The following is a 115,343-nucleotide window of genomic DNA, read 5'->3' on the forward strand; positions in this document are numbered from 1 at the left end:
GAGGCGGCCACGCAGAAGGCCAACAGATTACTGACCGCCTGCCGCAGACCCGCCGCCACACTCAGCAGGAAAAAAATCTGCCAGTGAATCAGGGTATTTGCGACCCCGATCACCGTGTAGCTGGACAATCCTTTCCATAACCGTCTCATGCTGACAACCCTATGTTCAATCGTTGTGCCACCTATATTGATTTGAGCTTGTCTACTGTCAGAAATCGCAGGTATGGCCCCCTTTCAGACCAGCGGTATCCAACTTGTGTAAAGCCGGAGACATTCCGAAATACCCCGACTTTGCATTCGCCCGCGAATCAAGCCACCCTTCGCGCCGCCTATGTGCGGCGCGCAACCTTTCGCTACTTCGCTACGCCTTTGTTCAACACTCGTTCAAGAGCCTGCTGTCATGACATTCGAACGCGATCACCGGATCGATTTTTTTCGTGGTCTGGCATTGATCTTCATCTTTTGGGATCACGTGCCCCACAACCCGCTGGGGCAAATCACCCTGCGTAACTTCGGCTTCAGCGACGCCGCCGAAGTCTTCGTGTTTCTGGCCGGTTTTGCCGCGGTACTGGCCTACGGCAAGGTCCTGGCGCGGGAAGGTTTCCTGATTGCCTGCGTGAAAATCCTGCGTCGTGCCTGGGTGCTCTACGTGGTGCATATCTTCCTGCTGGCGATGCTGATGGGCATCGTGTTCTTCGCCAACAGCCACGTGGAAACCCGCGACCTGGTGGAAGAAATGGGCATGCGCCACTTCATCAGCGACCCGCAGCAAGCCCTGATCGATGAGCTGCTGTTGCGCTTCAAGCCAAACCTGATGGACCCCCTGCCGCTGTACATCGTGCTGCTGGCCGGGTTGCCGCTGGTGCTGCCGATACTGGTGCGCAAAGTCTGGCCGGTGGTGGCGGTGTCGTTGGCGCTGTACCTGACGGTTCCGCTGTTTGGCTGGAACCTGGCCGCCATCAAGGATGGCGTGTGGTACTTCAACCCCGTCGCCTGGCAATTGCTGTTCGTGCTCGGCGGCGCCGCCGCAGTGCTCTCGCAGCGCCCACGCGTACCCGAAACCCGGCCACTGCTACGCCAGCCGTTGTTCATCAGTGCAGCGATGTACGTGGTGGCCGCAGCTGTGCTCACCCTCCTGTGGCGCTGGCCGCAGCTGCACGATGCCGTGGTGCCGGACAGCCTGAACAAGCTGCTGTATCCGATCAGCAAGACCGACCTGTCGCCGGTGCGCCTGTTGCACTTCCTGGCGCTGGCCTACGTCACGGCGAAATTGCTTCCCGACACCGGATGGACGCAGAACTGGCTCGCGCAGCAAAGCTGCCGCATGGGGCGTTTTTCCCTGGAGATATTCTGTCTGGGCGTACTGCTGGCGCCCTTGGCCGACATGCTCAACGCATTGACCGACGATGCCGTCGCCATGCAGATCTGCACGGCGCTGGCCGGGGCCGGTTTGATGGCATTGCTGGCGCTGTGGCTGGAATTCAACAAGCGCTTGAACAAACCGGCGCCAGTGCTTGCCACGTAGAGCCGAATTGCCCCCTCGTCAATTCGGCGTTGCACCGCTCGATAGCTGTGGCATCAGTGCTCGATAAAAACCTTCAACGGCGGTTCGTGCATCAGGAAGTTCTGGTGCGAGATGTTCCAGGCATAGGCGCCCGCGAGGGTGAACACCAGCAGGTCTCCTGTCGCCAACTGCGCCACCGGTTGTTGCCGGGCAAGGACGTCCTTGGGCGTACACAGCTGCCCCACCAGCGTGACGGTCTGATCCTTGAGCTGTGCCTCCTGTGTGCCGCGCAGCACCGTGAAGGGATGGTCGTGGCCCTGAGCTGCAGGCGTGCGGAAGTGGTGAGTACCACCGCGGCTGATGGCGAAGAATTCGCCGTGGCTGCTCTTGATGTCCAGCACCTGCATCACGTAGTAGCCGCAGGCTGCGCTGATGAAACGGCCGATTTCGAAACGCACCCGGGTCGTGCCCATGTCGTATTCATCGATCAACCCTTTCAGGCCCTCGCAAAACCGTGGCCAGTCGAACGACTGCGTGGCGTCCTGATAGTTGATGCCCATCCCGCCACCGACATTCAGTATCGGCAGTTGCAGCTCATGGTCGCTGCACAGCTGGCGGAAGGTCAGGAAGTAGCTGCGAATCAGTTCAAGGTGCGCATCGACATCCAACTGATGCGAGAGCAAGTGAAAGTGCAGCCCCTCAAGCTGCAGCGACGGCTCTTGCTGCAGCACTTGCAGGGCACTGGCGAGCCCCTCTTCGTCCAGCCCGAATGGCGTGGGTTTGCCTCCCATGACCAAGCGGCTCTGCGGTGCCTGGGCCAGTTTCAGGTTCAGCCGCAACATCACGGGGGCTCGCACCCCGCGTTCGCTGGCGATGCGGGCCAGGTTGCGCAATTCGCTCACGCTCTCCACATGGAATGCCGATATGCGGTATTGCAAGGCAATGTCCAGTTCGCGATCAAGCTTGCCGGGGCCACCAAAGATCAGCGGCTGATCGGGGCACTGCTCATGCAGCCACGTCAGCTCACCGCCCGAGGCCGCCTCGAAACCGTCTACCCAAGGAGCCAGGGTTTTCAGCACGTGGGCTTCCGGGTTGGCCTTGGCGGCATAGAATAATTCGCAGTTTTTCGGCAGTACCTGGCGCATCGCCTTGACGTGTCGCTCAAGGGCCGGCAGGTCGTAGACGTAGGCGCACAATGGCCCATCGTTTTCAGCCTTGAGTTGCTCGATGCGTTGGGTGACGCACACCGGAAGGCTCATGCGCGTTTCCTCGTTTCAATGATCGCCAGCGGGCTGTGCAGTGAGGTGTATCCGGCCTCGCGGTCGGCGCGCATCATCAGTCGCGTCATGAAGTTTTCCTTGCTTGGGAAAGGTGCGCCGGCGCACAACTCACGCAGTTCCGGTGGATGGCCAAGACGCGCGGACTGCCTGTGCAGCAGATCGCCGATACGCGCCCACAAACGTTGCTCCAGCGCGTCGCTGCCGTTGGCCAGATGGAAGATCGCTTCGCCCAGATTATTCACCAGTGCGCAGTAACCCACCCGTTGCCAGGCCTTTTGCGCACTGTAGTAAACCGATTGCCGGGTACGTTCATCCAGCGCGCTCAGGCGTTCGGCGGGCCAGATTTGCGGGACCAGCTTGGTCCCTTCCAGATCACGAATCCAGACCTGGCTGGGCAAGCCGTCTTCAGCGAAGCCGATGACCGTGTTCTGCAAATGCGGCTCCAGCACCACCCCCTGATTGAACAGGCAGTACAGCACGCCGCCGAGCATCTGGGTGGCATAGGCATCCAGCCAGTTCGATGTGGCTTGCTCGATGCTCAAGCCGGCGTTGTCGGCGTAGCGCTGGACCTGTTGACGGCAGACACTGCGACCTTGTTGATCCCAGGTGAACAGAGCCATTGCCACTTGCGGTCGATAGCGCTCACGGTCGGCGATGGCAAGGTTTTGCCGGTAAACTATACCGAAGCATTCGGTGACTTCGCGGGCCTCTTCCAGCGTACCCAGGGAACTGAGGTCCAGGCTGGTGGCGCTGGGTTCGGGCATCAGCATGAAACCGGGCTGTTGCGTCGCCAACTCGTCCATGATCGGGCCGAGCAGGTGCGTGAGGGCCACGGCGCTATCGAGTTCATACCAGGCGTTCTTGCGCACACAGTTGGTCAGGCGCACGTGCATCGAGAACTTCAGGAAGTACGCCATCTCTGGATGGTAGAGCGTGCGCACCGACGACGTCGGGTACATGGCTTGCCCCAGGGGACCAAGGTATTCGATAAGGCCCTGTTGTTGCGCGCGTTGCACCAGCGGATCGGCAAGCACCCGGGCGACTTCCCAGGGGTGGCACGGATAAGCGTCGTCGCGGCCAGAGAGCTGACGCAAGGTGCTGCGCGGATCCTCGCCCTGATGACGAAGCAGCGTCGGATCGACCTTGAACCAGTGCAACTGGAAGCTGGCGCCGACTTCCGGCGAGCAGGCCAGCAAATCGTCATGGGAGATGCCCTCACGACTTTTCGGGGTCGGATGCAAGGCATGGCCCCACAGCTGATGTTGCTCGGACGCCAGCAGGCTGTCGGCAGACTCGTTGGCCGGGCGGGCGTGACGCAGGAAGGTGCGGGTGATCTGCAGGCTGTTGGCGACCTGCTGCAGCATCTCGTCGACGCGCTCGGCACCGCTCAGCGGCGTACAGATCAGCCGCGCCAGTTCAGCGGCGTTCAACGGCCGCCAGCTCTGGTTGTTACCTTTGAAATAGGGGGCGCTGATGTAGTGGCAACGACCCAGGATGCTGACGCGACCGACGCGTACCACCAAGCGGCCATTGGGCAGTTGAATGCAGATGCAACGGCCGTTGACCTGGCGCAGGCTCATTGGCAGATCCTGCGCCTGATAGTTCAAGATGGCTTCGTTGCGCGGCAATGCGTATTCGCGCAGATAGCAATTGAGCAGGCACTCGATGGCATGGCGCTGGGCTTCGCCATCCAGGGCATGGTCATTCAGGGATACGGCGACGAGCGATGCAGTTTTAGCGAGCGTCATGCTGGAATCTCCCGGGAAGTTTTCAGTAGAGGGTATGCGAGCACCATGGCCGCGATGGCCGCCAGACACGCAACGAGAAAGGGTGACGCGACGCCACAGGCCTGACTGACCAGGGCGGCGGTGACACCGGCAGCTGTGCCGGCCCATTTGCCGCTGGAGTCGAACCAGCCGAACAGGCGGCCGGCGCTGCCTGCGCGGCTGCGCTGGCTCAGGCAACGGTGCAGGCCGACAAAACTGAGCAAAATGCCAGCGCCGCTGAGCAGACGCAGCGCAAACAGCGGTTCGGCCTGCACGCTCCAGAATTGCAGCGCGTTACTGATGGCCAGCAGCGCCAGCCCCGGCAGCAGCAGGTTGCCCTGATGCTTCTGGACCCAGGGCAACGCCAGCAGATAAACCACATGCGGCAGGCTGTAGAGCACGCCAATCAAGGCATCGCTGCCAATGCCCAACTGTTCGCCGAACGGCACGAAATAGGGAAAGGTGACGACCATCGCGAAGCTGAACAGGAACTGCACGGCCAGCAGCCGCGGCAGGTCTGGTGGCAGCTCGCCCAAGGCCTTGGCGACCTTGCTGCCCAAGGCATTTTTGGGGGCGTCGTTGGGCAACGGCAGGATGAGCACGAAAGCCAGCAATGGCAGCCAGGCCAGATAGCGATACAGACTCAATCCCAGGCCTTGCGAGGTCATCAGCCCCAACAGGATCGGGCCGCTGATCATCGCCAGGCGCGCCGAATACTGCGTCCAGTTCAGGGCACGGGACAAATCGCCTTGCTTGAACTGGGTCGACAGGTAGGCGTTGGACGCCGCCATCGCCCCGCCGAAGGTGCCCTGGATGATCAACGCCAGGACGAACACCGGCAGATTCGGGCTGAAGCCGGCCAGCAGAAAGCCGGCGAACAACCCGGCGTGGGCACGCAGCAACGACAGCCGACATCCGTTTCGGTCGGCCCAGCGCCCCCACATCGGCGCCGCCAGTGCGGTGCAGAGTGTCGGCAGGACAAACAGCACACCAATGGCCCAGCCAGGTGTGTCAGGCGCGAGATCGGCGAGGATGCGCGGCAGGTACAACGGAATACCGAGCGCAGTGAAGGCGGACAGGTAATGCCCCAACAGGACGCTGGTGATCAGGCGCCGTTGCATGGCACATCCTCCAGCAGAAAGTTTGCCGCACTGTAGCCATAGAACTTGTTGATATCGCTGGCACCGGAATGCGCCTTGCTGAACAGGCTGCCAGCGCTGAGCAAATATTTGACCGGCAGTTTCGGCTTGTCCAACAGCCATCGGTGCGCGTCATGGCAATCGATGCCTTCGGCTTCGAGTTGATGCAGGCAGTTCATCAATCTCTGGCGCAGCATGCCGTACAGACTGGACCGTGTTGCCAGCCCCGCGGTGGCGATGGCTTCCAGGATCGCCACGATATTGAGCTGCAAGGTGATGGTGCAGAACATTTCGGCCAACGGCTGGGTGCTGTCGACGCGAATGCGTTCATCCTGCAACGCTGCCGGCAGGTCAGCGAGATCCGGGCAGGCCGCCGCGAAGCGCCGAGGCCACAGCCGCGCGGCGTCGTTGTCCTTCATCAGCAGGCGCAAGGGCTGGCCTTGTTCGAACATCAATACGGCGTTCTGCTGGTTGGCTTCCAGTGCAATGCCATAGCGCAGCCACAGACGCAGATGGACCTGCAGCAACAGATCGAGGTATTCGCCCAACCAGTGTTGCCAGGAACCTGCGTAGAAGCGCTCGACCAGTTGTTCGAGGAACAGGCTTGCATCGGTAAGCGGGCTGGCCAATGCCGCGACAGGTACCAGGGTGACCTTGTCCAGGCCCACCGGGTAACGGCGCACGATATAGGCCAGGTGCCGGCTCTCGGCGGAATGCCCTCCGTGCTTTTCGTCAACGTGCAAGAAACGTGAGGCCAGTGCCGGATCGCGCTCGGTCAAGGCCAGCAGTGTGGTCTGGAACCAGTGACCGTCGTACAGCGTGCTCGGTTTGATCAGGCGCAAATTGCGCGCGCCGAGCGTGCTGACCAACAACGGCAGCTTGATATGCCACTGCGGTTGATCGATACAGACCACCGTGCGCACCGACAGCGTGGGCTCGACCGGCATGGCCGAACGTGGCGCCTTGAGGGTTCCTTCAGGCAGGCCGTATTGCTCAAGTTCGCTCCAGGTCAGCGGGTGTACCGGCAATAACGAATGGGTGTTGTGCAAGGTCGGTGACAGGCCGACTTCCTCGAAGTCCGGCCAGTGAGGCGGTTGCGGGCTGGTCAGGGTCAGGGCGTGGTTGGGAATCGCCAGCCAGTTGAGCTCGAAGCGCGGTGCAAACTCCGGCGCGTAGCCTTTGAGCGCGTCGGCATCGAAGCCACTTTTGGCCCGCGCCGTTGGATAGAACGGGTGATCGAGGTAGCTCGCCAGTTGATCGATTTTCAGTAACCGCTGCGACCAGTCCGGCAGGCCAGTCACGTCGTTCAGCGCCGGCGCATATTGGCGATACGCCTGATTGCACAGCGCCCGGTGTTCGGTCGCGCAATCGGCTTCCTTCAAGTACGCGGCAAACAGCGCCAGGCTTTCTTCGTCCAGTCCGTGGCTCAGGTGGCTCAACCACAGCCGGTAGCCGTGTTGAACCTCGCCGGGGTTGTGCGCCGACACCTTGATCCAGGCGTCGCCCGTACCCACCCAGTCCTGCAATGGATAGGCCTTGACCACAGGCAGCCAGAGTTCATCGGCGCCCAGGTGGGTGATGCACAGCCAGCTTGCGTCGCACTGTTGTGGCAAGAGCTGGCCAAGGGCTGCTGGCAACGTGCCGATCCGCCCTGCGCTGACGATCTCACGGATGTCCTCGCGCAGGCAGCAATCGATAATACGTTGGGTCATGAACGCCTGATCCGCGTCCTCCGGTCGCAGGCTCATGCGACCACCCACTTCAGGTCGCCGAGCATCGAGTTCAATTGCGCGTCCAGGCTCGTTTCATCCGGTGCGATCAGTCGCAGGACACCGACATAATCCTTGTTGGAATGGCTGATGGTCACGGTGTCGCCGGTAGTGTGCAGCGCCCGGTAATCGCACCAATGGCCTTCCCGCTCAACGTTGAAGCTGGCACTGGCCTGATCCAGGCGCCCCGAACGATCGGCAACCAAGTAATGAACGGTGGCTGCGGCTTGCGCCGGCTGCGCCTCGATCAGGCGGTCACCCAGATGCAGAGCGACGATGCGGTCGAACCAGCCCTGTGGCAGCAGCCGATCAAGCAGGAACTCGCGGCCATCGCCGATGCTGCGATAATTGATCTCGACCAGCACCGGACCTTGCGCGGTCAGAATGAACTCGCTGTGACAGACCCCGAAATTGACTCCGAACGCTGCGACTTGAGCCAGCGCGGCGGCACGCTGGGAACTGCACAGCGGACCATTCCAGCGCGCCGCCAGCTCGACGAAATGCGGTGGTGCAGAAAGGCTGACGTCGAAGCCACCGATAGCTTGCAGATTGCGCCCGTCGCCCAGGGTTTCGAGGGTGAACAACGGGCCTTCCATGTACGCTTCCAGCAGCAATGCCCGATCCGGTTGCTGCTGCCAGAAGCTCTCACAGTAAGCGCTCAATTCAGCGGCGTTGTGACACAGTCTGACGTCGAGGCTAGCAACGCCTTCACGGGGCTTGGCGACCACCGGCCACGGTGCATCGCTCGGCACTGCGGCGTTCGATGTGAGCACCTGGAACCATGGCCCGGGCAGACCCAGGCGCTGCATGCGTTCGCGCATGGCCGCCTTGTTCTTCGCCGCGTAGCACAGCCGCCAGTCCTTGCCGGGGCATTCGAAGGCCTCGGCAACCATGGCTGTCGCGGTCTGCAGGTGATCGCTGTTGGAGAACACGGCGCCAGGACGCAATCCCTGACCATTGAGCATCTCGATCACCGCCAGGGGATTGAACACATCGCACTCGATCACCTGCAGCTGTTGCGGCGAAATAGCCGAAGTGGCGAGCAGGCGTCTGTGCTCCTGAGCGTGGTCGGTAATGACCACGATCGGCAATCCGCGTTTGTGCGCGGCAGGCACGAAGCCCTCCAGAATTGCAGGGTGGGCGACATGAGCAAGGATGACGAATGGTCGTTGCATGGCAGGTTCCTGGAGGCAGCAGTTGCCCGTCCCGCGGGATCGGGCAACTGGTTTACGGGGCGCGGCTGCGCGGTTTAGAAGCGGTAGTTGACGCCGAGAGTCAGCGAGCGCTGCGGCGCGGGTTGACGACCCCAGGGACTGGTGTCGATACCGCGATAGTAGTACTCGCGGTTGAACAGGTTGCTGATGCCTGCCGACGCGGTCAGCAGGCTCTTGTCGGCCAGCTTGAACTCACGCTCGATAGCAGTGTTCCAGAGCCAGTAGGCCGGCAGCTTGCCGACGCTGGCTGTGGCGTCTTCATCGCCTGAGTTGGCGGCATCGGTGTAGGCACTGCTGACGTACAGGCCGTCGAGGCTGTAGGTCCAGTGCTCGGCGAAACGGTAGCGACCGTCAACCGTGAACTGATTGCGCGAAGCGAACGGTACTTCGTTGTCCTTGAACTGGCCGTTGCGTTGCTTGGCATCGAGGTAGGCATAGCTGGCATGCAGGTCCAGGTCACGCATGGCATCCGGCGTCCAGAAAACTTCGGTCTCGATACCCTGGTGACGGGTGCTGCCCAGGTTCTGGAAACGGTCGGTCGTGGAGTTGTAGGCGATCTGGTCGTCGAAATCGATGCGGTACACACCGAAGTCGGCGCGAAAGCCGTCCCACGGGGTATAGCGCACGCCGGTCTCGTAGTTCCACGCCAGCTCGGCACCGACATCGCCTTCCTTGACGATCTGCGTGACTTGCGGCGGACGCAGGGACTTCTGGGCATTGGCGTAGACAAACCAGGCGTCGCTCGCTTGATAACCGACCGTCAGGCCTGGCAGCCATTCCTCGGATTTGTTCTCGCGGGAGAAACCGGTGATGCCGTCGCTGTAGTCCATGCGCGCGTTTTCGTAGCGCACACCCGGGGTGATGGTCAGGCGACGATCAAGCAGGCCGATGGCGTTGCTGAGGTAGAACGCACGGGCGTCATCGTCGAACGTCCAGTCGCGGAACGGCGCCGTCACGCCGGTAGCGAGGCTCTGGCGATTGACCTTGTAGTCGATGTCTTCCTTCACATAACGAGCGCCCAGCAACCAGGTCTGGCCGACCGTGTCGCCGTCGATGGTGCCACTGATGCGCGGCTCCGTACCCCAGACTTTAAAGTCGCGTGGGCCGTCCTGCTTGGTCACCGCCGTGCCGTCCGGGGTGAACGGCAGGCCGACCACGAAGTTACGGTAGCTGTCGTGGGCGAAGTTGGTCCAGCTGACTTCCACCGAGTCAAACGGCCCCATGCCGCCCAGGCGCTGGGTATACGTACCCCAGACGCGATTGGTGTCGCCTTCGAATCTGTCCAGGGGACGCGTCGATTGCCGTGGATCATCCTTGTAATCCTCCACGCTGAGCGCGCCGGCCAGTTCCATGTCGGCCTTGTAGCGCTGGATACCGAAACTCAGGTCGCGATCGTCGTCGATGTTCCACTGGCCACGCAGACGGTAGTTCTGCACATCCGTGTCGGAGTGCTCGCGACCGTACTCGCCTCCCAGGGTGTTGACGTCCAGCTGCAGGCCGAAGTTGTCGGTCAGGTAGCCACCAGTGCCCAGGTAGGTGTCCCACAACTGGCGCCCGCCGGCGTTGAAGGTCAGCTTCTCCTGCAGCGTGGTTTCCCACTCTCGCGGAATCGGCTTGCTGATGAAGTTGATCACCCCGCCGACGTTGTTCGGACCGTATTGCACCGCTGCGCCCCCACGCACGACGTCAATACGATCGACCATGGCCATGGTCACTGGAAACAGCGACAGCCCCGTCTGGCCGTAGGGCGCCAGTGCCAGGGGAATGCCATCGGACAACGCCTGGATCCGGCCGCTGCGACTCTCGTACAGCCCGCGTACCGAAATCTGAGGCAAGGCGCCGGTGCCGGTTTCGTCAAAGATCTTGATGCCCGGTACCCGTTGCAGCGCGTCGTCCACGCCGCGCACGCTCGCCTTGCTCAGTTCGCTGGAGTCGACCACGCTGCGGCTGCCGGCGTAGGTACGCACCTCCTGATCGCTGGCCGAGCCAAGAACGTCACCGGAAATAACCGTAGGTGCCAGATCCAGGCTACCGGCAGGCTCGGTGGATTGATCGGCAGCCATGGCACCATGGCAAATACCCAGGCTGATCAGGCTGAGTGATAAGTGAAGCGATTTTGTTTTTTTCATCAGAACTTCGTTGGCTCATCTTTACTGTTGGAAAGAATGCAGGTGGGCTTTCAATGCCTTGTGCAGCACCCCCCGGTCTTCACCTGCGAGAAAGCTTTTGATACCGCGAGCACGCCACAGCGCGTTCTGTTCAGCCGTGCGCGGATTTGCGCAAAATGGAATGGCGGCGCCCTGGCAGGCATCGGCCATGTCTTGCAGCATTTGCCAGACCTGAGGATGGAGCGGGTCTGGTCCCAGACCCAGATCGAGCGACAGATCCAGTGCGCCTTCCATGATCATGCCCACCCCTGGCAGTTGCAGGATCTCGCGCAGCGCGTCGACGCCGGCGCGACTTTCGACCATGGGAATGATGGGCGTCTGGCGATTGGCCAATTCGATGTATTCGGGTAACGGCAGGCGACCGAATCCGGTAATGCGTCCGCCGGTTATGCCGCGTTTACCCAGGGGTGGAAAACGCGCCGCTTCGATGGCGCGCTGAACTTGCGCAGCACTTTCGGTGCGTGACAGCACAATCGCCTCGATACCGGCGTCCAGAGCCCGCCCGATCAGTTTCTCGTCCACTTGCGGGATGCGCAGCCAGGGCGAAATACCCGCGGCTTCACAAGCGCGGACACAGTGCATGAGGTCTTCTTCGGAGCGCAGCAAGTGCTCCACATCAAGAATCACGAAGTCGTAGCCCGCGAACGCAATCATTTCGCAGAGCATTGGAGAAGGGACGGAGTTGAGCAGGCCGAAGACGGTTTTCCCTTCTTGCAGCCGGGAAAAGACTGGAGAAATTCGCAACACTGACACAAGTCCTTTAGGTCGAATTGTTGCCAATAGTAATCATTTACATTAGTAAGTAAATCAGTTTTACAATTAAAATCAATTTCATGCGATGTCGAATCGCCACATCTGCGGGGCGAAAATCGACGCAAGTCCATGCCCGCCTGGGCATCGCCAATCATGGGCCGGGATATATTTTTTTATGCAGGGAAAAGGTGCATGAGCTCCCGAGCGGAAGCTGTGGAGTGTGGTGGTCTGGTTATGAACTCCATGCCGTTCTGCGCCACGAAGCGTGGCGCAGAACGTCCATGAAACGACCTATTACGAACTTACAGCAGCCTGTGCATCGTTGCGCGGCTGCAACTTGAACACGTAGAACAGCACGGTCAGCAGCACCAGGAATGCCGGGCCGACATACAGCGCCACGCGGGTATCCGGGAAGTAGGCCATCAGGCCGACTACCATCACCAGGAAAGCCAGAGCCAGGTAGGAACTGACCGGATACAGCCACATCTTGTACTTCAGGCCGGCACGCTCGCTGGCGCTCAAGCCTTTGCGGAACTTGAGCTGGGACAGCAGGATCATCACCCAGGTCCAGATCGCGCCGAACGTGGCAATGGCGGTGACCCAGACGAAGACTCTTTCCGGCGCCAGGTAATTGAGCAGCACGCCCAGCAGCAACACACCCATCGACAGCAACAAGGCGCGACGCGGCACACCGTTGCTCGAAGTCTTGGCGAAACCGGCCGGGGCCTGGCCGTTCTGCGCCAGGCTGTAGAGCATGCGCCCGGTGCTGAAAATGCCGCCGTTGCAGGAGGACAGCGCAGCAGTAATCACCACGAAGTTGATGATACCGGCAGCGGTCTTGATGCCCAGACGCTCGAAGGTCATCACGAACGGGCTGCCTTGGGTGCCGATTTCATTCCACGGGTAGATCGACAGGATCACGAACAGCGCGCCGACGTAGAACAGCAGAATTCGCCAGAACACCGAGCCGATCGCGTCGGGAATGGTCTTCTGCGGGTTCTTCGCTTCACCGGCGGTCAGGCCGATCATTTCCACGCCCAGGTAGGCGAACATGACCATCTGCAGCGACATCAACACGCCTTGCACGCCGTTGGGCATGAAGCCGCCATGGGCCCACAGGTTGGAAATGCCCAGTGCCACGCCGTCGTTGCCGAAACCGAAAGCGATAATGCCGATGCCGCCAAGCACCATCGCCACGATGGTGACGATCTTGATCAGGGCGAACCAGAACTCGAACTCACCGAAAGCCTTCACCGCGATGAGGTTGATCGAGCCCATGCTGACCAGCGCCGCGAGCGCCCAGATCCAGCGCGGTACATCGGGGAACCAGATGCCCATGTACACCGCCACGGCGGTAATTTCCGCGACACAGGTCACCACCCACAGGAACCAGTAGTTCCAGCCAGTGAGGAAGCCCGCGAGCGGGCCAAGGTAGTCCTGGGCGTAACGGCTGAACGATCCGGCGACCGGGTTGTGCACGGCCATCTCACCGAGGGCACGCATGATCACCAGGATCGCCAGACCACCGATGATGTAGGACAGCATGATGGCGGGACCCGCCATTTCAATGGCTTTGGCCGAACCGAGAAACAGGCCGACGCCGATACAGGCGCCAAGGGCCATCAGGCGAATATGCCGTTCACCGAGTTCGCGTTTGAGCGGACCGCCCTGAGCGGTACCGTCATGGGGCAGGTGATTGCCGACTGCCATAGGGTTCTACCTCATTTTGTTATTGATTTGACCACCGAGTGAAGAAGCGCTGAACGATAGCCATTGCTTCTGCGACACCGGTCCTGCGTTGTGGGCGGGACCGTCGAGCAGGTAAAACCTGCCCGATCAGGGGACGTGCAGTATAAAAAGCTTAAAGCAGGGTTTTTCACTCTATAAACAACAACATTTAGCCATAAGTCCCGGGAAATGATGGTATTACGGAGGCAATTTACCTGACTAATGTAGGATTATTCGCGATTGAAACGGCGCGGAGTATTGCACAGCATTGGTGCATCGTCATGTGCCTGAGAAAGACCATGCTTACCCTTGGAAAGCTCTAGCTCAATGCTTTCAGGCTTACACCTGCCTCCCACTCTGGCGACAGGCTTGTGTGACCAGAGGACTTTTGTGACGAGGGGGCTTGCCTGTGGCGAGGGGGCTTGCCCCCGTTGGGCTGCGCAGCAGCCCTGAAAGCGGCGGATGCGGTTTATCTGACATTACAGGGTGATTATTGAGGGCTGCTGCGCACCCCAGCGGGGCAAGCCCCCTCGCCACAAATGCCTGTCGCCACACCGGCGTCATGTGCCTGCAAAACACCGCCCGGCCCCTTGGAAAGCTCTATTTCAATACTTTCCGGCTCACACCTGCCTCCCACTCTGGCGACGGAATTGTGTGACCAGAGGGCTTTTGTGGCGAGGGGGCTTGCCTGTGGCGAGGGGGCTTGCCCCCGTTGGGCTGCGTAGCAGCCCTGAAAGCGGCGGATGCGGTTTATCTGACATTACAGGGTGATTATTGAGGGCTGCTGCGCAGCCCAGCGGGGGCAAGCCCCCTCGCCACAAAAGCTCTCCTCGCCACAAAAGCCTGTCGCCACACGAGCCCCACTCCACGCGAGCCGCCACAACACCTGCTTTTGTGTTCAGTCCTTCACTGAAATCAGATTTTTCACTCAGTGTTTGTCGCGCCACTTCAGCCGGTGCGGGACTAGTTTGAAAGGGTAATTGATCACCTCAAAAGGAGGCATGGATGCCTGTAAAACCCAACTCCCACCGCTTGCGTCGGGGGCGGCACTCCGAAAGCGGTCGCGCCTATCTGGTCACAGCAGTTGTTTACAATCGCCAACCTGTCTTTGCCGATTGGCATCTGGGGAGGCTGCTGGTTACAGAATTGCGCCGAGCCCACGATTCGGGGTTAGTGAACTCAATCGCCTGGGTCGTCATGCCCGACCATTTTCATTGGCTTATGCAGCTGCAGGACTGTGATCTGGGGCACGTGATCGGAGCCGCCAAATCACGTTGCACCCGGAAAGTGAACAAAATGAGCGGCCGCCATGGCCCTCTCTGGCAAACCGGTTATCACGACAGGGCCATCCGCGATGGAGAGGATCTGCTTCCATTCGCCCGCTACATAGTCGCCAATCCCTTGAGGGCAGGCCTGGTGCAAAAGATCGGCGACTACCCGCTCTGGGATGCCTGCTGGCTATAGACATCGCAGCCCCTATTTGGCCAGGGCTTATGTCACAGGTGCTTGTGTGGCCAGGGGCTTTTGTGGCGAGGGGGCTTGCCTGTGGCGAGGGGGCTTGCCCCCGCTGGGCTGCGCAGCAGCCCTGAAAGCGGCGGATGCGGTTTATCTGACATTACAGGGTGATTATTGAGGGCTGCTGCGCAGCCCAGCGGGGGCAAGCCCCCTCGCCACAAAAGCTCCCTGTCCACAAAAGCCCCCTTGGCCACAAAAGCCCCCTGCCCACAAAAGCCCCTTGGCCACAAAAGCCCCTTGGCCACACAAGCACCTGCCACAAAACCCGTCTCGCCAGGCGTACCCTCCTCATCATCAGACAGCTTTTTGGTCGCAAATCCATGCTGGTCCGTGCATTATTTTACTGCTCACAATTTTTTCCCCATCGCCAACCACCGTCTAAGCTACAGACAAGTCCGATCAATCTGCGTGAATGGATCAGTCGACTATGGGCGCTTTGTGGCAAACCGATTCGAGTAAAACCGTGGTTCCGACTGAACGAGTGGATGAAGCGCCATTACCTGAAAAACCCCGTCGCTCCCGGCACGGGTGGGGGGCGTTCTGGCTGTTGTTATTGATCATCGCGATTGCCGTGGGGCTGGCGGCTGCCAGGGAGATGCGCACTTCGAAGTTCCAGGCCCAGGAAGTCAGCAAATATGCCGCATCCCTGAGTTATGAAATGCAACCGGGCCCCAGCGACTCCATTCGCTACCCCGGAGACGGTCCGTTCGACCGGCGTCTGGGCTACAGCTCGCTGGATGAATTCCTGCCACGCCTGATCAAGCGCGATTTCGTCGTTGAAGCGCAAACGCGTTTTTCCCCATCCCTGATGAGTTACAGCGGCAAAGGCCTGTTCGTGCCCTATGCCGAGAAAATCCAGGCCGGGTTGTCGATCACCGATTGCCGCGCGGCACCGCTGTACCAGTACAAGTATCCGCAACAACTCTATTCGAGCTTTACCGCCATCCCTCCGGTAGTGGTCAACAGCCTGCTGTTTATCGAGAACCGCTTCCTGCTCGACCCCAAACAGCCGCAGGCCAACCCTGCCGTGGACTGGCCACGCTTCGGCATGGCCGCCTGGTCCCAGGTCGCCAAGTTGCTGCACGTGCCCGGCCAGTCTGCCGGTGGCAGCACCCTGGCCACCCAACTGGAAAAATACCGGCACTCGCCCGATGGCTTGACGGTCAGCGGCGCGGAGAAAATCCGCCAGATGATCTCCGCCACCGTACGCGCCTATCAGGCCGGGCCGCAAACCCTCGAAGCGCGGCAGAACGTCGTGCGCGATTACCTCAACAGCGTGCCATTGTCGGCGGTACCGGGGCACGGTGAAGTGCACGGTATGGCCGAAGGTTTGCGCGTGTGGTACGGCTCCGATTTCAACCAGGCCAACGAGGCGCTGGCCAGTACCGCGACCGATCCGAAAACCATGGCGGACAAAGGCCTGGCCCTGCGCGAGGTGCTGTCATTGATGATCGCCCAGCGCCGCCCTTCCCATTACCTGACCAAGGGCCACGATGAACTGGCCGACCTCACCAACAGTCACATTCGCCTGCTGGCGCAGAATGGCGTGATCGATGCGCAGTTCGCCGCCGCTGCCCTGGCCAGCAAGGTGGTTTACCGCGACTGGGCGACCCAGCCGACCATTCAACCGATCGAGACCAACAAGGGCATCAGCGTTGCGCGAAGTCGCCTGGCCGGCATGCTCAACCGACCGTTATACGACCTCGACCGTCTCGATCTCTCCGCCACCAGCACCCTGCAGGGTGAATTGCAAACCCAGACCACCGAATACCTCAAACACCTTGCCGACCCGGCCTTTGCCACGCAGATCGGCTTGATGGGCGAACGCTTGCTCACACCAACCACCACCACCCAGGTGCGCTACAGCTTCACCCTGTTCGAACTGACCCCGGACGGCTCGCGCGTACGGGTGCAAACCGACAGCACCGACCAACCGTTCGACATCAACGAAGGCAGCAAACTGGAGCTGGGCTCCACCGCAAAAATGCGCGTGATGACCACCTACCTGCAAATCATCGCCGAACTGCACGACAAATATTCAGGAATGGCCATTGCTGATTTGAAGAAGGTCGAAGTACCGGTTCAGGACCGCCTGAGTCGCTGGGTCGTCGACTACATGATCGAGAACAAGGACCGCAGCCTGCCGACCCTGCTCGGCGCTGCCCTGGACCGCAAGTACTCTGCCAGCCCCGGCGAAGCGTTCTTCACCGGTGGCGGCCTGCACACGTTCAATAACTTTCGCAAGGAAGACAACGCCCGCATTCCCACCCTGCGCGACGCCCTGCGTGAATCGATCAACCTGCCGTTCATTCGCCTGATGCGCGACCTGGTGCGCTACACCACCTATTCGGGCCCCAACAACAGCGCCGAACTGCTCAAGGACGATCGCGACCCCAGGCGCCAGGAATACCTGGCCTCGTTCGCTGACCGCGAAGGCACTTCGTTTCTGCTGAAGTTCTGGAAAAAGTACAAAAACAAGGACACCCAGGCGCGGCTCGACACGTTCCTCGACGCCATGCGTCCGACCCCGATCCGCCTGGCCGCGGTGCATCGCTACCTGTTGCCACAGGCCACCCAGGAAAGTTTCAACGGCTTCGTACGCTCGCACCTCAAGGGTGCCAAGCTCACCGAAAAACTCACCGATGAGCGCCTTCAACGGCTCTATCAATCCTACAGCCCCGGCGCTTACGATCTGCCGGATCAGGGCTTCATCGCCAAGGTTCACCCCCTGGACCTGTGGCTGATGGGTTATCTGCTGCACCACCCAGAGGCTGAGTGGAGCGAAATCGTCAAGGCCAGCCACTTCGAACGCCAGGAAGTTTACAGCTGGCTGTTCAAAAGCCGGCACAAAGGCGCCCGCGACAGCCGCATCCGCACCATGCTGGAGATCGAAGCATTCCTCGACATCCATCAGCGCTGGCAAAATGTCGGCTATCCGTTCGACCACCTGGTGCCCTCGCTGGCCACCGCCATCGGCAGCTCCGGCGACCGCCCTGCCGCCCTGGCCGAACTGATCGGGACCATCCTCAACGACGGCAAACGCATGCCGACCCTGCGTATCGACAGCCTGCATTTCGCCGCCGACACACCGTACGAAACCAAAATGATCAACGACCCGCAGGTCGGCAAACGCGTGATGCCGTCCGAAGTGGCGAAGGCAATGCGCGATGCTCTTTCGCAGGTGGTGGATGCCGGTACGGCCAAGCGCGTGGCCGGCAGTTTCAAACTGCCCGACGGCACGCCTTTGGCCATGGGCGGCAAGACCGGCACCGGCGACAACCGCATCGAAGCCATCGGTTCCGGCGGACGAATCCTCAGTTCCAAATCGCTCAACCGTACGGCCACGTTTGTGTTCTACATCGGCGACAACCATTTCGGCACGCTGACCGCCTTTGTTCCAGGGCGCTCCGCCGAAAGCTTCACCTTTACCTCAGCGCTGCCGGTGCAAGTGCTCAAGGGCATGGCGCCGATTCTGACGCCGTACCTGCAGCCGAACAGCCACACCGGATGCCAGCCGACCCAGGTGGCGCGCCAATGAGCATCCGTGGCGGTATATACGTATTTTTCTGATGCTGTTTTTCAATCCTTTGGCCGCACAAGCGGCCATTAAAGCGCTGGAATTCAAGCTTTTATTCCGCGCCTGAGGAGATAGGCTGATCATTCTTATCGAGACTCAAGGATGATCACGATGTCTGCATTACTTCCCGCCCAACCCACTGATCTGGATAAAGGCAAACACTACGACCTCATCAAAACCCGGATCAGCGACTGCTTCCAGACGGCGCCGCCGCACAGAACCGAAGTCCTGACCCGACTCAAACTGAAATTCGAAAAATGGCACACCCGCGACGCCCAATTGCGAGAAGCCAACAAGCAGGCCTGGATCACACAAAGCATCGTGGATCAGTTTTTCACGAGCGTGCAGGACGTCTACGCATTTGCCGCCCCCCTTCTGCAGGCCAGGCTCCTGGAAAAATATGGCGTCGAGGATGACGTGCGAACCACCTTCCTGCGCTTGTACATCGCGAGGAACAGCGACTGGTGGGTCATCGATACATCCGGCGGCGTCACCACCCGAACCGTTTCACTGCTCGATGCCGCGCTGCATAACTTCGCCGCCGGTGAAACCTTCGAAGACGATTGCGCGTTCATCACTGAGCCTGACGCCAACGGGCAGTTCGAGATCAAATCGATCAAAAACAAGATGAGCATCCAGCAGTTCCAGGATTTGTGCCGGGAACTGGACATCGGCAGCCAATACAGTAAGCATCTGCAAGACAAATTGAAGTCACCCCTCATCATTGTTCGGGAACCGCTCAAAGCAGCACTCATCGCCTGCGAAAAGGCCGCGCTGACCGCCGCTGCCGCCCTCGCGCTGATCAAGGGCGACATCAACCAGGATGCGCACCGGGTCGTCACACAAATGCTGGCGGGAACAGAAAAAACGGTGCGCAACGGCAAGGTCATCGGGCATGGCGCCCTGGGCTTGTTGGAAACGACGCTGACCGGCATCGTGGTTTTCGGCACGGCCGACAGGCTGCTTCCCGACCTCTACCCGATCATCGTGTACGTCCCCAATGACCCCGATCACCCGTTGAAGGAATACAAATCATCAGCTCACTTCGTCACTGAACTGAGCACTCAGCTGCGTGAAAACAGGGTGTCTGCCTCTTCACAGATGAGCTACCGCCAGTTTTTCAGTCAGTTCGTCGACCATAACCTGCGTGGGCATTTCTTCGCGAAAGTCGAAGAGCACCTCAACACCCTGACCTGGCATAAAAAGGATCCGCTGGACCAACGCCCGACCTGGCGTGAAACGCCGGTCAAACAACCCGACCTGCAATACCGGCGGATTTCACGCACCGGCGACCTCGCCGAGCAACTGTATCTACGCAAAATCGACAAAGTGCTCAGGGACGCCCGTGACATTGCCGTGTCCACCGCCGATGCCGACAGCGAGGCGCGCAAAGCGTGGTGGGACAACTTTCTGAAGATCGTATCGGATCTGTTCAACGCCGCGCTGATGGTTGTCACACCGTTGGTGCCGGTCATCGGCGAACTCATGCTGGCCTACACGGCTTATCAAGTGAGCACCGAAGTCATCGACGGGGTGGTCGATCTGGCCGAGGGGCATTGGGTGGAGGCCACCGAACACCTGATCGGCGTATTGAACGAGGCGGCCCAGATGGCTGCCATCGGTGCCGGCGCCTTCATCGGCCAAGTCCTGGTGGCAAAAGCGTCTGCGTTCGTCGACGGTATGCTCCCCGTCACATCAGGTACGGGCACGACACGCCTGTGGAACCCCGACCTCGCGCCCTACGAGCGACTGAACAGCGATCTGCCGGTGGCTGCAAAACCTGATGCCAACGGCCTGTACACTCACGAAGGCAAACAGATTCTGCAGGTGGCGGAGAAGCAATACGAGGTGGGGAAAGATTCCGTAACCGGCAAACAGTACCTGCGGCATCCCAAACGCGGTGATGCTTACCAGCCCCGCGTTGACCTGAACGGTGCAGGGGCTTATGTGCTCGAAACCGAACAGCCGCGCACCTGGGACAACGCCACCTTGCTGCGCCGGATCGGTCCGTCCGTGGAGAATCTGAGCGACGCGCAGCTCGAAACCGCCCGCCAGATCAGCGCAACGGACCCTGGCGAGTTGCGTGCAATGTACGTCGAAAACCAGCATCCGCCCGTCTTGCTGACCGATACGATCGCCCGCCTGGATGTCGATCAGGACATTCAAACGTTCATCGATCAAATGAACAGTGACGACCCGGTTGTTTATGGCAAGGCCGATTCCGTCACCCAAATGCAGGTCCTCACCGCCCATGGCATGTGGCCCGAAAAAGCCTCGATGCGCATCATCGACCGCGAGTCCAAAACCATCTGGGAGTACACCGGCACCCAAGCTGGCACAGGCAAGCGGCTGGTTGTTCAGATTCAGGAGAGGCAGTTACTCAACGGCGAACTGCTGAAAACCGTCATGGCAACCCTCGATGAAAATGGCACGTCGATCATTCTCGACCTTCCGGCCGACTCACTCCCGGCCTCCCTCGAGGTGCGAACCGGCGCACTGCGCAAACGGATCGCCAGTGTGGCGCAAAGCGATCGAACGAAATTGTTCAACGAGGATTACGCCAGCCGCGAACACGCCACAGAAAAAATGACGCAGCTGGTCAGGGACAAGTATCCCGACATTCCTCAACAAGGCATCAAAAATTTGCTGGCCCAGGCTTCCCAGGGCGAATTGCAGATCATCACCGACCAAGGGCGCCTGCCTTTGCGCCTCAAGCGCAGGGCCTATGAACTGCAACTGGAAACCCGGACCGCCCGCGGCTCTGAGGGCTTTTACCGTGACTCACTGATCAACGCCGATACCGAACGCCTGACGCTCGGTGCCTTGCGAGTGCACAGCGACTCGCTGAGCGAACTGCGCATTGAAATCCGTGACGACAGCTTCGACGGCACGCTGCGCAACAGCGCCGGGGCAGAGGATGCCGCGACGGTGCGCATTCTGGTCAGGAACAAGGACAACCGCTACGAGGTACACGACAGCACCGGCACGAAACTGCACGAGGCCACCGACCTGTTTCAAGCCCTTTTGCAGGCGTTGCCCGAGGACAAACGCCGGGCGTTGGGCTACAACACCGGCGAAGCCAACCTGTTCAAGCAATGGGTCATGGTGAAAACCGAAACTGCCAGCGAACGACGCACGCTGCTTGATCAAAGACAACCGTCGCCGCTTGCCAAGCGCGAGGACCTCCTGCTGTTACGCGGCCCCTCGCTGTCAAAGAAAAGCGTCACATTGCAGGAACGCGTGAGGGATCTCTATCCCGATTTCAACGATAGGGAGGTTCAGACCTTCGTCCAGTCACTCAACGCCAGGGGCGATGCAATCGAGTCCCTCAAACGTTTGAAAACGGAACTGAATGATCTGCGCGAGCAGCTAGAAATCTGGCAGTCGCCCCACACAGACTCTCCATCCCGTCGCCAGAAGTTCAGCCGCGAGGGTGGCGAGCACATCAAGAACCAACTGATCAAATGCTTCGAACGCAAAAGCACAGCTTTCGGCAGGCGCAGTTTGCATCCAGAGGGCGGCTACACACTGGATCTCTCGACAGACCCGGGGTTCTCGAAAGATCTCGAGTTGTGGTGGAAAAAACTGCCAAATTTGCGCCCATATTTCGAACAGATCACCACGCTGAATCTGGATGATGCCACGTTTGGCGCAGAATCCAGCGGACTGCTGAAGGACTTCCCGAACGTGCGCCATTTGAGCGCCCGACAGTGCAAATTGACCCAGCTACCGCAAGGCATCGGCAGGATGCCTTTGCTCGAAACCCTGCGCCTTACCGGCAACAAAATTCGACTTGCTGCCGCTGACGTCGAGCGCCTCGCCAACCTGCCCCGTCTGGAAACCTTGCGCCTGGACGCAAACCCGCTGGGAGCCTCGGTGAATGTCGCACGCATGCCACGATTGAAAGTGCTGAGCCTGAACAATACGGGCAGTACCGGCTGGCCTGAGGGCCTCTTCAGTTTGCGGCGGCCCAGGAGCTTTTTCCTGGACATGCTGGATAACCCCATAACTCGGATTCCAACGGTGCAGCCGGGTTCGGAGCAAGCGTTCATCATCGCTCGAACCCGCATCTTTACCGAAAACATCTCTGACGAGCTACGCGCCACTTTTCGAGATTATCGAAAGTCGGTAGGCATCAATCCGGACTTCTACACCTCCGCTCGAATCGAAGCTGAGTTGACCAAGTGGAAAGTCCCCAAAGATATAGACCATGCAACAGGCCATGCAGGTCTTGGTGCCTACCGGGTAGAAGCCTGGCACGATCTGGCCGGCGAGGAAAACTCCAGCGGGTTCTTCTCGGTCATCGAGGGCCTTGTGACCTCGGCGGACTATCTGGCAGACGGTGAGCCGCGCCAGCAGCTTACCGACAGGGTCTGGCGCATGGTCGACGCCGCTTACCTCGACGACACAGTGCGCGACGAGATGTTCGAGATGGCCCTGTTCCCCACCAATTGCGCGGATGCCGGTGCCCAGCTGTTCAACAACATGGGGATCAAAGTACTTGTCTCGGAGGCGTACTCATACTCGACCTCGGCCGAAGAGCTGCAGACTGCCCTGGTCAAAGTGGCAAAAGGCGCTGCCCGCCTGGGCGAGGTGAGCGAAATCGCGCGAGAGGATATCAAGTCGCGCGGCGGCGACCCTGATGAAGTGGAAGTGCACCTGGCCTATGAAACCGGGCTTGCCCCGCGTCTGGATCTGCCTTGGCAATCCTACAAGATGCGTTACCGGGAAATCGCCGGGGTCAGCGATGAGATGATTGACCAGGCCTACGACAAAATCATCAATGACGAACGGGCTGATGGCCTGGTGAACTTGATGCTGGACCAGCCGTTCTGGACCGATTACCTGAAGGAGACCTTTGCGCACCAGCTCAATCAAAATACCAAGGCGTTCCAACTGAAAGTGGGCCTGCTCGAAGATCTGCGTGAAGCACAGCAGGCATGGGCAGACGCGCGCAACTTGCCCGAAGCGGAGCAAGCACCGCTGAAGGCCAATTTGATCAAGCTCGCCGGTCAATGGCCGGTACCCGAAGATACGGTCCTCACCGGTAACCCGATGACCGATGAGACTTATGCAACGCTGACCCTCGAAATGGCGGATGAAGAGAAGGCCCTGAGCAGAACCTTGACCCGTCAAGCGCTGGCAAGAGTCGGGGCGTAACCACCCGCGACCCCGTCATCGTCCTGAAACTGGATACCTTGCCTTCAGGACGGTGACCTCACACCTCCGAATCCCAGATTACCGTGGCGGTGCCGGAATATTGGCTACCGCCATGTTTGAGCATCTCCTTGGTATCGTCCCCGACCACCTCGAAATGCAAGGTGCCGGGTTTGCGATCGACATAGAAACCCGGTTGAAACAACTCGGTGCCCGTACCGCTCAGCACCAATGGCTGGCGGTTGACGGGTGAGCTGTCAGCGCGGGTCAAGCCGTTGGGTAAACTCACGCTGATCTGCATGGGCACCTGATGATTGTCGGCATTACGCAGACCGCAGGTGTCGCCCATTTCCTTCCCGCACTCCAGCTTCATCTTGAAACGTGACGAGGCCGAGATGTTGAAGGTCTGGTCGCGAAACAGCCGTGTCGGCTGGCGACTGTTATTCAACCACGCTTGCCAGCCGCCCTGTGGTACCAGTTCTACCCGATTACCTCCTGGTGGAATGTCGACTTTGAGGGTGTGTTCAACGCTCAGGGTGAAATCGAGTTGAAGAACTCCGTCCGAGGGTACAACGATGTCCCCCAAGTCGAAGTCGCCACCAGGGCCTACCGAATATACCTGCGTTCCTTCGTATATCCCCGTGGACATTTGCAGTGGATTTGGCGTGCGTAGTTCGTAGGTGAAGTCCAGATACCGGTAGCCAAGACCAGGGATCTGAAACCTGGCTTGCTTGGCACACACCGCTTCTTCAGGCGTCAGCCAAAAAAATTCAAAGCCTCTAGCACCGTAGTAGCTTTCCCTGCCTATGCTTCTACAAGGAGGCGACACGCTACTCCAACGACTTCCCCACAACAGCGAATGACCTGCTGTAACAGTCGCACTGCCCGTGAGGGCCCTCACATCGTCGCTTACGTCGTAAACACCGCCCATCCCGGCAATGCGAACTTCCAGCGCCACCTCTTCGCCGGTGTTACGTTCCCTCACGGTCAGGACGCGCCAAGCCGCTGGCGTCTTTAACATCGCACCCTTTCGCACATCTGAATGGTTCGGCTCGATGGGGCCATTCAAAGTAGAACTATTGAACATTCTCAGGCTGAAAATACCGTGCGTCTCACAGATGGCTGGATAGTTATTGCAAAACCCTTGATTGCGCGTCGTATTCCTGAATTCGTTCCTCAGCGGGTTGCTTGGATCAGGGCTGAAAGTGGCAGTGATCTGTTTGACCGCTGCCCCGGCCTGCAACGAAGAAATGCTAAGGCAGACACCGATGAAAATCGTTCTTGCCGTGCGCCGCCATGGGACCATTAATAAATGGACCGTTAATAAATTCATCATTTTTTTGGCGCTCATAAATTGTGTGGCATTTATTAGCCGATTCTCGGCACGGCATCGGTGAATTGGGCCAGGATTGACGGGCTGCAACACAAACCCCCAATTATCAGCACTGCGCGCATGGGCGTCGACTGAAGGTTTTCATTGTCCTGAAGCTCGTTGAGCGACAGGCAAAAACGTGCGCCTGGTTAAACTTCCGAATCCCAAATCACCGTCACATTTCCGGAATATTTTTTTGATTGCCCGGGATCGAGCATCCACTCCACGTCGCGGGGATCAACTTCGAAATGCAGCGTTCCCGGTTTTCGCTCCACGTAAAAAGACGGCTGGAACAATTCAGTACCGCTGCCATCCCGGAACAACGGGCGGCGTTCAACAGGCTCATTACTCGCGTCACTTAAACCGCGTGGCAGGCTGACGCTCACATTCAGTTGGACTCTCTCGACACCCGAGGCCCCACCTAACGCGCAGTTGTTGCCATGGTTGTAATCACATTCCAGCCTCATCTTGAAGCGCGAGCTGGCCGAGATATTGAATGTCTGATCACGGAATAATCGCTCAGGCTTACGGCCCTTGTTCACCCAGGCTTGCCAGCCACCCGGGGGAACCAACTCAACGCGATTGCCACCCGGCGGAACTTCAACCTTGAGTTCATGCTGAACTTCCAGGGTGAAATTCAGCATCAAGAGATTGTCCTTGGGCAGTACCAGATCGCCAAAGTCGAAGTCTCCGCTCGGCCCCATCGTGTACGGAATGCTTCCTCGATAAGTGCCTGTACTCATTCCCAGAGGATTCGGGGTACGCAGCTCATAAGCGAACTCAATGTAGCGATAGAGAAACTTCGGAATAGCGAACTTGGCCTGAGTGAAGCAAGCGCCGGCATTTTCCGGAACAAGCCACATAAAGTTGACGAAGTAATCCGTCCCGGTAATAAAACCGGAGCCTATACAGGGTGAAGGCGCATTACTCCAACGACCGATACTCCACAAGGCGCTATCACCAATGCCGCCTGTCAAATCCGTCGCGTTGGCATACAGATCATGTCGACCGCCAATACCGGCAATACGTACTTCGACAATTTCGGGTTTACTGCCAGGGGTGTCAGACACAACCGAAATCTGCCGCCACTCAGACGGTACTTTTAGATAGGCACCGAGGCGCGGATTCTTATGATTGGCTTCTACCGGCCCGCCAGTCGTCTGCTCATAAGGCACGCCCTGAACAATCAGGCTGAACATGTTTCTCGGCTTGCACAGCACCACAAAATGATGGCAAAACTGACTGTTGGGTGTCGTGTTGACGAAGCGGTTTTGCATCGGGTTGGCAGGGTCGGGCTTGAAAACTGCGGTAATCTCAGTCGAAGCCGCTCCCGCCGACAAAGAACCGCACAACCCTAACGCGGCGAGTGACAACCCGGTCAGGCGTTTTGCGATCGAGTTCCAAATACTCATGCTATTGATTCCATCTGAATTACAGTCTCAAGGCGCCAGCGCTTCGAAAATCATGTGCACGCTGCCGTAGTAACTGCCCGGTTTGTAACCCTCCGGCACTTCAGCTGCTGCCACTTCCAGGCCCACACGCTTGCCGAGTCGACCATCGAGTTCGGACACCACTTCATCGGCATCCACGGTGAGGCGCTTGCTGTTGAACGTCACGACCAGGGGAATGTTGTCGCTGTCCCGGCCGTTGCTCAGATACGGCTCGTCACTGAGCCGGGCGGCAATACCGCCGTTGGTATTTTTCACGTCGAAGTTCTTGCGCAACGGGGTCAAGCGGCCCGACACCGGGTTGAAGGGCAGTACCTGCTCCTGATGAATCCAGTCAGGTTCCGACGGGATTACGTAGAACTCCGCCGAGGGGATGGTCACCGACACCTCGAAGGTTTCCCGTTCGGTTATTGCATTCACGGTGCCGCTGAGCGACAGCAGCGCCAGCGATAGGGTTACGAGAGTTGCCTTGAACATTTTTGTCACCTGACACAGTCAATAAGGGCACTTGCGCAGCGAGTGTCAGCCCTTGAGCTCCACCACTTTCGTGGCCTTGCCTTCGATCATTGTGAAGCGATACTCACGACCGCTCTGTTTGTCGAACTCGAAGGTGCGGCCCGGCAAAATGTGATGTTTGGTAGTGGGCTGGCATTCGTTTTCGTTCTTGGCCGAGCAGTCCCTGAACTCATCGATCACCACCACGGAGTTGCCTTGGTTGTGGATGCGGTACTGGCCGGGGCCGTCATTGACTGCGCTGTCGAAGCGAGTCTCGGTGGGGCGCACGAAAAACACCGTGCCGTACCCGGCCAGCACGTTGACGCCGGCGGACAAGCCCTTTTTGTATTCATCGCGCTCCTCGGCGGACACGGCGAACTCGTCTTCCTGTTCCGGCACCACGGGCACGAAACGCACGCGGAAATAACGCTCTTTCTCACGCTCGCCCATGAACACCAGACGCGTGCCCTGCATGCCACTGGCCGGAACGATCAACCGCGCGGGACTGGCCATCAGCCCGTCGCGGGCATTCATTTCGGCCTGATTGGCGAGCGGCATTTCCCGCATGGTGCCATCGGCGTCGTAGATGATTTCCAGGATGTTGACCTTGACGAAAGCGGTGGCATCACCGCCGTTGAATACCCGTTTCAAGTAGGTACTTTTGTCGCCGTCGAGGTAGTCGTAAACCGTGCCGACGTTAATTTGGGGGGCGGCATTTGCCAGCAACGGCAACCAACCTGCAAACAACAATGCCCATCGAGCTTTCATTTTCCTGACCTCATGGTAATAAACGGTGAACAGACCTGATCAGTGCGGTGATCAGACTTCCGAATCCCAAATAACAGTGACTTCACCGGAGTAGCTGTGACCGGGAAACTTCAACATTTGGGCCACGCCCTCTTTGGTGACTTCAAAGTGCAGCGTTCCAGGTTTTCGATCGACGTAAATGTTCGGCTCGAAACGTTCTGTACCGCCGCCACTTAACAATAACGGGCGGCGAGTGACTGAACTGCCACTTGCGTCAACAAGACCATTGGGAAGGCTGACGTTTATATTCAGCGGAACGGTATCGCCCTTTCCATCTTGCAATGCACAGGTATCACCCAAAGGTTCGCTGCATTCCAATTTCATTTTAAAGGGCGTGGAGGTCCAGACATTGAAGGTTTGATCACGAAACAAACGTGTGGGTTTTCGACCATGATTCAACCAGGCCTGCCATCCCCCCTCCGGCAGCAAAACCACTTTATGTCCTCCCGGTGGAATCTCGATGTTGAATACATGATCGACCGTGAGAGTGAAATCAATCTGGATAATGCTATCCGTTGGCTGCATGTTGTCGCCAAAATCAAAATCAAGATGGGGGCCGACCGTGTAAACAGCACTTCCGGTGTATATTCCGGGTGCCATTTTCAAAGGGTTAGGAGTTTTAATCTGGTAGGCAAAACTAAAATCCCGATAGGCGAATTGCGGCACTTCAAACCTGGCTTGATTGGAGCAATACCTTTCAACCGGGCTAAGCCAAAAAAAATCATGCTCTGTGTCAGTGACGTGAGCACCACCTGCAGTTTCATTACATCCGGTTGGAGCAATACCCCAGTCACCAAATTCCCACAATTTATTAAGTGCTGGATATAGAGGGATTTCCTCCCCGATCAGTTCCTGCACTCGTTTACTCAGTTTGTAGGTACCACCAAAACCCGCAACTCTTAATTCAACTGCGCTGGCATCGCGACCCAACTCATCTTTAACAGGAACAATTTTCCAGCTGGCAGGAACTTTGAATGTGGCTCCGGCACGCGGATTAGTATGCTTTGCCGGGATAGGCCTGACTGAATTAAACTCAATATTTGTTCCGACGCTGAATATTTTATAATGCGGAGAATTACACGTCTGTGGATAAATTCCACAGTAACCACTATTCGGCGTTGTATTTTCGAAAACATTAACATGAGGCCTTGATGGATCCGGCGCAAACTTCGCTGTTATGTGCACAACTTCCGCCATCGCCGACGCCGCCGACAACAGCCCCATTAAGGCTATCAATTGAAATTTAATCATCTGCTTCCAGCCATTCATTAGCCAGCGGCCTCAGACTTGTTCGCTGTATCGGCCAATGTGTCCGGAGAACAACGCAAATCCCCGATCATCAACACATTGCTTTCACTGCGCGCATTGGCGGTATCGAGCCGGAACTGGCATAACAACTGATCACCACGACGCACTTCCAGGGTCGGTGAACTGGCGTTCATTTCCATGGAGAAGAACCCGTCCACTTCCGTCACCCCGCGACTGGCGTGGTTGATGACGTGGTGACCCTTGAGCGGCTTGCCTTGCGGGTCGAGCAGACGACCGAGCACGGTCAGGGTTTTGCTCACGGTGATCTTGCGGTAGTCCACCCCGCCCTTGTTCAGGTGATAGCGGGTACGCGGCGGCTGGATACTCGCCGACGGCACGTGATTGCCTTCGAAGTCGAAGCTGACCGAACTGTTTTTGTAGGCCGTCAACGGCACGTAGTTGCGACCCGGGCGCAAGGTCGCGCTGCCGCCACTAAGGTCGTCGGCACGCAGGGCGATTTCATCGATGTCAGTTTCCACATCAATGATCATCCCGGCGCCACCGGCGTGTTGCTGGCTGGTCATGACCATGTGCTGGCCGCCCACGGCCACCGTGCTGTCGAGGTTCAAGCCACCGGTGTAGTTGCCGTTGTAGGAAGAACGCTGAAGGAAGGCATCACCATTGAAAGCATCGGCCTGAAAACTGCTGAGGCCGGACAACCCGACGCCATAGGTGTCGGCCAGCGCCGTCACCGAGACACTTTGCAGCACGTGGTTTTCCAGGGACTTGCGGTAGGACAGCGAGCCATTGTTGTCGCGCCCGCCCTCCCGGGCCGTGCGGGTGCCGATGCTGCCCGACCATTGTTCACCCGGCCCGCCCAGCGCAATGCTGATACTCAGGTCGACCCCGCGATTGCGTTCGTCACCGCTGCTGTAACTGCCCGGCCGGTCGAACACTGAGAAGCGCCAGTTGGCATCGCTGCCCAACAGCACGGTGCGTTGTGTCCAGCCCAGATCGAGAGCGACCCCTTCGGTATTGCCCTCGCTGTAGGACACCCGCCCGTTGAGTGAATTCTTGCTGCTGAGCCGATGATTGATCGCCAGCGAGGTGTTACTGGTCTGCCCGACAAATACGTTGCGCTGACGCACCCGAGTGCCATCCGGCAAGGTCTCATAGGTGTTGGTGGTGTCCAGCCAACTGCGATTGTGCGTGGCAAACAGGTTACCGGAGCCGTAGCTGTAATTGGCCTGCAGATCCATTCCCGTGCCGTGGTCCTGGGTCTGATAAACATTGCCGTACAGGCTGGTGTTGTTGGCCAGGGTCCAGTCAATCGACGATCCGTATTGCTGTTTTCCCTGCAACTGTCGCCCCGACAGCCCCACAATCACCCGTGGATGCAGCAGGTAATTGATGGCTGCGCCCGCCGTCATGTCGCCATAGGATTGCTCATCCCAGTTGCTCAGCAGTTTGCTTTCCTGACCGGCGAACAGGTTGTAACGCCAGCGCTCATCGGAGTTGCGCCAGTTGCTGGGCTTGTACACCAGTTCCTGGGTGGTGGAGGTAATCTGACCGTCTTCGATCAGGCGCACTTCGACTTCGTAGATGCCCCCCGGCAGCTTGCGCGTATCAAGGGTTTGCAGGCCGGCATTGACGGCCTGGGTGTTGACCAGCACGCCATTGCGATAGATTTCCACCGACGCCTGGCGGTTGGCGGTAACGTAAATCGGGTAAACGCTGGGCTTGGGCGTATTGATGGCCAGGCTGTCGGAACTGCCATACATCAGGCCCACCGCTGTGTCCGGATTGGCACCGAATGAACGCAATTGACGGCTCAGACCTTCAGAGTTGGGAGTGAAATAACCCAGACGCAAAAAACTGCCCTGCAGCTCACGCTGGCCATAAAGCTCATGAACCGCGTGGTAGAGCTTGTCGTCAGGGCCGCCGAGCCGGGCCAGTTGCAGGTTCGCGCGCTGGGTCCAGTTGCCCAGGCTGCTGCTGGCTTCCAGGCCGTAACGCCCGCCCAGGTCCTGGTCCTGGCCACCGTTGAGGTTCAACTGGTTGCGCACGATAAGGCCGGTGCTACCGTCTTCGGGCAGTTCGTAGTAGCGCGGGGCCTCGACATCGCGCTCGGCATTTTCGGTGGCGATCGACACCAGCGAATTCTGCAGGTTGTAATGCACCGCCAGCATCTGCTCCGGGCAACGGCCCTGACAGGCGCCCAAGGCAACGCCTTGTTTCAGGTACGTGGCCCAGACTTCACGCTCACTGGCGGGAATCTGGCTGTCACCAACGTCGGTGAACTCCAGCAAAGTGACACGATCATCCTTGGTCAAAACGATCATCGCCTCACCGACAAACTGTTGATCACGCTCCACCCGAACCGCTAATGGCACATCAAAGAAGTGCTCTTCGAATTCCGCCGGCAAGCCTTTGGCCTGAGCAAGTAAGCTGCGTGGCGTATTGGCGTTGTTAGTGGGTGCAGCAATGGCACCGGCACATAAAAAAAGTGCAAGCGCCGCCGCGATGGGAGTCATCGGGAACATGATCTGAATACTCGTTTTACATGAGAAGTCGGCGCCTGCCTGTCATCTATCGATGACAAGCAGGCAAGACCGTTGAATAAAAAGCTTTATTCAAGAACAGCGTGCAATTACGGCTTCAGTACAGGTTCGAATACAACGGCAAAACTGGTGGTGTAGTCGCCTGTCTGAGTGGCAGTCGGGGTGGCGGCCTTAATGACCATTTCCCGTTGCACGCCCGGTACCGACTCCGTTTCGCTTACGACTTCTTTGGTGATGTTGCCCAATTGAACGCCGCCAATGGTCACTGTCAACGGAATGCTGTCACGGCCGTTATAAAGTGCCGCGTCACCGTCGATCAGTGCATTGATGGCACCTTTGGGGTCTGTATGCTTCATGTTGAAGAGACCGCGTACGGTGGTCAGATCACCGCTACCTTGTTGGGTCATGGTTTCGTCACGACCGAAGTCCGGGTTTTGCGGCGCCACATTGAACAGGGAAGTCGGGACGAACGCCTTGATATTAATGACCTGGTTAATCGGGTCAGCAGCGAAAGCCATGGAAGCGCTCAGAGCCAGGACAGTCATCGGGACGGCGATTGCGAATTTCTTGAACATCATTGAATACCTGTTTTCTTGGATGGTTTCGGTTCATTGAACGTTCGAACGATGCGCCCCTGTCGGAAGCCGCTTTCAACTGAACGTTCAACGCCGGGGCATCATCAACTTCCTCTTCCTGAAAGTAAGCAGGCAACTTCCCACGGACGCGTAGTTAAACAACCTCACGCCCTGAGAGAAAAAGATACAAAAAATCAAAATAGAAAACAGTGACTGTAAGTTACGACCTACAGACAGTTTTTCGACTAAAACCTTACAGGCATTTGATCCAGTTAACGCGGGGTCGACATCTATTTTTAGAATATATACTCAATTATTATTAGAGTAATAGCTTTAATTCTTCCAAAAATGATCCTCGTGCGAAAAATCCGCCGGGTTGCATGAAATTTCCTTGGTGCAATAGGTCGCTTCATCGAGCCACCACTCATCGGGATACGCGAACCTGTCGTCAAAAATGTCTTGATCAACGATTAAGATATATCTTACGTTGTATCTAAACACGACGAGAGAAGGCACAAAATGAGAGACCATCATTTTCAACACCGCGAACACGGCGATGGCCGCGACGGCTTCGAGAAGCGCCCCGGGCCCGGCCGCGAACGCGGTGGACGCGGCCCCCGGGTGTTTGCCCCCGGCGACCTGAAACTGTTGCTATTGGCGCTGATCGCCGAACAGCCCTGCCACGGCTATGACCTGATCCGCCAGATCGAAAGCATGTTCGACGGTGCGTACAGCCCCAGCCCCGGGGTGATCTACCCGACCCTGACCTTTCTGGAAGAAAGCGAAATGATTCAGGGCGATGCCGACGGCGGGAAAAAACGCTATGCCATTACCGACGCCGGACGTCGCTCATTAAGCGACCAGGCGATTGCCCTGGATGGCGTGCGCATGCGCATCGAAGTCAGCAAGCGCTCATTGCGCGGCCACGATCGCCCGGCGGAAATTCACGAGGCGGTGCACAACCTGCGCCACGCCTTGCAGATGCACCATGGGCGCTGGAGCCCGGAAGAAATCCTGCGAGTGCGCGACCTGCTCAACGACACCGCCAAAGCCATAGTCGACGGCCCTGCCGTTCAAGCCAGCCAGGAGAAAGCCGAATGACTGTTGCCGATACGCAAGCCATTCACCGGGTCATGCACGAAATCAAACGCCGGCGCCTGGAGGTGCTGCGAGTGGTCGACCTGACCCCACGGATGCGCAGGATCACCCTCGGCGGACCGGAGCTCGCGGGCTTCGTCAGCCTCGGCACGGACGACCACGTCAAGCTGCTGTTCCCCCAGGACGCAGCACAACAGGCGGCACTCGACACCCTGGTACTGGGTGCCGGCAAAGACAACGGCCCCATGCCGGCCATGCGCGACTACACCCCGCGACGTTATGACCTCGACACGCTGGAACTGGATATCGACTTCGTGCTGCACGGTGACGGCCCCGCCTCCACTTGGGCCGAACAGGCCCAACCCGGCCAGTTCCTGCACATCGGTGGGCCACGGGGTTCGATGGTCGTGCCGGATATGTTCGACAGCTATCTGCTGATCGGCGATGAAACCGCCCTGCCCGCCATAGCCCGACGCCTCGAAGGCCTGGCGGCCAACCGGCGTGCCCTGGTGATTGTGGAAGTTGAAAACGGCAAGGAGCAGCAAGAGCTGCACAGCGCTGCCGAGGTCAATGTGATCTGGGTGCTTCGCGAAGGCGGCAAGGACCATTTGCTGAGGACGGTGCGCCAGGTTCAGGTCCCCGGCGGCAAGCTGTACGCCTGGGTCGCGACCGAGAGCAAGGTTTCACGCCAGATCCGCCGCGTGCTGCTGGATGAGCATGGGCTGGATGAGCAGTTCGTCAAAGCGGCTGGCTACTGGCGCCTGGACGACACCAGCGACGAATAAACACAAAACCTTTGTAGGCGCTCGCTTGCCAGCGATGACGGTCTTGATTTTGCACCGCCCATTCGGACGCCATCGCCAGCAAGCCGGCTCCTACAAGGATTTGTAGGCTTTGGGTGATGAGTGTCTGGCCGCCACCCTGTAGGAGCGAGCATGCTCGCGAAAAACCCGAGGGCGCCGCGGGCGTTCAGGATGCCCGCGATATCGTTCACGTCCATCGCGAGCATGCTCGCTCAAGGTTCCTCGGCGTATCGGCTCCCACAGGAGGCCAGTTTATTCAATGATTACGCTGCCACCGATCCAGGCCAATCACCAGCAAAGCAATCACCACGAACCCCGCCAACAACCCGCCGGCATTGATGAACACCTGTGGATAACCCAGCTTCTCGACATCAATGAACGGATATGGGTACACCGCCAGCACATGCCCGCGCAGCAGCGAGTAGCCGAAGTACACCAGCGGATAAATCACCCACAACCCGATGTGTCGCAAGCGCAACGTGCCTTTGCCGACACAGCACCACCAATAGCCCAGAAACAGCAGCGGCATGACCACGTGCAGGAGCTCATCGGCCAGCCATTGCCAGCCTTCGGGGTGCCACAAATGGCGCAACAGCAGGTTGTACCCGAGGGCGACCACGGCAATGCTCACGGCAACGCCGCTACTGACCCACGGCTGGAGAAACCAGCGGCGCGCGGCCGACTCACGGGACGTCAGTTCACAGGTCAGTACCGTCGCCACCAGGGTATTGCTCAGCACGGTGAAGTAGCTGAGAAAACTCACCAGGCCGCCGATCAGGCTGGCTTCGATACTCCAGCGCGCATAGAAAATCAGGTACATCTGAATGCTCAATCCCGCCCAGCCGAGGAGGCTGGCCACGGCAACAAAGCGACGCCGCGCCACAAACTGGTTGAGCATGTTCAGAGCGGACGCTTGGTGCGCATCAACTTCACGTACAAGCGTTCGACCTTCTCCCGCGCCCACGGGGTTTTGCGCAAAAAGGTCAGGCTCGACTTGATGCTCGGGTCACTCTTGAAGCAGCGGATATCGATGCGCTCGGCCAGCCCCGACCATTCGTAGTGTTCAACCAGGGCGTTGAGGATCTGCTCCAGCGTCACGCCGTGTAGCGGGTTGTTGTTCTGTTCGGTCATGCCGGGGGCCTTCAAGCGAAGTAGGAATTGGAAGCCGCGCACCTTAGCCGAGGGGGTGGTCCGGTGGAAGGGCTCTGTGTGTTCTGCGTTTAAATGTAGGTGACCCCGACGATCTTTTTCTGCTCACTGTTACCAATCCCGAAAGGATGCATCTCGGTAAAAGCTCTTTCGCTATTTGTAACAGAACATTATCCTTGCGGCCGTCATTGCTGAAACGCTTCCGCCAGCCGCTTCGTTCCTGCTGTTTTCAGTTCATCCTCAGAAAAAGATCAAGAATTTCTTCCCTATGCGTTATTTTCAAACCTTTCGAGACAGCGCTGTCTCTACGACTATTGCCAGCCGAAAAGCCCTGAACCTCGTCGGCGGATTCACCGCACTGGGCTTCGTCACCTGCGTTCAGGCGACCCCGGCTTTCGATAGCGATTCGTCGTGGATGCTCGGCGACTGGAACGGCACGCGCACCGCGCTTGCGGAAAAAGGCTACGACTTCAAAGTCGATTACACCGGTGAAATGGGCAGCAATCTGCACGGCGGCTACGACGACGATCGCACTGCCCGCTACAGCGACCAGTTTGGCCTTGGTACACACCTGGACCTGCAGAAAATCCTCGGCTGGAACGACGCCGAATTCCAGCTGACCATCACCGAGCGCAGCGGCAACAACATCAGCAACGACCGCATCAACGATCCGCGGGTTGGCGGCTTCACCTCCGCCCAGGAAGTCTGGGGCCGTGGCCAGACCTGGCGCCTGACGCAGATGTGGTATCAGCAGAAATTTTTCGATCAGCAACTGGACATCAAGGTCGGTCGTTTCGGTGAAGGGGAAGACTTCAACAGCTTCCCCTGCGACTTCCAGAACCTTGCTTTTTGCGGCTCTCAGGTCGGCAACTGGGCAGGCGACATCTGGTACAACTGGCCGGTGAGCCAGTGGGCAATGCGGGCCAAATATCACCTGACACCCGAGCTGTACGCGCAGGTCGGCGTGTATGAGCAAAACCCGTCGAACCTCGATCGCGACAACGGCTTCAAGCTCAGTGGCAGTGGCACCCAGGGCGCGGTCCTGCCGGTGGAACTGGTGTGGACGCCCAGGCTCAATGGCCTGCCGGGCGAGTACCGCGCCGGTTACTACTACAGCAACGCTGACGCGAAGGATGTCTACAAGGACAGCAATGGCCAGCCCGCCGCCCTGACTGGCGAAGCCTACCGCAGCGCGTCGAGCAAGCACGGCATGTGGCTCGGCGTGCAGCAGCAACTGACCAGCGTTGCCAGCGACCATTCGCGCGGCCTCAGCATATTCGCCAACGGCACGATGCACGACAAGAAGACCAACGCCGTCGACAACTACGTTCAGGCGGGCGTGGTCTACAAAGGTCTGTTGGATGCCCGCGCCAGGGACGACATTGGCTTCGCCATGGCCCGGGTCCACGTCAACCCGGCCTACCGCAAGAACGCCGAGGCGAGCAACCAGGCCCGCGTTGTTTTCGACTACAACGACCCGTCCTACCTGCCACCACAGGACACCGAATACAGCGCCGAACTCTATTACGGCGTACACGTCACCAACTGGCTGACCGTGCGCCCGAACCTGCAATACATCCGCCATCCGGGTGGCGTGGATCAGGTCGATGACGCGCTGATTGGCGGGATCAAGGTCCAGTCGTCGTTCTAAAACTCACATAAGACTTTTGTGGCGAGGGGGCTCGTCGGATCGCCGCACCGCCCCGTTCGACTGCGAAGCAGTCGTAAATCAGATATCGCGGACTGTTTGGCAACCCGCAGTGAATGGATTTGGGGCGGCTTCGCCACCCAGCGGGGGCAAGCCCCCTCGCCACAGAGTCCCTCGCCACAGAGGCAGCGCCTGCAAGGGTGGTATCACCCAAACGGGTTTTGTCTGAACCATGCCCGCACAAGATCGTCATCTACAGTGAACTTGTACGGGACTACTTGATACATCACGGAGAATCACACTATGAGCACTGATGGTGCCTTGAGTCGAAGCCGTCTGTTGCCGACGCTGCTCGGCATACTGCTTCTGCTAATGGGCCTGGCCATGCTGGCCGGGGGGATCAAGCTGAGCATGCTCGGCGGCTCGCTGTACTACCTGCTGGCCGGTATCGGCCTGACCCTGACCGGCGTCCTGCTGATCGCCGCGCGCCGCGCTGCGCTGGGCCTCTACGCACTGGTGCTGTTCGCCAGCACCGTCTGGGCCCTGTGGGAAGTCGGCCTCGACTGGTGGCAACTGGTGCCTCGTCTGGCCCTGCTGTTTGCCCTCGGCATCGTCATGCTGCTGCCATGGTTGCGTCGTCCGCTGCTCGTTGCAGGCGCGGCCCCGATCGGCACTGGCGCCCTGGGCGTGGCCGTGGTGATTGCCGGTGCCGCCGCACTGGCCAGCCAGTTCACCCATCCTGGCGAAATCAAAGGCCAACTGGACCGCGACAGCGTACCGGGCATGACCAACACCGCCCCGGCCATGCCCGACGGTGACTGGAACTCCTACGGCCGCAGCGCCCACGGCGACCGCTACTCGCCACTGGCACAGATCACCCCGCAGAACGCGCACAAACTGGTAGAGGCCTGGTCCTACCGCACCGGCGACTTGCCGGGGCCGAACGACCCGGGTGAAACCACCGCCGAAAACACCCCGCTGAAAGTCAACGGCATGCTCTATGTGTGCACGCCGCACAGCCAGGTGATCGCCCTGGACCCGGATACCGGCAAGGAAATCTGGCGCTTCGATCCGAAGCTCTCGACGCAGAACGCGGCGAACTTCAAGGGCTGGGCACACATGACATGCCGTGGCGTGACCTATCACGATGACGCCGTCTACGCCTCCGAACAAAGCCCGACCGGCAGCGCCAGCGCGGTACCGGCCAACGCCTGCCCACGGCGTATTTTCCTGCCGACCGCCGACACCCGCCTGATCGCCCTCAACGCCGACACCGGCAAGATGTGCGAAGACTTCGGCGACAAAGGCCAGGTCGACCTGCGCGCCAACATCGGCGGCTTCACCGCCGGCGGCTACTATTCCACCTCGCCACCTGCGGTCACCAAAGACCTGGTAGTGATTGGCGGTCACGTCACCGATAACGTCTCCACCGACGAGCCGAGCGGCGTGATCCGCGCCTTCGACGTACACACCGGCAAACTGGTGTGGAACTGGGACAGCGGCAACCCGGACGACACTACGCCGATTGCCGAAGGCGAGGTCTACACCCGCAACTCGCCGAACATGTGGTCCATGTTCGCCGTCGACGAAAAACTCGGCATGCTCTACCTGCCGATGGGCAACCAGACCCCGGACCAGTTCGGTGGCGATCGTACGCCTGAATCGGAATTGCACGCCGCCGGCCTGACCGCCCTCGACATCGCCACCGGCCAGGTGCGCTGGCACTTCCAGTTCACCCACCACGATCTGTGGGACATGGACGTCGGCGGCCAGCCGACCCTGATGGACCTGAAAACCGCCGACGGTGTGAAACCGGCCGTGCTGGCGTCGACCAAGCAAGGCAGCATCTACGTGCTGGACCGCAGCACCGGCAAGGCGATTGTGCCGATCAACGAAGTGCCAGTACCGCAAGGCGCTGTCGAAGGTGATCGCACCTCGCCGACCCAGCCCAAATCCGACCTCAACCTGATGCCACCACCGTTGCAGGAACGCGACATGTGGGGCGTCACGCCGTTTGACCAGTTGATCTGCCGGATCGATTTCAAATCCATGCGCTATGACGGCCCGTTCACCCCGCCGTCGCTGCAGGGTTCGATCGTGTATCCGGGCAACTTCGGTGTATTCGACTGGGGCGGCATCTCGGTTGACCCGGTGCGTCAGATTGCTTTCATGAACCCGAGCTACATGGCGTTCAAATCGAAAATGATCCCGGCCGCCGAAATCGCCGCCCAGGGCCCGCGCAAAAGCGAGACCGAAGGCGTGCAGCCAAACAAAGGCGCGCCATACGGTGTAGTTCTCGAAGCACTGCTGTCGCCTATGGGCCTGCCGTGCCAGGCGCCGGCGTGGGGTTATGTGGCCGCGGTCGACCTGACTACCCAGCAAGTTCTGTGGAAGCACAAGAACGGCACCGTACGCGACAGCTCGCCGGTTCCGATCCCCCTGAGCATGGGCGTACCAAGCCTGGGCGGCACCTTCACCACCGCCAGTGGCGTGGCGTTCCTCAGCGGCACCCTTGACCAGTACCTGCGTGCCTATGACGTGAAAAACGGCAAGCAACTGTGGGAAGGCCGCCTGCCGGCCGGCGCGCAAACCACACCGATGACCTACACCGGCAAGGACGGCAAGCAGTACGTGCTCGTTGTCGCCGGCGGTCACGGATCGCTGGGCACCAAACAGGGTGATTATGTGATTGCTTACAAACTGTCCGAGTAAGATTCAACGGCAGTAAAACAAAGGCGACTTCCGTAAGGAAGCCGCCTTTTTTGTCGACGCAGTTTTCAAGAGCACCACCGGCCCCTGTGGGAGCGGGCTTGCTCGCGATGGCGGTCCACCGGTCACTACAAGGCTGGCTGTCATACCGTCATCGCGAGCAGGCTCGTTCCCACATTTGATCCTGTACCGCCTATGGTTCAACTAACCTGTCCCCTTGCTGAACACACCGTCGAAACATCCGCTTGCAGAAAATGACCGTTGAAACCACCGCCAACCTGCCCCATCTAAGACTCATACCCATTGCGCAGGTGCCCAAATGAGCGACCAGCAAGAATTCCCCGAAGCTCCTACCGAGTACGCCGATCCGGAAAACGCCACGCACCACGCCACCGGCAAAGGCCTCGCGCTGCCAGGCCAGAATCTGCCGGACAAGGTCTACATCATCCCGATCCACAACCGGCCGTTCTTTCCGGCCCAGGTGCTGCCGGTCATCGTCAACGAAGATCCCTGGGCTGAAACCCTCGATCTGGTGGCCAAGTCCGAACATCATTGCGTGGCCCTGTTCTACGTCGACACGCCCCTGGAAGATCCGCGCCATTTCGACACCTCGGTCTTGCCGCTCTACGGCACCCTGGTCAAGGTGCACCACGCCAGCCGTGAGAACGGCAAGTTGCAGTTCGTCGCCCAGGGCCTGACCCGTGTGCGCCTGAAATCCTGGCTCAAGCACCATCGCCCGCCCTATCTGGTGGAGGTCGAATACCCGCACCAGCCCACCGAGCCTACCGACGAGGTCAAGGCCTACGGCATGGCGCTGATCAACGCGATCAAGGAACTGCTGCCGCTCAACCCGCTGTACAGCGAAGAGCTGAAGAACTACCTCAACCGCTTCAGCCCCAACGATCCATCGCCGCTGACCGACTTCGCCGCCGCCCTGACGTCTGCTACCGGCAGCGACCTGCAGGAAGTGCTCGACTGCGTGCCGATGCTCAAGCGCATGGAAAAAGTCCTGCCGATGCTGCGTAAGGAAGTCGAAGTCGCGCGCCTGCAAAAGGAAATCTCCGCCGAAGTTAACCGCAAGATCGGCGAACATCAGCGTGAGTTTTTCCTCAAGGAACAGCTCAAGGTCATCCAGCAGGAGCTGGGGCTGACCAAGGACGACCGTAGCGCCGACCTCGAACAGTTCGAACAACGACTGACCGGCAAGGTCCTGCCCGCCCAGGCGCAGAAGCGCGTCGAAGAAGAAATGAACAAGCTCTCGGTGCTCGAAACCGGTTCGCCCGAGTATGCGGTCACCCGCAACTACCTTGACTGGGCGACTTCGGTGCCATGGGGTGTTTACGGCAAGGACAAACTCGACCTCAAACACGCGCGCAAGGTGTTGGACAAACACCACGCCGGCCTTGATGACATCAAGGACCGCATCCTCGAGTTCCTCGCCGTGGGTGCTTACAAAGGCGAAATCAGCGGCTCCATCGTATTGCTGGTAGGCCCGCCGGGCGTGGGCAAAACCAGCGTCGGCAGATCCATCGCCGAATCCCTCGGCCGGCCGTTCTATCGCTTCAGCCTCGGCGGCATGCGCGACGAAGCCGAGATCAAGGGCCACCGTCGTACCTACATCGGCGCGCAACCGGGCAAGCTGGTACAGGCGTTGAAAGACGTCGAAGTGATGAACCCGGTGATCATGCTCGACGAGATCGACAAGATGGGCCAGAGCTACCAGGGCGACCCCGCCTCTGCACTGCTCGAAACCCTCGACCCGGAACAGAACGTCGAATTCCTCGACCACTATCTGGACCTGCGGATGGACCTGTCGAAGGTCTTGTTCATCTGCACCGCCAACACCCTGGACTCGATCCCCGGCCCGCTGCTCGACCGTATGGAAGTGATTCGTCTGTCGGGTTACATCACCGAAGAAAAAGTCGCCATCGCCAAGCGTCACCTGTGGCCCAAGCAGCTGGAAAAAGCCGGCGTGTCCAAAGGCAGCCTGAGCATCAGCGACAGCGCCCTCAAGGCCCTGATCGACGGCTATGCCCGTGAAGCCGGGGTGCGCCAGCTGGAAAAAAACCTCGGCAAACTGGTGCGCAAGGCGGTGATGAAACTGCTCGACGAACCGAAAGCGGTGATCAAACTCGGCCCCAAAGACCTCGAAACATCGCTCGGCAAACCAGTATTCCGCAACGAGCAGGTCCTGTCGGGTATCGGCGTGATCACAGGCCTTGCCTGGACCAGCATGGGCGGTGCGACCCTGCCGATCGAAGCCACGCGCATCCACACCCTCAACCGCGGCTTCAAGCTCACCGGGCAATTGGGTGATGTGATGAAAGAGTCGGCGGAAATCGCCTACAGCTACGTCAGTTCGAACCTGAACTCATTCGGCGGCGATCCGAAGTTCTTCGACGAAGCCTTCGTGCACCTGCACGTACCGGAAGGCGCCACCCCGAAAGACGGCCCGAGCGCCGGCGTAACCATGGCCAGCGCCCTGCTCTCGCTGGCGCGTAACCAGCCGCCGAAAAAAGGCGTGGCGATGACCGGCGAACTGACACTGACCGGGCATGTGCTGCCGATCGGCGGGGTGCGCGAGAAGGTAATTGCGGCGCGGCGACAGAAGATTTTCGAGTTGATTCTGCCGGAGGCGAACCGAGGCAACTTTGAGGAACTGCCCGAGTATTTGAAAGAAGGGATAACCGTGCATTTCGCCAAGCGCTTTGCGGATGTGGCGAAGATATTGTTCTGACTTCGCCATCTTATTGCTCCCTCGCAAAGGGGGAGCATGTTCCTGAACGTGCAGGAGCGAGTTGCTCGCGATAGGCGTTAACGATAACGCGCTCTTTTCAGATTGGCATGCCGCCGAAAGATCGGTCGTCGCAACGATGCCCGGAGCGGGTGCGCTCCTACACATCTTCTTTAACGATCGATAGCAGCTGCACCCTGCCCAGCAGCCTTCCTCCTGCACATCTGAATTCTCGACTGCTCACTTCCTAGCTTTATAAGCATTCACAGAAGAGCACCCAGCAACTATTCCATACCAATATAAAAAACTGTCAAATATACCAGTAGTCGCCTCACCTATTAAGTCTCCATACTCCAAACCAGATTTAAACCAAAAAGGAAATACACATGACAAACCCGAACGGACTTACGGTAAGACTGGCGAGTGCTGTAATGACAATTGAAACTAAGGACATCACCAACGGTATCTCAAAAAACCTTCCAACCATCACCACAACCAAGATCAATTTCCCACCGAGCGTATTCCCCAACTTCTTTATGGCGATAGCTGACAACAACGGCCTCACCAACTCAAGGAGTCTATATTTTAAATATGAAAACAACGACTTGAGTTTTGACGGCTATTCGGAACGCTACGTCACCGAAGAAGGCAACGAGTTTACCTTTTCGTACACCACCCTTGAGAGTTCAGTTTCTTTTGACCACACGGAAACATCACCGGGTAAGCACGAATTCGCGATAACGGCCTTCAAGGTTCTGGCGAAGGAAACCCGTTCTGGAGAAACTCGAGAAATTACGGGCAGGGGTTACGCTTTTGTCCGTTATGTTGATCGTGGCTGGCGCACTTCTTCGTGAGAGAAGCGCCACAAGAGGCGCGGAACCAACACACACTGACAGGCTGTCGGCGCATCAGTACGACGGCCTTCTTATTCAGAGCCAAAAATACAACTGAAATACCCCATACAAGCGGTCAAGTCTGGCAGGCTATTACTTTTGCGCATTCGAGTATTTTTATCTCACTAGTTGTCTACACCGCTCGACAGCCGCGATATCTCAGTCCTGGCAGTGACCCTGACACACCGATTAGCAAGTTAATTGAAAACCTGCCATTTAAGACAGTACCTCCAGCCACTCACGCTCGATATAGTCCCGGCTCAATCATTTTTACGTGACACAATCCGGAGAGCCAACCATGGATATCAAATACCGAAGAAGCCTTGTTAATGAGCACATTAACGACGACATCAAGTTTCACCGTTGCTGCCTGAATAATCACTTGAATGCCACCCTGCAGAATCGTGAAAACTTCGATCAGAAGAGTTTTTCGCCAGCATCGGAGGCGGGGAAATCGTCGCCATTTTCAAGGCAGGTGAGGAAGGTACCCCGCTCGACCGGGCCTTTGATATCTATATGCCCAAGGACATTAAGTCGGGCACCCACCCAATCAATACTCCGGGCCAGTTGATAGAGGTCGTTTATACCGAGAACTACCCGAGCTACACCAGCCATTGGGCTTTGCAGGGCGACATCGAATTGTTGGTGAACACTGAAAAACAACGGTACTCCGGTACAATCGTTACGCTGTTCAAGGACCGGCAGGGCCAAGAATTTACCTGCGAAAGCGAATTCTGTTTTTCTCTTGCAGATTAAGTTCATTAACGTCCACTTCTCTTCCTCGCGAGCAGACCCGCTTCAATGGGAATATCGCTATCCCGCTGGGTGAGCTCGCTCGCAACCATGTTGGTTGATTGTCACACTTTGTCTCATCTTCGGTTATGCTCGCCGTTCGTCGCCAATTCCGGAGCGCCTGATTTGATGTCCCCACGCCGTCTGCTGCTGCCCATAGGTCTCGCCCTGCTGACCGCTTGTGCCTCTCAACCGAAACAAAACGTGACGGTCGAAAAACAAAGCGGGTGCCCGGTGAAACTCACCAGCGGGCAGACCCTGATCCTTACCCTGCCAAGCAACCCGAGCACGGGTTACCGCTGGGCAATCCAGGATTCCGCCGGTGGCGTCTTACACACATTGGGGCCAGAGGTTTACCGCAATCCGGAAGATGCCGGCATCGTCGGTGCTGCCGGTGTATCGACCTGGCGCTTCCAGGCGTTCGCCAGCGGGACCGGGCGCTTGCGCCTGACCTCGCAGCAACCCTGGGCACCGGAAGTGCTGCCGGTAGAGGTTTTCGACTGCGCGATTTCGGTGAACTGACCATGGGCTGGCTGATTCTGGCGCTGATGGGCGCGGTGACTTTTCTCTATGGCTTGAGTGTGCATGCCGATTTGCTCTGCCTGCTGGTCAAACCCTTGCCGGTGCTGGCCTTGCTCGGCTGGCTGCACGATGCACCTCCCGGCGATTATCGACGCTGGATCAGCCTCGGCCTGATCTTCTCCCTGCTCGGCGATGTGTTGCTGGCGTGGCCGGGGGATTTGTTCGTGTTCGGTCTGGGGGCGTTTCTGGTCGCTCACCTGGCTTATCTGAAAGCGTACTTGAGCGATTGCCGGCGTCTGGCGGTGCTGCCGCTGATTGTCGCCCTCGGTGTGGGTGCCGTGCTGCTGGGGATTCTGATCAACCATGGATTGGGGCCGTTGTTGATTCCGGTGATCGTCTACGGCCTGGCCATCAGCGCGATGCTCTGGCGCGCGTTGGCTCGCTTGGGCACTGATGTGCCCAAGCGCTCGGCGTTGCTGGCGGCTGGTGGTGCGGTGGCGTTTGTGTTCTCGGACAGCGTGATTGGCATCAGCCGGTTTGTGGTGCCGTTTGATGCGGCGCCCTATGTGATCATCCTCAGTTACTGGCTGGGGCAATGGGGGATTACTGCTTCGGCGTTCTCTCAGAAACCGCGTTGACCCCTGTGGTGAGGGGGCTTGTCGGATCGCCACAATTGCCCTCTTGGCATTGCATATGCGTAAGTCAGGCGGTTTATCAGACAACCCGCGCATCCGCGCGCCAACTTGGCTAAAATGCCGGCCTTTTCCACCTACGCCGCTGGAACCGCCGTGAGCAAAGAACCCGATCGCCTTTTCGCCCAGCCTTTGGCCCAGGTGCCTGACTTCGCCTTTAACGAGGACGTGGTGCGGGTGTTCCCGGACATGATCAAGCGCTCGGTGCCGGGTTATCCGACCATTGTGGAAAACCTCGGCGTGCTCGCCGCGCAGTTCGCCCAGCGGGATAGCGTGCTCTATGACCTCGGCTCGTCCCTTGGCGCTGTGACCCAGGCCTTGCGCCGACATGTGCGCACCGACGGTTGCCGCGTCATCGCTGTGGATAACTCCGCGGCCATGGTCGAGCGCTGCCGCGAGTACCTCAACGGCCAGGACTCGATGTTCCAGGAGTTGCTGCCGGTCGAGGTCATCGAAGGTGACATTCTGGCCCTGGCGTTTCAACCGGCATCCGTGGTGGCGCTGAACTTCACCCTGCAATTCATCGCCCCCGACCAGCGCACTGCATTGCTGTCGCGCATCCGCCAGTCGCTGTTGCCCGGCGGCGCGCTGATCCTCTCGGAAAAACTGCGCTTCGAAGACGAGCAGGAACACGCGCTGCTGACTGACCTGCACATTGCCTTCAAACGCGCCAACGGCTACAGCGAACTGGAAATTGCCCAGAAGCGCAGCGCCATCGAAAACGTCATGAAGCCCGACAGCCTCGAAGAACACCGCGAACGCCTGCTGGCCGCCGGATTCTCGAAAGTCGTGCCGTGGTTCCAGTGTCTTAACTTTGCCTCGTTGATTGCCTTGCCATGATTGATCTGTCTCCCCTCGCCCGCCGTCTGGCAGGCACGCCGCTGGCCGAATGGGCCAACACCCTGCAAGCACAACTCGACAAGAAAATGGAAAAAGGTCATGGCGACCTGGAGCGCTGGCAGAGCGCGCTGGACACCCTGCCGAAGATTCAGCCGAGCGAAGTCGACCTGCTCAATGGCTTGGCGCTGGACACCGATTGCAGCGACGAGACCCGAGCGCAAATGCGTACCGCGCTGATGGGCCTGTCGCCATGGCGCAAAGGGCCGTTCGACCTGTTCGGCGTGCACGTCGACACCGAATGGCGCTCGGACTGGAAATGGTCGCGGGTCGCCCCGCACCTCGACTTGAAGGGCAAGCGCATTCTCGATGTCGGCTGCGGCAACGGCTATTACATGTGGCGCATGCTCGGCGCCGGCGCCGACAGCGTGATCGGCGTCGATCCGAATTGGCTGTTCTTCTGCCAGTTCCAGGCGGTGCAGCGTTACCTGTCCGAGCCGAATGCCTGGCACCTGCCCTTCCCGTTCGAAGACCTGCCGCCGAACCTCGAGGGTTTCGACACGGTGTTTTCCATGGGTGTGTTCTACCACCGTCGCTCGCCGATCGAGCACTTGCTGGCGCTGAAGGATTGCCTGGTCAAGGGTGGCGAGCTGGTCCTGGAGACGCTGGTGGTCGAAGGCGACAAACATCAGGTGCTGGTGCCGGAAGACCGTTACGCGCAGATGCGCAACGTTTGGTTCCTGCCGTCAGTGCCGGCGCTGGAGTTGTGGTTGCGTCGTGCCGGGTTCACCGATGTGAAGTGCGTGGATGTCAGCGTGACCACGGTCGAGGAACAGCGCGGGACAGAATGGATGAAGTACCAGTCGCTGAGCGACTTCCTTGATCCGGAAGATCACAGCAAGACCATTGAAGGGCTGCCGGCACCGATGCGTGCGGTGATCGTCGCTCGCAAGTAACCCATTCTCCAGATCAATGGAGATCAAAATGTGGGAGCGGGCTTGCTCGCGAAGAGGGTGTGTCAGACAACAACCATGTCGACTGACACACCCTCTTCGCGAGCAAGCCCGCTCCCACATCAGTTCAGTGTTCAGTCTGAAGATTTGGCTCTGCGGGCCTTGAAGAACTCGCTCAAAACCGCCCCACACTCCTCCGCCAACACCCCGCCTTCATACAACACCCGGTGATTCAAAAACCCCTGGGTAAAGAACTGCCCCTGGCTCTGCACAATCCCCGCCTTGGGCTCCAGCGCGCCGTACACCACCCGCGCAATCCGCGAATGCACGATCAGCCCGGCGCACATGCTGCACGGCTCCAGGGTTACGTACAGCGTGCTGCCTGGCAGGCGATAGTTGCTCACAGCCTGGGCGGCAGCGCGAATGGCGACCATTTCGGCGTGGGCACTCGGGTCGCTGCCACTGATCGGGCAATTGAAGCCTCGACCAATGACTTCACCGTCCTGCACCAGTACCGCGCCGACCGGCACTTCACCGAGGGCGGCGCCTTGGGCAGCCAGTTCCAGGGCCTCACGCATGAAGTCGCGATCACGGCTACGGTCGATGATGGCGGCGGGCCGAATCTGACGCATCACGCCACCTCGATAGCGGCCATCAGGCCGGTTTCCATGTGGTCGATCACGTGGCAGTGGAACATCCACACCCCCGGGTTATCCGCCACCAGGGCCACCTGGGCGCGTTCGTTCTTGCCCAGCAGATAAGTGTCGGTGAAGTACGGAATGACCTTGTGCCGGTTCGAGGCAATCACCTTGAAGCTCATGCCGTGCAGGTGGATGGGATGCTGGTATTGAGTCATGTTCTTCAATTCGAAAATGTAGCTTTTACCCTTTTCCAGTTTGGCAATCGGGCGGTCGCTGCAGGTTTTGTCGGTGATGTCCCAAGCCTTGCCGTTGATCTGCCACAGGCTTGGCGGCTTGCCGTTGTCGACGTTTAACGACACCGAGCCGACCCACTCGAAATTGAAGTTGAGTTTCACTGCATTGGCCAGGTCCGGCTCGGCGACCGGGTTGGCCGGCAGCGCCGGCGGCCACTCGGTCGGCGCATCAGTATTGGCTACCGAACGGAAGGTGCCCAGGCGCACCGGCCCGTTGCGCAACGCCAGCTCTTCACCGGCCGGCGGCGCCTTGATCGCCAGACAAATACGCATGCCCGGGCCGAGCCAGTACTCCTTGCCCAGTGGCCGCGGCTCGACCGGATTGCCATCCAGGGCGTAGATCTGCGCTTCGACACCGGGGATGTTCAGGCGATAAGTCAGGGTGTTGTCGAGGTTGAGCAGCCGCACCCGGGTGATCTGCCCGGCTGGCAGCTCGATCACCGCTTGCGGGACGCCGTTGATACTCGATAGACGCCCCGCCGTACCGCCACGGGCCGCTTCGCGGGGAATGCTGAACGCGACAAAAGCGCCTTCTTCATCGACGTGCCAGCTCTTCAGGCTTAACGTTTTCTCGTACTTGAAACCGGTAGGCTCGCGCTCTTCGACGATCAGCGGACCGACCAGCCCGCGGCCGAGCTCTTCACTGCTGTTCACGTGCGGGTGATACCAGAAGCTGCCGGCGTCCGGCACACGGAATTTGTAGTCGAAGTACTCACCCGGCAATACCGGAAGCTGTGAGACGTAAGGCACGCCATCCATCTCCAGCGGCAGGCGGATGCCATGCCAGTGGATAGTCGTGGCCACCGGCAGATGGTTGATGAAACGCACCCGCAGCCAGTCACCCTGACGCGCCCGCAACTCGGTGCCCGGCGCCGACGGCCCGAACGCCCAGGCCTGAGTCTTGTGCCCGGCCACCAGTTCGACATCCAGCGGTGCCGCGATCAGCTCATAGTCGTGACCCGCGTTGGCGTCGGCCATCTTGCCCAGCCAGTACCGCGACGCGCCCCCCGCACCGACACCAACGACAACAAGACCGGCCAGGCCACCGAGGATTTGGCGACGGGTAAAGGACATTAACTCAACTACCTCTCATATCGACTGCAGGCCCAAGGGGCCATAAAAGGCGAATACGATACACCTGCAATTGCGAAACAGTAAGGGCGGGGCGGCGGATGGCCGCAGGGTTGTTCGAAACTGCCCGCTCATCCGCGATACATATGTAGTGCATTTCCCTTGAGCGAATGAGCCATCTTCAACGGCCGTTTCTCAAGGATGAACAGAGCATGAACTCACCCGAAATCCGCCCGCAGCCAAATGCCGCAGACAAGGCGGCACTCAAATCCATCGCCGCAACCGTCGTACTCTCCTGCCCGAGCCTGCAGGACACGGCCCATGAAATTGCCAAAAACCTGCTAAAAAGCCAGGGCTTGGCGGATGTCGATCCGGACCTCGTTTACTTCCATCGATTCAAGCTTGCCCAGAGCAGCGCTACGTCGTTCACCGGCTGGGAGCACACCGATGAAAAGCCCTACGAGTCCCTGACCCTGACTCAGTTGGTGATCCAGCGCTTTCGCGTCACCGACCAGGACAATGCCGATCTGCTGGACCTCTACGGTGGTTTCTATACGGCCGGGCCGAACGCCAAGGATTTCACCCAGAGTAACGAAGTACGCCTGCACGGCAACGAGGTGCTGAAGGCGTTCTGGAAGATCGACTTCAGCACGCTTTACCACGAAAAACTGACCGCCTTCTGGGACGGGCACTGCGACGATTTCCGCACGCTGGCCAAGTGCAACTTTCTCAGTAACGCGATTCAGGCCCTCGCCCAAAAGCATCTGGCCGGCGATGACTTCCAGTGCGTCGTCGACGCCGTCATAGGCCCCGTCACCTGGCCCGTCAGCCTGAAGGCGCTGCAATCGGCACATCCGGTGAACCACGATGTGCGCGCCCTGGATGTCGACGGTCATGTGGCCACCGACGCGTTGCGAATCGTCGATGCCAAGGGTCGGCAAATCCTCTATCTACCCGGTAGCGCGAAGGTGTTTGAGGTGATGGAGAACGAAGCGGCCATGCATTGGTGGGTGCTGGAGCAAATGAACGAGGATGGACCGCGCCAGGCGTTCATGAGCCACTTTGCCTTGGCCGATCGTCACGAGATAACCGAAAACATTACCGACCTCATGACCCAATTGGTGGACACCTGGGGCAAATCAGAGCATCACCTGATCAACCAGAAAAACCAGCTTGTCAGTGGTGATGCGTTTACCTGGCTGCAGGATTCGGCCAGGAGCGCCATGTTCGCCGAAGCCAGCCTGTCACTGACCTCCAACAGCGATGTACGCAAGAAATTGTGGATCGGCTACCTGAGCGCCGGGCTACGGGTATTTGGTCCGTTGGCCGCTGTCGGCTGGCCCGTGGCACTGCCAGTGATTGGGGCGAGCATTGCCAACACAGGCCTGAACATTGACCAGGCCATTCACGGCAAGACCTCTGCCGAGCGCAAAGAAGGCATTATCGGCGCAATCCTCAGTGCTATCGATGCTTTGTTCAATGTGCCATTCCTCAAAGGCAGCGGATCGCTGCTGGAGGTGGGTACCGAGGCGGAGGCAGTCGAGGCCGCTGAAATGGCCGAGTTGAAGGAGTCGGCAGCGCCAATCGATACAGCAGCGCCGCCGCCTATTGAAACATCCTTGCCGGTGCCGCCTGAAACGGCTGTCGCGCCTGAGGTGCCCGCCAAATATCAATGCAATGAATTGCTCGATGGCCTGACCCCGGATTCCACACCGGGAAAATTCAACGGGATTTATCGGCTCGACACTGACCCCTCCCACGCCATCCTGATGAATGACAACGCCTACTTCGTACGCTACTTCGCAGACTCCAGGGGCGGTGGCTACTGGGCGATCGTTGACCCGCAAAGGCCCAATCAGTTCGTTCACTCGTTGCCGGTTCGCCTGAATGCCGAAGGGCAGTGGGAGCGGATGCGCTCACTCAGGCTCAATGGCGGTGGCCAGTGCGTCGGCAAAGAGTGCGCGGTCGACATTGAGATGGAAGCGCGCGAGCCACTGCCGCCCTTGCCCGAGCCACAACCCTCGACATCGCGTTCCTGGCGTCACGTGACCACTGTGTACGATGCCGAACCAGCACAGCAGCTATCGCTGAAAAAGTGGGCGCTGAATCTGCGCGAGACCCATGTACGGATAGCACCCGGCGGCGCTATACAGGATCCCTACGCACAGTATTTCCTCGGTAAACGCACCACCCTGTTCACTGCCGCGCGGAAATTTTTCAGCGATCTGCCCTGGGCCAACTTGCCTCCACGCCCGGCAATACCCGCCGTCACGGCCGACATGCCAATGACCGAGCTGATCGATGGCATTTTTGAAGCATCCCCCGGTCTGGTCGTGGGTGAAAGCCTGGATCGCATCACCAGCATGCGCTTGATGATTGAAAACATGCCGGCGCTGGCCAGGCACGCCAAGACTATTTACATGCGTCGCCTGCTCAATGATTTCGCTCAGGTCGATCTCGATAGTTACTTCCAGACCGGAGAAATGCCCAATGATCTTAGGCGTTACCTGACCAACCTTGGCACCGACCCGACCGGTCGATTCAATGAGTTGGAACTGGTCCAGGTGGCCAGACAGCACGGCGTGCGCGTACAGGCTCTGGATTGTGTGACGAGCTACAAAATGAACACTCCTTTGACACCGATCGAGGAGCAGATGATCGCCAATCACCTGGCGCAAACCATCATGACCGCGGACGAACTCATCAACATTCCCGGTAAGTGGATTGTGTTGACCGGCGCCGAAAACACCAACACCTTCAGAGGCGTCGCAGGCGTCAGCGAACTAAGGGGCGGCATTGGCTTGCGCATAGAGGAAGTCAATCCCGGTGAAGCGACAGGCGTCGCTATTGATTCGGGTATCGACGTGAATCGAGGCCCGCTTCCCAATGGCGGTCAAATGCGCGGCGACCAAGACACTCTCTTCGCTGACCTGTGCCTGAAAGTGGACGCCACACCGCTGACCTGGCACCCGCATGAGCTGGAAAACCTGTTGCATCGTCGGGGCATGTACCTGTTCGAAAAAACGGCAGGAAATTACCAGCTGGTGCATCGCAGTCACGCGGGCATGCTCGTTCGCACACCGGTGCAACAACGGGTTGACGGGCGGTTTTTCATTCACCGGCCGGCATGGCCCATGGTCAGCGACATTGCGTTCGCCAGCGTGCCGAGAATGGCAGAGCAACTGAGCCAGATGGGCATGAGCCTGCAAAGCCGCGTTCCCGTTTGAAAGGGTTTCCAACAATGTTCAAGGACGACACTGTGAACTCCACTGAAAACGCTGTACTGCCCGATGCAAGCGACCTGCGGGCTATCAAATCGCTGGTTCCCGCACTGGTTGAAGCCTGCCCCGATATGTACGAAATGGCCCGGGGCATCGCCAGTGACATTCTGCTCAAGCATGGCATCACCCACCTTGAGCCGGAGCAGGTTTATTACCATCGTTTCCACCTTGCCCAAAGCAGTTCGAAAACCATTACCGGCTGGGAACACCTCTACGAGAAGCCCTGGCAAAGCATGACCCTGCCCCAGTTGGTCATCCAGCGTTTCAATGTCCAGGACCAGGACAACGCCGATCTGCTGGACCTTTATGGCGGCTTCTACAGCGCCGGGGCAGATGCAGGCAATTACAACGAAACCAACGAAGTGCGCCTGCATGGCAACGAGGTATTGAAGGAGTTTTGGGCGATCAATTTCGCCGACCGCTATAAAAACAAAATCGCCTCGTTCTGGAAAAAATACGGCAAGACTTATCGGGCATTGGCCAAGTGCACATTTCTCGCCAAGGCCATGGAAGACCGCGAAGGCGGCCGGTTGTCCGACAAGAACTTCAAAACCGTGATCAAGGCCGTCGCCAGTAATGTGAGCTGGCCGGTGACCCTTCAGATGCTGGAGTCAGAGGCACCCGTCAGCAATGAACTACGCGTGACCCTGTTGAAAGTCGGGGACTTTGTCGCCACCGACATCCTTTGCATCATTGATCAGAGCGGCCGCCAGATTCTGTACGTCCCGGGTGAGATCTGGGGCTTTCATGCCCTGCAAACACCGCGCGATCTGCACTGGTGGATCTTGTCCGCGATCAAGGACTCCTCTGATCGCCAGCGCTTCATGGCGCACTTTCAAGTGGCTGACCACGACATCACGCAAGACGCGCCGACGCGCCAGCTGTCGAAGCTGGACTGGCTAGCCAGCGTAAACCCCGTGATCAAGCCGGTTTCCAGCCTGGTTGTGTGGTTGTTTCGCGAACCCCACAGCGAAAATGTCGGACTCACCCATGTACTGGACTTGTTGTTCAACGCCTGGCACTCCAATGACCATCATCTGATCGACCATGCCAGCGACTCGGTGAACCAGGATGCTTTCACTTTCCTGAGCGATGCGGTGCATGCCCGCATGATCAGCGACTGCAACTACATGCTGCATTCCAACGGTGACCTGCGCAAAAAACTCTGGGTGGGCTACCTCAATGCCTTTGGCCGTATGTTCGGCCCTCTGGCGGCCGTCGGCTGGCCAGTGGCCCTGGCAGTGGTCGGCGCGGGCATCGCCAACGTCGGCTTGAACATCGACCAGGCCATCAACGGCAAAACGCCCGGCGAGCGTAAGGCCGGCGTAACCGGCGCCATTTTTGCGGCCATCGATACCTTGTTCAACACCACGTTCATCAAAGGCAGCGGGCGGTTACCGGAAATTGCCGAGGCTGATGCGTTCTTCGCCCCCGAGGAACAGTTGAGCGAAAGTGCCATCGCCCGCGCCGCGATCCCCAAACTTGAAGAGATCGTCCCGCAACGGATATTGCCGCCTGAACCCCAGGACTATCTCGATGCCTTCAAGACAGAGATTAGCGAAGCGACCCGCCAGGACTTCGTTGATCAGAAAATGCGCAACATCATTCTGACCCCCTCTGGCAAAACCTACATCTATATGCGTCGCTCCGGTCAGGATGGCTTCTATCAGGTGCGTTATGTCGGGCAAATGAAGCGTTGGGTGATTATCGATCCGGCCAATCCGTACTCGTTTTATCGCAATGTTCCAGTGCGACAGAACGAAGCGTTGCAATGGGAACCTGTTCCCCGCTCGGAGGCGGGGACGGGACTCAGTGGCGGAGGCAAAATTTTCGGGCTCAAGCCTTGGGGGCAAAGCCCTTCACCCCTGCCCAAGGTCGAAATAGCGCCGACCTCCTATGAACTGCCGGAACAATCAAAAGCGGCAATGACAGCGCTAGCCGAGGGCCGAAGCGAAACCTTCCCGCTGGACGCCACAGACGCCAGCGAGCGATCGTTTCAGGCTTTCAGGGACTTGCGTCGCGGTCTGTACGATGACGCCATCACCTTCTATGCCGACCCGTCCTTACCGCCCCGGCCTGCCATTGCACCCATCAAACCTTCTACAGCGAGCAAAGACATCGTCAAACGCCTGCTGGCGGACGCACCGGGCCTGGTGCTCGGACAGGAAAGCGGCAGCATTGGCGGCCAGCAACTGCTGATCGACAACATGCAGATATTGGGCAAACAGAAGGTCAAGACGCTTTACCTCGACCGGCTGCTGACCGACATTCATCAGGCCGATCTGGACGTCTTCCATGACACGGGCAAAATGCCAGAGCCGCTCGAACGCTACCTTGGCAAACTCGATGTGAACAAGGGCACCGATCTGGCAGGGCGTTACGGCTACCAGCAACTGGTCAGGACCGCACAGAAAAACCATATCCGCGTTCAGGCGATCGATTGCGTGGCGAGTTCCAGATTTCCCCGAATGGAGCACACGACCTTCGCCAGCAGCCACAAAATGAAGAACTACTTTTCGGACACCATCATCAGCATTGATCAGACGGCCAGAGGCGCCCACAAGTGGGTGGCGCTGGTGGACGAGACACGGGTCAATACGTTCGATGAGGTGGCCGGCCTCAGCGAGCTGACAGGCACGCCGGGGCTGCGTATCGAAGACGTACCCGTCGGCAAAACCATTGGCCTTGAACAGGATCCCGGCAAAAGCCTGCTGGATGAGTTTGATCGTCCATTGGGCAAAGTCAAAAGCGATTGGCGTCTGCGCCTGCACGGCCAGCCACCCGTCACTACCGCCCGCACAATGGAGCAGGCCCTTCCCGATACGGGCATGTTCACCGTCCAGGACGTCGACGGTAAACCCCAACTGACTCACCGCAGCAAAAGTGGCGCCCTGGTGACAACCGACATTCAAAAGGACAGGGGCGGACTGTTCATCGTCCATCCGCGATGGTCGTTGAGTGGCCGTCACTTCGACAATATCGAGCTACTGAGCGATGCCCTGGAAGAGCAAGGCATGACCCGAATCCGGGTGCGCATCGACCCTCAGGCCAAACCGGGCGAGGCGCTGGGTGACGGTGAGACTGTCGCCTCACCCGACGTACCCGTGACCCTGGATCCCGCCTTGCCTGCGGCAAAAACACCGCTGGTGACCTCCCCCTATGATGTCGCTCTGCAATGGCGGGCCGATTTGAAAAATGTAGCGGCCGGGCTCGAAGACGACCTGCTGATCGACAGCATAGGGACCAGGACCCGAACCGAGGCCTTCGAACATTTCAAGGCCGTCAGAAAGCGCCTGTATGAAGAGGCTGCGCGCTTCTATGCAGACCCTCAACTTGCGCCGCGCCCTGACATCCCGTCACTGGATCCGCACATCGCCCAAGGTGATTTTATTCGCACCGTTTTCGAAGAAAGCGAGGGACTGGTCATCGGCGAAAGTCACGCCGACATCGGCAGCAAGCAGTTTCTGATCGACAACATGCAGGCTTTGGCCGAGCAGGATGTGAAGACCCTGTACATGGAACATCTGCTTACTGATTTCCATCAAACAGGACTGGATGCCTTCGCCGAAACGTCGGTCATGCCCAGGGACTTGGAAGCTTACCTGACAGAACTGGACGCCGGCCAACTGACGGATCCTCTTGAGCGATACACCTTTCTCGCCGTGGTCCGCGAAGCCAACAAACATGGCATCCGCATCCAGGCCATCGATAGCGCGGCCAGCTATCGGGTCTCGGGTATGGGGGTGAGTGATGTGACAGCACGGCTTAAAATGATGAATTTCCATGCCCGAATCATCATCCGCGCCGATCAATCAGCGCGGGGCGCCCACAAGTGGGTGGCTTTGATGGGCAACGCTCACTCCAATACCTTTAAGGGCGTCGCGGGGGTCAGCGAACTGGAAGGTGTCCTCGGGGTGCGCGTCGAAGATGTGGCCGAAGGTTTGTCCACCGGTATTGAACCCGACCCGGGTAGAAGCTTGCGCAACCAACCGGGTAAATCCGAAGGTTTCGTAAAAGGCGATCTACGTCTGCAGATCGAGACCCCATGGTTACCGAAGACTGAAGCGCAGATCGACACATTGCTGTCTCGCCCGGGCATGTTCACCCTGAAACGTGAACCCGGTAACACTGGCATCCAGATTGTTCATCGCGGCCGCAACAACATCGTTACGTCCACACCGATCATCAAAGAGTCCGGCCGTTACTACATTGAGCGCCCCTCGTGGCCCTCGGTCGATGGCAAACGCTTTGAAAGCGTGGCCGCACTTCTGCAGGCACTCAAAGAGATGAAGCTGACCTTGGCCGGCTGGTCAAAACCGCTTTGATTGCGAAACAGGAGAATGCGGTCGACAACTGTAGGAGCGAGCAGGCTCGCGATGGACTCAAGAGCACCACGGGGAATCAGACTCCCCGCGTGATCGTTAACGACCATCGCGAGCAGGCTCGCTCCTACAGGGAAACGCGTATACCGACGTACTTCTGTATGCTCCGAAACGCCATCAGAGAATAGAAAAAAGCCTGCAGTTACGCGGACTTAAGGCTTTTGGGTCGATCGCTGCCAGCCTATGCCGGACGCCCGATCACTCCCACTCCATTCCTTCTCAGAAAGCATTTGCAGGGTGCACTCTGCATGGATATCCAACCACACCTCGGCGTGATCCCTACGTTGAGGTCTCTGGCCGCCTGTTTAAAACTCGCACATCGAGCAGTTGCGAAAAACGCCAGCGCTAACTGATCACTAACTTGGAGATCATTCAACATATCAGCACTGTAATAAATAGTACCGGCTGTGCATATTTCATTTTGCGCAACCATATTTACCCCCCCTTGACACGGGGGAATTTAACTCAATAACACCAACCAAGTTCTTTTCTTTCAAAATTGTAATTTACAGGTCACCCGGATGTTATGCAGCCGCTTACATTTCAGAATTGTAATACCAAGGCACTCATTCTTATATTATGGTGTGCTAGCCCGGCGTGCCGACTTCAGCACTAAAAAACCAAGAAGCTTTGAGTTTTTAACTCACATTTTATTCACCTTTGCCTCCATAGACATAGCGCATGAAAAAGAAAAGCCTATTCGATCTAGCTTTGCTGATTCGCTATCTCGGGATTGGGTTAGTAGCAACGGGAGTGCATTACTTGGTGTTCCTCGCTCTGATCGCGACAAGATTTACCGATCCATTACTGGCCAGCATTTGCGGGGGGATTGTAGGCGCTAGCGTGAGTTTCATTGGTAACAGAGAGTTGTGTTTTACAGCCATCGGCACTCGTAGGTTTCAGCCTATCAGGTTTGCACTAGTCGCGTTAGCAACAAACATCGGTAACGGCCTTGGTTTGTGGTTTCTTATCAAATCGAATCTGTCACCGATTATCTCCCAAGCAGTGGTGACGTTAACCCTCACTGCGGTCGGATTCATTGCACATCGTTTCTGGACATTCAATCATGCAGACATTACATCGGCTTCCCGAACGCCCTGATCCCTTGTTAACCATAGTGGTCCCCTGCTTTCAAGAAGAGCAAACCATTCCCGAGTTTCATCAACGCATCACCCGCGTCGTACGGGATTTATCTGTCTCCTGCGAGATTCTCTATATCGACGATGGCAGCAACGACCGAACTGCAGATCTACTGCGTCACTATCAGGATGGATCAGCTGTACGCTGCCTGTTCCTGAGCAGGAACTTCGGCAAAGAGGCTGCTATGAGTGCGGGGATAGACCATGCCCGCGGCAGCGCACTGATCTTCATTGACGTCGACCTGCAGGACCCACCTGAGCTCATTTCTACCATGGTGGACTACTGGCAGAGGGGTTACGACGTGGTGAACATGCAGCGTAGCCTGCGAACCGGTGACTCCTGGCTCAAGCGCATGAGTGCACGGGGCTATTACTGGATCATGCAACGCCTGGTGGATATGGTTGATCTCCCGACAGATGTCAGTGACTTCCGCCTGATTGGTCCTGCTCCCGTGTTCGCTCTGCGAGCGCTGGATGAACGCTCCAGAACTCTCAAGAGCCTGATCGGCTGGGTTGGCTTTCGCACCATCGAGCTATCTTACAATCGCACTGCTCGCCATGCCGGAAACACCAAGTGGAACGCTGCTGGCCTGTTCAACCTGGCCATCGAAAGCATTCTCAGTTTCTCTCGCAAGCCGCTGCGTATTTTTAGCTTCATTAGCTTCGGCCTCTTTATTTCCAGCATCTGCTACCTGCTTGCAGCGTTCGTGGCAGGCAGCTTCGACATCCATCACCTGCTGGTCGTTATAGCCTCTTTCATGTGCGTCGGTGTTGCCATGGTAGGGGAATATCTGGGTGTGACACTCACAGAAGTGAAACGCCGGCCCCTCTATTTCCTGAAGAGAAATAGCAAAACGAGTCCCGTAACTCTCCACCCTCCGAGTTCCTCGATCGAGAGTAAGAAATGCTGAACTTGAAAAACGAGCGGACCCTGTGGTGGGTACTGGGCTCGATTCTGCTTTTGCGTCTCCTGGGGCTGGGTGTATACCCCCTGATGGATACGTCCGAAGCACGCTATGCCGAAATGGCACGCAAGATGGTCGAATTGAATGACTGGGTCACCCCCATGTTCGACTACGGAGTGCCGTTCTGGGGCAAGCCACCACTGTCTTTCTGGACCCAGGCAGCGAGCATTAAAGTGTTCGGCATCAACGAATTCGCGGTCCGATTCCCGGCCTGGCTACTGCACCTGGCAAGCTGTTTCATCATCGTTAAGCTTGCGACACAGGAGATATCGCGCAAAACGGGCATCTGGGCAGCCATCATCTTTTCCAGCACGTCGCTTGGCCTGGTATCCAGCGGTGTTGTGCTGACTGACCCTGTGCTGTCGTTCTCGATACTGTTGGCCAGCTATGGTTTTTGGCGTTGGATGAAGTGTGAAAGTAAAGCGGACGCCTACCTGATGTTCGTTGGACTGGGCTTGGGCTTACTTGCTAAAGGACCACTGACCCTGGTGCTGATGGGCATGCCAGCGTTCGTCTGGATCGTCATCCACAAAGAATGGTATCGGGTTCTGAGGCTTCCCTGGGTAACCGGACTTATTCTCATGCTTGGCATATCAGTACCCTGGTATGTCGCGGCAGAAATGAAGACACCTGGCTTCATGGAGTATTTCTTTGTCGGTGAGCACTGGAGCCGATATGTCGTCAGTGAGTGGGCTGGGGATCTCTATGGCAGTGCTCATGCCAAGCCCTACGGCACCATCTGGATTCAGCTTGGTTTGGCGCTAGTGCCTTGGGTATTCTTCCTGCCCCTGATGATTCGCAAGGGTCAGGCGATTCAGCGGTTCGAGGCATACCTGTGTCTCTGGGCATTGGCGACTCCTGTCTTCTTCACTTTCGCTGGCAACATACTCTGGACCTATCTGCTTCCAGCTCTGCCAGCCTGGGCGTTGCTCCTCGCATGGCGAATTAGCGAGGCTGGCCCCAAGACCACTCGGGCTGCTGCTGCGAGCGCTTTGGCATTACCAATTGTGGGTGCAGCCATTATCTATACCTGCGTGCTTGAGGACCGATCTCAGAATCAGCGAGATGTAGTGCAGGCCTGGCTCAATGTGCCGCCGGCTCAATCGGCTCCCCTCATCTATCCCGGTCGCCGCTCCTACTCGTCGGAGTTTTACAGCAGCGGTAAGTCCGAAAACATCAAGGACCCTGCTAAGTGGCCAAGCAATGGCGCGTTTTACCTTTCCATACGCTTGCGCGACAGCAATGCTGAACTGCCTGCCGAACTGGACTGCGTCAAGATAACAGAAGCGAACGCAAGTCAGCTGCTGCTGTGCCGCTGGAAGGGTGCGAAGAAAGATATCGAAGATCTGGCCGGAGAAAGCAGTGGGCGTAGGGTGAAACAGGGGTAAACCTATTTCAGGACTAGACACCATGCCCAGAAAAGCACTCATGCACCACGATAAAACCAATGAAACCGGGTTGATGATGAGATTTGATACCGTACCCTTCCCTGAAAAGGCGACAGGGTATCGAGCACCAGGCATGGCATTAGGCTCAGTCAATGCCCGTACCACGCCACATAACCACGGTGCTGGCGATGCGCAAAGCTGCCAGAATTTGCCAGACCCAAAAAGCCAAAAGCCCGCAATTACGCGGGCTTCAGGGCATTTCTTGCTAGATCGTGCCGGGCAATGCCGGACGTCCCATCATTCCCACTCAATGGTCGCTGGCGGCTTGCTCGACACATCATAAGTCACGCGGGAGATGCCTTCGATTTCATTGATGATGCGGCCACTGACGGTTTCCAGCAGCTCGTAAGGCAGGTGAGCCCAACGCGCGGTCATGAAGTCGATGGTTTCCACGGCACGCAGGGCCACGACCCAGGCGTAACGACGGCCATCGCCAACCACGCCCACCGATTTCACCGGCTGGAACACTACGAATGCCTGGCTGACCTTGTGGTACCAGTCGGCCTTGCGCAGTTCTTCGATGAAGATGTGGTCGGCGCGACGCAGCAGGTCGGCGTATTCCTTCTTCACTTCACCGAGGATGCGCACACCCAGGCCCGGGCCCGGGAACGGGTGACGGTAGACCATGTCGTACGGCAGGCCCAGTTCCAGGCCCAGACGACGGACTTCGTCCTTGAACAGTTCGCGCAGGGGTTCAACCAGCTTGAGGTTCATTTCTTCCGGCAGGCCGCCCACGTTGTGGTGCGACTTGATCACGTGGGCCTTGCCGCTTTTCGCGCCAGCCGACTCGATCACGTCCGGGTAGATGGTGCCTTGCGCCAGGTACTTGATGTTGTCCAGCTTGTTGGACTGGGCATCGAATACGTCGATGAAGGTGCGGCCGATGATCTTGCGCTTCTTCTCCGGGTCGGCTTCGCCGGCCAGGTTATTGAGGAACTGGTCCTCAGCGTTGGCGCGGATCACCTTGACGCCCATGTTCTCGGCGAACATGGCCATAACCTGCTCGCCTTCGTGCAGGCGCAGCAGGCCGTTGTCGACGAATACGCAAGTCAGCTGGTCGCCGATGGCCTTGTGCAGCAGCGCGGCAACCACGGACGAGTCCACACCGCCGGACAGGCCGAGCAGGACGTTGTCGGTGCCGACCTGGGCGCGAACCTGGGCGATGGCGTCTTCAGCGATCTTCGACGGAGTCCACAGGGCTTCACACTCGCAGATGTCGAGGATGAAGCGCGACAGGATGCGGCCGCCCTGCTTGGTGTGGGTCACTTCCGGGTGGAACTGCACGCCGTAGTAGCGACGCTCGTCGCTGAACATGCCGGCAATCGGGCAGCTCGGGGTGCTGGCCAGGATGTGGAAGTCTTCCGGCATCTTGGTGACCTTGTCACCGTGGCTCATCCATACGTCGAGGCCGAACAGGCCATCGGCGTCGATGTGGTCTTCGATGCCGTCGAGCAGACGGCTCTTGCCGACTACGTCTACGCGGGCATAACCGAACTCACGCAGCTCGGAACCTTCAACCTTGCCGCCCAGTTGCTCGGCCATGGTCTGCATGCCGTAGCAGATACCGAAGACTGGTACGCCCAGGTCGAACACGGCCTGCGGGCAGCGAGGGCTGTCGGCTTCGTGGACCGACTCCGGGCCGCCGGCGAGGATGACGCCTTTAGGCGCGAATTCGCGGATCGCATCTTCGTCCATGTCGAACGGGTGCAGTTCGCAGTACACGCCGATTTCGCGCACGCGGCGGGCGATCAGTTGGGTGTACTGGGAACCGAAGTCGAGGATCAGGATGCGGTGAGCGTGAATATCGAGGGCCATGATTCAGTCTCGTCTAAGTCATTCAGAAACAGTCGTGATTCAGAAACAACTCGGGGCTGAATAAAACAGCCCCGGTTGCTTAGCTTGTTGCTTGAAGGCTCAACCTACGCGGTAGTTTGGCGCTTCTTTGGTGATCTGTACGTCGTGAACGTGGGACTCGGCCATGCCAGCGCCAGTGATCCGCACGAACTCAGGCTTGGTGCGCATTTCTTCGATGTCGGCACTGCCGGTGTAACCCATCGAGGAACGCAGGCCGCCCATCAGCTGGTGAATGATGGCGCTCAGGGTGCCCTTGTACGGAACACGCCCTTCGATGCCTTCCGGAACCAGCTTCTCGGCACCGGCCGAGGAGTCCTGGAAGTAACGGTCGGAGGAGCCTTGAGCCTGGGACATGGCGCCCAGCGAACCCATGCCGCGATAAGCCTTGTACGAACGACCCTGGAACAGTTCGATCTCGCCAGGTGCTTCTTCAGTACCGGCGAACATCGAGCCCATCATCACGCAGGAGGCACCGGCGACGATGGCCTTGGACAGGTCACCGGAGAAACGGATGCCGCCGTCGGCGATCAGCGGTACGCCGGTGCCTTCAAGGGCAGCGGCAACGTTGGCGATGGCACTGATTTGCGGCACGCCGACACCGGCGACGATACGGGTGGTGCAGATCGAGCCAGGGCCGATACCGACCTTGACTGCGTCGGCGCCAGCTTCGGCCAGGGCCTTGGCGGCAGCGCCGGTGGCGATGTTGCCGCCGATGACCTGCACTTCAGGGAAATTCTGTTTGACCCAGCGAACGCGGTCGATCACGCCTTTGGAGTGACCGTGAGCGGTGTCGACCACCACCACGTCAACGCCGGCAGCGACCAGGGCGGCAACGCGGTCGCCGGTATCTTTGCCGGTGCCGACAGCAGCGCCAACGCGCAGACGACCTTGATCGTCCTTGCTGGCCAGCGGGTAAGCCTTGGCTTTTTCGATGTCGTTGACGGTCATCATGCCTTTGAGGGCGAATTTGTCGTCGACGATCAGCACGCGCTCGATGCGGTTCTTGTGCAACAGCTCACGAACGTCGTTCTTGTCAGCGCCTTCCTTGACCGTGACCAGACGCTCTTTAGGCGTCATCACTTCACGGACAGTGGCTTCCAGACGGTTCTCGAATCGCACGTCACGGGAGGTCACGATGCCGACCAGGTCGCCATTGTGCAGTACCGGAACGCCGGAGATGTTGTGCATGCGGGTCAGTTCGAACAGTTCACGCACCGTGGCATCGGCCTCGATGGTGATCGGATCCTTGACTACACCGGCTTCGTAACGCTTGACCTTGCGAACTTCGGCAGCTTGCTGCTCGATGGTCATGTTCTTGTGGATGATGCCGATACCACCTTCCTGAGCCATGGCAATTGCCAGACGGGCTTCAGTGACGGTGTCCATGGCAGCGGAAACCAGGGGGATATTCAGCTCGATGCCACGGGTAAGGCGGGTCTTGAGACTGACTTCGTTAGGAAGCACCTCGGAATAACCGGGCACTAGGAGAATGTCGTCGAATGTCAGAGCTTCTTGGCTGATACGCAGCATCGCGGGGGCTCCCGAGCGGGAAAATGGAAGCGCGCCATTATAGTCAGACACCCTCTCGGGTTCAATGTAAAACTCTATCTATTATCGATGCAGTGATCGACGGGAGATTTGACGAGCATCGCCAGCAAGCCGGCTCCTACAGATTCGGCGTTGATCATGTAGGGGCTGGCTTGCCGGCGATGAACGATAACGCCGTCCGTAAGACGTGTCACAACTCGACTTTCACCCAACTCACCGGTTGATCGAGCCAATCGGCAAACTCGTCGATAAAGCTCTGTTTGAACCCGGCCTCGGCCCAGTTATTGAAAATGAACCCGAGGTTGGAGAACCCGCATTCCTGCAAAAACAGAAAGCCGTTGATGTCATCTTCATGCCCGCATTCGGGGCAGGTGAAGTTGTCCGTGCGGCCCGGCATCCAGTCTTCCAGGCTTTCGAACAGTGCCTCGCCGATTTCCTTGCGGCACTCGGCGCAGCCCGCTTCCTCAAGAAAACCTTTGGCCGGCGTATAAATGCAGCGCTTGGTGACAATCTCCAGGCCGTTGACCGGCTCGCCGAACGGCAACGCCTCCGGGCGCAGGACCACCGCGCGGGCACCGTCGCCGATGGCGTGGGCCATGCGATTGCCGGTGCGGCCACAGGTGCTCAGTTCTTCCTCGATGATGTTCTTGCGCACCAGCCAGCGCACGACAGCCCGAGCCCGGGGTTCGTGCACCGGCAGGGTGGAGATTTTAGGGACGATGATGCTTTGGGAATTCATGCGTACAGGCCTGGGGCTTTCATAAAGGGTAGTCGATCAACAACCCCTGTAGGAGCGAGCAGGCTCGCGATGGTCGTTAACGATAACGCGGGGGGCTGGTTCCCCGCGGTGCTCTTGAGTCCATCGCGAGCCGGCTCGCTCCTACAGTAAATTGTGGCGGCCCCATAGAAGTTATAGGCCCGCCAGAGTGGTTTTTACAACTCTACAACCACCGCCTGCGCAGCACGGGTCGCCTTGGCGCGCGCGGCTTCGATCGACTCGTCGCGGGCCAGGGCAACACCCATGCGACGCTGGCCATTGACCTCAGGCTTGCCGAACAGTCGCAGCGCGGTATCCGGCTCGCTCAACGCGGCGCCCAGGTTGGCGAATGCGGTCTGGGTCGACTGCCCTTCCACCAGGATCACTGCCGAAGCCGATGGCGCGAACTGACGGATCAAGGGAATCGGCAAGCCCAGAATCGCCCGTGCGTGCAGGGCGAACTGCGACAAGTCCTGGGAGATCAGGGTGACCAGGCCAGTGTCATGTGGACGTGGCGAGACTTCGCTGAACCACACCTGATCACCTTTGATGAACAACTCGACGCCAAACAGACCGCGACCACCCAGGGCCTCGGTGACCGCTTTGGCCACGCGCTCGGATTCGGCCAGGGCAATCGGGCTCATGGCCTGCGGCTGCCAGGACTCCTGGTAATCGCCCTTCTCCTGACGATGGCCGACCGGCGCGCAGAATGTGGTACCGCCGACGTGACGCACGGTCAGCAGGGTGATTTCGTAGTCGAAATCAATGAAACCTTCAACGATCACCCGGCCTTTGCCGGCGCGACCGCCTTCCTGGGCGTAATCCCAGGCCTGCTTGACGTCATCAATGCTGCGCAACAGGCTCTGGCCTTTGCCCGATGAGCTCATGACCGGTTTGACCACACACGGGAAACCAAGGTCTTCGACGGCCTTGCTGTAGTCCTCGAAGGTGTCGGCAAAATGGTACGGCGAGGTTGGCAGGTCCAGCTCTTCGGCGGCCAGGCGACGGATGCCTTCACGGTTCATGGTCAACTGCGCAGCACGCGCGGTCGGAATCACGGTGAAGCCTTCGGACTCCAGCTCCACCAGGGTCGCGGTGGCGATGGCTTCGATTTCCGGCACGATGAAGTGCGGCTTCTCGGCTTCGATGACCGCACGCAGGGCTGCGCCGTCGAGCATGTTGATCACATGGCTGCGATGGGCAACCTGCATGGCCGGCGCGTTGGCGTAACGGTCCACGGCAATCACTTCAACGCCCAGGCGTTGCAGCTCGATCACCACTTCCTTGCCCAACTCGCCACAGCCACACATCAATACGCGGGTCGCGGTGGGCGACAATGGAGTTCCGATACGGGTCATCTGAAGGTCCTCAAGAAGCGGATCATCGAGGGACGCGGCGCCTGGCACACTTCCCATGGGAGAAAGCGCGGCATTTTACATGAACCGCGGGGTTTGGCTTCAGCTGACGATGGCCTGTTTGCGCAGGCGCCAGGCCATGATCAGCCACACCGCCGTGACCCCGGCGAACTTCGACCCCAGGGCCGTGAGGATCACTCCGGGGGTAAGCGCGTCGATCATGCCGAAGAAAATGAAGGTGTCGATGGGGATGCTCAGGGCCGAACTTATCCACAGGCGGTCGTGCAGTGGGCGTTTGGTGATGCTGAATACCAGCCAGTCGATGCACTCGGATACCGCGAACGCCGTGGCGCTGGCCAGGGCGATAGAAGGATCGGAGGTGATATAGGACAGCACCAGCGCCGCCAGCATCGCCACCAGGGCACCATGGCCGAAGCGGGTTTGCACCATGTCGCGCAAGATGAATACCAGGCCGCCCCAGGCCGACCAGATGATGTCCAGGTGCGGGGCTGTGGAAAAGGCATAGTTGATCAGCACGACGCTGCCGATGTAAGCGATCAGGAAGAGCATGGGGGTACCTGTCAATTTGGCGCACAGGGTACTTCAGGGGGTGGGGGTGGACCAATACCCGGTGTGGTGCGATGCATTGCAAAGATCAAGAGCCACCCCCTCACCCCAGCCCTCTCCCCCAAGGGGGAGAGGGGGAAAGGGAGCCGATCTTCGTGCTGTTCCAACCTGAGTTTGGCTTGATATCTCAGGTCGGTGTAACCCCAGCATCCAACTTGATCAGTTCCCTCTCCCCCCGGGAGAGGGTTAGGGTGAGGGGCTCTGTGTGCTTCTCAAACCTGAGTTCGACTCAATATTTCAAGTCGGCGTAACCCCAGCATCCAACTCGATCAGTTCCCTCTCCCCCCGGGAGAGGGTTAGGGTGAGGGGCTCTTTGTGCTTCTCAAACCTGAGATCGACTCAATATCTCAGGTCGGCGTAACCCCAGCATCCAACTCGATCAGTTCCCTCTCCCCCCGGGAGAGGGTTAGGGTGAGGGGCTTTTTGTGCTTCTCAAACCTGAGTTCGACTCAATATCTCAGGCCGGCGTAACCCCAGCATCCAACTCGATCAGTTCCCTCTCCCCCCGGGCGGTCCGACGTTTCGGGAGGGTTAGGGTGAGGGGCTTTTGCAGTTGAGTCAGGACTTCGAAGGCAACATCCAGACCAGCCCACTCGCCTTCGCCCGCTCATGACACAACCCCAATACCGCCCGCCGCTCGTCATTATTCATGCGGCTCCAGCGGGTGATCTCCTCGACCGTGCGCTGGCAGCCGGTGCAGATATCATCGTCGTCCAGCGCACAAATATTCACGCATGGCGATGCAACCGGGCGCTCAGTGATGGTCATTCTTGTTGCTCAACCAGATCCCGGGCATAACGCTGGGAGTTATGCACATAGTGCGCAGCACTGGCCTCAAGCATCTTCTTCTGCCCGTCGGTCAATTCGCGCACCACCTTGCCAGGCGAGCCCATGACCAGCGAACCGTCGGGGATCTCCTTGCCCTCGCCGATCAGCGAGTTGGCGCCGATGATGCAATTCTTGCCGATTTTCGCGCCGTTGAGGATCACCGCATTAATGCCGATCAGGCTGTAGTCGCCGACGGTGCAGCCGTGAAGCATGGCATTGTGGCCAATGGTCACGCCGGTGCCGATGGTCAGCGGGAAGCCCATGTCGGTGTGCATCACCGTACCGTCCTGGACGTTGCTGTTCTTGCCGATCAGGATCAACTCGTTGTCGCCCCGCAGCACGGCGTTGAACCAGACGTTGGCGCCCTCTTCCAGTTTGACCTTGCCCACCAGCACGGCATTGGGCGCGACCCAGCTCTGTGGGTGGGTTTCGACGCGGGCGTCGCCCAGGCGGTATTTCATCTCGTTGTCCTCAGGGCTCAGGCCGGCTTTTATTGGTAGCGATCAGGTTCAGGCCATTCGAACGATGGCTCAAGTATGGATAAAGCTTTTGGGAGGCTGGTGCAGGCTGATTTTCGCGTCATACAGCAGGTTGATCAACTCGACGATCATGATCGCTGTCAGCCCCCAGATCTTGTACTCGCCGAAGCGATAGCTGGGCACATACCAGCTGCGGCCCTGGTAATCGATGCGGTGGGTATGTTCACGCGGGTCATTGCAGAAGAACTCCAGCGGTACACTGAACACCGCGGCGATCTCGGCATCGTTGGCCCGGTACTCGACGAAGTCCGGAATCACGCCCACATAGGGCGTGACCATGATGCCATGCAGGGAAATCAACGGGCTGAGCGGGCCGATCACTTCCACCAGGCCCGGAGGCAGGCCGATTTCTTCCTCGGCTTCGCGCAGGGCGGTGAAGACCAGGTCGGGGTCTTCAGGGTCACGACGCCCGCCGGGGAAGGCGACTTCGCCGCCATGGGTCGAGAGACCACTGGCACGCAGGGTCAGCACCAGTTCGGGCTTGTCACTGCGGGTGATGGGCACCAGCACCGCGGCCTCGGGAAAACGCAGGTCGGTCTCCAGCGTGTGCGGAGTGTGGTTGCTTACCCGATGCAGTAGCTCGTCCAGCATGAGTGTTCTCGATCAGTGCCTTACCCTGCATCATGCACCAATCATTGCGCTCGCCCAAGCCCCCGAACAGGCGCATGTCGCGAAACGACAACTTGCCGACAGACACCGGTGCACGCCAAGATAGGCGCAGCATTCAGGAAACCAAGCATGAAATTTTGCAGCCAGTGCGGTAATCCGGTGACCCAGCGCATTCCCGAAGGCGATTCACGCCTGCGGTTCGTCTGCGACAGCTGTCATGTGATTCATTACCAGAACCCCAATATCGTTGCCGGCTGCGTGGCGACCTGGGGTTCGAAGGTATTGCTGTGCCGCCGCGCCATCGAGCCACGGCGGGGTTACTGGACCCTGCCCGCCGGTTTCATGGAAAACGGCGAGACCATCGAACAGGCGGCAATTCGCGAAACCGCCGAGGAAGCCTGCGCCCGGGTGCGCAACCTGAGCATCTATACCCTGATTGACGTACCGCACATCAGCCAGGTGCATGTGTTCTTCCGGGCTGAACTGGCGGACCTGGACTTTGCGGCCGGCCCGGAGAGCCTGCAAGTGCAGCTTTTCGAAGAAGCCGACATCCCTTGGTCCGACCTGGCTTTCCGCACGGTGGGTCGTACCTTAGAATGCTTCTTCGCTGACCGGCGGACCGAGGTCTATCCCGTACGGTCCGAATCGATCCCGCCGCTCGCTCAGCCTGCCATCACTTAAAAAAACACCTATAAATATATAGTCGCGACACCTCTGGGGAATCGTTTCAATGCGCTGGTTGCTTGCCTTGCTCTGCTTGTCGTTCGTTGCGGTAACCCAGGCTTCGGCCACGGAAACCTACAACGGCAAAGTCATCGAGAAAATTCTGGTTCTCAAGTCCGCCCATCAATTGCAATTGATCAATGACGGCAAGCCGCTCAAGACCTATCGCATTTCCCTGGGCAAACGCCCCAAGGGCCCCAAGCTGATGGAGGGCGACAAACGTACGCCGGAAGGTTTGTACTGGGTTGACTGGCGCAAGGTCAGCGATCGTTTCAACCTGGCGATGCACGTCTCCTATCCGAACATCAGCGACTCTGCCCGCGCCCGCCGCGAAGGCGTCGAGCCCGGCGGCATGATCATGATCCACGGTACCCCGGACACCGAGGACACCCCTGAAGACCTGTTCCATACCCTGGACTGGACCGACGGCTGCATCGCCATGCGCAACATGGACATGCGCGAAGTCTGGAACCTGGTGCCGGACGGCACGATGATCGAAATCCGACCGTAATGCTTACGACCGTTGGTCGCCCTCGAAAAAAATAATTCAAGAGATCGCAGCCTTCGGCAGCGCCTGCAGGGTGAATACCATTGCCCCCTGTAGGAGCTGCCGAAGGCTGCGATATTTGCTTTAAAAACCCCCTCACCTAATACCACTTCAAACCAACACCTTTCCACGCAGCCAAATGAGGCCCGATTTACTGCGCCACCCGCTAGCCCGGTGCGTTGACATGGTATTCAAGTGGTATTAGTTTTCGCTGCACTCACTGGCGAAAACACTCCAATATCCGCCGCGGACACCAGCCATGAACGACCTCCAGGCCCTAAAGCCCGACGACACCCAACCGACGCCGCTTTACCTGCAACTGGCACGCAATCTGGAAGCGGCGATCCATGCCGGCCAGTGGAAAGCCGAACAGGCCATGCCTTCGGAACGCAACCTCAGCGAATTGCTGGGCATTTCCCGCGTTACCGCCCGCAAGGCACTGGAAGTGCTGTTCGAACAGGGGCTGATCCGCCGCAACCAGGGTTCCGGCACCTTCATCACGCCGCGCCTGGAGCAACCCCTGTCACGCCTTTCGGGCTTTAGCGAAATGCTCCGCCTCAAGGGTTTCGTACCCGGCTCGCAATGGCTGGAGCGGCAAATCACCCTGCCCACCCACGAAGAACTGATCCGCCTGGGGCTTTCGCCCAACGACAAGGTTGCGCGCCTCAAACGCCTGCGCAAGGCCGATGACACGGTGATGGCGATCGAGATGAGCACCCTGCCCGCCTCGATCATTGCCAAACCGCAAGCCGTGGGTGACTCCCTCTACGAATACCTCGACGGCATCGGCAAACCCGTGGTTCGCGCCTTGCAGCACATCCAGGCGATCAATGCCTCGGACGAGTTCGCCGCGCTGGTCGGCATCGCCCCCGGTACCGCCATGCTGCTGATGACCCGGGTTGGCTATCTGGAAGACAACACGCCGATCGAAGTCACTGACACTTATTGCCGCAACGACTACTACGACTTCGTTGCCGAGCTTCGTCGTTAAACCGAGAGCCCATCATGTCCGAAGACAACATCCTCACCGCCCACGGCTGGGTTCGCGGCCGACTGGTCCACGAACACGGCAAAGTCGTGTCGATCGAAGGCGAGCCCTGCGATCCGGCGCAAAACGACCTGCCCTATCTGCTGCCGGGCTTCATCGACCTGCACGTTCACGGTGGCGGCGGCAAAGACATCATGGAAGGTGCATCGGCCTTCGAGACCATCACCAGGACCCACGTGCGCTTCGGCACCACGGCACTGCTGGCCACCACCATGACCGCGCCGAGCGAAGAGATTTGCGGCGTGCTCAAGGCCGTCGGCGAATTCTGTGAACAGCGGCCGAAAGGCTGCGCCCGGGTGCTTGGCGTCCACTTGGAAGGCCCGTACATCAATCCGGGCAAACTCGGTGCCCAACCGAATTTCGCCCACACCGCGCTGCTGGCCGAAGTCGAAGAATACCTGGCGTTGGCGCCGATCCGGGTGATCACCATCGCCCCGGAAATCGCCGGTCACGATGCCTTGATTCGCAACCTCAGCAGCCGTGGCGTGCGTATGCAGATCGGCCACACCCTTGGCAGCTACGAGGAAGGCGTGGCCGCGCTGGAGGCCGGTGCCAGCAGCTTTACTCATCTCTACAACGCCATGAGCCCGTTGCACCACCGCGAACCGGGCATCGTCGGCGCCGCCTTGGCCCATGCCCGATTCGCCGAGCTGATTCCCGACTTGCTGCACGTGCACCCCGGCGCCATCCGCGTCGCCCTGCGTTCGATCCCGTGCCTGTATTGCGTCACCGACTCGACCGCCGCCGCCGGCATGCCCGACGGTGAATACAAGCTCGGCAGCCACACCGTGACCAAATGTCTGGGCGGCGTGCGCCTGCCCGACGGCACCCTGGCCGGCAGCACCCTGACCATGGATCAGGCCCTGCGCAATCTGGTGAAGATCGGCCTGCCGATCGCCGAAGCTTCGCAACGCCTGTCGCAATTCCCCGCCGACTACCTCGGCATCACCGATCGCGGACGCCTGCAACCAGGCACCTGGGCCGACTGCGTGCGGCTCGATCGCTCACTCACACTGACCGCCGTCATGGTCGAAGGAGAAGACATTGACTTCAAAAATGCTTGAAGAGGCGCTGTCCTCGTTCCAGGCCGTGCAGGCTCAGCTACAACAACTCGACCCGCAGATGATCGAGATCGCCGGGCGCCTGCGCCGACAGCCTCCGCAAGTCGCCATGACCGTGGCGCGTGGCAGCTCGGACCATGCCGCCAGCTATTTCGCCTATCTGACCATGCAGTTGCTGGGCATTCCGGTGGCGTCGTTGCCGATGTCGGTGGTCACCATGCAGCAGGCACCCTTGAAGGTCAGCGGTCAGGTTGCGTTCGCGTTCTCGCAATCGGGACAGAGCCCGGACCTGGTGAACAGCTTGCGTCTGCTGCGCAAGCGTGGCGCCTTGAGCATTTCCCTGGTCAATGCCGAAGATTCGCCGCTGGAAGCCGCCTGCGAATTCAGCCTGCCGCTGTGCGCCGGCACCGAAAGCAGCGTCGCTGCAACCAAGAGTTTCATCGCCACCCTCAGCGCCAGCGCCCGTTTGATCGGCCACTGGAAAGAAGACGCCGAATTGCTCGAAGCCGGACTTGCCTTGCCTGCCGGCCTGCGCAATGCCGCGCAGCAGGACTGGAGCCCGGCGATCGAGGCCTTGCGCGATTGCCAACGGCTGATGGTGATCGGCCGTGGCGCCGGATTCGCCATCGCCCAGGAAGCGGCGCTCAAGTTCAAGGAAACCTCGGCGATCCAGGCCGAAGCCTTCAGCAGCGCCGAAGTCCGTCACGGGCCAATGGCCTTGATCGGTGACAACTACCCGCTGCTGGTCTTCGCCCCACGGGGTGCCGAACAGGCCGGCCTGCTGAGCCTGGCCGCCGACATGCGCCAGCGCGGCGCCCGAGTCCTGCTGGCTGCACCGGACGATGTGCTCGAGCGCGACTTGCCCCTGACCCGCGCCGAACACCCGGCCCTCGACCCGATTCTGGCCATTCAGAGTTTCTACGTGATGGCCGCCGGCCTGGCCGTAGCTCGCGGCATGGACCCGGATCAACCGCGGCACCTGAGCAAAGTCACGCGCACTCACTGAATCGAATGACGATTTGAATGACCTGCAGGAGCGAGCATGCTCGCGATGGACGTTAACGATTACACGGAAAACCTGACACCCCGCGACGCTCTTGAATCCATCGCGAACAGGTTCGTCCCCACAGAAAAGCGCGTTGTTCCGAACTGTTGTTTTTTAATGAGACCGAGCCATGCATAACAACAATAAAGAGCTGACCTTAAGCGCCCCGCTCAGCGGTCCGGTGCTCACGCTCTCCAAAGTCCCGGACCCGGTGTTCGCCAGCGGCGCCATGGGCGACGGCATCGCCATCGACCCGTTGAACGACACCCTTCACGCCCCCTGCGCCGGCGTGGTGGTGCACGTAGCGCGCACCGGCCACGCGGTCACGTTGCGTGCCGACAACGGTGCGGAACTGTTGTTGCACCTGGGTCTCGATACGGTCGAACTGCAAGGCCAGGGCTTCTCGATGCTAGTCAAGGAAGGCGCGCGCGTGGTCAACGGCCAACCGCTGTTGCGCTACGACCTGGACAAGGTCGCGCAGCAGTGCAAAAGCCTGGTCAGCTTGCTGATCCTGACCAACAGCGAGCAATTCCAGGCACGGCCAATCACCCTGAAATCGGTGAGGGTCGGCGAGCCGTTGCTGCACATCATTCGTCGACAAACATCTGGCGCCCAGGCCGAAGTGGACATGGGCGGCGAAGAGATCCACGGACATGTCCGCATCGCCCTTCGAGGTGGTTTGCATGCCCGGCCGGCCGCGTTGATCCGTCAGACCGCCCAAGGCTTCAAGAGCAAATCGCAGCTGCACTTCGCCGGCAAATCGGCAACCTGCGACAGCCTGATCGGGTTGATGGGCCTGGCCATCGGCGAGCAGGAAGAAGTTCAGGTCAGTTGCCAGGGCCCGGATGCCGAAGCCGCTCTGCAAGCGCTACTCTCGGTGTTATCCACAGCGCTCGCCGAAGACACTCACGCAGCCGCGCCGGCACCGATTGCCCAGCGTGCGCGTGCCGCCGAAGCGGGCGTGCTGCACGGCGTTTGCGCCGCGCCCGGCCTGGTCGGCGGTCAGTTGTTTCGCTTGAACACCATCAGCCTGCCGGTAGACGCCGGCAACCACGATCCAGAGCAACAACTGCACGCCCTCGATACCGCGCTGAGCGTGGTACGCAGTGAAATCGACACCACCCTGGCCCAAGCGAAAAAACACAAGAACACCGACGAAGAAGCCATCTTCGCTGCGCACCTCGCGCTACTCGAAGACCCGGCGTTGCTGGATGCCGCAAACGCCTCCATCGACCAGGGGATGGCCGCGACTCACGCCTGGAGCCAATCGATCGACGTGCAGTGCGAGGTGCTGCAGCAACTCGGCAGTGCGCTGTTGGCCGAGCGCGCCAACGACCTGCGCGACCTCAAGCAACGGGTGTTGCGCGTCCTCCTCGGCGCAACCTGGCACTACGACGTTCCGCCAGGCGCCATCGTCGCCGCACAGGAACTGACCCCGTCCGACCTGCTGCAACTGAGCCAGCAAGGCGTCGCCGGGCTGTGCATGGCCGAAGGTGGCGCGACGTCCCATGTGGCGATTCTCGCTCGTGGCAAAGGTTTGCCGTGCCTTGTTGCGCTGGGCTCGACGCTGCTTGATCAGCAACAGGGCCAAGCCGTGGTGCTGGATGCCGACGGCGGTCGCCTCGAATTGGCCCCTGACGACGAGCGCATTGCCGTCGTGCAGCAAGCGCAACTTGACCGCCAGCAACGTCGCGCGCTGCAACAATCTCAAGCACACACCCACGCACTCACCCTCGACGGCGTGCAGATCGAAGTGGCTGCCAATGTGGCGTCCAGCGCCGAGGCAGCGGATGCCCTGGCCAATGGCGCCGATGGCGTCGGCCTGTTGCGCACCGAATTCCTGTTCGTCGACCGCAACACCGCGCCGGACGAAGAAGAGCAACGTGGTGCTTATCAAGCGGTGCTCGACGCTATGGGCGACAAGTCGGTGATCATCCGCACCATCGACGTCGGCGGCGACAAGCAACTCGATTACCTGCCGCTGCCTGCCGAGGCCAATCCCGTGCTGGGCCTGCGCGGCATTCGTCTGGCTCAGGTTCGACCTGAACTGCTGGATCAACAACTGCGCGCCCTGCTGCGCGTCAGTGCGCTGTCTCGCTGCCGAATCCTGTTGCCGATGGTGACGGAGGTCGACGAGTTGCTGCACATCCGCCAGCGCCTCGAGGCCTTGTGCACTGAGCTGGGCGTGAGTGAACGCCCGGAGCTGGGCGTGATGATCGAAGTCCCGGCGGCCGCGTTGCTTGCCGAGCAGTTGGCCGAACACGCGGACTTTCTGTCCATCGGCACCAACGACCTGTCGCAATACACCCTGGCCATGGACCGCGACCACGCCGGCCTCGCCTCGCGGGTCGATGCGCTGCACCCGGCGCTGCTGCGGCTGATCGCCCAGACCTGCGCCGGTGCCGCAGTGCACAAGCGTTGGGTTGGCGTTTGCGGCGCGCTGGCTTCTGACCCGCTGGCCACGCCGGTACTGATCGGCCTGGGCGTCAGCGAGTTGTCGGTAAGCCCGGTGCAAATCGGTGAAATCAAGGATCGCGTGCGGCACCTCGACGCCAGCGAATGCCGGCGCATCAGCCAGGGTCTGCTCAAGCTCGGCAGCGCCGCTGCAGTGCGTCACGCCTGTCACCAGCATTGGCCTCTGAGCTGAACAACGCCAACAAGAATCCAGGGAGATCCGCCATGTACCAATACTTCATCGAAGGCCTGCAGCGCCTCGGCCGTGCGCTGATGCTGCCGATCGCCATCCTGCCGATTGCCGGCCTGCTGCTGCGCCTTGGCGACACCGATCTGCTGAACATCGCGATCATCCACGACGCCGGCCAGGTCATCTTCGCCAACCTGGCAATGATCTTCGCCATCGGCATCGCCGTCGGGTTCGCCAAGGACAACAACGGCACCGCCGGGCTGGCCGGGGCCATTGGTTATCTGGTGATGGTCTCGACCCTGAAGGTGCTGGATTCGAGCATCAACATGGGCATGCTCGCCGGGATCATCAGCGGCCTGATGGCCGGCGCGCTGTACAACCGCTTCAAGGACATCAAGTTGCCGGAGTATCTGGCGTTCTTCGGTGGCCGCCGCTTTGTACCGATAGTCACCGGCTTCACGGCGGTTGGCCTGGGGGTCGTCTTCGGTTACATCTGGCCGCCGATCCAGCACGGCATCAATGCTTTCGGCGCATTGATGATGGAGAGCGGCAGTATCGGCGCGTTCGTCTTTGGCGTGTTCAACCGTCTGTTGATCGTCACTGGCCTGCACCACATCCTCAACAACATGGCGTGGTTCGTGTTCGGCAACTTCACCGACCCGACCACCGGCGCGCTGGTGACCGGCGATCTGTCGCGCTACTTTGCCGGCGACCCGAAAGGCGGCCAGTTCATGACCGGCATGTTCCCGATGATGATCTTCGGCCTGCCCGCCGCGTGCCTGGCGATGTACCGCAATGCCTTGCCGGAACGGCGCAAGGTGATGGGCGGGATTTTCCTGTCCATGGCGCTGACTTCTTTCCTGACCGGCGTGACCGAGCCCATCGAATTCGCCTTCATGTTCCTCGCGCCACTGCTGTATCTGCTGCATGCTTTGCTGACCGGCGTGTCGATGGCCGTCACCAATGCGCTGAACATCCACCTGGGGTTCACCTTCTCCGGTGGTTTTATCGACATGATTCTTGGCTGGGGTAGATCCACCAACGGCTGGCTGGTGTTCCCGGTGGGCCTGGCGTATGCGGTGATCTATTACCTGGTGTTCGATTTCTGCATCCGGCGCTTCGACCTGAAGACACCGGGCCGTGAAGGCAGCGTTGCCACCGAGCAGGTAGCAGTCACCGAAAATGAGCGCGCCGGTGCTTACATCAAGGCATTGGGCGGTGCCGCCAACCTGATCACCGTCGGCGCTTGCACCACACGTTTGCGTCTGGACATGGTGGATCGCAACAAAGCCTCGGACACGGACTTGAAAGCACTCGGCGCAATGGCCGTGGTGCGCCCGGGCAAGGGCGGAAGCTTGCAGGTGGTGGTCGGGCCGATGGCCGATGCGATTGCCGATGCGATTGCCGATGAAATCCGCCTGGCGATGCCGGCGTTGGACCGGACGATTGTGTCGACGCCTGCGGCGCTGGTCGAAGAACCGACACCTGTCGCCGTCGCGACTCCAGAAGCGCAGCAATGGCTGCAGGCCTTGGGCGGTGGCGACAATGTGTTGCAGCTGGATTGCGTGGCAATGACCCGCATTCGTCTGCAACTGGCTGACGGTAAAGCCTTGTCCGAAAGTGAGTTGAAGGCCTTGGGTTGCCATGGCGTGACTCAGCTAGAGGGAGGGATCTGGCACCTGCTGATTGGCGACAAGGCGCCGATTTTGAGTGGTACGCTGGAAACATTGATCAATCGCAGTGAGGTCAGCGCCAAGGTTTAGATCCTGGTTCCCTGGCAGGCCCCAAAAAAACCTGGGCATGAAAAAACCCGCTGAAATCACTTTCAGCGGGTTTTTCATTTCAGCAGCCAGGGAATCAGAAATCCTCCAACCGCCACACCTCATAAGCCGGTGTCTCGTAGGGGTGACTCTGCTTCAGAGCCTCCACCACCGGGCGAATCAACTCATCCGCCACCACCAGCTCAACCTTCCATTCCTCGACCTGTTCGACCTGCCCTGCCTCGCCAATGAACGGCTGGCTGCCATCCAGTGGCCGAAACTGGCCTTGGCCCAGCACCTGCCATGAACAATGGTCATAAGCACCGATCCGCCCGCCACCGGCGGCGAATACAGCGCTCTTGACCCGCTCGACATGACTGTCGGGAACGAAAAAGCTGAGCTTGTACACGGTGCTTAGTTCACCCACACACGAGCATTACGGAACATGCGCATCAGCGGAGCATCTTCTTTCCACTCATCCGAACGCCACGAGTTCTGCACGGCACGGAACACACGCTCCGGGTGCGGCATCATGATGGTCACGCGACCGTCGCGGCTGGTCAATCCAGTGATCCCGCGCGGCGAGCCGTTCGGGTTGGCCGGGTAGCTTTCGGTGACCTTGCCGTGGTTGTCGACGAAACGCATCGCCACGCAACCGGACAGATCGGCTTCCAGCAAGGCTTCTTCGCTGGAGAACTCGGCATGACCTTCACCGTGGGCGATAGCGATCGGCATACGCGAACCGGCCATGCCCTGCAGGAAGATCGAGTTCGACTCCTGGATCTGTACCATCGCCACGCGCGCTTCGAACTGCTCGGAGCGGTTACGCACGAAGTGCGGCCAGAACTCGCTGCCCGGGATCAGTTCGTGGAGGTTGGACATCATCTGGCAACCGTTGCACACGCCGAGGGTGAAGCTGTCGTTACGCTCGAAGAAACCCTGGAACGCATCGCGGGCACGGCTGTTGAACAGCGCGGACTTGGCCCAGCCTTCACCGGCACCCAGTACGTCGCCGTAGGAGAAACCGCCGCAGGCGACCATGCCCTTGAACTCGTTCAGGTCGACGCGACCGGCCAGAATGTCGCTCATGTGCACGTCGATCGCGTTGAAACCGGCGCGGTCGAACGCCGCCGCCATTTCCACCTGGCCGTTGACGCCCTGCTCACGCAGTACGGCAACCTGAGGGCGAATGCCTTTCTTGATGTAAGGCGCGGCGATGTCCTGGTTGACGTCGTAGCTGAGCTTGACGCTAAGGCCCGGGTTGTCTTCTTCCAGCAGCACGTCGAACTCTTGCTCGGCGCAGTCGGCGTTGTCACGCAGACGCTGGATCTGGTAGCTGGTCTCGGCCCACTGACGTTGCAGCAGACGACGCTGACCTTCGAACACGGTGTCGCCGTTGAAGGTGATGTTGATCTGGCCATTGTTCATTGGCTGACCGATCACCGACACGCACTCACCCAGGCCGGCAGCGCTGAACTGCGCGAGGATGTCGGCAGTGGAGTCCTGGCGCACCTGGATCACGGCACCCAGTTCTTCGTTGAACAGGATGGCGGCGATATCGGCGGAGGTTTCGGCCAGGCCGTCGAGGTTCAGGCTCAGGCCGCAGTGACCGGCGAAGGCCATTTCCACCACGCTGGTCAGCAGACCACCGTCGGAACGGTCGTGGTAAGCCAGCAGGTGACCGTCGGCGTTGAGGCCCTGGATCACTGCGAAGAAGGCTTTCAGGTCTTCGGCGTCGTCGACGTCCGGGGCCTGATTGCCGAGCTTGCCGTGAACCTGGGCGAGGATCGAGGCACCCATGCGGTTCTGGCCGCGACCGAGGTCGATCAGGATCAGGTCGGTGGTGCCCTTGTCCATGCGCAGTTGCGGGGTCAGGGTCTGACGGATGTCAGTCACTGGCGCGAAACCGGTGACGATCAACGACATTGGCGAAGTGACGGATTTGTCGACGCCTTCATCGTTCCAGCGGGTGGCCATGGACATCGAGTCCTTGCCCACCGGAATGGTGATGCCCAGCTCAGGGCACAGCTCCATTCCGACCGCTTTCACGGTGTCGTAAAGGCGTGCATCTTCACCCGGGTGGCCGGCAGCCGACATCCAGTTCGCCGACAGTTTAATGTCGGAGATCTTGCCGATGCGCGAAGCCGCGATGTTGGTCAGGGTTTCGCCGATGGCCATGCGGCCCGACGCCGGAGCGTCCAGCAGAGCCAACGGAGTACGTTCGCCCATGGCCATGGCTTCACCGGTGTAGACGTCAAAGCTGGTGGCGGTGACGGCAACGTCGGCCACCGGAACCTGCCACGGGCCGACCATTTGGTCACGGGCCACGAGGCCGGTGATGGTGCGGTCGCCGATGGTGATCAGGAAGCTTTTGCTGGCCACGGCCGGGTGATGCAGGACGCGCTCGACGCATTCACCGATGTTCAGGGTCGACGGATCGAAATCGTCGCCCAGCTCGTTTTCACGAACAACCGAACGGTGCATGCGCGGGGCTTTGCCCAGCAACACTTCCAGCGGCATGTCCACCGGGCTGTTGCCGAAGTGGCTGTCGGTCACGGTCAGCTGCGGCTCTGCGGTAGCTTCACCGACTACGGCAAACGGGCAACGCTCACGTTCGCAGATCGCCTTGAAGCGCTCGAAGTCAGCCGGGCCGACCGCCAGAACGTAACGTTCCTGGGATTCGTTGGACCAGATTTCGTGCGGGGCCATGCCCGGCTCGTCGTTTGGAATGTTGCGCAGTTCGAAACGGCCACCGCGCTCGCCGTCGTTGACCAGTTCCGGGAAAGCGTTGGACAGACCGCCCGCACCCACGTCGTGGATGAAGCTGATCGGGTTCTTGTCGCCCAGCTGCCAGCAACGGTCGATGACTTCCTGGCAACGGCGCTCCATTTCCGGGTTTTCGCGTTGTACGGAAGCGAAGTCCAGGTCCGCCGAGCTGGTGCCGGTGGCCATGGAGGAAGCTGCACCGCCACCCAGACCGATCAGCATCGCCGGGCCGCCGAGCACGATCAGCTTGGAGCCGACGACGATCTCGCCTTTCTTGACGTGCTCTTCACGGATGTTGCCCATGCCGCCAGCCAGCATGATTGGTTTGTGGTAACCACGGACTTCATCACCGTGCGGGGTGGTGATCGATTGTTCGAAGGTACGGAAGTAGCCAGTCAGGGCCGGACGACCGAATTCGTTGTTGAACGCAGCGCCGCCCAGCGGGCCTTCGATCATGATGTCCAGCGCGGTAACGATGCGCTCAGGCTTGCCGTACGGCACTTCCCACGGCTGTTCGAAGCCAGGGATCTGCAGGTTGGACACGGTGAAACCGGTCAGGCCAGCCTTTGGCTTGGCACCACGGCCGGTCGCGCCTTCGTCGCGGATCTCGCCGCCGGAACCGGTGGATGCGCCCGGGAACGGGGCAATCGCGGTCGGGTGGTTGTGGGTCTCGACTTTCATCAGGATGTGCACCGGCTCCTGCACCGCGCCGTACTGGCGGGTTTCAGGGTCCGGGAAGAAACGGCCGGCCACGGAGCCGACGATTACCGAAGCGTTGTCCTTGTAAGCCGACAGAACGCCTTCGCTGTGCATCACGTAGGTATTCTTGATCATGCCGAACAGGCTTTTTTCCTGGCTCTCGCCGTCGATGTCCCAACTGGCGTTGAAGATCTTGTGACGGCAGTGCTCGGAGTTCGCCTGGGCGAACATCATCAGTTCGATGTCGTGCGGGTTGCGCTTCAAGCCGACGAAGGCGTTGACCAGGTAATCGATCTCGTCTTCAGCCAGGGCCAGACCCAGCTCGGTGTTGGCTTTTTCCAGCGCGGCGCGGCCGCCACCCAGCACGTCGATCGCGGTCAGCGGTTTTGGCTCGGCGTGGCTGAACAGGCCGGCAGCCTGTTCGAGGTTGCCCAGAACGATCTGGGTCATGCGGTCGTGCAGGCCATCAGCAATCAGCTGGGCTTCAGCGTCGCTGAACTGGCCGGCCACGTAGAACGCGATGCCGCGCTCCAGGCGCTGGATCTTGCCCAGGCCGCAGTTGCGAGCGATGTCGCTGGCCTTGCTCGACCATGGCGAGATGGTGCCGAAACGCGGCAATACCAGGAACAGACGGCCGGTCGGCTCTTGTACCGGAACGCTTGGACCGTACTTCAGAAGGCGCGCAAGCACCTGCTGTTCGTCGCCGGTCAGTACGCCGGTAACTTCGGCGAAGTGAGCGAATTCAGCATACAGGCCGCTGACAGCCGGAACCTTCTGGCTCAGTTGCTCAAGGAGCTTGCTGTGGCGAAAGGCAGAAAGGGCAGGAGCGCCGCGCAGGATCAACATCTTCGGGACAGCCTCGGGAAGGGGTGTGCTTTGAGGCCGTGCATTCTAGCCTAAACAGCCCGCGACATCACCCGAAACGCTACGCACGGTTGCACTGGAGTGTCTATCTGTGTTTCTGCCCCGAGAGTCAGGTTAACCGGGCGTGTCACCACAGCTTATTTTTACTGTATCAAAATGCATAAAAGGCCCATTCCTGCGGGGTTTCGGCCTGTTTTACGATCGCTAGCAGATAGGCCCTTCACTGTCGAGATATGGCGTCCGTGGTCCTTTGCGTATACTGCGCAGATGTTTTCCCCAACGGCTTTGCGTCCGCGGTACGCCAGATGGCTGATCGCAACCGGACTCTTCCTGATGCTCCAGGGTTGTGTTGATAAACCCAACACACTGGAGCGTGTAAAGGAGGATGGTGTGCTGCGGGTGGTTACCCGTAACAGCCCCGCCACTTACTTCCAGGATCGTAACGGTGAAACCGGCTTCGAATACGAGCTGGTGAAGCGCTTCGCCGACGATCTGGGGGTCGAACTCAAGATAGAGACCGCCGACAACCTCGACGACCTGTTCAACCAGGTAGGCCAGCCCAATGGCCCCGTACTGGCAGCCGCTGGCCTTGTCACCAGCGAAGAACGGAAAAAACAGGTACGGTTTTCCCATTCCTACCTGGAAGTCACCCCACAGGTCATTTATCGCAATGGCCAGTCGCGCCCGACCGATGCGAAGGATCTGGTGGGCAAAAAAATCATGGTGCTCAAGGGCAGCACCCATGCCGAGCAACTGGCGCAGCTGAAACAGAAATATCCCGGTATCGAATACGAAGAATCCGACGCAGTCGAAGTCGTCGACCTACTTCGTATGGTCGACGAAGGTCAGATCGATCTCACGCTGGTCGATTCCAACGAAGTGGCGATGAACCAGGTGTACTTCACCAACATTCGCGTCGCCTTCGACCTCGGTGACGCCAGCGACCAGAGCTGGGCGATAGCGCCCGGTGAAGACAACAGCCTGCTCAACGAGGTCAACGACTACCTCGACAAGGTCAAGAAGAACGGCACCCTGCAACGCCTCAAGGACCGTTACTACGGGCATGTCGACGTACTTGGCTACATGGGCGCCACCACCTTTGCCCAACACCTGCAGCAACGCCTGCCCAAGTACGAGCAGCACTTCAAGGCCTACGCCAAGAAAGAGAAAGTCGACTGGCGCCTGCTGGCGGCCATCGGTTACCAGGAATCGCTTTGGCAACCCACAGTGACCTCCAAGACCGGCGTGCGCGGCCTGATGATGCTGACCCAGAACACCGCGCAGGCCATGGGCGTGTCCAATCGCCTGGACCCCAAGCAGAGCATCATGGGCGGCGCCAAGTACCTGGCCTATATGAAGGATCAGCTGGACGATTCGATCCAGGAGCCGGACCGCACCTGGTTTGCCCTGGCGGCGTACAACGTCGGCAGCGGTCACCTGGATGACGCGCGCAAGCTGGCGGCCAAGGAAGGACTGAACCCGGACAAATGGCTGGACGTGAAGAAGATCCTGCCGCGCCTGTCCGAGAAGAAGTGGTACAGCAAGACCCGTTACGGCTATGCCCGCGGCGGCGAGCCGGTGCATTTCGTGGCGAACATCCGTCGTTACTACGACATCCTCACCTGGGTCACGCAGCCACAGCTGGAAGGCGATCAGGTGGCCGAGGGCAAACTGCTGGTGCCGGGGATCGACAAGAGCAAACCGGCTCAAGAGCCTGCACCGCTCTAGTCCAGACAACCAAAATCAAATGTGGGAGCGGGCTTGCTCGCGAATGCGGTGCAACATTCAACATTTCTGTTGGCTGACACTGCGCTTTCGCGAGCAAGCCCGCTCCCACATGGTTTTTGCGCTGGTTTTTAAGCCTTGGCAGCAGCCGCCAGAATCAACGCCTTCATCTCCGACACCGCCGACTTGAAGCCAACGAACAGCGCATGGGCGACCAGCGCATGGCCGATGTTCAGCTCATTGATGCCCTTGATCGCTGCCACCGCCTCAACGTTGTGGTAGTGCAGGCCATGGCCGGCATTGACGATCAGGCCCTGGGCCAGGCCAAACGCCACACCATCAGCCACGCGCTTGAGCTCTTCAGCCACCTCGGTCGGCGTTTGCGCATCGGCGTAGCGACCCGTGTGCAGTTCGATCGCCGGCGCGCCTACGCGGTGCGACGCTTCGATCTGACGCTCATCGGCGTCGATGAACAGCGACACTTCGCAGCCGATCTTCGCCAGGCGTTCTACCGCTGCCTTGATCCGCGCCTCCTGCCCCGCCACGTCCAGACCACCCTCGGTGGTCAACTCCTGACGGGTCTCCGGCACCAGGCAGACATGCGCCGGGCGGATATGCTCGGCGAACGCCATCATCTCTTCAGTGACACCCATTTCGAAGTTCATGCGGGTTTGCAGCACGTCCTTGAGCAGCAGCACGTCGCGCTCCTGAATGTGCCGGCGGTCTTCGCGCAGGTGCACGGTGATGCCGTCGGCGCCCGCCTCTTCTGCATCCAGCGCGGCCTTGACCGGGTCCGGGTAACGAGTACCCCGGGCCTGACGCAAAGTGGCAACGTGGTCGATGTTCACGCCAAGAAGAATGCGGGTGCTGGTGGTCACGGAAAGCGCTCCAGAAGAAGAGAAAGTTCGGTGCACAGCATACGGGGAGACTACGGCTTGCGAAACAGCTCGCGACTGACCAGAGGCCGACCACCCAGGTGAACGGCCAGTGCCTGACGCATCAAACGCTTGGCCGCCGACAACGCACCCGGTGCGCTCCAGTCGGCTTCAGCCATGGCCAGCAGTTCGGAGCCGTTGAACAACCCGGGCTGCAGCAGAAAGACCCGTTCCAGTCCCGCATCCACCTGCAAACGGTAGAGGCCGTCTGGCGCAACGGGTTCGTCGTGGATATCGGTTATCAATGAAAAGCCGTAGCCCAGATCATCCAGCAAGCGCCATTCGAACGACCGCAGCAACGGCTCCAGCGGACGGCCTTCGGCCAGGGCCAGCAAGGTCGCGGCATAGTGATCGAACACCGCAGGAAAAGGGTCTTCGGCAGGCAACAGGCGAATCAAAAGCTCATTGAGATACAGACCGCTGAACAGCGCCTCGCCGTTGAGCCAGGACGCGATGCCGGCGCTCTCCATACGCCCGACATTCTTAAGCTCACCACGCCCGCGGAACTCAACCTCCAGCGGCACGAACGGCCGCGCCAACGTCCCGGCCTTGCCCCGCGCACTGCGCAACACCGCCCGCAGCCGCCCTTGCGGCGTCAGGAAATCCACCAGCGCACTGTTTTCGCGGTAGGCTCGGGAGTGCAGGACGTAGGCGGGTTGGGGGATGGGTTGGGACATGGAAATCGCAGATCTCAATGGGGAAGCGCAGTTTTACAAGCAACCCAAAACCAATGTGGGAGCGGGCTTGCTCGCGAAAGCGGTGTACCAGTCAACATCAATGCTGAATGTTACATCCTCTTCGCGAGCAAGCCCGCTCCCACAGGGTTTTGCTGTATATCAGAAACCGGCGTTACAGGTCGCCATAACCCAGCGAACGCAACGCGCGTTCGTCGTCGGACCAGCCACCCTTAACCTTGACCCACAGGTTGAGCATGATCTTGGAGTCGAACAGCAGCTCCATGTCCTTGCGCGCCTCGGTGCCGATGCGCTTGATGCGCTCGCCCTTGTCGCCAATGATGATTTTCTTCTGGCCATCACGCTCGACGAGGATCAACGCATGGATGTGCAGGGTTTTGCCCTGCTGCTTGAACTCTTCGATTTCGACGGTGATCTGGTACGGCAGCTCGGCGCCCATCTGGCGCATGATTTTCTCGCGCACCAGCTCAGCGGCAAGGAAGCGGCTGCTGCGGTCGGTGATCTGGTCTTCCGGGAAGAAGTGATCGTTTTCCGGCAGGTGATCGGCAATCACGCGCTCCAGCGCATCGAGGTTATGGCCGTGCTGCGCCGAAATCGGGATGATCTGCGCGTTCGGCAACTGCTCCTGCAACCAGCTCAGGTGCGGCATCAGCTCGGCCTTGTCTTCGATGCGGTCGGTCTTGTTCAACGCAACGATCAGCGGGCCGGTCACGTACTGGACGCGCTCGAGGACCATCTGGTCTTCTTCGGTCCACTTGGTGCGGTCGACCACGAAGATCACCACGTCGACGTCTTTCAACGCCGCCGAAGCGGTCTTGTTCATGTAGCGGTTCAGGGCCTTCTCGCCACCCTTGTGCATGCCCGGGGTGTCGACGTAGATCGCCTGTACAGCGCCTTCGGTCTTGATACCGAGCATGTTGTGGCGCGTGGTCTGCGGCTTGCGCGAGGTGATCGCCAGCTTCTGACCCAGGATGTGGTTCAGCAGCGTGGACTTGCCCACGTTGGGACGGCCGACGATGGCAACATAGCCACAGCGAGTTGCGTTTGTATCAGTCATTGCCATTCTCCACACCCAGGGCAATCAGTGCTGCGGCGGCCGCTACCTGTTCGGCAATACGACGGCTCACACCCTGACCTCGGCTTTTTTCGTTCAGTAAGATGATTTCGCATTCGACGAAGAACGTCCGGCAATGCGGCTCACCCTGGATATCCACCACTTCGTAACGCGGCAGTTCGCAACCACGAGACTGCAGGAACTCCTGCAGACGGGTTTTCGGATCTTTGTTGGTGTCGACCAGCGTCAGGCCTTCGAACTCACCGGCCAGCCAGGCGAGCACGCGCTCACGGGCCACTTCCATGCCGGCGTCCAGATAGATCGCGCCAATCAGCGCTTCCAGGGCATCGGCCAGAATCGACTCGCGGCGAAAACCGCCGCTTTTCAGCTCGCCCGAGCCCAGGCGCAGGTAATCGCCAAGATCGAAACCACGGGCCAGTACGGCCAGGGTCTCACCTTTGACCAGGCGTGCGCGCAAACGCGACAGCTGGCCTTCGCGGGCCAGCGGGAAGCGATCGAACAGAGCCTCGCCGGCGACGAAGTTGAGGATGGCGTCACCGAGGAATTCCAGGCGTTCGTTGTTACGCCCGGCAAAACTGCGGTGAGTCAGGGCCAGGACCATCAGTTCCTGATCCTTGAAGGTGTAGCCGAGCTGACGCTCGAGACGGCTTAAGGAGGCGCTCACGGTTTACCCACGCTGAGTTCGTGGCTGGATTCCACCGCCATCGCCGAGGTGCGGCGCAGGCTTGGGACAATTAACGCTGTGTTCAAAAATTACGTCCTGAATATCATTGTTTTCATGCCTCTGTCGCCGAATATGCCGACTCCAGAAATGCATTCGGCGCTGTGTTCAACAGCGCCGTGTTTGATTACTTGATCAGGCCAACCCGCGAGAAGTTCGGCAGGTGACTGAGTTTTGGTTCCGGCCAGCTCATCCAGACTGCGAAGGCCTTGCCGACGATATTCTTGTCGGGAACCATGCCCAGCAGATCCTTGGGAATGCTCGGATCATCCCAAAAGCGACTGTCGTTGGAGTTGTCGCGATTGTCGCCCATCATGAAGTAGTGCCCGGCCGGCACGGTCCACGAATGGTCCGGCATGACGCGGTAGCGGGTCATTTCCTTGCGGATCAGGTGCTCGGCAACGCCGAGTTTTTCCTTGTAGAGCGCTGCGCTGCCCAGGGTACCCGGCTCGTTACCGACCAGTTGCTCGGCGATCGACTCACCGTTGACGAACAGACGCTTGTCGGCGGTATAACGAATCTGATCACCCGGCAGGCCCACCACACGCTTGATGTAGTTGACGTTCGGGTCGCTCGGGTAACGGAACACCATCACATCACCGCGCTGCGGATCACCGACATCGATGATCTTCTTGTCGACCACCGGCAAGCGGATCCCGTAGGAAAACTTGCTCACCAGAATGAAGTCGCCAACGTCCAGGGTCGGTTTCATCGAGCCGGAAGGAATCTGGAACGGTTCCACCAGGAACGAACGCAGCACCAGCACGATGAACAGCACCGGAAAGAACGACTTTCCGTATTCGACCAGCAGCGGCTCCTTGTTCAGTTTTTCGACCACCACGATATCAGGCTGGCTGACGCTGCCCTGATAGGAGGCGATGGCGGCGCGACGACGCGGCGCCAGAAAAAGCAGATCGAGCAACGCCAACAGGCCGCAGACGAACACGGCGATGACCAGCAACAGCGGGAAATTTAGTGACATAGGACCTAACTATCCAACCTGAGCACTGCAAGGAAGGCTTCCTGTGGAATTTCCACGTTGCCGACCTGCTTCATGCGTTTTTTACCGGCCTTTTGCTTTTCCAGCAGTTTCTTCTTACGACTGACGTCACCGCCGTAGCATTTGGCCAATACGTTCTTTCTGAGCGCCTTGACGGTTGTACGCGCCACAATCTGCCCGCCAATGGCGGCCTGGATTGCCACGTCGAACATCTGCCGCGGAATCAGTTCTTTCATCTTCTCGGTCAACTGGCGACCTTTGTAGTGCGCATTGTCACGGTGAACGATCAGCGCCAGGGCGTCGACCTTGTCACCGTTGATCAGCACATCCAGTTTCACCAGACTAGCCGATTGGTAACGATCAAAGTGGTAGTCCAGCGAAGCATAGCCGCGACTGGTGGACTTCAGACGATCGAAGAAGTCCAGGACCACTTCGTTCATCGGCAAGTCGTAGGTCACCTGGACCTGAGTGCCGAGGAACAGCATGTCGACCTGCACACCACGTTTTTCGATGCACAGGGTAATGACGTTGCCCAGGTGCTCTTGCGGCACAAGAATGTTGGCGCGAACGATCGGTTCACGCATGTCTTCGATCGAAGACAGGTCCGGCAGTTTCGACGGGTTATCGACGTAGATCGTCTCACCGGTCTTGAGCAGCAGCTCGAAGATTACCGTCGGTGCGGTGGTAATCAGGTCCAGGTCGTACTCGCGCTCAAGGCGCTCCTGGATGATCTCCATGTGCAGCATGCCGAGGAAGCCGCAACGGAAGCCGAAGCCCAGGGCGTCGGAGCTCTCCGGGGTGTACTGCAGCGACGAGTCGTTCAGGGTGAGCTTTTGCAGCGCTTCACGGAAGTCTTCGAAGTCGTCGGAGCTGACCGGGAACAGGCCGGCGTAGACCTGCGGCTGAATGCGTTTGAAACCTGGCAGTACGTCAACGTCCGGGGTCGAGCTCAGGGTCAGGGTATCGCCCACTGGCGCACCGTGAATGTCCTTGATGCCGGCGATGATGAAGCCCACTTCGCCAGCCTTCAGGTCAACGGTGGCGGTGTGTTTCGGGTTGAACACACCGACGCTGTCCACCAGGTGGATCTTGCCGGTGGACTTGACCAGAATCTTGTCGCCCTTCTTCACGCGGCCGTGGCGTACGCGCACCAGGGACACAACGCCCAGGTAGTTGTCGAACCAGGAGTCGATGATCAACGCTTGCAGCGGATCTTCGATGTTGCCGGTCGGCGCGGGAATGGTGGTGACCAGGCGCTCGAGCACTTCATCGACGCCCAGACCGGTCTTGGCACTGCAAGTGACCGCGTCGGTGGCATCGATGCCGATGATTTTTTCGATTTCTTCCTTCACACGGTCCGGATCGGCCTGTGGCAGGTCGATCTTGTTCAGCACCGGCATCACTTCCAGACCCTGCTCGATCGCCGTGTAGCAGTTGGCAACCGATTGTGCTTCAACACCTTGACCGGCGTCGACCACCAGCAGCGCACCTTCACAGGCCGCCAGCGAACGGCTGACTTCATAGGTGAAGTCAACGTGGCCGGGGGTGTCAATGAAGTTCAACTGGTAGTTGATACCATCGCGGGCTTTGTAATACAGAGTAACGCTGTGCGCCTTGATGGTGATCCCGCGCTCACGCTCCAGATCCATGGAGTCCAGGACCTGGGCTTCCATTTCGCGCTCGGCCAGGCCGCCGCACATCTGGATGAAGCGATCGGCCAGCGTCGACTTGCCATGGTCAATGTGGGCGATGATGGAGAAATTGCGGATATGACTCAAATCACTCACGGATCAACACTCAAAAAGGCTGCAGGCATAGCCCGCCGAAAAATAGCCGCGAATTGTACCTGATCCACGGTGCCAGCGTCACGTTCACAGGTCAGACGGCACATACAAAAACGCCCCGGCCTTGCGGCAGGGGCGTTTTTTATCGACAACGAGGGCGCAAAAGCCCCGGATCAACCGGCGCGACGCAACATCCAGAGCCCGGCCAAGGCACAGATACCGGCCGGAACCAGCACCGCCAGCAATGGCGGGAAACCGAACACCAGGCTCGAAGGGCCCAGCAAATCCTGGACGATACGGAAGGTGAAGCCCACCAGGACACCGGTGAACACCCGCTGGCCGAGGGTCACCGAGCGCAGCGGGCCGAAGATGAAGGAGATCGCCATCAACACCAGGGCGGCAGTGACCAATGGCTGCAACACCTTGACCCAAAATGCCAGCCAGTAACGGCCATTGTTCAGCCCCTGGTCTGCCAGATAGTGGATGTAACCCCAGAGACCGCTGATCGACAACGACTCTGGCGCCATGACCACGGTGCTCAACAGCTGCGGGCTAAGTGCAACATCCCAGCGCTCGACAGGCGCAGCCACCACTTCCGTACGCTTTTCGTGGAACAGCGTGGTGGTGACATCCGTCAACTGCCAGTGATCGGTGTCGAATTCCGCGCGCTTGGCGAAGCTCGCCGACAACATGTGCCGTTCGTTATCGAAGCGATAGCGGGTGACGCCGTACAGGATACCGTTGGGTTGCACCGAGTTGACGTGAATGAACTCGTCACCCTGGCGGTGCCACAAGCCATGCCTGGCGCTTTGTGCGTCGCCACTGCCCTGGGCCAGCGAGCGATTGGCCTGCGCCACGGTTTCGGTGGCCGGCGCGACATATTCACCGACCAACACACCGACCAGCATCAACACCAGCATGGGCTTCATGACCGCCCAGACGATTCGCCCGATCGACACGCCGGCGGCACGCATGATGGTCAATTCACTGTTGCTGGCCAGACTGCCGAGGCCGATCAGGCAACCGATCAAGGCCGCCATTGGCAGCATGTCGTACAGACGACGCGGTGCGGTCAGCATTACGTAACTCAGGACATCGACCAAGGTGTAGGAATCGCTGACTTCGCTCATCTCGTCAATGAAGGCAAACAATGTCGCCAGGCCGAGGATGATCCCCAGTACCGCCAGGATCGCCATGAACACGCTGCTACCGATGTAGCGATCGAGCTTAACCACGGGCCACCTCCCGCGCGCTGCGACGACTCGCCAGCTTCAGGCACAGGGTTTCCCAGTAGAGCAGGCCCAGGCCAATGGCCAGGAATATCCCGTGCACCCACCACAACCCCACCGAAGTCGGGATCTTGCCCTTTTCCAGGGCGCCGCGAGCGGCAATCAGGATAGACAGGTAAGCCATATAAAGAAGAATCGCCGGCAGCAACTTGAGGAATCGGCCCTGACGCGGGTTGACCCGCGACAGAGGCACCGCCATCAAGGTCACGATGAAGACCAGCAATGGCAGAGACAGACGCCATTGCAGTTCAGTGTGGGAACGAATGTCATCGCTGCCAATCAGCGAACTGGTGGGCATCGCGTCACGATCGGTGACTTCGTCGCTCACATCCGGTTTTGGCAGCAGGACACCGTACTCCTCGTACTTGATCGCCCGGTAGTCGGCCTGCCCGGGATTACCGTCATAACGGTAACCGTTGTCGAGGATCAGGTAGCGATTGCCGTCAGGGCGGATTTCCTGACGGCCCTTTTCAGCCACCAGTACGGAAATGCCCCGGTCTTTCTTGTCGGAACTGATGTTTTTCTGCGAGATGAACACACTGCCCAGGTTGATGCGATCATCCGACAAGGTCTCGGTGTAGGTCACCCGGGTGCCGTCACGCAGGGACTGGAAGCGGCCCGGCTCCAGGGTATCGAACTCGGTCAGGGCGTCCTGTTTGTTGAGCAGCAACTGGAATTGATTGGCCCCCTGCGGCGCCAGGCTCAGGCTCAACCATGCCACCACCAGTGCAACCAGCGTGGCTGGAAACAGGGTCATGCAAAACAGGCGTTGCTGGCTCATGCCCGTGGCCGACAATACCGTCATTTCGCTTTCGAGATACAACCGGCCATAAGACAGCAGGATCCCGAGAAACAGCCCCAGAGGCAGGATCAGCTGAAGGAAACCGGGCAGACGAAACCCCATGATCAGGAACAATGAGCCCGGATCCAGCAGGCCCGCAGCGGCCTGGGCGAGGTATTTGATGAAGCGACCACTCATGATGATGACCAGCAGCACGGCGCTGACGGCGCTCAAGGTCAACAGGACTTCGCGGGATAAATAACGGAAGACAATCAAACCAGACACTCCAGGGTTGTCAGGCTAAGGCGGCCAAACAAGCAAACGTATCAGACAGCCCACAAGACAGAGCCGCCGAAAAAGATTGCGCATTATCCTGTGATTGAGCGCGCCTGTCACTGCGCAATGCACTGGTGCGGGCGCAGGCGCGAGCTTGCTCAAGATGTCGCCAACGATAATGTGTAGAACCTGAAACCCCGCGGCGGTCTCGGGTTCTTCGCGAGCAGGCTCGCTCCTACAATAGTACAACCGAGGGTTGTCAGGCGCCGGTAGCGAGGTTCAAACTGCGGCCTTTGTCGCCGACAGTCATTGGCGCCTTTCTATTTTATGAGCAAGCGACGCACACCCAGTGCCGGGCGCTTGCGCATTCACCAACAATGCAGGGACCCGGACATGGAACTGGTTGTAAAAAGCGTCAACCCGGAAACATTGAAAACCGCCACCCTGGTAGTGGCCGTCAGCGAAGGCCGCAAGCTCGGTGCCGTTGCCCGGCAAATCGACGAACTGAGCGGCGGCGCAATCAGCGCCGTGCTCAAGCGTGGCGACCTGGCCGGCAAAGTCGGCCAGAGCCTGTTGCTGCACAGTCTGCCGAACCTCAAGGCCGAGCGCGTGTTGCTGGTGGGCGTGGGCAAGGACGATGAACTGGGTGACCGCCCCTTCCGCAAAATCATCGCCGGCATCCTCAACACCCTCAAGGGCCTGGGCGGCAGCGATGCGGTGCTGGCACTGGATGAAGTCGTGGTCAAAGGCCGCGACAGCTATGGCAAGACTCGCCTGCTGGCGGAAACCCTGGTAGACGGCGAGTACAGCTTCGACCAGTTCAAGAGCCAGAAAGCCGAACCGCGCGCCCTGAAGAAAATCACCCTGGTGACCATCAAGGCCGCTCAGGCCGAAGTGCAGCGCGCCGTGAATCATGGCACCGCGATCGCCAACGGCATGGCCTTCACCCGCAACCTGGGCAACCTGCCGCCGAACATCTGCCACCCGACCTTCCTCGGCGAGCAAGCCAAGAGCCTGGGCAAAGAGTTCAAGGAACTGAAAGTCGAAGTACTCGACGAGAAGAAGATCAAGGACCTGGGCATGGGTTCCTTCTACGCCGTGGGCCAGGGCAGTGCCCAGCCACCGCGCCTGATCGTCATGCAATACAACGGCGGCAAGAAATCCGAGAAGCCATACGCACTGGTCGGCAAAGGCATCACTTTCGACACCGGCGGCATCAGCCTGAAACCCGGCGCCGGCATGGATGAAATGAAGTACGACATGGGCGGCGCCGCCAGCGTGTTCGGTACCCTGCGTGCCGTGCTCGAACTGAAGCTGCCGATCAACCTGGTGTGCATCCTGGCTTGCGCCGAGAACATGCCGAGCGGCAACGCTTCGCGTCCGGGCGACATCGTCACCACCATGAGCGGCCAGACCGTGGAAATCCTCAACACCGACGCCGAAGGCCGCCTGGTGCTGTGCGACGCCCTGACCTACTCCGAGCGCTTCAAGCCACAAGCGGTGATCGACATCGCCACCCTGACCGGCGCCTGCATCGTCGCCCTGGGTTCCCACACGTCGGGCCTGCTGGGCAATAACGACGAACTGATCGGCCAACTGCTCAGCGCCGGCAAGGCTGCCGACGACCGCGCCTGGCAACTTCCGCTGTTCGATGAGTACCAAGAGCAACTGGACAGCCCGTTCGCCGACATCGCCAACATCGGCGGCCCGAAAGCCGGCACCATCACGGCCGCCTGCTTCCTGTCGCGCTTCACCAAGAACCTGAACTGGGCGCACCTGGACATCGCCGGCACCGCCTGGACCAGTGGCGGCAAGGACAAGGGCGCCACTGGCCGTCCGGTTCCGTTGCTGACCCAGTACCTGCTGGACCGCGCCAAAGCCTGAAACCAATGACCCTGGACGGCGTTGCGTTCGAGCAACGCCGCCCAGGGCTCAGGAACCGCAATGACCAAAGTCGACTTCTATATCCTGCCCAGCGCCGATCCTTCGGCGCGGCTCGATTTCGCCTGCAAGCTCACCGAAAAAGCCTGGCGCATGGGCCACCGTATCTACCTGCATTGCAGCGACGCGACCCAGCGTGATGATCTCGACGCACGTCTGTGGGCGTTCAAGGGCGAAAGCTTCGTGCCCCATGGTCCCGTCGAAAGCGAACCAGACGGCTTGATCAGCCTGGGCTTTGGCGACGACTGCGGTCAGCACCAGGACCTGCTGGTCAACCTCGACCTGAAAGTCCCGGCCTTCGCCCAGCGTTTCGCCCGCGTGGCGGAAGTGGTGGTGGAAGATCCGGCGATTCGCCAGGCCGCGCGGGAGAGTTTCCGTTTCTACCGCGAACAGGGCTATCCTCTGCAAGATCACCGTCTACAGCGACTCTGAGCATTCCGATGGACACTCCAAAACCGCTGCAACAGTCTGCGCACCTGCTGGACGACCTCGAGTCGATCCGCCAGTTGCTCGGCGATGACAACCTGCAACCGCCCCTGCTGACCGACACGGTCGAGGACAGCGACCAGGAACAGATTCCCATGTTGTTCGATGCGGTCACCGAACCGCCGCAACCGGTCGTACCGACAGCCCCGGCACCAGAGGCCGCACCGGCACCTGCGCCAAGTGCCAGCCAGAATCCCGATGCCCTGCTGCATCTGGACAGCGAACTGCGCGCGGCCGCGCAATTGATCATGCAAGACGTGATCGACGATTTCGCCCCGCACATAGAAACCGAGATCAAACGCCGCCTCAATGCGCGGCTGGAGCGGTTGTTGAGTCAGTACAACGACTGACAGAACGCAACTACTGTAGTGAGGGACTTACTGTGGCGAGGGGGCTTGCCCCCGCTCGGCTGCGAAGCAGTCGCAAACTCAGGCACCCTGATCTGACTGAAACAAAACCGGGGCGGTGCCGCGGTCCGACAAGCCCCCTCGCCACAGCAAGCCCCCTACCCACAAATAGTATTCAGGTGCTCAAGTAGCGCCCAATCAAGGCAATCCCGCTGGCCAGCACCAGCCAGGTCACCAGGCGCACGAACGCCTCGCGCGACAGCTTCATGGTCAGCCGTCGGCCGATCCACAGCCCCAGCGCCATGGCCGGCAGCAGACACAACGCCAGCGCCAGCAACGGCAAATCGGCATACACACCCGCTATCACGAACAGGCTCAACCGCACCACGGTGCTGCAACTGATCAATGCACTCTGGGTCGCCCGCGCCGCCTCTTTGGACAAACGACTGTTCAGATAGATCGCATACAAAAAACCGCCACTGCCGAACAACGCACCAAACATCCCGCCTACCGTACCCATCGGCACTGCCCATGCTGCGGACAATTGCGTCGGCCGGGTTTTGACACCCAGGCTGTAGATCGCATAGGCGCTGATAAACAGCCCCATCAACAGCAGCAACAGATCCGACTTGAGATTCAGCAGGAAAATCACCCCCAGAGTGCAGCCCACTGCCATGCACGGCAGCAAACGCAGCAACTCCGGCCTGGCCACATCACGCCGCGAAGGCAGCAGATTGCCGAAAGCCGCGACGAAATCCAGCAACACCAGCAGCGGTACGATCTTCGACAGCGGCATAAACAGAAGCAGAATCGGCCCGGCCACCAGCGCGGTGCCGAAACCGGCGATGCCAAATACGATGTAAGCCAGGGCGATGCCCGCCCCGATGATCAGCCAGTCCATGGCGCCGAACGGCCATTGCCCCAGCAACGTCAATACGCTCATTGCAGCGTTCCTCTATTTAAGTTCGCTGACTTTAGCCATCGCCGAGCGTTGCGACTAATATCATCAAAGCCACCCACCAATCTCAAAAAGGCATGTCTTGTGCTTTCAATCCGGCAACTGCGTTACTTCGTAGAAATCGCTGAGTGCGGCAGTTTTGGGGCCGCAGCCGAGCGTCTGTTCATCGCCCAGTCGGCGCTGAGTCGACAAATCAAGGACATGGAAGCGCACCTGCAAACCCCGCTCTTTGAACGTACTGCACGCAGGCCCCAGCTCACACCTGCGGGGGAAGCTTTTTTACCCCGAGCCAAAAATCTGTTGAGCGAACTGATCAAGGCCAGCGAAATGGCCACCAAGATCGGTAGTGGCCAAACCGGTACCTTACGCCTGAGTCATTCCAGCACGGTGCCCATGAGCGGCCGACTGTTACGCAGTGTCAGCGATTATCTTGAACATCATCCCGGTGTATCCATGGACATCGCTCAGTTGTCTTCCGAAGCGCAGCTGCAAGAATTGGCAGACGGTCGACTGGATATCGGTCTATTGCGTTTACCAGTGCTCCGCCAGTGCGAAGAAATACAGATTGAGCGGCTTTACGAGGAGCCTTTGCTGGTGGCAGTTCCGCCCGATCACTGGTTGGCCGGGGACATCCCCGGGCAGCCAATCAACCTGGGACAGTTGCGTGACGAAGCGTTTATTTCCATCCCTCACCCCCAACGAGGAGGGCTTAGCTACCTGTCTGCCCAGTTGTGCATGCGCCAGGGTTTCTTTCCCAAAGCAGCTCGGGTGATGTCGCGTAAAACAACGCAACTGCAGTTAATCCAGGCGGGATTTGGTATCGCCCTTTTGCCGGAATCAATGCAGGACATTGCGCCACCCGATGTGCATTTCCTGCCACTGGCAGACCCCGACAGCCATAGCAGCGTCGCCTTGGCATACCGCAAACACCCAACGACGCTGGTTCAACAGTTCATCGATCATTTGGTCATATAGGGATCGTGCATTCACTTGGAAAATGCCTTTAAACTGCGCCCCATGATTAAAGATCCCTTTGCAAGACTCGGCCTCGACCGCGAGGTCCTCACCGTCAGCCAGCTCAACGGCCGCGCGCGGGTGCTGCTCGAAGACGTGTTCAGCAATATCTGGGTCGAAGGTGAAATCTCCAACCTCGCCCGCCCGGCGTCCGGCCATGTCTACTTCACCCTCAAGGACAGCGGCGCCCAGGTGCGTTGCGCGCTGTTCCGGCAGAACGCGGCACGGGTTCGCCAGGCGTTGAAAGACGGCCTGGCGGTCAAGGTGCGCGGCAAGGTCTCGTTGTTCGAGGGCCGCGGCGATTATCAACTGATCCTCGATACCATGGAGCCAGCCGGCGACGGCGCGTTGCGCCTGGCCTTCGAGGCGCTGAAGGAAAAGCTCAGCGCCGAAGGTTTGTTCAGTGCCGAGCGCAAGGTGCCGCTGCCGGCACATCCGCAACGCATCGGCATCATCAGCTCGCCCACCGGCGCCGTGATCCGCGACATCATCAGCGTGTTCCGCCGCCGCGCACCGCAGGTGCAGTTGACGCTGATTCCCACTGCCGTACAGGGGCGCGAAGCCACCGCACAGATTGTCCGCGCACTGAAGCTGGCCGACGCCCGTGGCTTTGACGCACTGATCCTGGCCCGGGGCGGCGGCTCCCTGGAAGACCTCTGGTGCTTCAACGAGGAAGCCGTGGCCCGTGCCGTGGATGCCTGCGTGACTCCGATCGTCAGCGCCGTCGGCCATGAAACCGATGTTTCAATCAGTGACTTCGTAGCCGACGTACGCGCGCCAACGCCCTCCGCCGCCGCCGAACTGCTGGCTCCGGACTCCAGCGATCTGGTACGCCGGGTCGAAAGCTTGCACCGGCGCCTGGTAATGCGCATGCGCGATCGCCTGATGCGCGATCGCCTGCGCCTGGAAGGTATCTCGCGCCGATTGCGTCATCCGGGCGAACGCCTGCGCCAGCAAGCACAACGCCTGGACGATCTGGACATGCGTATGCGGCGCGCCTTCGAGCGCAGTCTCAACACCCGTCGCGAGCGGCTGATCCGTCTCGAAACCCGCCTGGCCGGGCAACATCCCGGGCGTCAACTGGCGATGCTGCGTCAACGCCTCGACAGCCTTGCCGAACGCCTGCCCCGCGCTATCCGCGAGGGCTTGAAAAGCCGCCGCCTGCAACTGCAAAGCCAGATGCAGACGTTGCACGTGGTCAGCCCTCTGGCGACCCTCGGCCGTGGCTACAGCATTTTGCTCGACGAGCGCGGCAACGTAATCCGCAACGCCGGCCAAACTCATACCGGCCAACGCCTTAAGGCCAAGCTGGGTGAAGGCGAACTGCAGGTGCGGGTCGAAGACAATCACCTGACGCCCGTCACCCTCTCTTTACTGGACTGATCCATGCCGCGTTTTTTTGCTTCGTTGCTACTGCTGTGCCTGACCTTTAACGCCCATGCCGACAGCTACATCACCCGCCTGTTGAACAAGCCGGTGCCGGGGGGCGTGGCCGTCGTGGACCTGGGCGCGTCCATGCAAGCGCCGAAAGCCAGCTACCAGGGCAAACCGGTGCTGGTGGTCAAGGAACAGAACAACTGGCTGGCGATTGTCGGCGTACCGCTGACGGTCAAGCTGGGTGCCCAGTCCATCAGCAGCGGCGGTCGCAACCTGAGTTTCACGGTCGGAGCCAAGAAATACCCGGAACAGCGCATCACCCTGAAAAACACCCAGCAGGTCAATCCGGACCCGGAGAACCTCAAGCGCATCGAGCGCGAATTGGCGGAGCAGGTTGCCGCTTATCGCACCTTCAGCCCGAACACTCCGAGCAACCTGTTACTCGACAAACCGGTCAACGGCCCGCTGTCGAGCAAATTCGGCGTGCGCCGTTTCTTCAACGGTGAAGAACGCAACCCCCACTCCGGCCTGGATTTCGCCGTGGGCGCTGGCACACCGATCAAGACCCCGGCCGCCGGCAAGGTGATTCTCATAGGCAATTACTTCTTCAATGGCAATACGGTATTTGTCGACCACGGCCAGGGCTTTATCAGCATGTTCTGCCACATGTCGAAAATTGACGTGAAGGTCGGCCAGCAACTGGCCCGTGGCGGCGTGGTGGGGAAAGTCGGTGCGACCGGCCGGGCAACCGGGCCGCATATGCATTGGAATATCAGCCTGAATGATGCGCGGGTGGATCCGGCGATTTTTATCGGAGCGTTCCAGCCTTAAATCTCTAGTGAGACTGATGGCCTGATCGCGGGCAAGCCCGCTCCCACAGGGACTGGAGGCGTACATAAATTCCATGAACACCATCGCCCACTGTGGGAGCGGGCTTGCCCGCGAAGACGGCAGTCGAATCACCCGATAAATCCAAGGTTCCCTCAGCCTCGCCGACCTGAACCCCATTTTTCTTAATTGCGCACCAATCAAACCAAGCGCAAACAACACAACAATCGAATAAAATTGAAGCAATAAAATCGCGAGAAACACTCGCCCACGAGAATTCCTCTCAATTTTTTTCGACTGCTTGCCATCCTCAACCACGGCGGTTAGGGTTGAAGGCATGAAAACCTCTCACACCCTCATTCAGCTTCGTCAGCACCGCAGCCTGTGCCTTGTCAGCGCACGACTACCGGGCTGAATCGCAGTGCCTCGTCCCAAGCGTTATTCCAAGAACATTTGATCCACCGGCAGGCCGCCTTTTTTCGGCCCACACAATAAGGATTACCCGATGAGCATGCTCAAAGACCCGTCTTCGAAATACCGCGCGTTCCCGACCATCGATATCCCGGACCGCACCTGGCCATCGAAAACCATCACTGCCGCGCCAATCTGGTGCAGTTCCGACCTGCGCGATGGCAACCAGTCGCTGATCGAGCCGATGGACGCGGTCAAGAAGCTGCGCTTCTGGAAAACCCTGGTGCAAGTCGGCGTGAAGGAAATCGAAGCTTCGTTCCCGGCCGCCTCGCAAACCGACTTCGACTTCGTGCGTACCCTGATCGAAGGCAACCACATCCCGGACGACACCACCATCCAGGTGCTGACCCAGGGCCGTGAAGACCTGATCGCGCGTACCTTCGAATCCCTGCGTGGCGCGAAGAAAGCCATCGTTCACCTGTACAACGCGACCTCCCCTTCCTTCCGCCGCATTGTCTTCAACCAGGACAAGGACGGAATCAAGGAAATCGCGGTCAGCGCGGCCAAGCTGTTCGTCAAATACGCCGCCCAGCAGCCGGAAACCCAGTGGACCTTCGAATACTCGCCAGAGACTTTCAGTGCCACCGAGCTTGAGTTCGCCAAGGAAGTCTGCGACGCGGTGATCGAAGTCTGGAACCCGACGCCCGAGCACAAGATGATCCTCAACCTGCCGGCCACCGTCGAATGCGCGACCCCGAACATTTATGCCGACCAGATCGAGTGGTTCGGCCGTCACATCAACCGTCGTGACAGCGTGATCATCAGCCTGCACACCCACAACGACCGTGGCACCGGCGTAGCCGCCACCGAGTTGGGCCTGATGGCCGGCGCTGACCGTGTCGAAGGCTGCCTGTTCGGTAATGGCGAGCGTACCGGCAACGTTGACCTGGTAACCGTGGCGTTGAACCTCTACACCCAGGGCGTTCATCCTGAACTGGACTTCTCCGATATCGACGGCGTGCGCAAAGTCGTCGAAGAGTGCAACCAGATCCAGGTGCACCCGCGTCACCCGTACGTTGGCGACCTGGTCCATACCGCGTTCTCCGGCTCGCACCAGGATGCAATCCGCAAGGGCTTCGCCCAGCAGAAACCGGATGCACTGTGGGAAGTGCCGTACCTGCCGATCGACCCGGCCGACATTGGCCGCAGCTACGAGGCGGTGATCCGCGTCAACAGTCAGTCGGGCAAGGGCGGCATCGCTTATCTGCTGGAACAGGAATACGGCATCAACTTGCCGCGCCGCATGCAGATCGAGTTCAGCCAGGTCGTGCAGCGTGAAACCGATCGCCTGGGCCTTGAGATGACCGCCCAGCAGATCCACGCACTGCTGCACAGCGAATACTTGCAGGCAAACACCCCGTACGCGCTGGTCAGCCACCGTCTGCAGGAAGAAAACGGCAACAGTGCCGTCGAAGTCGAAGTCGCCGGCAAAGGCCAGGGCGAGACCAACCTGCACTGGCGCGGCAAGGGCAACGGCGCCCTGGAAGCCCTGGTGGCCGGCCTGCCGATCCCGGTGGAAATCATGGACTACAACGAGCACGCGATCGGTGCCGGGACCAATGCCAAGGCTGCGGCCTACATTGAACTGCGGGTGAACGGTGAACGCGCGGTCCACGGCGTGGGTATCGATGAAAACATCACCACCGCCAGCTTCAAGGCTCTGTTCAGCGCGCTGAATCGCTCGCTGAGCCAGCCGGAAGCTAAAGCGGCGTAAGCCATCGCTGAAACACAAAAGGCCCCGGGATGTGAATCTCGGGGCCTTTTTGTTTGTCTGGGATTTTTGTGTTGCCTGTTCTGGCCTCTTCGCGAGCAAGCCCGCTCCCACAGTGGGTTTTTGGTGTACACAAAATCTGTGCTCACACCGACCAAGTGTGGGAGCGGGCTTGCTCGCGAAGACGAACGGTCAGGCAGTGAAAATATCAGGTGAACTCGAAGGTATCGGCATCCAGGTTCGCCGGAAACCGCGTGCGATACGCCGCCAACTCCGCCGCATTCAGCACCACAGTGAACACCCCGTCCGCCTCACCGGCACCGAGCAACGTCTCACCCTGGAAATCCAGGACCTGACTGTCGCCGGTATAGGCAAAGCCCTTGCCATCAGTCCCTATGCGATTAACCGCCGCTACATAACACAGGTTCTCGATCGCCCGTGCCGGCAACAGGCGGTTCCAGTGCTGGCGTCGTGCGCCCGGCCAGTTCGCGGTGTACAGCAACAGGTCGGTGTCCTGGGCATCGCGACTCCACACCGGGAAGCGCAGGTCGTAGCAGATCAGCGGGCGTACACGCCAGCCCTTGAGCTCGAACTGCACCTGACGCTCGCCGGGGGTGTAATGGTTATGCTCGCCGGCCATGCGAAACAGATGGCGTTTGTCGTAATGCAGCACCTCGCCGTCCGGGCGCGCCCACAACAGGCGATTGCGATGACTGCCGTCGGCGGCCTGAATGATGACACTGCCGGTGATCACCGCATCGAGCCTTAGCGCCTGGGCCCGCAGCCATTTGCTGGTGGGGCCGTTTTCCGCCTCGGCGAGGGTCTCGGATTCCATGGAGAAACCGGTGGTGAACATCTCTGGCAGGATGATCAAGTCCGCGCCACGAGCTTCATCCAGCAGGGGCTCGAAATGCTCCAGGTTGGCCTGGCGGTCGTGCCAGGCCAGGGAAGTCTGGATCAACGCGACCGTCAGGTTGGGTAACGCACTCAGATCACGCATAGTTTTTCCGCCGCTTCTCGCAGCGTCTCCTCGCGCTTGGCGAAGCACAACCGCACCAGGCGCTGGCCTTCGGGCGGGGTCTGGTAGAACACCGAGATCGGAATGCTCGCCACCCCGTGTTCGCGGGTCATCCACAGCGCCATCTCGACATCATTGAGGTCCGGACGGATCTGCGAGTAATCGACCAGTTGGAAGTAGGTGCCGGTCACACGGGTGAATTTGAAGCGCGACGGCGCCAGCAGATCGCAGAAAAGATCGCGTTTGGCCTGATAGAAGTCCGGCAACTCTTCCACATGCTGTGGCTGCTCGGCCATGAAATCGGCCAGGGCGTATTGCAGCGGGGTCACGCCGCAGAAGCTGACGTACTGATGCACCTTGCGCAGCTCCGCCGTCAGCGCCGGTGGGGCGACGACGTAGCCGGTTTTCCAGCCGGTGACGTGATAGGTCTTGCCGAAGGAACTGACAACGAAAGCACGCTGATACAGCTCTTGGTGATTCAGCACGCTGACGTGAGGTACACCGTCGAATACCAGGTGCTCGTAGACTTCGTCGCTGAGGATATAGATGTCGCGATCACGAATCAGATCCGCCAATTGATCCAGCTCGGCACGGCTGATCAGCGCGCCGCTCGGGTTGTGCGGCGAGTTGAGAACAATCATCCGCGTGCGCGGGGTAATCGCATCAGCGAGTTTCTGGAAGTCGATGGAAAAATCATCGAGCCCGAGTTGCACATGCACGCAACGCCCGCCTGCCAGTTCAGTCGCCGGTTCGTAACTGTCGTAGCAAGGGTCGAACACGATCACTTCGTCGCCGCTGTGGATAACCGCCTGGATCGCACAGAAGATCGCCTGGGTAGCGCCGGGGGTTATCGTCACGTCGTTGTCGGCATCGACATTGACGCCATAGCTGCGCGCGATCTTCGCCGCCACTTGCTGACGCAACGCCGGCAATCCGGTCATTGGCGAATACTGGTTATGGCCGCTGGCAATGTGCCGCCCGACCGCATCGCACAGGGCCTGCGGAGCGTCGAAATCGGGGAAACCCTGGGACAGATTGAGCGCGCCGGTTTGTGCCGCGAGCTGAGACATCTGAGTGAAGATGGTGATGCCGACATTCGGCAGCTTACTGGTGATCATCGGTGGTTCCCTGCTCTACACCCGGCTCTACGGCGGCGCGGGGGAGTTCGAGGATAGCCCATCCGGCGCCCATAAAAAAAGGGCGCCAACCGGCGCCCTCCTTCTGATGATAAACACATAACCTTGTGGCGAGGGGGCTTGCCCCCGTTGGGTGGCGTAGCCGCCCTAAACCATCCACGCAGTCTGTCAAAAAACCGCAGTGCAGGTTTTACGACTGCTTCGCAGCCGAACGGGGCGATGCGGCGGTCCGACAAGCCCCATCACCACAATACCCCCGCACAACAAAAATGGAGTGTGGGTCTTGAATCAGCACCTTGTGGCGAGGGGGCTTGCCCCCGTTGGGTGGCGTAGCCGCCCTGAGACCATCCACGCGGTCTGTCAAAAAACCGCATTGCAGGTTTTACGACTGCTTCGCAGCCGAACGGGGCGATGCGGCGGTCCGACAAGCCACCTCGCCACAATAACCCCGCACAACAAAAATGGAGTGCGGGTCTTGAATCAGCACCTTGTGGCGAGGGGGCTTGCCCCCGTTGGGTGGCGTAGCCGCCCTGAGACCATCCACGCGGTCTGTCAAAAAACCGCATTGCAGGTTTTACGACTGCTTCGCAGCCGAACGGGGCGATGCGGCGGTCCGACAAGCCACCTCGCCACAATAACCCCGCACAACAAAAATGGAGTGCGGGTCTTGAATCAGCGCTTGTCGCGGCGCTTCTTGTCGGCCTTCTTGTGGTGCGACATCAAGCGACGCTTCTTGTTGACCTGGCGGTCGGTCAGCGAGTTCTTGTTGCCTTCGTACGGGTTTTCGCCGCCCTTGAACTCGATGCGGATCGGTGTACCGACCAGCTTCAACACACGACGGTAAGTGTTTTCCAGGTAACGCACGTAAGACTTCGGCACCTTCTCAATCTGGTTACCGTGAATCACGATGATCGGCGGGTTCGCGCCACCCAGGTGGGCATAACGCAGCTTGATCCGGCGATTGTTGACCATCGGTGGCGCGTGCTCACCGACCGCGTCTTCCAGAATCTGGGTCAGGCGGTTGGTCGGCCAGCGGGTGACCGCAGACTTGAACGAGTTCTGCACCGACGCGTAGAGGTTACCCACGCCAGTGCCGTGCAGGGCCGAGATGAAGTGGATGTCGGCGTAGTCAACGAAGAACAGACGACGCTGCAGCTCGACCTTGACGAAGTCGCGCTCGCTCGGCGTCATGCCGTCCCACTTGTTGATCGCGATAACCAGCGCACGACCCGACTCAATGGCAAAGCCCAACAGGTTGAGGTCGTGATCCACCACGCCTTCGCGGGCGTCCATCACGAAGATCACCACGTTGGCGTCTTTGATCGCCTGCAGGGTTTTGACCACGGAGAATTTTTCGACTTCTTCGTGGATCTTGCCGCGCTTGCGCACACCGGCGGTGTCGATCAGCGTGTACTTCTCTTCGTTACGCTCGAACGGGATGTAGATACTGTCGCGGGTGGTGCCCGGCTGGTCGTACACGATAACCCGGTCTTCACCGAGCATACGGTTGACCAGGGTCGACTTGCCGACGTTCGGACGGCCAATGATCGCGATCTTGATCCCGTCTTTTTCGCTCGGGCCAGGAATGCGCTTGGCTTCCTCGCCTTCGGCAACGATCTCTTCCTCGCCTTCTTCCGGCTCTTCTTCGTCTTTCGGGAAGTCGCTCAGGGCGATTTCCAGCATCTGGGTGATGCCACGACCGTGAGCACCTGCGATCGGAATCGCGTGGCCCATGCCCAACGGAGCGAATTCGGCGCGGGCCATTTCAGGGTCGATGTTGTCGACCTTGTTGGCAACCACGTAGGAACGCTTGTTACGTTTGCGCAAATGCTCGGCGATCATCTGGTCGGCGGCGGTAAAACCGGCCTTGGCATCTACCAGGAACAGCACAACATCCGCTTCTTCAATGGCCAGCAGTGACTGCTCGGCCATTTTTTCGTCCATACCGTGCTCGTCACCGGAGATACCACCGGTGTCGACCAGAATGTAGGAACGCCCTTGCCATTTGGCCTCACCGTATTGGCGATCACGGGTCAGACCGGACAGGTCGCCGACGATGGCGTCGCGAGTCCTGGTCAGGCGGTTGAACAAGGTGGACTTGCCGACGTTCGGTCGGCCCACCAGGGCGATTACGGGAACCATGCGGCTCTCCACTTCGTTATTTCAGAAAATACAAAAGCCGCTGCTAGGCAGCGGCTGGTGCTCGGGCAGCAATCTGTAGGAGCGAGCATGCTCGCGAGAAACGCCATGGCACCGCGATTAATCAGACTGCCAGCGTTATCGTTGACGTCCATCGCGAGCCTGCTCGCTCCTACAGAAAAGCCGCTGCCTGGGGTTAAACCCCAAGCATAGTCGTTACTTGATGGTCAGGGCTTCCAGTTTGCCGCTGTTGCCATACACATAAATCGTGTCACCCACCACCAGCGGACGGGCACGCAGGCCGTCGCTGTCGATGCGCTCGCGGCCGACGAATCGACCGTCCACCTGACTCAGCAGGTGCAGGTAACCTTCCAGGTCACCGACTGCCACGTAGCTGGAAAACACTTCCGGAGCCGACAGTTGACGGCGAGCCAGCGAGTCGTTGCTCCACAAGGCTGTGGTGGAACGCTCGTCGACGCCTTCAACGGTGCCCGAAGACAGGCTCACATAGACGGTGCCCAACCCTTGGGCGACACCGGCATAGCTGGAAGCATCACGCTGCCAGAGCTGGCGACCGCTTTCCAGGTCCAGTGCCGCAACGCGACCCTGGTAGCTGGCAACGTACAAGGTACCGCCGGACAGCAGCAAGCCGCCGTCGATATCGACCACACGCTCCAGCTCCGAACGACCTTGCGGGATCGCAACACGCTGTTCCCACACCGGCACGCCGTTGGAGATATCCAAAGCAACCACTTTACCGGTCGACAGGCCAGCCACCGCGAGGCGGTTGGTCACGATCGGCGCACTGGTGCCACGCAGGGTCAGTACCGCTGGAGTGCTGTCATAGATCCAGCGACGATCACCGGTGGACGCATCCAGGCCGATCAGACGGTCGTCCTGGGTCTGAACCACGACCACGTCACCGTTGTTGGCCGGCGGTGCGAGTACTTCGCTGGACACGCGAGCGCGCCATTTCTCTTCACCGTTGATGGCGTCCAGGGCAACGATTTCGCCCTGCAGCGTACCGATCATGACCAGACCGTAACCCACGCCAACGGCGCCGGACACAGGCAGTTCGAGATCTTTCTTCCACTTGACGTCGCCATTGCTGCGATCCATCGCCATCACCACACCGGTGACGTCGGCGGCATAGATGGTTTCGCCATCGATTGCCGGCACCAGCATGTTGTAGGTTTCGCCCTGACCGTCACCGATCGAACGACTCCACTGCTTGTGCAGAACCACTTCTTCCTTGAAGTCAGTCAACTCGGCCGGAGGCAGTTCTTTTTTGCTGTTGCTGCTGCAACCCGCGGCCAAAATGGCCAGGGCCAGCAGTGCTGCATGTTTCCAACGGATCACGTCACGCATCCCCTTTGGCCAGATCGTCCAGCTTGATTTGCAGGCCACCGACCGCCGCTTCATCCGACAGTGCCGCCTTGGCTTTTTGATACGCCGCGTTCGCTTCCTCAGTACGACCCAACTGCACCAGCAGATCGCCCTTGAGTTCTTCACGAGTGGCCAGGAATGCCTTGTCGGCATCGCCTTCGAGCAGCTTCAGGGCTTCATCGGCCTTGTTCTGGGCACCCAGCACCTGGGCCAGACGCTGACGGGCAATTTCGCCCAGCGCCGGGTTGGCCGGCTTGTCGGCAATGGCTTTGAGCTGGCTGGCAGCGTCGTCCAGCTTGCCGCTGTCGACCGCGACCTTGGCCACGAACAGGCTGCCGTATTGCGCGTAGGCACTGCCGCCAAATTCGGCGTTGAGCTTGCCGGCCAGATCGGCGACACGCGCTGCATCAGGCTTACCGTCAGGCGTCAGCGTGGTTTCCAGCAATTGCTGATAGAGAATCGAAGCGCCTTGCGCCTGATTGTTCTGATACTTGTGGAACGCCTGCCAGCCGAACACGATGACCAGCGCCAACAGGCCGCCAGTGACCAGGGGCTTGCCGTTGCGTGACCACCAATCCTTCAAATCCGCCAGATGTTCGTCTTCGGTACTCGACACCCCAATACTCCTTAATCGCTAAATCGGCTGTTCAGACAGCTTCAACCCTGCACGACGCAGGTGGCCAGGTGTGCAGCAAGCGCATCCCAGGCAATGCTTTGTTGTTCGCCCTGGCCACGCAGGGGTTTGAAACCTACCACTTGCTGGGCCATTTCGTCGTCACCGAGAATCAGCGCATACAGCGCGCCGCTCTTGTCGGCTTTCTTGAACTGGCTTTTGAAACTGCCGGCGCCGGCATTCACTTGCAGGCGCAGGTTGGGTAATTGATCACGTACCCGCTCGGCCAAGGCCAGACCAGCCAGTTCGGCCTCTTCACCAAAGGCACAGAGGTAGACGTCGACCTGACGGGAAATCTCTTGCGGGATCTGCTCCAGGGTTTCGAGCAGCAGCACCAGGCGCTCGATGCCCATGGCGAAACCAACGCCTGCAGTCGGCTTGCCACCCATCTGCTCGACCAGACCGTCGTAACGACCACCGGCGCAGACGGTGCCCTGGGCACCCAGCTTGTCGGTGACCCATTCGAAAACGGTCTTGCTGTAGTAATCCAGCCCGCGAACCAGCTTCGGGTTGATCACGTAAGGAATGCCGGCAGCGTCCAGGCGAGCCTTGAGGCCCTCGAAGTGCACGCGCGATTCTTCGTCGAGGTAGTCGGCCATCTTCGGCGCGTCGACCAGGATCGCCTGTGTGTCGGCGTTCTTGGTGTCCAGTACCCGCAACGGGTTGGTTTTCAGGCGGCGCTGGCTGTCTTCGTCCAGCTTGTCCAGATGTGCGGACAGGAACTCGACCAGCGCTTCACGATAGCGGCCACGGGACTCGCTGGTGCCCAGGCTGTTGAGTTCGAGCTTGACCGCATCGCGAATGCCCAGCTCGCCCCACAGGCGCCAGGTCAGCACGATCAGCTCGGCGTCGATGTCCGGACCATCAAGGTTGAACACCTCGACGCCGATCTGGTGGAACTGGCGATAACGGCCTTTCTGCGGACGTTCGTGGCGGAACATCGGGCCGATGTACCAGAGTTTCTGCACCTGGCCACCGCCGGTGATGCCGTGTTCGAGCACAGCACGCACGCAAGCCGCCGTGCCTTCAGGGCGCAGGGTCAGGGAGTCGCCGTTACGGTCGTCGAAGGTGTACATCTCTTTTTCGACGATGTCGGTCACTTCACCGATGGAGCGTTTGAACAGCTCGGTGAACTCGACGATCGGCATGCGGATCTGCTTGTAACCGTAGTTATCCAGCAGGCGCGAAACGGTGCCTTCGAAATGACGCCACAGGGGGGTCTGATCGGGCAGGATGTCGTTCATGCCACGTATGGCTTGCAGAGACTTGCTCACTTTAAATCCTTAAATTCGTTCGGCTCTTTTCAGCCCGGCTTAGCCACGTGCGATAACGGCAGCGTCAGCTTCGACCTTTTCGGCCGCTTTCTCGCGGATCAAGCGTTCAAGCTCATCCACCAGATTGTCATTCGTCAGTTTCTGCGACGGCTTGCCGTCGATGTAAATCAGGTTTGGCGTGCCGCCGGTCAAGCCGATATGGGCCTCCTTGGCTTCACCCGGGCCGTTTACCACGCAACCGATCACCGCAACATCCAGCGGCACCAACAGGTCTTCGAGGCGCCCTTCCAGCTCGTTCATGGTCTTGACCACATCGAAGTTCTGCCGCGAGCAGCTCGGGCAGGCGATGAAGTTGATACCACGGGAACGCAGGTGCAGGGACTTGAGAATGTCGTAACCGACTTTCACTTCCTCGACCGGGTCGGCCGCCAACGAGATGCGAATAGTATCGCCAATCCCTTCGGCAAGCAGCATACCGAGGCCCACGGCTGATTTCACCGTGCCTGAACGCAAACCACCGGCTTCGGTGATCCCCAGGTGCAGCGGCTGGACGATTTCCTTGGCCAGCAGGCGGTAGGCTTCGACGGCCATGAACACGTCGGAAGCTTTCACGCTGACCTTGAAGTCCTGGAAGTTCAGGCGCTCGAGGTGCTCGACGTGGCGCAAGGCGGATTCGACCAGCGCGGCCGGGGTCGGCTCGCCGTATTTCTTTTGCAGGTCTTTTTCCAGGGAACCGGCGTTGACGCCGATACGGATCGGAATCCCGCGGTCACGGGCCGCATCGACCACCGCACGCACGCGGTCTTCGCGACCGATGTTGCCAGGGTTGATACGCAGGCAGTCAACGCCCAGCTCGGCGACGCGCAAGGCGATGCGGTAGTCGAAGTGGATGTCGGCAACCAAAGGTACTTTGACCAGTTGCTTGATCTTGCCGAAGGCTTCGGCAGCGTCCATGTCCGGTACGGAAATGCGCACGATATCGACGCCGGCCGCTTCCAGGCGATTGATCTGGGCAACCGTGGCCGCGACATCATTGGTGTCGCTGTTGGTCATGCTCTGCACAGCGATGGGCGCATCGCCGCCGACAGGTACGTTACCGACCCAGATCTTGCGTGATTCGCGACGTTTGATTGGAGATTCGCCGTGCATGACTTATTGACCCAACTTCAGGCGAGCAGTCTCGCCACTGGTGAACGGAGCGACATCGACCGCCTGGCCGTTATAGCTGACTTGCGCACCCCGGGCGAAGCCCAGGCGCACGGCAAACGGTGGCTTGCCGCTGAGGGAAGCGCTATCGCCTTTACGCTTTAGACCGCTCAACAGCACCTTGCCGTTGCCATCGGTCACTTGCGTCCAGCAATCGGCGGTGAATTGCAGTTGAACCTGGCCCTGGCCGGCAACCGGGGCGGCCGCGGCAGGCGCTGGAGCCGGAGCGCTCGGAGCAACCGGAGCAGTCACGACCGGAGCCGTAGCCGCAGGCACCGCCGGAGCGGGGGCTGCCGGAGTTGCCACAACCGGGGCGGTGCTGTGAGTTGGCGCAACAGGTGCTGCAGCCGGTGCGGTCGGTGCTGTCGGCACGGTGGAAGGTGCGGCAGCCTGAGTGTCGGCCGGTGCCTGTTCGGAAGTCTCGGGCTGCTGCAAGGCAAGCGTGGTTTCGCCTTCTGCCTGGCCTTGCGCGACGGCCTGGTCTTCCGGCTCGTCCAGCGGATGAATCTGGGTAGTGCCGTCGGCGCCTTCGACTTCGACGTGCTCCGGCGCCAGACCGATCAGGTCCTTGGTGCGCAACGAAGCCTGATCCTGCCACCAGACAAACCCGCCACCGATCACCGCGATCAGCAGCAACAGGCTGACAATGCGCAAAATGGTGTGGGAAACCCGTACAGGCTCTTCGATACGACCCAGGCTGTGGACACTGCTGCCCTTGGAATCGGTGCCGGTGGACTGGTCGAACTGCTGAACCAGAACGGCCTGGTCCATGCCGAGCAATTTGGCATAGGCGCGAATATAACCGCGGGCAAAAGTATGCCCAGGCAGCTTGTCGAAAGCGCCGGCTTCCAGATTGCTCAGGGAAGTGGTGGTGAGGTTGAGCTTGAGGGCCACTTCGGCCAGCGACCAGCCATTGCTTTCGCGGGCCTGGCGCAGGATTTCACCTGGGTTAACGCGATTCGCTGCTACAACTTCGGGATGCGCCGCTTTCATCATTGCTCCGACAGGTATTGCTGATATTCCGGCGTACCGGGATAGAGTCGTTTTAATTGCAGGCCCGCACTTGCGGCCTTGTCGCGATCTTCAAACACTTTTGCCAGCCGAACGCCGAGCAATAGACTACGTGCATTTTGTTCGGCAAGCAGGCTAAAACGGTCGTAATAATCGCGCGCGGGCACATAATGCCTGTCTTCGTAAGACAACTCAGCCATTTCCAGCAATGCACGTGGCTGCTGGCGATTCAAACGCAAGGCTTTTTCCAGCTGCAACTGGGCCAGTTCACGCTGCCCAAGCTTCGACGCGGTCATACCCAGGTTCTCGAACACCCGCGAACGCTCAGGATACAGGGTATCGGCAGCCGCTTGTTCAAAGCGCTGGTAAGCGTCCTTGTAACGTTGCTGCTGGAACAGAAAACTGCCGTAGTTGTTAAGGATACGCGCATCAGCGGGGCGTGAAGACAGCGCCTTGCGAAAATGCTCGTCGGCAAGCTCAGGCTCCATCTCGGCCTGGAACACCAGCGCCAGTGCCGCGTTGGCATCGGGGTCGGTGCTATCAAGCTCCAACGCCTTCTTCAGCGGGACCTTGGCGCGCTCGGTCATACCCTGTTGCAAATAGCCGATGCCGAGCTGCACGTATGCCTCGCGCGCTTCATCACGGCCCTTGCTGGTCTTGAGCGGGTTGTAATCACCCGAAAGAACACAGCCAGCGCAGAGGCTGGCCAACAGCAACAGCAGCGCAAAGCGCAGGGACATAGAGATCCTCTCTTAGTTATTGTTCGCAGCGTTCGAAGCGATATCGTTGTCGGCGTTCAATTCACGCACGGCAATATAACGTTCGCTGCGACGGGTGCGATCCAGCACCTGTCCTACCAACTGACCACAAGCGGCGTCGATGTCTTCACCACGGGTGGTGCGGACGGTAACGTTGAAACCGGCATGATGAAGCTGATCCTGGAACCGACGAATGGCGTTGTTGCTCGGTCGCTCGTACCCGGAATGCGGGAACGGGTTGAACGGGATCAGGTTGATCTTGCACGGGATGTTCTTGAGCAGCTCGATCATCTCGACTGCATGCTCGACCTTGTCGTTGATGTCCTTGAGCAAGGTGTACTCGATGGTCAGCACGCGCTTTTCGCCCAGGTTGGACATGTAGCGCTGGCACGACTCGAGGAGCATCTTAAGCGGATACTTCTTGTTGATCGGCACCAATTGGTTACGCAATGCGTCATTGGGTGCGTGCAGGGACAACGCCAGGGAGACGTCGATGTGCTTGGACAGCTCATCGATCATCGGTACCACGCCGGAGGTCGACAGGGTTACACGGCGCTTGGAGATGCCGTAGCCCAGGTCGTCCATCATCAGGTGCATGGCCGCGACGACGTTGTCGAAGTTCAGCAGCGGCTCACCCATGCCCATCATCACCACGTTGGTGATGGCACGGTCGACGGTTGCCGGGACGCTGCCGAAAGATTTGTTGGCAATCCACACCTGGCCGATGACTTCGGCGGCGGTGAGGTTGCTGTTGAAGCCTTGCTTGCCGGTGGAGCAGAAACTGCAGTCCAGGGCACAGCCTGCCTGGGACGAAACGCACAAGGTGCCGCGTTTGCCCTGGGGAATGTACACGGTCTCGACGCAGCTGCCGGACGCCACGCGCACCACCCACTTGCGGGTGCCGTCGCTGGAGATGTCCTCGCTGACCACTTCCGGACCACGGACCTCGGCAATGGCCTTGAGCTTATCGCGCAGGGCCTTGCTGACGTTCGTCATGGCATCGAAATCATCGACGCCAAAGTGGTGAATCCATTTCATTACCTGACCGGCACGGAAACGCTTCTCCCCGATTGAGTCGAAGAATTTTTCCATTTCCAGCTGGGTCAGCCCCAGCAGGTTAGTTTTTACAGTCGATGTAGTCATGGATTCACCTTCACTCTTAAGCCAATGCTTAGCGAGTGGTTACTTCAGTAGCTGCGAAGAAGTATGCGATTTCGCGAGCGGCAGCGGCTTCGGAGTCCGAACCGTGAACGGCGTTGGCGTCGATCGATTCAGCGAAGTCAGCACGGATGGTGCCGGCAGCAGCTTCTTTAGGGTTGGTAGCGCCCATCAGCTCACGGTTGCGAGCGATAGCGTTTTCGCCTTCCAGAACCTGAACAACAACCGGACCGGAAGTCATGAAGGCAACCAGGTCACCGAAGAAACCGCGCTCGCTGTGCTCAGCGTAGAAGCCTTCGGCTTCGGCTTTGGACAGTTGCTTCAGTTTCGAAGCTACAACGCGCAGGCCAGCGTCTTCGAAGCGAGTGGTGATCTTGCCGATCACGTTTTTAGCAACGGCGTCAGGCTTGATGATGGAGAAAGTACGTTGAACAGCCATGGTGTAACTCCAGAAACGGTAATTTACGAAAAATTAAACCCGCGAATTATACGCGGGTTCTCGGGTATTGCCTAACCTGCAGCGTGGCTCAGTCGCGTTCTTCGATCCAGTGGGCCTGAATGGCCTCCAGGATCTTTTCGCCACAATGCTCAGGCTTGTCGTCGAACTCGGGCAATTCCATCACCCATTTACGCAGATCGACGAAGTTGACCGACATTGGGTCAACATCGGGCTTGGTTTCAGCCAGCTGGATCGCGATTTCCAGCACATCAGTCCACTTCAGACTCATGACAATTCCTTGAATCAGTGCGGCGCTTCGGCTGCGTGGTTGAGCGAGTACTTCGGAATTTCGACGGTCAGGTCTTCGGTACCGACCTTGGCCTGACAGCCCAGACGGGACTCACGCTCAAGACCCCAAGCCTTATCAAGGTAGTCTTCCTCCAGCTCATCCGCCTCTTCCAGCGAATCGAAACCTTCGCGAATGATGCAGTGGCAGGTGGTGCAGGCGCAGACGCCGCCACAGGCACTTTCCATCTCGATATGGTGTTCGTGAGCCAGTTCGAGGATGGACGTACCGGTCTCAGCCTCCACAACCATGCCTTCGGGGCAAAACTTCTCGTGTGGCAGAAAAATGACCTGCGGCATCGTTATTCCTCAATCTCATTCAGGTTGCGTCCCGACAGCGCGGCTTTGACGGTCAAGTCCATGCGGCGGGCGGCAAAAGCGTCGGTCACTTGCGACAGACGCTTGGTCTGCTGCTCGATGGCAAAACCATCGGAACCTTTCATCAGTTCGGTCAGTTCCTGCATCTGCAATTCAATGACCATGCGCTCTTCGGCATCGAGCAGACGCTCACCGTCGGCTTCCAGGGCGCCCTGCACTGCCTCGATCAAACGCTGGGCATCGACCTGCTGCTCGCGCAGTACGCGGGCAACCTTGTCGTCATTGGCGTGCTGGAACGAATCCTTGAGCATTTTGGCGATTTCGCCGTCGGTCAGGCCGTAGGACGGCTTGACCTGGATGCTGGCCTCAACGCCCGAACCCAGTTCGCGGGCGGAAACGCTGAGCAGACCGTCGGCATCGACCTGGAAGGTCACGCGAATCTTCGCCGCGCCAGCCACCATCGCCGGGATACCACGCAATTCAAAGCGTGCCAGGGAGCGGCAGTCGCTGATCAGCTCGCGCTCACCCTGCAACACGTGGATCGCCATGGCCGACTGGCCGTCTTTGTAAGTGGTGAAGTCCTGGGCGCGAGCGACGGGGATGGTGGTGTTGCGCGGAATCACCTTCTCCATCAGGCCGCCCATGGTTTCCAGCCCCAGGGACAACGGAATCACGTCGAGCAGCAGCAGTTCATCGCCATCGCGCTTGTTGCCGGCCAGGGTATCGGCCTGGATCGCGGCACCAATGGCCACCACTTGATCCGGGTCGATTTCGGTCAGAGGTTGACGACCAAAGGCTTCAGCGACGGCTTCGCGAACACGAGGCACACGAGTCGAGCCGCCGACCATGACGACGGCATGCACGTCTTCGAGCTCGACGCCGGAATCACGTACCGCACGGCGGCAGGCTTTCAGGCTGCGAGCGACCATCGGCTCGATCAGCGCATCAAAGGCTTCGCGGGTCAGCTCGGCTTTCCAGTCGCCGTGAGCCACTTCGACCGACGAGGCATTGGTCAGCGCTTCTTTCGCGGCACAGGCCGTTTGCAGCAGTTGACGCTGCGCACCCGGGTCGAGATCGGCGGACAGACCGGCGCTCTCGATGATCCAGCCAGCGATCGCGTGGTCGAAGTCATCGCCGCCCAGGGCGCTGTCGCCGCCGGTGGCCAGGACTTCGAAGACACCGCCGGTCAGGCGCAGAATCGAAATATCGAAGGTGCCGCCGCCCAGGTCGTAAATCGCGACCAAGCCTTCGGCATGCTGATCCAGGCCGTAGGCCACAGCGGCAGCGGTCGGCTCATTGAGCAAGCGCAGCACGTTCAGGCCGGCCAGTTTGGCCGCGTCCTTGGTGGCTTGACGCTGAGCATCGTCGAAATACGCGGGAACAGTGATCACCGCACCCACCAGCTCGCCACCCAATGTAGCCTCGGCGCGCTGACGCAGGACCTTGAGGATGTCGGCGGAGACTTCCACCGGGCTTTTCGGGCCCTGGATGGTGTCGATGAACGGCATGTGCGATTCGCCGCCGACAAAGCGGTACGGCAGTTGCTCGCCCAATTGCTTGACGTCGGACAGACCACGACCCATCAGGCGCTTGACCGACAGCACGGTGTTCAGGGGATCAGTGGCGGCAGCCAGCTTGGCCGACTCGCCGACCTCAACGCGATCGGCGT

General features: G+C 59.5%; 88 protein-coding genes (2 of these 88 running past the window's edge). 34 read left to right on the plus strand and 54 right to left on the minus strand.

Features of this window, described 5'->3' with window-relative positions; translation table 11 throughout:
- Positions 1–149, minus strand: the beginning of a protein-coding gene (locus KW839_RS15915; protein ID WP_060543182.1) for a GtrA family protein. 226 nt of this gene lie to the left of the window's left edge; only the first 149 of its 375 coding nucleotides appear in the window; its start codon is at positions 147–149; its stop codon lies off the left edge, out of view.
- Positions 150–399: 250 nt separating this feature from the next.
- Between KW839_RS15915 and KW839_RS15920 the strand changes: the two genes are divergently transcribed.
- Entirely contained in the window at positions 400–1,524 is a 1,125-nt protein-coding gene (locus KW839_RS15920) for an OpgC family protein (protein ID WP_218424849.1), read from the plus strand.
- Positions 1,525–1,577: 53 nt separating this feature from the next.
- On the opposite strand, the gene KW839_RS15925 is transcribed toward KW839_RS15920, so the two are convergent.
- The 8 genes from KW839_RS15925 to KW839_RS15960 form a co-directional block, all read right to left on the minus strand.
- Complete coding sequence (locus KW839_RS15925) at positions 1,578–2,762, minus strand: type III PLP-dependent enzyme (RefSeq protein ID WP_218424851.1); 1,185 nt, start codon at positions 2,760–2,762, stop codon at positions 1,578–1,580.
- Positions 2,759–4,531 carry an IucA/IucC family siderophore biosynthesis protein gene (locus tag KW839_RS15930; protein WP_218424854.1) on the minus strand — a complete coding sequence of 591 codons (1,773 nt, stop codon included), beginning with the start codon at positions 4,529–4,531 and terminating at the stop codon, positions 2,759–2,761. The genes KW839_RS15925 and KW839_RS15930 overlap by 4 nt, the downstream gene beginning before the upstream one ends.
- Positions 4,528–5,670 carry an MFS transporter gene (locus tag KW839_RS15935; RefSeq protein ID WP_060543178.1) on the minus strand — a complete coding sequence of 381 codons (1,143 nt, stop codon included), beginning with the start codon at positions 5,668–5,670 and terminating at the stop codon, positions 4,528–4,530. The genes KW839_RS15930 and KW839_RS15935 overlap by 4 nt, the downstream gene beginning before the upstream one ends.
- Positions 5,655–7,436: an IucA/IucC family protein gene (locus KW839_RS15940; protein WP_218424856.1), complete on the minus strand. Its 1,782-nt coding sequence runs from the start codon at positions 7,434–7,436 to the stop codon at positions 5,655–5,657. The genes KW839_RS15935 and KW839_RS15940 overlap by 16 nt, the downstream gene beginning before the upstream one ends.
- Entirely contained in the window at positions 7,433–8,632 is a 1,200-nt protein-coding gene (locus tag KW839_RS15945) for an acetyl-CoA carboxylase biotin carboxylase subunit family protein (RefSeq protein WP_218424858.1), read from the minus strand. The genes KW839_RS15940 and KW839_RS15945 overlap by 4 nt, the downstream gene beginning before the upstream one ends.
- Before the next feature lie 74 nt (positions 8,633–8,706).
- Positions 8,707–10,800, minus strand: coding sequence for a TonB-dependent siderophore receptor (locus KW839_RS15950; protein ID WP_218424860.1), 2,094 nt, complete (start codon positions 10,798–10,800; stop codon positions 8,707–8,709).
- A gap of 21 nt (positions 10,801–10,821) precedes the next feature.
- Positions 10,822–11,505, minus strand: coding sequence for an HpcH/HpaI aldolase/citrate lyase family protein (locus KW839_RS15955; RefSeq protein ID WP_256352695.1), 684 nt, complete (start codon positions 11,503–11,505; stop codon positions 10,822–10,824).
- A gap of 381 nt (positions 11,506–11,886) precedes the next feature.
- Complete coding sequence (locus KW839_RS15960; protein WP_218424868.1) at positions 11,887–13,302, minus strand: amino acid permease; 1,416 nt, start codon at positions 13,300–13,302, stop codon at positions 11,887–11,889.
- A 1,023-nt stretch (positions 13,303–14,325) separates the two neighbouring features.
- Here KW839_RS15960 and KW839_RS15965 point away from each other — a divergent pair.
- The 3 genes from KW839_RS15965 to KW839_RS15975 all read left to right on the plus strand — a co-directional run bounded on the left by KW839_RS15965 (position 14,326) and on the right by KW839_RS15975 (position 23,572).
- Complete coding sequence (locus KW839_RS15965; RefSeq protein WP_060543172.1) at positions 14,326–14,784, plus strand: transposase; 459 nt, start codon at positions 14,326–14,328, stop codon at positions 14,782–14,784.
- A gap of 478 nt (positions 14,785–15,262) precedes the next feature.
- Positions 15,263–18,373: a transglycosylase domain-containing protein gene (locus KW839_RS15970; RefSeq protein ID WP_218424869.1), complete on the plus strand. Its 3,111-nt coding sequence runs from the start codon at positions 15,263–15,265 to the stop codon at positions 18,371–18,373.
- A 150-nt stretch (positions 18,374–18,523) separates the two neighbouring features.
- Positions 18,524–23,572, plus strand: a complete 5,049-nt coding sequence (locus KW839_RS15975; protein ID WP_218424870.1) for an NEL-type E3 ubiquitin ligase domain-containing protein — start codon at positions 18,524–18,526, stop codon at positions 23,570–23,572.
- A 58-nt stretch (positions 23,573–23,630) separates the two neighbouring features.
- Here KW839_RS15975 and KW839_RS15980 read toward each other — a convergent pair whose 3' ends face one another.
- The 7 genes from KW839_RS15980 to KW839_RS16010 all read right to left on the minus strand — a co-directional run bounded on the left by KW839_RS15980 (position 23,631) and on the right by KW839_RS16010 (position 32,075).
- Complete coding sequence (locus KW839_RS15980; protein WP_256352680.1) at positions 23,631–24,920, minus strand: hypothetical protein; 1,290 nt, start codon at positions 24,918–24,920, stop codon at positions 23,631–23,633.
- Between the two features lie 170 nt (positions 24,921–25,090).
- Positions 25,091–26,353, minus strand: coding sequence for a hypothetical protein (locus tag KW839_RS15985; RefSeq protein WP_256352681.1), 1,263 nt, complete (start codon positions 26,351–26,353; stop codon positions 25,091–25,093).
- A gap of 27 nt (positions 26,354–26,380) precedes the next feature.
- Entirely contained in the window at positions 26,381–26,866 is a 486-nt protein-coding gene (locus KW839_RS15990; protein WP_218424871.1) for a CS1 type fimbrial major subunit, read from the minus strand.
- A 45-nt stretch (positions 26,867–26,911) separates the two neighbouring features.
- On the minus strand, positions 26,912–27,652 hold the full coding sequence (locus KW839_RS15995; protein WP_218424872.1) for a molecular chaperone: 741 nt from the start codon (positions 27,650–27,652) through the stop codon (positions 26,912–26,914).
- A gap of 51 nt (positions 27,653–27,703) precedes the next feature.
- Positions 27,704–28,942: a hypothetical protein gene (locus tag KW839_RS16000; protein ID WP_256352682.1), complete on the minus strand. Its 1,239-nt coding sequence runs from the start codon at positions 28,940–28,942 to the stop codon at positions 27,704–27,706.
- 17 nt (positions 28,943–28,959) lie between these two features.
- Positions 28,960–31,482: a TcfC E-set like domain-containing protein gene (locus KW839_RS16005; protein WP_218424874.1), complete on the minus strand. Its 2,523-nt coding sequence runs from the start codon at positions 31,480–31,482 to the stop codon at positions 28,960–28,962.
- 107 nt (positions 31,483–31,589) lie between these two features.
- Entirely contained in the window at positions 31,590–32,075 is a 486-nt protein-coding gene (locus KW839_RS16010; protein ID WP_218424875.1) for a CS1 type fimbrial major subunit, read from the minus strand.
- 519 nt (positions 32,076–32,594) lie between these two features.
- Here KW839_RS16010 and KW839_RS16015 point away from each other — a divergent pair.
- Both KW839_RS16015 and KW839_RS16020 read left to right on the plus strand, forming a co-directional pair.
- Positions 32,595–33,176, plus strand: a complete 582-nt coding sequence (locus KW839_RS16015; protein WP_060543164.1) for a PadR family transcriptional regulator — start codon at positions 32,595–32,597, stop codon at positions 33,174–33,176.
- Entirely contained in the window at positions 33,173–33,958 is a 786-nt protein-coding gene (locus KW839_RS16020; RefSeq protein WP_218424876.1) for a siderophore-interacting protein, read from the plus strand. Before KW839_RS16015 ends, KW839_RS16020 begins: the two co-directional genes overlap by 4 nt.
- 274 nt (positions 33,959–34,232) lie before the next feature.
- On the opposite strand, the gene KW839_RS16025 is transcribed toward KW839_RS16020, so the two are convergent.
- Both KW839_RS16025 and KW839_RS16030 read right to left on the minus strand, forming a co-directional pair.
- Positions 34,233–34,874 (minus strand): Pr6Pr family membrane protein, encoded by a 642-nt coding sequence (locus KW839_RS16025; protein ID WP_218424877.1) that lies wholly within the window; start codon positions 34,872–34,874, stop codon positions 34,233–34,235.
- 2 nt (positions 34,875–34,876) lie between these two features.
- A complete protein-coding gene (locus KW839_RS16030) occupies positions 34,877–35,107 on the minus strand; it encodes a VF530 family DNA-binding protein (protein WP_007903672.1) in 231 nt (76 codons plus the stop codon).
- Between the two features lie 286 nt (positions 35,108–35,393).
- Between KW839_RS16030 and KW839_RS16035 the strand changes: the two genes are divergently transcribed.
- From KW839_RS16035 to KW839_RS16050, 4 genes are all read left to right on the plus strand, one after another.
- A complete protein-coding gene (locus tag KW839_RS16035; RefSeq protein WP_218424878.1) occupies positions 35,394–36,776 on the plus strand; it encodes a carbohydrate porin in 1,383 nt (460 codons plus the stop codon).
- 300 nt (positions 36,777–37,076) lie between these two features.
- Positions 37,077–39,485, plus strand: coding sequence for a glucose/quinate/shikimate family membrane-bound PQQ-dependent dehydrogenase (locus KW839_RS16040; RefSeq protein WP_218424879.1), 2,409 nt, complete (start codon positions 37,077–37,079; stop codon positions 39,483–39,485).
- A 316-nt stretch (positions 39,486–39,801) separates the two neighbouring features.
- A complete protein-coding gene (gene lon / locus KW839_RS16045) occupies positions 39,802–42,219 on the plus strand; it encodes an endopeptidase La (RefSeq protein ID WP_218424880.1) in 2,418 nt (805 codons plus the stop codon).
- A 383-nt stretch (positions 42,220–42,602) separates the two neighbouring features.
- Positions 42,603–43,070: a hypothetical protein gene (locus KW839_RS16050; protein WP_218424881.1), complete on the plus strand. Its 468-nt coding sequence runs from the start codon at positions 42,603–42,605 to the stop codon at positions 43,068–43,070.
- Between the two features lie 456 nt (positions 43,071–43,526).
- Here KW839_RS16050 and KW839_RS16055 read toward each other — a convergent pair whose 3' ends face one another.
- Positions 43,527–43,871: a hypothetical protein gene (locus tag KW839_RS16055; protein ID WP_218424882.1), complete on the minus strand. Its 345-nt coding sequence runs from the start codon at positions 43,869–43,871 to the stop codon at positions 43,527–43,529.
- A 159-nt stretch (positions 43,872–44,030) separates the two neighbouring features.
- Between KW839_RS16055 and KW839_RS16060 the strand changes: the two genes are divergently transcribed.
- The 4 genes from KW839_RS16060 (at position 44,031) to cmoB (ending at position 46,908) form a co-directional block, all read left to right on the plus strand.
- Entirely contained in the window at positions 44,031–44,423 is a 393-nt protein-coding gene (locus KW839_RS16060) for a protease inhibitor I42 family protein (RefSeq protein WP_218424883.1), read from the plus strand.
- Positions 44,424–44,425: 2 nt separating this feature from the next.
- Positions 44,426–45,061 (plus strand): lysoplasmalogenase, encoded by a 636-nt coding sequence (locus tag KW839_RS16065; protein ID WP_218424884.1) that lies wholly within the window; start codon positions 44,426–44,428, stop codon positions 45,059–45,061.
- 114 nt (positions 45,062–45,175) lie between these two features.
- Positions 45,176–45,955, plus strand: a complete 780-nt coding sequence (gene cmoA, locus KW839_RS16070; protein ID WP_218424885.1) for a carboxy-S-adenosyl-L-methionine synthase CmoA — start codon at positions 45,176–45,178, stop codon at positions 45,953–45,955.
- Positions 45,952–46,908, plus strand: coding sequence for a tRNA 5-methoxyuridine(34)/uridine 5-oxyacetic acid(34) synthase CmoB (cmoB, locus tag KW839_RS16075; protein WP_218424886.1), 957 nt, complete (start codon positions 45,952–45,954; stop codon positions 46,906–46,908). Before cmoA ends, cmoB begins: the two co-directional genes overlap by 4 nt.
- Positions 46,909–47,039: 131 nt before the next feature.
- On the opposite strand, the gene tadA is transcribed toward cmoB, so the two are convergent.
- Together tadA and KW839_RS16085 are read right to left on the minus strand one after the other, a co-directional pair.
- Positions 47,040–47,537, minus strand: coding sequence for a tRNA adenosine(34) deaminase TadA (gene tadA, locus KW839_RS16080; protein ID WP_060543153.1), 498 nt, complete (start codon positions 47,535–47,537; stop codon positions 47,040–47,042).
- The gene (locus KW839_RS16085; protein WP_218424887.1) at positions 47,537–48,913 is read right to left on the minus strand and encodes a multicopper oxidase family protein; all 1,377 of its coding nucleotides are present in this window, start codon (positions 48,911–48,913) and stop codon (positions 47,537–47,539) included. The genes tadA and KW839_RS16085 overlap by 1 nt, the downstream gene beginning before the upstream one ends.
- Positions 48,914–49,122: 209 nt before the next feature.
- On the opposite strand from KW839_RS16085, the gene KW839_RS16090 reads away from it, so the two are divergent.
- The 5 genes from KW839_RS16090 (at position 49,123) to KW839_RS16110 (ending at position 60,065) form a co-directional block, all read left to right on the plus strand.
- Positions 49,123–52,137: a membrane-targeted effector domain-containing toxin gene (locus tag KW839_RS16090; RefSeq protein ID WP_218424888.1), complete on the plus strand. Its 3,015-nt coding sequence runs from the start codon at positions 49,123–49,125 to the stop codon at positions 52,135–52,137.
- Between the two features lie 32 nt (positions 52,138–52,169).
- A complete protein-coding gene (locus KW839_RS16095; RefSeq protein ID WP_218424889.1) occupies positions 52,170–56,516 on the plus strand; it encodes a membrane-targeted effector domain-containing toxin in 4,347 nt (1,448 codons plus the stop codon).
- A 738-nt stretch (positions 56,517–57,254) separates the two neighbouring features.
- Positions 57,255–57,674 carry a GtrA family protein gene (locus KW839_RS16100; RefSeq protein ID WP_218424890.1) on the plus strand — a complete coding sequence of 140 codons (420 nt, stop codon included), beginning with the start codon at positions 57,255–57,257 and terminating at the stop codon, positions 57,672–57,674.
- Entirely contained in the window at positions 57,640–58,623 is a 984-nt protein-coding gene (locus KW839_RS16105; RefSeq protein ID WP_218424891.1) for a glycosyltransferase family 2 protein, read from the plus strand. The genes KW839_RS16100 and KW839_RS16105 overlap by 35 nt, the downstream gene beginning before the upstream one ends.
- Positions 58,617–60,065, plus strand: coding sequence for a glycosyltransferase family 39 protein (locus KW839_RS16110; protein WP_218424892.1), 1,449 nt, complete (start codon positions 58,617–58,619; stop codon positions 60,063–60,065). The genes KW839_RS16105 and KW839_RS16110 overlap by 7 nt, the downstream gene beginning before the upstream one ends.
- Positions 60,066–60,362: 297 nt before the next feature.
- Here the strand turns inward: KW839_RS16110 and guaA are convergent, their stop codons facing one another.
- From guaA to KW839_RS16150, 8 genes are all read right to left on the minus strand, one after another.
- Complete coding sequence (gene guaA, locus KW839_RS16115) at positions 60,363–61,940, minus strand: glutamine-hydrolyzing GMP synthase (RefSeq protein WP_218424893.1); 1,578 nt, start codon at positions 61,938–61,940, stop codon at positions 60,363–60,365.
- A 99-nt stretch (positions 61,941–62,039) separates the two neighbouring features.
- Positions 62,040–63,509 carry an IMP dehydrogenase gene (gene guaB / locus KW839_RS16120; RefSeq protein ID WP_060543148.1) on the minus strand — a complete coding sequence of 490 codons (1,470 nt, stop codon included), beginning with the start codon at positions 63,507–63,509 and terminating at the stop codon, positions 62,040–62,042.
- Positions 63,510–63,717: 208 nt separating this feature from the next.
- Positions 63,718–64,266 (minus strand): hypothetical protein, encoded by a 549-nt coding sequence (locus tag KW839_RS16125; protein ID WP_060543147.1) that lies wholly within the window; start codon positions 64,264–64,266, stop codon positions 63,718–63,720.
- Between the two features lie 194 nt (positions 64,267–64,460).
- Positions 64,461–65,642, minus strand: a complete 1,182-nt coding sequence (gene purT / locus KW839_RS16130; protein ID WP_060543146.1) for a formate-dependent phosphoribosylglycinamide formyltransferase — start codon at positions 65,640–65,642, stop codon at positions 64,461–64,463.
- Between the two features lie 99 nt (positions 65,643–65,741).
- Complete coding sequence (locus tag KW839_RS16135) at positions 65,742–66,209, minus strand: VUT family protein (protein WP_060543145.1); 468 nt, start codon at positions 66,207–66,209, stop codon at positions 65,742–65,744.
- 615 nt (positions 66,210–66,824) lie between these two features.
- A complete protein-coding gene (locus KW839_RS16140; RefSeq protein WP_371318078.1) occupies positions 66,825–67,028 on the minus strand; it encodes a DUF1289 domain-containing protein in 204 nt (67 codons plus the stop codon).
- Positions 67,029–67,030: 2 nt separating this feature from the next.
- The gene (locus tag KW839_RS16145; protein ID WP_218424895.1) at positions 67,031–67,555 is read right to left on the minus strand and encodes a gamma carbonic anhydrase family protein; all 525 of its coding nucleotides are present in this window, start codon (positions 67,553–67,555) and stop codon (positions 67,031–67,033) included.
- Positions 67,556–67,624: 69 nt separating this feature from the next.
- A complete protein-coding gene (locus tag KW839_RS16150; RefSeq protein ID WP_060543143.1) occupies positions 67,625–68,224 on the minus strand; it encodes a CoA pyrophosphatase in 600 nt (199 codons plus the stop codon).
- 147 nt (positions 68,225–68,371) lie between these two features.
- Here KW839_RS16150 and KW839_RS16155 point away from each other — a divergent pair, with 147 nt between their 5' ends.
- The 7 genes from KW839_RS16155 to nagE all read left to right on the plus strand — a co-directional run bounded on the left by KW839_RS16155 (position 68,372) and on the right by nagE (position 77,073).
- A complete protein-coding gene (locus KW839_RS16155; protein ID WP_218424896.1) occupies positions 68,372–68,923 on the plus strand; it encodes an NUDIX hydrolase in 552 nt (183 codons plus the stop codon).
- A 49-nt stretch (positions 68,924–68,972) separates the two neighbouring features.
- The gene (locus KW839_RS16160) at positions 68,973–69,476 is read left to right on the plus strand and encodes a murein L,D-transpeptidase family protein (protein WP_060543141.1); all 504 of its coding nucleotides are present in this window, start codon (positions 68,973–68,975) and stop codon (positions 69,474–69,476) included.
- A gap of 295 nt (positions 69,477–69,771) precedes the next feature.
- Complete coding sequence (locus KW839_RS16165) at positions 69,772–70,503, plus strand: GntR family transcriptional regulator (protein WP_060543140.1); 732 nt, start codon at positions 69,772–69,774, stop codon at positions 70,501–70,503.
- 14 nt (positions 70,504–70,517) lie between these two features.
- Positions 70,518–71,624, plus strand: a complete 1,107-nt coding sequence (nagA, locus tag KW839_RS16170; protein WP_218424897.1) for an N-acetylglucosamine-6-phosphate deacetylase — start codon at positions 70,518–70,520, stop codon at positions 71,622–71,624.
- Positions 71,617–72,627 (plus strand): SIS domain-containing protein, encoded by a 1,011-nt coding sequence (locus KW839_RS16175; RefSeq protein WP_371318079.1) that lies wholly within the window; start codon positions 71,617–71,619, stop codon positions 72,625–72,627. The genes nagA and KW839_RS16175 overlap by 8 nt, the downstream gene beginning before the upstream one ends.
- A 169-nt stretch (positions 72,628–72,796) precedes the next feature.
- On the plus strand, positions 72,797–75,313 hold the full coding sequence (gene ptsP / locus KW839_RS16180; protein WP_218424899.1) for a phosphoenolpyruvate--protein phosphotransferase: 2,517 nt from the start codon (positions 72,797–72,799) through the stop codon (positions 75,311–75,313).
- A 32-nt stretch (positions 75,314–75,345) separates the two neighbouring features.
- Positions 75,346–77,073, plus strand: coding sequence for an N-acetylglucosamine-specific PTS transporter subunit IIBC (gene nagE / locus KW839_RS16185; protein ID WP_218424900.1), 1,728 nt, complete (start codon positions 75,346–75,348; stop codon positions 77,071–77,073).
- 94 nt (positions 77,074–77,167) lie between these two features.
- Here the strand turns inward: nagE and KW839_RS16190 are convergent, their stop codons facing one another.
- Positions 77,168–77,479, minus strand: a complete 312-nt coding sequence (locus tag KW839_RS16190; RefSeq protein ID WP_218424934.1) for a YqfO family protein — start codon at positions 77,477–77,479, stop codon at positions 77,168–77,170.
- 5 nt (positions 77,480–77,484) lie between these two features.
- The gene (gene purL, locus KW839_RS16195; protein ID WP_218424901.1) at positions 77,485–81,381 is read right to left on the minus strand and encodes a phosphoribosylformylglycinamidine synthase; all 3,897 of its coding nucleotides are present in this window, start codon (positions 81,379–81,381) and stop codon (positions 77,485–77,487) included.
- A 285-nt stretch (positions 81,382–81,666) separates the two neighbouring features.
- Between purL and mltF the strand changes: the two genes are divergently transcribed.
- Positions 81,667–83,127, plus strand: a complete 1,461-nt coding sequence (gene mltF / locus KW839_RS16200; protein ID WP_218424902.1) for a membrane-bound lytic murein transglycosylase MltF — start codon at positions 81,667–81,669, stop codon at positions 83,125–83,127.
- Positions 83,128–83,255: 128 nt separating this feature from the next.
- Here mltF and pdxJ read toward each other — a convergent pair whose 3' ends face one another.
- From pdxJ to lptF, 8 genes are all read right to left on the minus strand, one after another.
- Positions 83,256–84,002 (minus strand): pyridoxine 5'-phosphate synthase, encoded by a 747-nt coding sequence (gene pdxJ / locus KW839_RS16205; RefSeq protein WP_060543134.1) that lies wholly within the window; start codon positions 84,000–84,002, stop codon positions 83,256–83,258.
- A gap of 50 nt (positions 84,003–84,052) precedes the next feature.
- The gene (recO, locus tag KW839_RS16210; protein ID WP_218424903.1) at positions 84,053–84,736 is read right to left on the minus strand and encodes a DNA repair protein RecO; all 684 of its coding nucleotides are present in this window, start codon (positions 84,734–84,736) and stop codon (positions 84,053–84,055) included.
- Positions 84,737–84,908: 172 nt separating this feature from the next.
- Positions 84,909–85,811, minus strand: coding sequence for a GTPase Era (era, locus tag KW839_RS16215; protein ID WP_060543132.1), 903 nt, complete (start codon positions 85,809–85,811; stop codon positions 84,909–84,911).
- Entirely contained in the window at positions 85,804–86,493 is a 690-nt protein-coding gene (rnc, locus tag KW839_RS16220; RefSeq protein WP_218424904.1) for a ribonuclease III, read from the minus strand. Before rnc ends, era begins: the two co-directional genes overlap by 8 nt.
- A gap of 184 nt (positions 86,494–86,677) precedes the next feature.
- Complete coding sequence (gene lepB / locus KW839_RS16225; RefSeq protein WP_060543130.1) at positions 86,678–87,532, minus strand: signal peptidase I; 855 nt, start codon at positions 87,530–87,532, stop codon at positions 86,678–86,680.
- A gap of 5 nt (positions 87,533–87,537) precedes the next feature.
- Positions 87,538–89,337 (minus strand): translation elongation factor 4, encoded by a 1,800-nt coding sequence (gene lepA, locus KW839_RS16230; protein ID WP_060543129.1) that lies wholly within the window; start codon positions 89,335–89,337, stop codon positions 87,538–87,540.
- Positions 89,338–89,507: 170 nt separating this feature from the next.
- The gene (gene lptG, locus KW839_RS16235) at positions 89,508–90,569 is read right to left on the minus strand and encodes an LPS export ABC transporter permease LptG (RefSeq protein WP_218424905.1); all 1,062 of its coding nucleotides are present in this window, start codon (positions 90,567–90,569) and stop codon (positions 89,508–89,510) included.
- The gene (gene lptF / locus KW839_RS16240; protein WP_060543127.1) at positions 90,562–91,680 is read right to left on the minus strand and encodes an LPS export ABC transporter permease LptF; all 1,119 of its coding nucleotides are present in this window, start codon (positions 91,678–91,680) and stop codon (positions 90,562–90,564) included. Before lptF ends, lptG begins: the two co-directional genes overlap by 8 nt.
- A 393-nt stretch (positions 91,681–92,073) precedes the next feature.
- On the opposite strand from lptF, the gene KW839_RS16245 reads away from it, so the two are divergent.
- From KW839_RS16245 to KW839_RS16255, 3 genes are read left to right on the plus strand one after another with little or no spacing between them, the layout of a single operon-like run.
- The gene (locus KW839_RS16245; protein ID WP_218424906.1) at positions 92,074–93,564 is read left to right on the plus strand and encodes a leucyl aminopeptidase; all 1,491 of its coding nucleotides are present in this window, start codon (positions 92,074–92,076) and stop codon (positions 93,562–93,564) included.
- A 60-nt stretch (positions 93,565–93,624) separates the two neighbouring features.
- Positions 93,625–94,053 carry a DNA polymerase III subunit chi gene (locus KW839_RS16250; protein ID WP_218424907.1) on the plus strand — a complete coding sequence of 143 codons (429 nt, stop codon included), beginning with the start codon at positions 93,625–93,627 and terminating at the stop codon, positions 94,051–94,053.
- An 8-nt stretch (positions 94,054–94,061) separates the two neighbouring features.
- The gene (locus KW839_RS16255) at positions 94,062–94,457 is read left to right on the plus strand and encodes a DNA polymerase III subunit chi (protein WP_218424908.1); all 396 of its coding nucleotides are present in this window, start codon (positions 94,062–94,064) and stop codon (positions 94,455–94,457) included.
- Between the two features lie 172 nt (positions 94,458–94,629).
- On the opposite strand, the gene KW839_RS16260 is transcribed toward KW839_RS16255, so the two are convergent.
- Positions 94,630–95,397 (minus strand): sulfite exporter TauE/SafE family protein, encoded by a 768-nt coding sequence (locus KW839_RS16260; protein ID WP_218424909.1) that lies wholly within the window; start codon positions 95,395–95,397, stop codon positions 94,630–94,632.
- A 99-nt stretch (positions 95,398–95,496) separates the two neighbouring features.
- Here KW839_RS16260 and KW839_RS16265 point away from each other — a divergent pair, with 99 nt between their 5' ends.
- The 4 genes from KW839_RS16265 (at position 95,497) to leuA (ending at position 100,816) form a co-directional block, all read left to right on the plus strand.
- Positions 95,497–96,387 carry a LysR family transcriptional regulator gene (locus KW839_RS16265; RefSeq protein ID WP_218424935.1) on the plus strand — a complete coding sequence of 297 codons (891 nt, stop codon included), beginning with the start codon at positions 95,497–95,499 and terminating at the stop codon, positions 96,385–96,387.
- Positions 96,388–96,429: 42 nt separating this feature from the next.
- On the plus strand, positions 96,430–97,809 hold the full coding sequence (gene xseA / locus KW839_RS16270; protein ID WP_218424910.1) for an exodeoxyribonuclease VII large subunit: 1,380 nt from the start codon (positions 96,430–96,432) through the stop codon (positions 97,807–97,809).
- A 3-nt stretch (positions 97,810–97,812) separates the two neighbouring features.
- Positions 97,813–98,634 (plus strand): M23 family metallopeptidase, encoded by an 822-nt coding sequence (locus tag KW839_RS16275; RefSeq protein WP_218424911.1) that lies wholly within the window; start codon positions 97,813–97,815, stop codon positions 98,632–98,634.
- Positions 98,635–99,136: 502 nt separating this feature from the next.
- Positions 99,137–100,816 carry a 2-isopropylmalate synthase gene (leuA, locus tag KW839_RS16280; RefSeq protein WP_218424912.1) on the plus strand — a complete coding sequence of 560 codons (1,680 nt, stop codon included), beginning with the start codon at positions 99,137–99,139 and terminating at the stop codon, positions 100,814–100,816.
- 205 nt (positions 100,817–101,021) lie between these two features.
- Here leuA and KW839_RS16285 read toward each other — a convergent pair whose 3' ends face one another.
- The 14 genes from KW839_RS16285 to hscA all read right to left on the minus strand — a co-directional run.
- On the minus strand, positions 101,022–101,813 hold the full coding sequence (locus KW839_RS16285) for an amidohydrolase (protein WP_060543118.1): 792 nt from the start codon (positions 101,811–101,813) through the stop codon (positions 101,022–101,024).
- Positions 101,801–102,949, minus strand: a complete 1,149-nt coding sequence (locus KW839_RS16290) for a pyridoxal phosphate-dependent aminotransferase (protein ID WP_218424913.1) — start codon at positions 102,947–102,949, stop codon at positions 101,801–101,803. Before KW839_RS16290 ends, KW839_RS16285 begins: the two co-directional genes overlap by 13 nt.
- Positions 102,950–103,639: 690 nt before the next feature.
- Positions 103,640–105,109, minus strand: a complete 1,470-nt coding sequence (der, locus tag KW839_RS16295) for a ribosome biogenesis GTPase Der (RefSeq protein ID WP_060543116.1) — start codon at positions 105,107–105,109, stop codon at positions 103,640–103,642.
- A gap of 213 nt (positions 105,110–105,322) precedes the next feature.
- Positions 105,323–106,474 (minus strand): outer membrane protein assembly factor BamB, encoded by a 1,152-nt coding sequence (gene bamB, locus KW839_RS16300; RefSeq protein WP_218424914.1) that lies wholly within the window; start codon positions 106,472–106,474, stop codon positions 105,323–105,325.
- The gene (locus KW839_RS16305) at positions 106,467–107,108 is read right to left on the minus strand and encodes a tetratricopeptide repeat protein (protein WP_218424915.1); all 642 of its coding nucleotides are present in this window, start codon (positions 107,106–107,108) and stop codon (positions 106,467–106,469) included. Before KW839_RS16305 ends, bamB begins: the two co-directional genes overlap by 8 nt.
- A gap of 41 nt (positions 107,109–107,149) precedes the next feature.
- Positions 107,150–108,439: a histidine--tRNA ligase gene (gene hisS, locus KW839_RS16310; RefSeq protein WP_218424916.1), complete on the minus strand. Its 1,290-nt coding sequence runs from the start codon at positions 108,437–108,439 to the stop codon at positions 107,150–107,152.
- Positions 108,440–108,478: 39 nt separating this feature from the next.
- The gene (gene ispG, locus KW839_RS16315) at positions 108,479–109,588 is read right to left on the minus strand and encodes a flavodoxin-dependent (E)-4-hydroxy-3-methylbut-2-enyl-diphosphate synthase (protein ID WP_060543112.1); all 1,110 of its coding nucleotides are present in this window, start codon (positions 109,586–109,588) and stop codon (positions 108,479–108,481) included.
- A gap of 3 nt (positions 109,589–109,591) precedes the next feature.
- Complete coding sequence (locus KW839_RS16320; protein ID WP_218424917.1) at positions 109,592–110,638, minus strand: RodZ family helix-turn-helix domain-containing protein; 1,047 nt, start codon at positions 110,636–110,638, stop codon at positions 109,592–109,594.
- On the minus strand, positions 110,638–111,396 hold the full coding sequence (gene pilW / locus KW839_RS16325) for a type IV pilus biogenesis/stability protein PilW (RefSeq protein ID WP_218424918.1): 759 nt from the start codon (positions 111,394–111,396) through the stop codon (positions 110,638–110,640). The genes KW839_RS16320 and pilW overlap by 1 nt, the downstream gene beginning before the upstream one ends.
- Before the next feature lie 12 nt (positions 111,397–111,408).
- Positions 111,409–112,557 (minus strand): 23S rRNA (adenine(2503)-C(2))-methyltransferase RlmN, encoded by a 1,149-nt coding sequence (rlmN, locus tag KW839_RS16330; RefSeq protein WP_218424919.1) that lies wholly within the window; start codon positions 112,555–112,557, stop codon positions 111,409–111,411.
- Between the two features lie 28 nt (positions 112,558–112,585).
- On the minus strand, positions 112,586–113,011 hold the full coding sequence (gene ndk / locus KW839_RS16335) for a nucleoside-diphosphate kinase (RefSeq protein WP_024014216.1): 426 nt from the start codon (positions 113,009–113,011) through the stop codon (positions 112,586–112,588).
- An 88-nt stretch (positions 113,012–113,099) separates the two neighbouring features.
- A complete protein-coding gene (iscX, locus tag KW839_RS16340) occupies positions 113,100–113,300 on the minus strand; it encodes a Fe-S cluster assembly protein IscX (RefSeq protein ID WP_060543108.1) in 201 nt (66 codons plus the stop codon).
- A 14-nt stretch (positions 113,301–113,314) separates the two neighbouring features.
- Positions 113,315–113,656, minus strand: coding sequence for an ISC system 2Fe-2S type ferredoxin (fdx, locus tag KW839_RS16345; RefSeq protein WP_060543107.1), 342 nt, complete (start codon positions 113,654–113,656; stop codon positions 113,315–113,317).
- A gap of 2 nt (positions 113,657–113,658) precedes the next feature.
- Positions 113,659–115,343, minus strand: partial view of a Fe-S protein assembly chaperone HscA gene (hscA, locus tag KW839_RS16350; RefSeq protein WP_060543106.1) — the 3' portion only. 178 nt of this gene lie beyond the right edge of the window; only the last 1,685 of its 1,863 coding nucleotides appear in the window; its start codon lies beyond the right edge, outside the window — the gene reads right to left on this strand; the stop codon is at positions 113,659–113,661.

This window comes from Pseudomonas sp. PDM31, from assembly GCF_019218965.1.
Taxonomy (GTDB): domain Bacteria; phylum Pseudomonadota; class Gammaproteobacteria; order Pseudomonadales; family Pseudomonadaceae; genus Aquipseudomonas.

Bases quoted from the DNA above. Each gene is read 5' to 3' on its own strand.
- KW839_RS15920 (WP_218424849.1), top strand. From the start codon at position 400: ATGACATTCGAACGCGATCACCGGATCGATTTTTTTCGTGGTCTGGCA.
- KW839_RS15925 (WP_218424851.1), bottom strand. From the start codon at position 2,762: ATGAGCCTTCCGGTGTGCGTCACCCAACGCATCGAGCAACTCAAGGCT.
- KW839_RS15930 (WP_218424854.1), bottom strand. From the start codon at position 4,531: ATGACGCTCGCTAAAACTGCATCGCTCGTCGCCGTATCCCTGAATGAC.
- KW839_RS15935 (WP_060543178.1), bottom strand. From the start codon at position 5,670: ATGCAACGGCGCCTGATCACCAGCGTCCTGTTGGGGCATTACCTGTCC.
- KW839_RS15940 (WP_218424856.1), bottom strand. From the start codon at position 7,436: ATGAGCCTGCGACCGGAGGACGCGGATCAGGCGTTCATGACCCAACGT.
- KW839_RS15945 (WP_218424858.1), bottom strand. From the start codon at position 8,632: ATGCAACGACCATTCGTCATCCTTGCTCATGTCGCCCACCCTGCAATT.
- KW839_RS15950 (WP_218424860.1), bottom strand. From the start codon at position 10,800: ATGAAAAAAACAAAATCGCTTCACTTATCACTCAGCCTGATCAGCCTG.
- KW839_RS15955 (WP_256352695.1), bottom strand. From the start codon at position 11,505: ATGCTCTGCGAAATGATTGCGTTCGCGGGCTACGACTTCGTGATTCTT.
- KW839_RS15960 (WP_218424868.1), bottom strand. From the start codon at position 13,302: ATGGCAGTCGGCAATCACCTGCCCCATGACGGTACCGCTCAGGGCGGT.
- KW839_RS15965 (WP_060543172.1), top strand. From the start codon at position 14,326: ATGCCTGTAAAACCCAACTCCCACCGCTTGCGTCGGGGGCGGCACTCC.
- KW839_RS15970 (WP_218424869.1), top strand. From the start codon at position 15,263: ATGGGCGCTTTGTGGCAAACCGATTCGAGTAAAACCGTGGTTCCGACT.
- KW839_RS15975 (WP_218424870.1), top strand. From the start codon at position 18,524: ATGTCTGCATTACTTCCCGCCCAACCCACTGATCTGGATAAAGGCAAA.
- KW839_RS15980 (WP_256352680.1), bottom strand. From the start codon at position 24,920: ATGAGCGCCAAAAAAATGATGAATTTATTAACGGTCCATTTATTAATG.
- KW839_RS15985 (WP_256352681.1), bottom strand. From the start codon at position 26,353: ATGAGTATTTGGAACTCGATCGCAAAACGCCTGACCGGGTTGTCACTC.
- KW839_RS15990 (WP_218424871.1), bottom strand. From the start codon at position 26,866: ATGTTCAAGGCAACTCTCGTAACCCTATCGCTGGCGCTGCTGTCGCTC.
- KW839_RS15995 (WP_218424872.1), bottom strand. From the start codon at position 27,652: ATGAAAGCTCGATGGGCATTGTTGTTTGCAGGTTGGTTGCCGTTGCTG.
- KW839_RS16000 (WP_256352682.1), bottom strand. From the start codon at position 28,942: ATGATTAAATTTCAATTGATAGCCTTAATGGGGCTGTTGTCGGCGGCG.
- KW839_RS16005 (WP_218424874.1), bottom strand. From the start codon at position 31,482: ATGTTCCCGATGACTCCCATCGCGGCGGCGCTTGCACTTTTTTTATGT.
- KW839_RS16010 (WP_218424875.1), bottom strand. From the start codon at position 32,075: ATGTTCAAGAAATTCGCAATCGCCGTCCCGATGACTGTCCTGGCTCTG.
- KW839_RS16015 (WP_060543164.1), top strand. From the start codon at position 32,595: ATGAGAGACCATCATTTTCAACACCGCGAACACGGCGATGGCCGCGAC.
- KW839_RS16020 (WP_218424876.1), top strand. From the start codon at position 33,173: ATGACTGTTGCCGATACGCAAGCCATTCACCGGGTCATGCACGAAATC.
- KW839_RS16025 (WP_218424877.1), bottom strand. From the start codon at position 34,874: ATGCTCAACCAGTTTGTGGCGCGGCGTCGCTTTGTTGCCGTGGCCAGC.
- KW839_RS16030 (WP_007903672.1), bottom strand. From the start codon at position 35,107: ATGACCGAACAGAACAACAACCCGCTACACGGCGTGACGCTGGAGCAG.
- KW839_RS16035 (WP_218424878.1), top strand. From the start codon at position 35,394: ATGCGTTATTTTCAAACCTTTCGAGACAGCGCTGTCTCTACGACTATT.
- KW839_RS16040 (WP_218424879.1), top strand. From the start codon at position 37,077: ATGAGCACTGATGGTGCCTTGAGTCGAAGCCGTCTGTTGCCGACGCTG.
- lon (WP_218424880.1), top strand. From the start codon at position 39,802: ATGAGCGACCAGCAAGAATTCCCCGAAGCTCCTACCGAGTACGCCGAT.
- KW839_RS16050 (WP_218424881.1), top strand. From the start codon at position 42,603: ATGACAAACCCGAACGGACTTACGGTAAGACTGGCGAGTGCTGTAATG.
- KW839_RS16055 (WP_218424882.1), bottom strand. From the start codon at position 43,871: ATGAACTTAATCTGCAAGAGAAAAACAGAATTCGCTTTCGCAGGTAAA.
- KW839_RS16060 (WP_218424883.1), top strand. From the start codon at position 44,031: ATGTCCCCACGCCGTCTGCTGCTGCCCATAGGTCTCGCCCTGCTGACC.
- KW839_RS16065 (WP_218424884.1), top strand. From the start codon at position 44,426: ATGGGCTGGCTGATTCTGGCGCTGATGGGCGCGGTGACTTTTCTCTAT.
- cmoA (WP_218424885.1), top strand. From the start codon at position 45,176: ATGCCGGCCTTTTCCACCTACGCCGCTGGAACCGCCGTGAGCAAAGAA.
- cmoB (WP_218424886.1), top strand. From the start codon at position 45,952: ATGATTGATCTGTCTCCCCTCGCCCGCCGTCTGGCAGGCACGCCGCTG.
- tadA (WP_060543153.1), bottom strand. From the start codon at position 47,537: ATGCGTCAGATTCGGCCCGCCGCCATCATCGACCGTAGCCGTGATCGC.
- KW839_RS16085 (WP_218424887.1), bottom strand. From the start codon at position 48,913: ATGTCCTTTACCCGTCGCCAAATCCTCGGTGGCCTGGCCGGTCTTGTT.
- KW839_RS16090 (WP_218424888.1), top strand. From the start codon at position 49,123: ATGAACTCACCCGAAATCCGCCCGCAGCCAAATGCCGCAGACAAGGCG.
- KW839_RS16100 (WP_218424890.1), top strand. From the start codon at position 57,255: ATGAAAAAGAAAAGCCTATTCGATCTAGCTTTGCTGATTCGCTATCTC.
- KW839_RS16105 (WP_218424891.1), top strand. From the start codon at position 57,640: ATGCAGACATTACATCGGCTTCCCGAACGCCCTGATCCCTTGTTAACC.
- KW839_RS16110 (WP_218424892.1), top strand. From the start codon at position 58,617: ATGCTGAACTTGAAAAACGAGCGGACCCTGTGGTGGGTACTGGGCTCG.
- guaA (WP_218424893.1), bottom strand. From the start codon at position 61,940: ATGGCCCTCGATATTCACGCTCACCGCATCCTGATCCTCGACTTCGGT.
- guaB (WP_060543148.1), bottom strand. From the start codon at position 63,509: ATGCTGCGTATCAGCCAAGAAGCTCTGACATTCGACGACATTCTCCTA.
- KW839_RS16125 (WP_060543147.1), bottom strand. From the start codon at position 64,266: ATGAATTCCCAAAGCATCATCGTCCCTAAAATCTCCACCCTGCCGGTG.
- purT (WP_060543146.1), bottom strand. From the start codon at position 65,642: ATGACCCGTATCGGAACTCCATTGTCGCCCACCGCGACCCGCGTATTG.
- KW839_RS16135 (WP_060543145.1), bottom strand. From the start codon at position 66,209: ATGCTCTTCCTGATCGCTTACATCGGCAGCGTCGTGCTGATCAACTAT.
- KW839_RS16145 (WP_218424895.1), bottom strand. From the start codon at position 67,555: ATGAAATACCGCCTGGGCGACGCCCGCGTCGAAACCCACCCACAGAGC.
- KW839_RS16150 (WP_060543143.1), bottom strand. From the start codon at position 68,224: ATGCTGGACGAGCTACTGCATCGGGTAAGCAACCACACTCCGCACACG.
- KW839_RS16155 (WP_218424896.1), top strand. From the start codon at position 68,372: ATGAAATTTTGCAGCCAGTGCGGTAATCCGGTGACCCAGCGCATTCCC.
- KW839_RS16160 (WP_060543141.1), top strand. From the start codon at position 68,973: ATGCGCTGGTTGCTTGCCTTGCTCTGCTTGTCGTTCGTTGCGGTAACC.
- KW839_RS16165 (WP_060543140.1), top strand. From the start codon at position 69,772: ATGAACGACCTCCAGGCCCTAAAGCCCGACGACACCCAACCGACGCCG.
- nagA (WP_218424897.1), top strand. From the start codon at position 70,518: ATGTCCGAAGACAACATCCTCACCGCCCACGGCTGGGTTCGCGGCCGA.
- KW839_RS16175 (WP_371318079.1), top strand. From the start codon at position 71,617: ATGCTTGAAGAGGCGCTGTCCTCGTTCCAGGCCGTGCAGGCTCAGCTA.
- ptsP (WP_218424899.1), top strand. From the start codon at position 72,797: ATGCATAACAACAATAAAGAGCTGACCTTAAGCGCCCCGCTCAGCGGT.
- nagE (WP_218424900.1), top strand. From the start codon at position 75,346: ATGTACCAATACTTCATCGAAGGCCTGCAGCGCCTCGGCCGTGCGCTG.
- purL (WP_218424901.1), bottom strand. From the start codon at position 81,381: ATGTTGATCCTGCGCGGCGCTCCTGCCCTTTCTGCCTTTCGCCACAGC.
- mltF (WP_218424902.1), top strand. From the start codon at position 81,667: ATGTTTTCCCCAACGGCTTTGCGTCCGCGGTACGCCAGATGGCTGATC.
- recO (WP_218424903.1), bottom strand. From the start codon at position 84,736: ATGTCCCAACCCATCCCCCAACCCGCCTACGTCCTGCACTCCCGAGCC.
- era (WP_060543132.1), bottom strand. From the start codon at position 85,811: ATGACTGATACAAACGCAACTCGCTGTGGCTATGTTGCCATCGTCGGC.
- lepB (WP_060543130.1), bottom strand. From the start codon at position 87,532: ATGTCACTAAATTTCCCGCTGTTGCTGGTCATCGCCGTGTTCGTCTGC.
- KW839_RS16245 (WP_218424906.1), top strand. From the start codon at position 92,074: ATGGAACTGGTTGTAAAAAGCGTCAACCCGGAAACATTGAAAACCGCC.
- KW839_RS16250 (WP_218424907.1), top strand. From the start codon at position 93,625: ATGACCAAAGTCGACTTCTATATCCTGCCCAGCGCCGATCCTTCGGCG.
- KW839_RS16255 (WP_218424908.1), top strand. From the start codon at position 94,062: ATGGACACTCCAAAACCGCTGCAACAGTCTGCGCACCTGCTGGACGAC.
- KW839_RS16260 (WP_218424909.1), bottom strand. From the start codon at position 95,397: ATGAGCGTATTGACGTTGCTGGGGCAATGGCCGTTCGGCGCCATGGAC.
- xseA (WP_218424910.1), top strand. From the start codon at position 96,430: ATGATTAAAGATCCCTTTGCAAGACTCGGCCTCGACCGCGAGGTCCTC.
- KW839_RS16275 (WP_218424911.1), top strand. From the start codon at position 97,813: ATGCCGCGTTTTTTTGCTTCGTTGCTACTGCTGTGCCTGACCTTTAAC.
- leuA (WP_218424912.1), top strand. From the start codon at position 99,137: ATGAGCATGCTCAAAGACCCGTCTTCGAAATACCGCGCGTTCCCGACC.
- KW839_RS16285 (WP_060543118.1), bottom strand. From the start codon at position 101,813: ATGCGTGATCTGAGTGCGTTACCCAACCTGACGGTCGCGTTGATCCAG.
- KW839_RS16290 (WP_218424913.1), bottom strand. From the start codon at position 102,949: ATGATCACCAGTAAGCTGCCGAATGTCGGCATCACCATCTTCACTCAG.
- der (WP_060543116.1), bottom strand. From the start codon at position 105,109: ATGGTTCCCGTAATCGCCCTGGTGGGCCGACCGAACGTCGGCAAGTCC.
- bamB (WP_218424914.1), bottom strand. From the start codon at position 106,474: ATGCGTGACGTGATCCGTTGGAAACATGCAGCACTGCTGGCCCTGGCC.
- ispG (WP_060543112.1), bottom strand. From the start codon at position 109,588: ATGCACGGCGAATCTCCAATCAAACGTCGCGAATCACGCAAGATCTGG.
- KW839_RS16320 (WP_218424917.1), bottom strand. From the start codon at position 110,638: ATGAAAGCGGCGCATCCCGAAGTTGTAGCAGCGAATCGCGTTAACCCA.
- pilW (WP_218424918.1), bottom strand. From the start codon at position 111,396: ATGTCCCTGCGCTTTGCGCTGCTGTTGCTGTTGGCCAGCCTCTGCGCT.
- rlmN (WP_218424919.1), bottom strand. From the start codon at position 112,557: ATGACTACATCGACTGTAAAAACTAACCTGCTGGGGCTGACCCAGCTG.
- ndk (WP_024014216.1), bottom strand. From the start codon at position 113,011: ATGGCTGTTCAACGTACTTTCTCCATCATCAAGCCTGACGCCGTTGCT.
- iscX (WP_060543108.1), bottom strand. From the start codon at position 113,300: ATGAGTCTGAAGTGGACTGATGTGCTGGAAATCGCGATCCAGCTGGCT.
- fdx (WP_060543107.1), bottom strand. From the start codon at position 113,656: ATGCCGCAGGTCATTTTTCTGCCACACGAGAAGTTTTGCCCCGAAGGC.